General features: G+C 62.4%; 113 protein-coding genes, 1 other RNA gene and 1 pseudogene (2 of these 115 cut by a window edge). 63 read left to right on the top strand and 52 right to left on the bottom strand.

Translation table 11 applies throughout. The features are described 5' to 3' along the window. The 19 genes from F1002_RS06950 to F1002_RS07040 form a co-directional block, all read right to left on the bottom strand. A protein-coding gene (locus tag F1002_RS06950) for an EAL domain-containing protein (protein WP_150428289.1) crosses the window boundary here: on the bottom strand, nt 1–1,010 show its beginning. The gene continues 1,204 nt to the left of window position 1, outside the view; the window shows 1,010 of its 2,214 coding nt (coding positions 1–1,010); its start codon is at nt 1,008–1,010; its stop codon lies off the left edge, out of view. 216 nt (nt 1,011–1,226) lie between these two features. Next, the gene (locus F1002_RS06955) at nt 1,227–1,589 is read right to left on the bottom strand and encodes a PilZ domain-containing protein (protein WP_150428290.1); all 363 of its coding nucleotides are present in this window, start codon (nt 1,587–1,589) and stop codon (nt 1,227–1,229) included. Between the two features lie 16 nt (nt 1,590–1,605). Further along, nucleotides 1,606–2,244, bottom strand: a complete 639-nt coding sequence (queE, locus tag F1002_RS06960; RefSeq protein ID WP_150428291.1) for a 7-carboxy-7-deazaguanine synthase QueE — start codon at nt 2,242–2,244, stop codon at nt 1,606–1,608. Then, the gene (ybgF, locus tag F1002_RS06965) at nt 2,245–2,988 is read right to left on the bottom strand and encodes a tol-pal system protein YbgF (protein ID WP_150428292.1); all 744 of its coding nucleotides are present in this window, start codon (nt 2,986–2,988) and stop codon (nt 2,245–2,247) included. A 3-nt stretch (nt 2,989–2,991) separates the two neighbouring features. Beyond that, entirely contained in the window at nt 2,992–3,543 is a 552-nt protein-coding gene (pal, locus tag F1002_RS06970; protein ID WP_150428293.1) for a peptidoglycan-associated lipoprotein Pal, read from the bottom strand. Between the two features lie 18 nt (nt 3,544–3,561). Beyond that, nucleotides 3,562–4,842 (bottom strand): Tol-Pal system beta propeller repeat protein TolB, encoded by a 1,281-nt coding sequence (gene tolB / locus F1002_RS06975; RefSeq protein WP_150428294.1) that lies wholly within the window; start codon nt 4,840–4,842, stop codon nt 3,562–3,564. 21 nt (nt 4,843–4,863) lie between these two features. Next, nucleotides 4,864–5,661: an energy transducer TonB gene (locus F1002_RS06980; RefSeq protein ID WP_150428295.1), complete on the bottom strand. Its 798-nt coding sequence runs from the start codon at nt 5,659–5,661 to the stop codon at nt 4,864–4,866. A 3-nt stretch (nt 5,662–5,664) separates the two neighbouring features. Next, nucleotides 5,665–6,069: an ExbD/TolR family protein gene (locus tag F1002_RS06985; RefSeq protein WP_150428296.1), complete on the bottom strand. Its 405-nt coding sequence runs from the start codon at nt 6,067–6,069 to the stop codon at nt 5,665–5,667. Between the two features lie 3 nt (nt 6,070–6,072). After that, entirely contained in the window at nt 6,073–6,750 is a 678-nt protein-coding gene (tolQ, locus tag F1002_RS06990; protein ID WP_150428297.1) for a protein TolQ, read from the bottom strand. Beyond that, nucleotides 6,747–7,169, bottom strand: a complete 423-nt coding sequence (gene ybgC / locus F1002_RS06995) for a tol-pal system-associated acyl-CoA thioesterase (RefSeq protein WP_150428298.1) — start codon at nt 7,167–7,169, stop codon at nt 6,747–6,749. Before ybgC ends, tolQ begins: the two co-directional genes overlap by 4 nt. Further along, a complete protein-coding gene (locus F1002_RS07000; protein ID WP_150428299.1) occupies nt 7,166–7,357 on the bottom strand; it encodes a hypothetical protein in 192 nt (63 codons plus the stop codon). Before F1002_RS07000 ends, ybgC begins: the two co-directional genes overlap by 4 nt. 68 nt (nt 7,358–7,425) lie before the next feature. Beyond that, entirely contained in the window at nt 7,426–8,487 is a 1,062-nt protein-coding gene (ruvB, locus tag F1002_RS07005; RefSeq protein WP_150428300.1) for a Holliday junction branch migration DNA helicase RuvB, read from the bottom strand. Next, complete coding sequence (locus tag F1002_RS07010) at nt 8,484–9,539, bottom strand: AI-2E family transporter (RefSeq protein WP_150428301.1); 1,056 nt, start codon at nt 9,537–9,539, stop codon at nt 8,484–8,486. Before F1002_RS07010 ends, ruvB begins: the two co-directional genes overlap by 4 nt. Then, nucleotides 9,539–10,117, bottom strand: coding sequence for a Holliday junction branch migration protein RuvA (ruvA, locus tag F1002_RS07015; protein ID WP_150428302.1), 579 nt, complete (start codon nt 10,115–10,117; stop codon nt 9,539–9,541). The genes F1002_RS07010 and ruvA overlap by 1 nt, the downstream gene beginning before the upstream one ends. A gap of 33 nt (nt 10,118–10,150) precedes the next feature. Then, entirely contained in the window at nt 10,151–10,684 is a 534-nt protein-coding gene (gene ruvC, locus F1002_RS07020) for a crossover junction endodeoxyribonuclease RuvC (RefSeq protein ID WP_150428303.1), read from the bottom strand. Nucleotides 10,685–10,823: 139 nt separating this feature from the next. Continuing rightward, complete coding sequence (locus F1002_RS07025; protein ID WP_150428304.1) at nt 10,824–11,675, bottom strand: DMT family transporter; 852 nt, start codon at nt 11,673–11,675, stop codon at nt 10,824–10,826. Nucleotides 11,676–11,680: 5 nt separating this feature from the next. Beyond that, nucleotides 11,681–12,178 carry a hypothetical protein gene (locus F1002_RS07030; RefSeq protein WP_150428305.1) on the bottom strand — a complete coding sequence of 166 codons (498 nt, stop codon included), beginning with the start codon at nt 12,176–12,178 and terminating at the stop codon, nt 11,681–11,683. A 16-nt stretch (nt 12,179–12,194) separates the two neighbouring features. Beyond that, entirely contained in the window at nt 12,195–12,671 is a 477-nt protein-coding gene (locus tag F1002_RS07035; protein ID WP_150428306.1) for a hypothetical protein, read from the bottom strand. 78 nt (nt 12,672–12,749) lie between these two features. Next, the gene (locus F1002_RS07040; protein ID WP_150428307.1) at nt 12,750–13,475 is read right to left on the bottom strand and encodes a YebC/PmpR family DNA-binding transcriptional regulator; all 726 of its coding nucleotides are present in this window, start codon (nt 13,473–13,475) and stop codon (nt 12,750–12,752) included. A gap of 146 nt (nt 13,476–13,621) precedes the next feature. On the opposite strand from F1002_RS07040, the gene F1002_RS07045 reads away from it, so the two are divergent. From F1002_RS07045 to F1002_RS07080, 8 genes are all read left to right on the top strand, one after another. Continuing rightward, complete coding sequence (locus F1002_RS07045) at nt 13,622–15,238, top strand: helicase HerA-like domain-containing protein (RefSeq protein ID WP_150428308.1); 1,617 nt, start codon at nt 13,622–13,624, stop codon at nt 15,236–15,238. Nucleotides 15,239–15,295: 57 nt separating this feature from the next. Further along, nucleotides 15,296–16,009 carry a hypothetical protein gene (locus F1002_RS07050; RefSeq protein ID WP_150428309.1) on the top strand — a complete coding sequence of 238 codons (714 nt, stop codon included), beginning with the start codon at nt 15,296–15,298 and terminating at the stop codon, nt 16,007–16,009. Between the two features lie 138 nt (nt 16,010–16,147). Next, nucleotides 16,148–16,591: an SRPBCC family protein gene (locus tag F1002_RS07055; RefSeq protein WP_150428310.1), complete on the top strand. Its 444-nt coding sequence runs from the start codon at nt 16,148–16,150 to the stop codon at nt 16,589–16,591. A gap of 100 nt (nt 16,592–16,691) precedes the next feature. After that, nucleotides 16,692–16,907, top strand: a complete 216-nt coding sequence (locus F1002_RS07060; RefSeq protein WP_150428311.1) for a hypothetical protein — start codon at nt 16,692–16,694, stop codon at nt 16,905–16,907. A 280-nt stretch (nt 16,908–17,187) separates the two neighbouring features. Continuing rightward, the gene (locus F1002_RS07065) at nt 17,188–17,946 is read left to right on the top strand and encodes a hypothetical protein (RefSeq protein ID WP_191090330.1); all 759 of its coding nucleotides are present in this window, start codon (nt 17,188–17,190) and stop codon (nt 17,944–17,946) included. Continuing rightward, nucleotides 17,946–18,839 carry a hypothetical protein gene (locus F1002_RS07070; RefSeq protein WP_150428312.1) on the top strand — a complete coding sequence of 298 codons (894 nt, stop codon included), beginning with the start codon at nt 17,946–17,948 and terminating at the stop codon, nt 18,837–18,839. The genes F1002_RS07065 and F1002_RS07070 overlap by 1 nt, the downstream gene beginning before the upstream one ends. Before the next feature lie 106 nt (nt 18,840–18,945). Then, entirely contained in the window at nt 18,946–19,818 is an 873-nt protein-coding gene (locus tag F1002_RS07075) for a LysR substrate-binding domain-containing protein (RefSeq protein WP_150428313.1), read from the top strand. A gap of 230 nt (nt 19,819–20,048) precedes the next feature. After that, on the top strand, nt 20,049–20,963 hold the full coding sequence (locus F1002_RS07080; protein WP_150428314.1) for a branched-chain amino acid transaminase: 915 nt from the start codon (nt 20,049–20,051) through the stop codon (nt 20,961–20,963). 40 nt (nt 20,964–21,003) lie between these two features. Here F1002_RS07080 and F1002_RS07085 read toward each other — a convergent pair whose 3' ends face one another. Together F1002_RS07085 and F1002_RS07090 are read right to left on the bottom strand one after the other, a co-directional pair. Continuing rightward, nucleotides 21,004–21,888 carry a DMT family transporter gene (locus F1002_RS07085; RefSeq protein WP_150428315.1) on the bottom strand — a complete coding sequence of 295 codons (885 nt, stop codon included), beginning with the start codon at nt 21,886–21,888 and terminating at the stop codon, nt 21,004–21,006. Between the two features lie 13 nt (nt 21,889–21,901). Further along, on the bottom strand, nt 21,902–22,219 hold the full coding sequence (locus F1002_RS07090; RefSeq protein ID WP_150428316.1) for a chorismate mutase: 318 nt from the start codon (nt 22,217–22,219) through the stop codon (nt 21,902–21,904). Between the two features lie 341 nt (nt 22,220–22,560). Here F1002_RS07090 and F1002_RS07095 point away from each other — a divergent pair, with 341 nt between their 5' ends. The 5 genes from F1002_RS07095 to F1002_RS07115 all read left to right on the top strand — a co-directional run bounded on the left by F1002_RS07095 (nt 22,561) and on the right by F1002_RS07115 (nt 26,308). Then, nucleotides 22,561–23,127, top strand: coding sequence for a DUF3365 domain-containing protein (locus tag F1002_RS07095; protein WP_150428317.1), 567 nt, complete (start codon nt 22,561–22,563; stop codon nt 23,125–23,127). A 304-nt stretch (nt 23,128–23,431) separates the two neighbouring features. Continuing rightward, nucleotides 23,432–24,202, top strand: a complete 771-nt coding sequence (locus F1002_RS07100) for a hypothetical protein (protein ID WP_150428318.1) — start codon at nt 23,432–23,434, stop codon at nt 24,200–24,202. A gap of 273 nt (nt 24,203–24,475) precedes the next feature. Further along, on the top strand, nt 24,476–25,519 hold the full coding sequence (locus F1002_RS07105; RefSeq protein WP_150428319.1) for an MFS transporter permease: 1,044 nt from the start codon (nt 24,476–24,478) through the stop codon (nt 25,517–25,519). A 26-nt stretch (nt 25,520–25,545) separates the two neighbouring features. Further along, nucleotides 25,546–25,956, top strand: coding sequence for a hypothetical protein (locus F1002_RS07110; protein ID WP_150428320.1), 411 nt, complete (start codon nt 25,546–25,548; stop codon nt 25,954–25,956). A 13-nt stretch (nt 25,957–25,969) separates the two neighbouring features. Continuing rightward, the gene (locus F1002_RS07115) at nt 25,970–26,308 is read left to right on the top strand and encodes a transcriptional regulator (protein WP_150428321.1); all 339 of its coding nucleotides are present in this window, start codon (nt 25,970–25,972) and stop codon (nt 26,306–26,308) included. A 649-nt stretch (nt 26,309–26,957) separates the two neighbouring features. On the opposite strand, the gene F1002_RS07120 is transcribed toward F1002_RS07115, so the two are convergent. Continuing rightward, on the bottom strand, nt 26,958–27,845 hold the full coding sequence (locus F1002_RS07120; RefSeq protein WP_191090331.1) for a LysR family transcriptional regulator: 888 nt from the start codon (nt 27,843–27,845) through the stop codon (nt 26,958–26,960). Between the two features lie 100 nt (nt 27,846–27,945). On the opposite strand from F1002_RS07120, the gene F1002_RS07125 reads away from it, so the two are divergent. The 6 genes from F1002_RS07125 to F1002_RS07150 all read left to right on the top strand — a co-directional run bounded on the left by F1002_RS07125 (nt 27,946) and on the right by F1002_RS07150 (nt 34,296). Further along, nucleotides 27,946–28,827 carry a DMT family transporter gene (locus F1002_RS07125; RefSeq protein ID WP_223879492.1) on the top strand — a complete coding sequence of 294 codons (882 nt, stop codon included), beginning with the start codon at nt 27,946–27,948 and terminating at the stop codon, nt 28,825–28,827. A gap of 23 nt (nt 28,828–28,850) precedes the next feature. Continuing rightward, a complete protein-coding gene (locus tag F1002_RS07130) occupies nt 28,851–29,240 on the top strand; it encodes a PTS sugar transporter subunit IIA (RefSeq protein ID WP_150428322.1) in 390 nt (129 codons plus the stop codon). Between the two features lie 13 nt (nt 29,241–29,253). Next, nucleotides 29,254–29,523, top strand: a complete 270-nt coding sequence (locus F1002_RS07135) for an HPr family phosphocarrier protein (protein WP_150428323.1) — start codon at nt 29,254–29,256, stop codon at nt 29,521–29,523. 5 nt (nt 29,524–29,528) lie between these two features. Next, nucleotides 29,529–31,271 (top strand): phosphoenolpyruvate--protein phosphotransferase, encoded by a 1,743-nt coding sequence (gene ptsP / locus F1002_RS07140; RefSeq protein WP_150428324.1) that lies wholly within the window; start codon nt 29,529–29,531, stop codon nt 31,269–31,271. Between the two features lie 138 nt (nt 31,272–31,409). Next, nucleotides 31,410–33,686: a TonB-dependent receptor gene (locus tag F1002_RS07145; RefSeq protein WP_191090332.1), complete on the top strand. Its 2,277-nt coding sequence runs from the start codon at nt 31,410–31,412 to the stop codon at nt 33,684–33,686. 70 nt (nt 33,687–33,756) lie between these two features. After that, nucleotides 33,757–34,296 carry a Crp/Fnr family transcriptional regulator gene (locus F1002_RS07150; RefSeq protein ID WP_150428325.1) on the top strand — a complete coding sequence of 180 codons (540 nt, stop codon included), beginning with the start codon at nt 33,757–33,759 and terminating at the stop codon, nt 34,294–34,296. 6 nt (nt 34,297–34,302) lie between these two features. On the opposite strand, the gene F1002_RS07155 is transcribed toward F1002_RS07150, so the two are convergent. The 7 genes from F1002_RS07155 to F1002_RS07185 form a co-directional block, all read right to left on the bottom strand. Next, nucleotides 34,303–34,713 (bottom strand): biopolymer transporter ExbD, encoded by a 411-nt coding sequence (locus F1002_RS07155; protein ID WP_150428326.1) that lies wholly within the window; start codon nt 34,711–34,713, stop codon nt 34,303–34,305. A gap of 2 nt (nt 34,714–34,715) precedes the next feature. Beyond that, the gene (locus F1002_RS21390; RefSeq protein WP_150428327.1) at nt 34,716–35,450 is read right to left on the bottom strand and encodes a MotA/TolQ/ExbB proton channel family protein; all 735 of its coding nucleotides are present in this window, start codon (nt 35,448–35,450) and stop codon (nt 34,716–34,718) included. A 17-nt stretch (nt 35,451–35,467) separates the two neighbouring features. Beyond that, nucleotides 35,468–36,136, bottom strand: a complete 669-nt coding sequence (locus tag F1002_RS07165; RefSeq protein ID WP_223879493.1) for an energy transducer TonB — start codon at nt 36,134–36,136, stop codon at nt 35,468–35,470. Nucleotides 36,137–36,269: 133 nt separating this feature from the next. After that, nucleotides 36,270–38,540: an ABC transporter substrate-binding protein gene (locus tag F1002_RS07170; protein WP_150428328.1), complete on the bottom strand. Its 2,271-nt coding sequence runs from the start codon at nt 38,538–38,540 to the stop codon at nt 36,270–36,272. A 119-nt stretch (nt 38,541–38,659) separates the two neighbouring features. Beyond that, nucleotides 38,660–38,990: a transfer-messenger RNA gene (gene ssrA / locus F1002_RS07175) on the bottom strand. Nucleotides 38,991–38,994: 4 nt separating this feature from the next. Next, the gene (locus tag F1002_RS07180) at nt 38,995–39,522 is read right to left on the bottom strand and encodes a hypothetical protein (RefSeq protein WP_150428329.1); all 528 of its coding nucleotides are present in this window, start codon (nt 39,520–39,522) and stop codon (nt 38,995–38,997) included. 9 nt (nt 39,523–39,531) lie between these two features. Continuing rightward, on the bottom strand, nt 39,532–40,125 hold the full coding sequence (locus F1002_RS07185; RefSeq protein WP_150428330.1) for a riboflavin synthase: 594 nt from the start codon (nt 40,123–40,125) through the stop codon (nt 39,532–39,534). 125 nt (nt 40,126–40,250) lie between these two features. Here F1002_RS07185 and F1002_RS07190 point away from each other — a divergent pair, with 125 nt between their 5' ends. The 11 genes and pseudogenes from F1002_RS07190 (at nt 40,251) to moaA (ending at nt 54,527) form a co-directional block, all read left to right on the top strand. After that, nucleotides 40,251–41,390, top strand: coding sequence for an ABC transporter substrate-binding protein (locus F1002_RS07190; protein WP_150428331.1), 1,140 nt, complete (start codon nt 40,251–40,253; stop codon nt 41,388–41,390). Between the two features lie 79 nt (nt 41,391–41,469). Further along, complete coding sequence (locus tag F1002_RS07195) at nt 41,470–42,609, top strand: ABC transporter substrate-binding protein (protein WP_150428332.1); 1,140 nt, start codon at nt 41,470–41,472, stop codon at nt 42,607–42,609. Nucleotides 42,610–42,761: 152 nt separating this feature from the next. Then, nucleotides 42,762–43,796: pseudogene (locus F1002_RS21190) on the top strand (branched-chain amino acid ABC transporter permease); the annotation flags it as partial. A 60-nt stretch (nt 43,797–43,856) separates the two neighbouring features. Continuing rightward, complete coding sequence (locus F1002_RS21195; protein ID WP_223879516.1) at nt 43,857–45,617, top strand: ATP-binding cassette domain-containing protein; 1,761 nt, start codon at nt 43,857–43,859, stop codon at nt 45,615–45,617. Next, entirely contained in the window at nt 45,617–46,372 is a 756-nt protein-coding gene (locus F1002_RS07205) for an ABC transporter ATP-binding protein (protein ID WP_150428334.1), read from the top strand. The genes F1002_RS21195 and F1002_RS07205 overlap by 1 nt, the downstream gene beginning before the upstream one ends. 650 nt (nt 46,373–47,022) lie before the next feature. Then, the gene (gene fdnG, locus F1002_RS07210; RefSeq protein ID WP_150428652.1) at nt 47,023–50,070 is read left to right on the top strand and encodes a formate dehydrogenase-N subunit alpha; all 3,048 of its coding nucleotides are present in this window, start codon (nt 47,023–47,025) and stop codon (nt 50,068–50,070) included. 10 nt (nt 50,071–50,080) lie between these two features. Then, nucleotides 50,081–50,989: a formate dehydrogenase subunit beta gene (gene fdxH, locus F1002_RS07215; RefSeq protein WP_150428335.1), complete on the top strand. Its 909-nt coding sequence runs from the start codon at nt 50,081–50,083 to the stop codon at nt 50,987–50,989. Next, nucleotides 50,986–51,606 (top strand): formate dehydrogenase subunit gamma, encoded by a 621-nt coding sequence (locus F1002_RS07220; RefSeq protein ID WP_150428336.1) that lies wholly within the window; start codon nt 50,986–50,988, stop codon nt 51,604–51,606. Before fdxH ends, F1002_RS07220 begins: the two co-directional genes overlap by 4 nt. 133 nt (nt 51,607–51,739) lie before the next feature. After that, entirely contained in the window at nt 51,740–52,621 is an 882-nt protein-coding gene (fdhD, locus tag F1002_RS07225) for a formate dehydrogenase accessory sulfurtransferase FdhD (RefSeq protein ID WP_223879494.1), read from the top strand. Between the two features lie 27 nt (nt 52,622–52,648). Further along, nucleotides 52,649–53,518: a formate dehydrogenase accessory protein FdhE gene (fdhE, locus tag F1002_RS07230; RefSeq protein ID WP_150428338.1), complete on the top strand. Its 870-nt coding sequence runs from the start codon at nt 52,649–52,651 to the stop codon at nt 53,516–53,518. A 34-nt stretch (nt 53,519–53,552) separates the two neighbouring features. Further along, nucleotides 53,553–54,527: a GTP 3',8-cyclase MoaA gene (gene moaA, locus F1002_RS07235; RefSeq protein ID WP_150428339.1), complete on the top strand. Its 975-nt coding sequence runs from the start codon at nt 53,553–53,555 to the stop codon at nt 54,525–54,527. A 340-nt stretch (nt 54,528–54,867) separates the two neighbouring features. Here the strand turns inward: moaA and F1002_RS07240 are convergent, their stop codons facing one another. Both F1002_RS07240 and F1002_RS07245 read right to left on the bottom strand, forming a co-directional pair. Next, complete coding sequence (locus tag F1002_RS07240) at nt 54,868–57,159, bottom strand: DUF6600 domain-containing protein (RefSeq protein ID WP_150428340.1); 2,292 nt, start codon at nt 57,157–57,159, stop codon at nt 54,868–54,870. Nucleotides 57,160–57,295: 136 nt separating this feature from the next. After that, a complete protein-coding gene (locus F1002_RS07245; protein WP_150428341.1) occupies nt 57,296–59,008 on the bottom strand; it encodes a response regulator in 1,713 nt (570 codons plus the stop codon). A 147-nt stretch (nt 59,009–59,155) separates the two neighbouring features. Here F1002_RS07245 and F1002_RS07250 point away from each other — a divergent pair, with 147 nt between their 5' ends. From F1002_RS07250 to F1002_RS07315, 14 genes are all read left to right on the top strand, one after another. Continuing rightward, nucleotides 59,156–59,944 carry an alpha/beta hydrolase gene (locus F1002_RS07250; protein ID WP_150428342.1) on the top strand — a complete coding sequence of 263 codons (789 nt, stop codon included), beginning with the start codon at nt 59,156–59,158 and terminating at the stop codon, nt 59,942–59,944. A 96-nt stretch (nt 59,945–60,040) separates the two neighbouring features. Beyond that, nucleotides 60,041–61,927: a tRNA uridine-5-carboxymethylaminomethyl(34) synthesis enzyme MnmG gene (gene mnmG, locus F1002_RS07255; protein WP_150428343.1), complete on the top strand. Its 1,887-nt coding sequence runs from the start codon at nt 60,041–60,043 to the stop codon at nt 61,925–61,927. 2 nt (nt 61,928–61,929) lie between these two features. Beyond that, nucleotides 61,930–62,541: a 16S rRNA (guanine(527)-N(7))-methyltransferase RsmG gene (gene rsmG, locus F1002_RS07260; protein ID WP_150428344.1), complete on the top strand. Its 612-nt coding sequence runs from the start codon at nt 61,930–61,932 to the stop codon at nt 62,539–62,541. After that, nucleotides 62,538–63,299 (top strand): ParA family protein, encoded by a 762-nt coding sequence (locus F1002_RS07265; protein ID WP_150428345.1) that lies wholly within the window; start codon nt 62,538–62,540, stop codon nt 63,297–63,299. Before rsmG ends, F1002_RS07265 begins: the two co-directional genes overlap by 4 nt. Next, nucleotides 63,296–64,150, top strand: coding sequence for a ParB/RepB/Spo0J family partition protein (locus F1002_RS07270; RefSeq protein WP_150428346.1), 855 nt, complete (start codon nt 63,296–63,298; stop codon nt 64,148–64,150). The genes F1002_RS07265 and F1002_RS07270 overlap by 4 nt, the downstream gene beginning before the upstream one ends. A gap of 119 nt (nt 64,151–64,269) precedes the next feature. Further along, a complete protein-coding gene (locus F1002_RS07275) occupies nt 64,270–64,626 on the top strand; it encodes an ATP synthase subunit I (RefSeq protein WP_150428347.1) in 357 nt (118 codons plus the stop codon). Nucleotides 64,627–64,642: 16 nt separating this feature from the next. Continuing rightward, a complete protein-coding gene (atpB, locus tag F1002_RS07280) occupies nt 64,643–65,443 on the top strand; it encodes a F0F1 ATP synthase subunit A (RefSeq protein ID WP_150428348.1) in 801 nt (266 codons plus the stop codon). A 67-nt stretch (nt 65,444–65,510) separates the two neighbouring features. Next, the gene (gene atpE / locus F1002_RS07285; RefSeq protein WP_117610057.1) at nt 65,511–65,771 is read left to right on the top strand and encodes a F0F1 ATP synthase subunit C; all 261 of its coding nucleotides are present in this window, start codon (nt 65,511–65,513) and stop codon (nt 65,769–65,771) included. Nucleotides 65,772–65,811: 40 nt separating this feature from the next. Continuing rightward, nucleotides 65,812–66,282, top strand: a complete 471-nt coding sequence (locus tag F1002_RS07290; RefSeq protein ID WP_150428349.1) for a F0F1 ATP synthase subunit B — start codon at nt 65,812–65,814, stop codon at nt 66,280–66,282. A gap of 3 nt (nt 66,283–66,285) precedes the next feature. Further along, nucleotides 66,286–66,822 (top strand): F0F1 ATP synthase subunit delta, encoded by a 537-nt coding sequence (locus F1002_RS07295; RefSeq protein WP_150428350.1) that lies wholly within the window; start codon nt 66,286–66,288, stop codon nt 66,820–66,822. Between the two features lie 9 nt (nt 66,823–66,831). Beyond that, complete coding sequence (gene atpA / locus F1002_RS07300) at nt 66,832–68,370, top strand: F0F1 ATP synthase subunit alpha (RefSeq protein WP_150428351.1); 1,539 nt, start codon at nt 66,832–66,834, stop codon at nt 68,368–68,370. Nucleotides 68,371–68,384: 14 nt separating this feature from the next. After that, a complete protein-coding gene (gene atpG / locus F1002_RS07305) occupies nt 68,385–69,245 on the top strand; it encodes a F0F1 ATP synthase subunit gamma (RefSeq protein ID WP_150428352.1) in 861 nt (286 codons plus the stop codon). A gap of 31 nt (nt 69,246–69,276) precedes the next feature. After that, nucleotides 69,277–70,680, top strand: a complete 1,404-nt coding sequence (gene atpD, locus F1002_RS07310; protein ID WP_150428353.1) for a F0F1 ATP synthase subunit beta — start codon at nt 69,277–69,279, stop codon at nt 70,678–70,680. A gap of 24 nt (nt 70,681–70,704) precedes the next feature. Then, complete coding sequence (locus F1002_RS07315; protein WP_150428354.1) at nt 70,705–71,130, top strand: F0F1 ATP synthase subunit epsilon; 426 nt, start codon at nt 70,705–70,707, stop codon at nt 71,128–71,130. A gap of 68 nt (nt 71,131–71,198) precedes the next feature. Here the strand turns inward: F1002_RS07315 and F1002_RS07320 are convergent, their stop codons facing one another. From F1002_RS07320 to F1002_RS07345, 6 genes are all read right to left on the bottom strand, one after another. Further along, the gene (locus F1002_RS07320; protein WP_150428355.1) at nt 71,199–71,771 is read right to left on the bottom strand and encodes an SCP2 domain-containing protein; all 573 of its coding nucleotides are present in this window, start codon (nt 71,769–71,771) and stop codon (nt 71,199–71,201) included. A 14-nt stretch (nt 71,772–71,785) separates the two neighbouring features. Beyond that, a complete protein-coding gene (gene ubiE / locus F1002_RS07325) occupies nt 71,786–72,523 on the bottom strand; it encodes a bifunctional demethylmenaquinone methyltransferase/2-methoxy-6-polyprenyl-1,4-benzoquinol methylase UbiE (RefSeq protein WP_150428356.1) in 738 nt (245 codons plus the stop codon). A 4-nt stretch (nt 72,524–72,527) separates the two neighbouring features. Continuing rightward, on the bottom strand, nt 72,528–72,950 hold the full coding sequence (locus tag F1002_RS07330) for a gamma-butyrobetaine hydroxylase-like domain-containing protein (protein WP_150428357.1): 423 nt from the start codon (nt 72,948–72,950) through the stop codon (nt 72,528–72,530). Between the two features lie 63 nt (nt 72,951–73,013). Further along, on the bottom strand, nt 73,014–74,627 hold the full coding sequence (locus tag F1002_RS07335) for a hypothetical protein (RefSeq protein ID WP_150428358.1): 1,614 nt from the start codon (nt 74,625–74,627) through the stop codon (nt 73,014–73,016). Between the two features lie 2 nt (nt 74,628–74,629). Continuing rightward, the gene (locus F1002_RS07340; protein ID WP_150428359.1) at nt 74,630–75,070 is read right to left on the bottom strand and encodes an HIT family protein; all 441 of its coding nucleotides are present in this window, start codon (nt 75,068–75,070) and stop codon (nt 74,630–74,632) included. Nucleotides 75,071–75,178: 108 nt separating this feature from the next. Next, the gene (locus tag F1002_RS07345) at nt 75,179–79,054 is read right to left on the bottom strand and encodes a DUF3683 domain-containing protein (RefSeq protein WP_150428360.1); all 3,876 of its coding nucleotides are present in this window, start codon (nt 79,052–79,054) and stop codon (nt 75,179–75,181) included. Nucleotides 79,055–79,251: 197 nt separating this feature from the next. On the opposite strand from F1002_RS07345, the gene F1002_RS07350 reads away from it, so the two are divergent. Together F1002_RS07350 and F1002_RS07355 are read left to right on the top strand one after the other, a co-directional pair. Further along, the gene (locus F1002_RS07350) at nt 79,252–79,833 is read left to right on the top strand and encodes an OmpA family protein (RefSeq protein ID WP_191090333.1); all 582 of its coding nucleotides are present in this window, start codon (nt 79,252–79,254) and stop codon (nt 79,831–79,833) included. After that, nucleotides 79,830–80,744, top strand: coding sequence for a patatin-like phospholipase family protein (locus F1002_RS07355; protein WP_150428362.1), 915 nt, complete (start codon nt 79,830–79,832; stop codon nt 80,742–80,744). Before F1002_RS07350 ends, F1002_RS07355 begins: the two co-directional genes overlap by 4 nt. On the opposite strand, the gene F1002_RS07360 is transcribed toward F1002_RS07355, so the two are convergent. Next, entirely contained in the window at nt 80,745–81,161 is a 417-nt protein-coding gene (locus F1002_RS07360) for a YqaA family protein (RefSeq protein ID WP_150428363.1), read from the bottom strand. Nucleotides 81,162–81,199: 38 nt separating this feature from the next. On the opposite strand from F1002_RS07360, the gene ilvA reads away from it, so the two are divergent. Together ilvA and F1002_RS07370 are read left to right on the top strand one after the other, a co-directional pair. Beyond that, nucleotides 81,200–82,732, top strand: coding sequence for a threonine ammonia-lyase, biosynthetic (gene ilvA / locus F1002_RS07365; RefSeq protein WP_191090334.1), 1,533 nt, complete (start codon nt 81,200–81,202; stop codon nt 82,730–82,732). Nucleotides 82,733–82,849: 117 nt separating this feature from the next. After that, on the top strand, nt 82,850–83,860 hold the full coding sequence (locus tag F1002_RS07370) for a hypothetical protein (protein WP_150428365.1): 1,011 nt from the start codon (nt 82,850–82,852) through the stop codon (nt 83,858–83,860). A gap of 19 nt (nt 83,861–83,879) precedes the next feature. On the opposite strand, the gene adhP is transcribed toward F1002_RS07370, so the two are convergent. Further along, a complete protein-coding gene (gene adhP / locus F1002_RS07375) occupies nt 83,880–84,902 on the bottom strand; it encodes an alcohol dehydrogenase AdhP (RefSeq protein WP_150428366.1) in 1,023 nt (340 codons plus the stop codon). Between the two features lie 167 nt (nt 84,903–85,069). Beyond that, nucleotides 85,070–86,143, bottom strand: coding sequence for a carboxysome shell carbonic anhydrase domain-containg protein (locus tag F1002_RS07380; protein ID WP_150428367.1), 1,074 nt, complete (start codon nt 86,141–86,143; stop codon nt 85,070–85,072). A gap of 208 nt (nt 86,144–86,351) precedes the next feature. Between F1002_RS07380 and F1002_RS07385 the strand changes: the two genes are divergently transcribed. Genes F1002_RS07385 through F1002_RS07405 form a run of 5 tightly spaced genes read left to right on the top strand, consistent with a single transcriptional unit; the run spans nt 86,352 to nt 90,525 of the window. Then, a complete protein-coding gene (locus F1002_RS07385) occupies nt 86,352–87,347 on the top strand; it encodes a sulfate ABC transporter substrate-binding protein (protein WP_150428368.1) in 996 nt (331 codons plus the stop codon). 8 nt (nt 87,348–87,355) lie between these two features. After that, the gene (locus tag F1002_RS07390; RefSeq protein ID WP_150428369.1) at nt 87,356–88,168 is read left to right on the top strand and encodes an EAL domain-containing protein; all 813 of its coding nucleotides are present in this window, start codon (nt 87,356–87,358) and stop codon (nt 88,166–88,168) included. Continuing rightward, a complete protein-coding gene (cysK, locus tag F1002_RS07395; RefSeq protein WP_150428370.1) occupies nt 88,165–89,097 on the top strand; it encodes a cysteine synthase A in 933 nt (310 codons plus the stop codon). The genes F1002_RS07390 and cysK overlap by 4 nt, the downstream gene beginning before the upstream one ends. A 10-nt stretch (nt 89,098–89,107) precedes the next feature. Beyond that, nucleotides 89,108–90,238, top strand: a complete 1,131-nt coding sequence (locus F1002_RS07400) for a MalY/PatB family protein (protein ID WP_150428371.1) — start codon at nt 89,108–89,110, stop codon at nt 90,236–90,238. Further along, a complete protein-coding gene (locus F1002_RS07405; RefSeq protein WP_150428372.1) occupies nt 90,235–90,525 on the top strand; it encodes a hypothetical protein in 291 nt (96 codons plus the stop codon). Before F1002_RS07400 ends, F1002_RS07405 begins: the two co-directional genes overlap by 4 nt. On the opposite strand, the gene F1002_RS07410 is transcribed toward F1002_RS07405, so the two are convergent. Then, nucleotides 90,506–91,087 (bottom strand): 5-formyltetrahydrofolate cyclo-ligase, encoded by a 582-nt coding sequence (locus F1002_RS07410; RefSeq protein WP_150428373.1) that lies wholly within the window; start codon nt 91,085–91,087, stop codon nt 90,506–90,508. The genes F1002_RS07405 and F1002_RS07410 overlap by 20 nt on opposite strands. A gap of 14 nt (nt 91,088–91,101) precedes the next feature. Between F1002_RS07410 and F1002_RS07415 the strand changes: the two genes are divergently transcribed. From F1002_RS07415 to F1002_RS07430, 4 genes are all read left to right on the top strand, one after another. Then, a complete protein-coding gene (locus F1002_RS07415) occupies nt 91,102–93,039 on the top strand; it encodes a lytic transglycosylase domain-containing protein (protein WP_150428374.1) in 1,938 nt (645 codons plus the stop codon). 6 nt (nt 93,040–93,045) lie between these two features. Then, nucleotides 93,046–95,121, top strand: coding sequence for a DUF1631 family protein (locus F1002_RS07420; RefSeq protein ID WP_150428375.1), 2,076 nt, complete (start codon nt 93,046–93,048; stop codon nt 95,119–95,121). Nucleotides 95,122–95,206: 85 nt separating this feature from the next. Then, a complete protein-coding gene (locus F1002_RS07425) occupies nt 95,207–96,169 on the top strand; it encodes a complex I NDUFA9 subunit family protein (RefSeq protein ID WP_150428376.1) in 963 nt (320 codons plus the stop codon). Nucleotides 96,170–96,185: 16 nt separating this feature from the next. Further along, nucleotides 96,186–97,421, top strand: a complete 1,236-nt coding sequence (locus F1002_RS07430; protein WP_150428377.1) for a multifunctional CCA addition/repair protein — start codon at nt 96,186–96,188, stop codon at nt 97,419–97,421. Here the strand turns inward: F1002_RS07430 and F1002_RS07435 are convergent. After that, nucleotides 97,389–97,586 (bottom strand): DUF2905 domain-containing protein, encoded by a 198-nt coding sequence (locus tag F1002_RS07435; RefSeq protein ID WP_150428378.1) that lies wholly within the window; start codon nt 97,584–97,586, stop codon nt 97,389–97,391. The genes F1002_RS07430 and F1002_RS07435 overlap by 33 nt on opposite strands. A 53-nt stretch (nt 97,587–97,639) precedes the next feature. Here F1002_RS07435 and F1002_RS07440 point away from each other — a divergent pair, with 53 nt between their 5' ends. Beyond that, nucleotides 97,640–98,446: an alpha/beta hydrolase gene (locus F1002_RS07440; RefSeq protein ID WP_150428379.1), complete on the top strand. Its 807-nt coding sequence runs from the start codon at nt 97,640–97,642 to the stop codon at nt 98,444–98,446. Here F1002_RS07440 and F1002_RS07445 read toward each other — a convergent pair. After that, nucleotides 98,436–98,627: a YjfB family protein gene (locus F1002_RS07445; protein ID WP_150428380.1), complete on the bottom strand. Its 192-nt coding sequence runs from the start codon at nt 98,625–98,627 to the stop codon at nt 98,436–98,438. The genes F1002_RS07440 and F1002_RS07445 overlap by 11 nt on opposite strands. Nucleotides 98,628–98,690: 63 nt before the next feature. Here F1002_RS07445 and F1002_RS07450 point away from each other — a divergent pair, with 63 nt between their 5' ends. Continuing rightward, nucleotides 98,691–99,665 carry a hypothetical protein gene (locus F1002_RS07450; RefSeq protein ID WP_150428381.1) on the top strand — a complete coding sequence of 325 codons (975 nt, stop codon included), beginning with the start codon at nt 98,691–98,693 and terminating at the stop codon, nt 99,663–99,665. Nucleotides 99,666–99,671: 6 nt separating this feature from the next. On the opposite strand, the gene F1002_RS07455 is transcribed toward F1002_RS07450, so the two are convergent. After that, nucleotides 99,672–100,832 carry a class I SAM-dependent methyltransferase gene (locus F1002_RS07455; RefSeq protein ID WP_150428382.1) on the bottom strand — a complete coding sequence of 387 codons (1,161 nt, stop codon included), beginning with the start codon at nt 100,830–100,832 and terminating at the stop codon, nt 99,672–99,674. An 88-nt stretch (nt 100,833–100,920) separates the two neighbouring features. Between F1002_RS07455 and F1002_RS07460 the strand changes: the two genes are divergently transcribed. From F1002_RS07460 to F1002_RS07480, 4 genes are all read left to right on the top strand, one after another. Further along, the gene (locus F1002_RS07460) at nt 100,921–102,063 is read left to right on the top strand and encodes an FIST signal transduction protein (protein WP_150428383.1); all 1,143 of its coding nucleotides are present in this window, start codon (nt 100,921–100,923) and stop codon (nt 102,061–102,063) included. 11 nt (nt 102,064–102,074) lie between these two features. Beyond that, complete coding sequence (locus tag F1002_RS07465) at nt 102,075–104,819, top strand: PAS domain-containing hybrid sensor histidine kinase/response regulator (RefSeq protein ID WP_150428384.1); 2,745 nt, start codon at nt 102,075–102,077, stop codon at nt 104,817–104,819. A gap of 92 nt (nt 104,820–104,911) precedes the next feature. Continuing rightward, complete coding sequence (ttcA, locus tag F1002_RS07475) at nt 104,912–105,775, top strand: tRNA 2-thiocytidine(32) synthetase TtcA (RefSeq protein ID WP_150428385.1); 864 nt, start codon at nt 104,912–104,914, stop codon at nt 105,773–105,775. Nucleotides 105,776–105,845: 70 nt separating this feature from the next. Further along, nucleotides 105,846–106,742: an adenylate/guanylate cyclase domain-containing protein gene (locus tag F1002_RS07480; protein ID WP_150428386.1), complete on the top strand. Its 897-nt coding sequence runs from the start codon at nt 105,846–105,848 to the stop codon at nt 106,740–106,742. Between the two features lie 56 nt (nt 106,743–106,798). Here the strand turns inward: F1002_RS07480 and F1002_RS07485 are convergent, their stop codons facing one another. The 8 genes in view from F1002_RS07485 to recA are tightly spaced (at most 49 nt apart) and all read right to left on the bottom strand, a layout consistent with a single transcriptional unit that may run on beyond the window. Beyond that, complete coding sequence (locus F1002_RS07485; protein ID WP_150428387.1) at nt 106,799–107,056, bottom strand: hypothetical protein; 258 nt, start codon at nt 107,054–107,056, stop codon at nt 106,799–106,801. Between the two features lie 49 nt (nt 107,057–107,105). Continuing rightward, nucleotides 107,106–108,041 carry an HPr(Ser) kinase/phosphatase gene (gene hprK, locus F1002_RS07490; protein ID WP_150428388.1) on the bottom strand — a complete coding sequence of 312 codons (936 nt, stop codon included), beginning with the start codon at nt 108,039–108,041 and terminating at the stop codon, nt 107,106–107,108. Between the two features lie 9 nt (nt 108,042–108,050). Continuing rightward, nucleotides 108,051–108,497: a PTS IIA-like nitrogen regulatory protein PtsN gene (gene ptsN / locus F1002_RS07495; protein ID WP_150428389.1), complete on the bottom strand. Its 447-nt coding sequence runs from the start codon at nt 108,495–108,497 to the stop codon at nt 108,051–108,053. A 48-nt stretch (nt 108,498–108,545) separates the two neighbouring features. Further along, entirely contained in the window at nt 108,546–108,869 is a 324-nt protein-coding gene (gene hpf / locus F1002_RS07500) for a ribosome hibernation-promoting factor, HPF/YfiA family (protein ID WP_150428390.1), read from the bottom strand. Nucleotides 108,870–108,884: 15 nt separating this feature from the next. After that, nucleotides 108,885–110,342, bottom strand: a complete 1,458-nt coding sequence (locus F1002_RS07505) for an RNA polymerase factor sigma-54 (RefSeq protein WP_150428391.1) — start codon at nt 110,340–110,342, stop codon at nt 108,885–108,887. Nucleotides 110,343–110,366: 24 nt separating this feature from the next. Next, complete coding sequence (gene lptB / locus F1002_RS07510; RefSeq protein ID WP_191090336.1) at nt 110,367–111,101, bottom strand: LPS export ABC transporter ATP-binding protein; 735 nt, start codon at nt 111,099–111,101, stop codon at nt 110,367–110,369. After that, the gene (recX, locus tag F1002_RS07515; RefSeq protein WP_150428392.1) at nt 111,098–111,529 is read right to left on the bottom strand and encodes a recombination regulator RecX; all 432 of its coding nucleotides are present in this window, start codon (nt 111,527–111,529) and stop codon (nt 111,098–111,100) included. Before recX ends, lptB begins: the two co-directional genes overlap by 4 nt. 5 nt (nt 111,530–111,534) lie before the next feature. Beyond that, nucleotides 111,535–111,709 carry the 3' portion of a recombinase RecA gene (gene recA, locus F1002_RS07520; protein WP_150428393.1) on the bottom strand. It continues 851 nt past the right edge of the window, so the window shows 175 of its 1,026 coding nt (coding positions 852–1,026); its start codon lies beyond the right edge, outside the window; it ends in the stop codon at nt 111,535–111,537.

The raw sequence follows: 111,709 nt of genomic DNA on the forward strand, positions 1-111,709 counted from the left end.
AGGGTCTTGAAGTGATCGATATCGATCATCAGCAATGCCCCGAAATGTCCGTCACGCTTGCTGGCCAGGCACGATTTTTCCAGCCGGTTGAGCAGCATGCGGCGGTTGGGCATGGCCGTCAGCGGATCGTAGTAGGCCAGATGATGAATCTCCGACTCGGCGACTTTCAAATTACTGATGTCGGAAAAGGTGCTGACGAAATGCGTCACCTTGCCCGAGGCATCCCGTACGCTGCTGATCGTCAGCCATTCCGGGAAAACCTCCCCACTCTTGCGGCGATTCCAGATTTCGCCCTGCCAATGCCCCGTCTCGGCGAGCGTACGCCACATTTCGGTATAGAACGTGGCATCCTGCCGCCCCGACTTCAATATGCTGGGCGTGCTGCCGATTGCTTCGGCAGCCGGATAGCCGGTGAGCGTCGAAAAGGCCTGGTTGACCTGCAGAATGCGTTGCTCCGCATCGGTAACCATGATCGCCGCCTGCGAGGCGAAAGCAATTGCCGCAATCCGGAGACTCTGTTCGTGCTGTTGGCGTTCGGAAATATCCGTCGCAATCCCAAGGTAACCCAGAATCTCGCCGCACTTGCCGCGCAGCAGACTGATGCACAGGCTGACGGGAAAGCTCGAACCGTCCTTTCGGACATAGGTCCATTCGGCTTCGATTACAGGCTGCTCCGGACCGAGATCGGCCACGAAAACGGAGAAGCCCTCGGGTGCAGCCACGCCGCGCTGGCGTGTCACTCCCCGGGCGCGCTCGCCGACCTCTTCGGCCAAGTGAAAGATCAGGGGCGTTTCCCGACAGACGACCTCTTCCCACGTATAACCCAGCATTTTCTGGGCTTGGGCATTGAAGTAGAGAATCATCCCCTGCGTATCGGTCAGGATGATCGCCCGTCCGGCATTTTCAAAGATGGCGTGCTGGAGGGCGCAGAGCTGGGTGGGACGCAGACCGGTTTCGTGCCACGCCCCGGTCAGCACGCACGTCTCCGGGAACATCGACGAGGAAGTCATGACCGTCGCCCGGTCCAAGCAAGGCTTACCGGCGGCGAACTTGCCGCACGAAATAAAGCACCTCGTGCAAACATACATCCTCCCCAAGCTCCTGCCTCTGCGACCCGCCGAACGGAGGGTGCGGCAATATTATGGGGAGATTATGAACACAATGACAGAAGGGTAGCAAGCCCCGAAAGACAGTTTTCGCGGGGTTTTTCGCGCCCGGCGCGAAACTCAGCTGCTCGTCAGCAATGCAAATTCGCGCTCGGCGAGTTTTTCGTCGCCGAGATTCAACTCAACCAGGCGACGCAGGTGCGTCACACTGTCCAGATCGATTTCACGACATAGCAGACCGTAGTAATTGGCGACGTGATGCACGATGGATACATCCATCCGGATGCCGGAACCCAGTTCGTCGAGGCGGACTTTCAGCGTTCCCTGGCTGCCGACCGTAACGTACATCGGGCTCGTCGGCGCAATCAACGCTCCTTGCAACGAGAGATCGAGCACCTCGACGACATGCTCGCCATCGGGCAGGAAAAGTCTGGCTTCGCAGTGAAAGGGAATCCGGGAAAACCGGCGACGATTCTGGTTCAAGCTTGCCTCCGTCGTTTTACTTTCCCTGCATGTTACCCCAAAGCAGCTTGTGCAGTTGCAGCTGGAAGCGTACGTTCAGGCCGTCGGCGAGAATCCACTCAGCCAGTGACGAGGCTTCGAGGAGGCCTTGCGCCGGTGAAAGCAGAACCGGGCACAGACGGTCGAGATGGCGCTGGCGAATGACGTCGCGCGCCCACTCGTAGTCGTCGCGCGAGGCGATGACCATTTTGATCTCGTCGCGGTCGTTCAGGCAATCCAGGTTACTCCACAGATTGCGCCCGACCTCGCCGGAACCCGGTGCCTTGAGATCCATGATGCGCGACACGCGCGGATCGACACCGGCCACGTCGAGGGCGCCCGAGGTTTCCAGCGACACATCGTAGCCGGCGTCGCACAGCGCTGTCAGCAGCGGCAGGCAATCCTTCTGCGACAAGGGTTCGCCGCCGGTCACGCAGACCTGGCGGACAGGATACTTCGCCACCTCGGCAAGCACCGACTCGACCGTCGCGGCTTCGCCGCCGGTGAAGCTGTAAGTGGTATCGCACCACGTGCAGCGCAGGGGGCAACCGGTCAGGCGGACAAAAACCGTCGGCAAGCCGACACGCGAGGCCTCGCCTTGCAGCGAGTAGAAAACTTCGGTGATACGCAGGGCCAATTATTTCTTCTTCAGTCTTTCGCGAGCCACGTCGGCAGCCTGAGCGCTCGGGTACTTGGCAACGACCGTTTCCAGCGAGCGCTTCGCTCCGCTGGCATTACCCATTTCCTGCTGGCAGGTCGCCATGGCCAGCCATGCGTCGGCTGCCTTGGGGCTGTCGGCATACTTGGTGGTCACCACGCTCTGCGCCTCGATCGCACGCTTGCAATCGCGCTGGGCATACCAGGCATTGCCCAGCCAGTACTGGGCATTGGGCGCCAGCGTACTGTCCGGATACTTCTGCACGAAGGCGGCAAAACCCGCCGCGGCATCCTTGTACTTGGCGGCCTTGAACTGGTTCAGGGCGGCTTCGTACTCCTGGCTTTCCTTGGCCGGGTCGCCGGTCGGCTTGGCCGGCGGCGTGGCGGCATTCGGATCGGTGCTGCCGTTGGCGGCAACCGGCGTCTCGAACTTGCGCAGACGCGTATCGAGGTCGAGATAGAAATCCTGCTGGCGCTTCTTGGCCGTTTCCAGCTCGTAGTTCAGCGTTTCGATCTGTCCGCGCAGGCGGGCGATCTCTTCGGCCTGGCGCTGGATCTGGGCGGCCAGATCCAGTTGCGCCTTGGCCTGCTGGTCGAATCGCGCCTCCGTCTTGATCCGGTGGTCGGCGATCTGGCGACGCGCCTCGTCGTCATCGAAGACACCGGCCTGGGCCTGCGCGGCACCCAGGGCGGCAATCAGAAGGGCGATTCGAACCGGACGCATGGTTTAGAACTCGCCGCGGCCGTCCGGGGCCTTGTACAGGATGTCGGCACGACGGTTTTCCGCCCAGGCAGCTTCATCGTGCCCCGGGTTCTTCGGCTTCTCTTCGCCCAGGCTGACGGATTCGATCTGGTCATCCTTGACGCCGAGTAGGGTCAGCGAACGCTTCACCGCTTCGGCACGCTTCTGGCCGAGCGACAGGTTGTATTCGCGGCTGCCACGCTCGTCGGTGTTGCCCTGGAGCAGAACCTTGAAGCCCTTGTTGGCGCTCAGGTACTTGGCATGGGCGGCCACCAGATCCTTGTACTCATCCTTGACTTCGTAGCTGTCGAGATCGAAATAGATGCTGCGCTTGGACAACTTGCTGGACGGATCGGTCAGCTCGCGCGGCAGGCCGCTGGCATCGAGGCCGCCGGCGGTCACCGGGGTCACGCCGGTGGAGGACGAACCGCCGGTACGCGATTCGACGGGAGCGCCGGCCCCGTCTTCGGGCAACGGGGTGGTGGAACAGGCAGCCAGCAAGGCAGACAGGAGGGCAGGGATCAGCAGTTTTTTCACGTTGTTCTCCGGTGTGGATTATTGATAGTACGGACCCCAGGCCGGTTCGCGGACATCGCCGGCCGCGACCGTGAGGCGTTGTTTGATCCTGCCATCGCTGGAGACAGCCGATAGGACGCCGCGCCCGCCAACTTCGGTGGCGATCAGGATCATGCGGCTGTTGGGGGCAAAACTGGGAGACTCGTCCTTGTTCGAATCGCTCAGCACCTGGACCTGGCGACTGGCCAGATCCATCACGGCGAGCTGGAAGCGGCCTTCGCGCCGGGTGATGAAGGCGAGGCTCTTGCCGTCCGGCGACGGGCGCGGCGAGACGTTGTAGCTACCCTCGAAGGTGACACGGCGCGAGTCGCCGCCATTGGTGCCGACCTGATAGACCTGCGGGCTGCCGCCGCGGTCGGAGGTGAAGTAGATCGTGCCGCCATCGGCCGAGTAACGGGGCTCGGTATCGATACCGGACGACTGGGTGACGCGCTGCAGGCCACTGCCGTCGGCATTGACCGCGTAGATCTGCGAATTGCCGTCCTTGGAGAGGACGACCGCCAACTTGCGCCCATCCGGCGACCAGGCCGGTGCAGAGTTGGAGCCTTTGAAGTTGGCAACGATGATGCGCTGGCCAGACGACAGGGAGTGCACGTAAATGACCGGCTTTTTCTTCTCGAACGACACATAGGCCAGCTTGCCGCCATCGGGCGACCAGACGGGCGAAATGATCGGCTCGGTCGAGGTCAGCGCCGTTGCTGCATTCTGGCCGTCGGAATCGGCAATCTGCAGCAGGAACTGGCCGCGCGCCTTGACCACGTAGGCGATGCGTGTCGAGAAGACGCCCTTTTCACCGGTCAGCTTCTCGTAGATATAGTCGGCGATACGATGGCCGGCGGCACGCAACTGGGTCGTGCTGGTCACGTAGGCGGCGCCGCCCAGCGCCACGCCCTTTTGCGAGTCATACAAGCGGAAGCGGGCCTCCATGCGGCCATCGGCGCTGCGCGCGATACTACCGGCGGCGAGCGCGTCGGCCCCCTTGCCCTTCCAGTCAGCGTGGTTGATCGGGGCGTTCTCGTCGAAGGCCAGGCCGTTGTGGTCGATCAGCTTGAACAGGCCGCTACGCTCCAGGTCGCTGCGCACGGTCGCGGTAATCACACGCGACGCCACCGGGTCACCCGGAAAATCGACGATGGCCACCGGAATCCGGTTGGCACCGGCACCGGTAATATCGATGGACAATTGCGCCTGGGCCAGACCCGTGACGAGCAGGGCAAAGACAAGGAAAATTCGGCGGGAAATTCGGGACATTACGTTCATTTTCAAAACTTTCGCGCGATTTTACTCTTCAAATGGGCGGTATTTGATTTCCAGTTCTCGCTTGAACTGGGACGGATCGTCCGGTCTGGGGAGAGGAGACGACCTGCGGATCGCCCGCTCGATGGCCGCATCCAATGCATGATTGCCGCTGGAGCGCTTGAGGCGCACATCCAGGACTTCTCCGGTCGGCAATTGATCGACCATGAAAACGGCTTCCGGATTCCCCTGAATACTCGGCGGCAAGGCGATGTTGCTCTTGACCCGGACGCGGATTTTATTGGCGTAATCCGCCACGCCGCGCTTGTTTGCCGATGCCCGCTGCTCGGCTTCTGCCGCCGCGGCGTTGGCCATTTGCTGGGCGGTGGCCTGCGCCTTGGCCGATGACTTCAGCTGCGACGTTTCATTCGCCAGTTCCTTGCTGAAATCGAACTTCGGCTGGGGTTTGGCCTCCGGCTTCGGCGGCTCCGGCTTTTTCGGTTCGGGCTTTGGCGGCTCCGGTTTCTTGGGCTCCGGTTTGGGGGGGTCTGGCTTCTTTTTTTCTTCCTTGACCACGATGTCCGGTTTTTTCGGCGGCGGGGGTTCGACCTTGGGCTCGGGTTTCGGCTGCGGCTTCACCTCCGGCTCGGGCGGCGGGGGAGGAGGCACCACCTGGGTGGCCGGCCGCGGCGTCGGCGACCACAGTTCGACCTCATACACCTCCGGCTTGCTACGTTTCCATTGCACGCCGAAAAACAGGACGACCAGCAACAGCAAATGCACCAGCACGGTCAGCGCCAGCGCATATTTTTTTCCGGGTTCTTCGGGCCGCTCGAGGATCATCGCTTACTTGCTGCGCGTTTCCAGGCCGACCTTGTCGAAATGCAGTTTCTTCACTTCGTCGAGCACCTCGATCACGTTCTTGTAGGGTGCGTCGCCGTCACCGGCGACGAGTACGGCAGGCGCCTGTTCGCCATCGCCCTTCAGCGGGCCGAGGACACTTTTCAATTCGCGCAGGCTAGCGACCTTGGTTTCCTTGCCGTTGGTATCGAACACCGACAAATGTCCGTCCGGCTTGACCTCGACCTTCAGGTACTTGTCCGGCTTGCCCGGCGCCGTACCCGATTCCGGCAGATTGACCGAGCCGGTGGTCATCATCGGTGTCGCCACCATGAAGATGACGAGCAGCACCAGCATGACGTCGATGTACGGGACGACGTTGATTTCGTTTTTCAGGCGGCGCTGGCGCATGGCTTACCGCATCTGGCGCTGGATGATGTTGGAGAACTCCTCCATGAACGACTCGTAGCGCACGGCGAGGCGGTCGATGTCATGCGAGAAGCGGTTGTAGGCAAGCACGGCCGGAATCGCCGCGAACAGGCCGATGGCGGTGGCGACCAGGGCTTCGGCAATACCCGGGGCGACCGAGGCAAGCGTCGCCTGGCCGACGTTGGACAGGCCGCGGAACGCATGCATGATGCCCCAGACGGTACCGAACAGGCCGATGTACGGGGAGACGGAGCCGACCGAGGCGAGAAAGGCAAGGTGGGCTTCCAGGCCGTCCATCTCACGCTGGTAGGTAGCGCGCATGGCGCGGCGTGAACCATCGACGATGTCCTTGGGATCGAGGTTCTTCTGGCCGCGCAGCTTGGTGAATTCGCGGAAGCCGGCTTCGAAGATGCGTTCCATCGAACCGGCATGGTGGCGATCGTTCACCGCGCTGTTGTAAAGGTTGTTGAGATCGCCCCCGGACCAGAAGTCGCGCTCGAAGGTTTCGGTCTTTGCGCGCGCCTGCTTGACCGCGAACAGCTTCATGAAAATGTAGTACCACGACATCAGCGAAACGCCGGCAAGCAGCGCCATGACGATTTGCACGACCGCGCTGGCCTGCAGGATGAGATGAAGGATGGAGAGGTCCTGGGTGACGTTCATTTAAGCGCTTCCAGCTTGGAATACAGAAAATCGGGGATCGGGGCGGGTTTCAGGCTGGTCATGTCGACGCAGGCGATCTCGACGGTGCCGGTGACCAGTTCGTCGTCGCCACGCCGGACATGCTGACGGAAGACGACGCGCACGCGGGTCAGCTTCTCGACTTCGAGACCGACGGTCAACTGGTCATCGAGGTGGGCGGGGCGGAGATATTCGCAATCGGCCTTGCGGGCAACAAAGCCGATACCGGTATCGAGCGCCAGCTGGCGCTGGTCGTGACCGGCCGAACGCATCCATTCGGTGCGGCAACGTTCGAAGAATTTCAGGTAATTGGCGTAGTAAACGACCCCGCCCGCATCCGTGTCTTCGTAATACACACGCACCGGGATGGTGAAAGCGTTGGGACTGGGCTCAAATTTCATCCCAGGATTTTACCTTGCATCGCAACATTGTTTTGTAACGGTCTGTTTCTGCGCCAGTTATGGCGTTTTCGCGGCCAGATCGCATCCCATGGTGACATCAGCAGTGTCAGGTCAAGCGGTGCACCGACAGGCCAAGGAATGCGACCGCGAACTGCCGGCATCGCCACCGCAACAAAAAGTACCTTCATGGGGAATCCTTCCTGAACTGAAGCATGCTTAACGCAGCAAGCCCTGTCTGGGTGGACCGGGCCGCCGCCTATTCTTCGGAGAGGAGGTCGCGCACCACCGCGCTGGCCGGCTCGGCGAGGCCGAGGTGGCGATAGATCGCCGGCGTGGCGATACGCCCGCGCAAGGTACGCTGCAGGTAGCCTTGCTGGATCAGGTAGGGTTCGAGAACATCCTCGATGGTGTCGCGCGCCTCGCCGATGGCGGCAGCGAGGTTATCGACGCCGACCGGGCCGCCGCCGAACTTGTCGATCACGGCACTCAGCAGCTTGCGGTCCATCAGGTCGAGACCGGCCGGGTCGACATCGAGCATGTGCAGGGCCAGATCGGCGACGCCGCGCGTGATGTTGCCGTCGGCCTTGACCTCGGCGTAATCGCGGACACGACGCAGCAGGCGGTTGGCGATGCGCGGCGTGCCGCGCGAACGTTTGGCGATTTCCAGCGCCCCGTCGCCATCGATCGGTGCGTTGAGCAAGGAGGCGGAACGGCTGACGATGCTTTTCAGCTCGTCCGCAGTGTAGAACTCCAGACGGGCGACAATGCCGAAGCGGTCACGCAGCGGGTTGGTCAGCATGCCGGCGCGCGTCGTAGCACCAACCAGCGTGAAAGGCGGCAGGTCGAGCTTGACCGAACGCGCCGCCGGGCCTTCGCCGATCATGATGTCGATCTGAAAATCCTCCAGCGCCGGGTAGAGGATTTCCTCGACCACCGGGCTGAGACGGTGAATTTCATCGATGAACAGCACATCGTGCGGTTCCAGGTTGGTCAGGATGGCGGCCAGATCGCCGGCCCGTTCGAGCACCGGGCCGGAGGTCTGGCGCAGGTTGACGCCCATTTCGGCGGCGACGATGTGGGCCAGCGTGGTCTTGCCCAGACCCGGCGGACCAAAAAGAAGTACGTGGTCGAGCGATTCGCTGCGTTTTTTCGCCGCCTGGATGAAGATTTCCAGCTGTTCGCGGATTTTCACCTGGCCGGTGTAGTCGGCCAGCCGCTTGGGACGCAGGGCGCGTTCCAGGGCCTCTTCCTGCGCCGACTTGCTTTGCGGCGCGATGATGCGGTCCGCACCGGCGACCAGTTTGTCGGTTTCGATCATGGATGAATTTCCTCGCGAATCCAGCGACGGAGCAGCATTTCGCCAAGCGCCAGAAGGACCGGGCCGAGGAAGATGCCGATGAAGCCGAAGACCAGCACGCCGCCGAGCACGCCCAGCGCGATGAGCAGGATGGACAGCCCGGCGCCGCGAGCCATCAGGATCGGCTTGACGAAGTTGTCGATGCTGCTGATCACGAAGAGGCCGTAGAGCACCATGAAGATGGCCCAGCCGATCTGCCCTTCGCTGTATAGCCAGGCTGCCACACCGCCCCAGATCAGCGGCGGCCCGACCGGGATCATCGACAGGAAGAAGGTGGCAAAGCCCAGCAGAACGGCGGCCGGTACGCCCACGATCAGGAAGCCGGCCGTCGCCACCGCCCCCTGCGCCGCCGCCGTGCCGACAATGCCCAGCATGACGCCGACCACCGTACCGCGGGCTTTTTCGAGCATATGCTCGCCCAGGTCGCCGCCCAGCTTGCGCGAACCGACCAGCAAGGCATGGCTGACCGCTGCGCCGTCGCGGTACAGGAAAAAGACGACAAAAAGCACCAGCGCGATCTGCAACAGGCCGTTCGCAGCGATGCCGCCGAGCGCCAGTGCAAAGCGGCGGGCAGGCACGATCAACTGACGCACCACGCCGTTCAGTTCCTCGCGACTGCTGGCGATGCGATGCCAGGTGGCGTCGATCTCGCTGCCGACAAAAGGCAGGCCGCTCAACCAGGCCGGCGAATTCACCGGCATGCCGTGCTCGATGTGGGGTTTGAGGAAGTCGATCAGCTTGTCCGCGCCATTGGCCAGCGAACCGGCCAGGAATATCGTGGGCAGCAGCATGACGAGAACCAGCGCCAGCGTCATCAGCGAGGCGCCGAGGGTATCGCGCCCCCCGAGCACGGGCAGCAGGCGGTCGGCATAGAGACGCCAGGTGCACACCCAGACCACGAAGGCGAACAGCACCGCCCCGATGAAGGGCAGCAACACCGCAACGCAACCAACAATCATCAGCACCACCAGCGCAATCTGCGCCAGCCGCTTGGGGTCTTGTTCCTCGATCATCAGGCTTTGGACAGCAACTTGAGTGCCTGGCGGATGCCATCGGACGTGCCAACGTCGGCCGGCAGTTGCTTCATCGCCGCTGCCGCTTCCTTCTCGTTGTAGCCGAGGGCGATCAGGGCGTTGGCGATATCCTGCCGGGCATCGTCGGCCGGCGCATGCAACGAGACGCCGGTGGCGTCGGCCAGCTTGCCCTTCAGTTCGAGGAGCAGGCGCTCGGCCGTCTTCTTGCCGATGCCGGGAATCTTGATCAGGCGACCCAGCTCCTGCTGCGCCACAGCAGCCGACAGGTCGTTGACCGACAGACCCGACAGCACCGACAGCGCAGTCCGCGCCCCGATGCCGGATACCTTGAGCAACTGGCGGAAAGCGAAGCGCTCGGCCTCGGTCAGGAAACCGTAGAGGAAATGCCCATCCTCGCGCACCGCGAAATGGGTCAGCAATTTCGTCTTCTCGCCCGCGGCCGGCAGGTTGTAGAAAGTGCTCATCGGCACGTCGAGCTCGTAGCCGACGCCGTTCACGTCGAGGACGATCTGCGGCGGGTTCTTTTCGGCGAGGATGCCGGTGAGTCTTCCGATCATGGGGTTTCCGGATACTGTATGTTCAAACAGTCATCATCCTATCAGGCGGCCGCCGCGAACGCGATACCCGGCCGTCGCCAGCGCCCCCAATCCTTGCCCGCCATGTGCGTGGGCAATCGCGCAGGCCAGCGCATCGGCGGCGTCGGCAGCGGGCGAACCCGCCAGCGAGAGAAGGCGCACCACCATGTCCTGCACCTGCTCCTTGGCCGCCTTGCCATGGCCGACCACCGCCTGCTTGACCTGCAAGGCCGTGTATTCGGCAACGGGCAATCCGCCATGCACCAGTGCACTGATCGCCGCCCCGCGCGCCTGACCGAGCAGCAGCGTCGATTGCGGATTGACGTTGACGAAGACCTTTTCCACCGCAGCCTGATCGGGCCGGTAGGTGGCGATCACCTCGCTGATTCCGGCGAACAGCGTGGCGATGCGCTCCGGCAAGCTCTGCTTGTCGTTCGACTTGATGCAGCCGCTGGCTACATAAACCAATTGGTTGCCATGCTTCTCGATGACGCCAAAGCCGGTCACGCGCAGTCCCGGGTCGATGCCTAAAATACGGGGAGCATTCATTTGATCGACCTCATGTCTTGCGCGTGGTCGGCTTCAGCGCAGGCTAACCGGCGTAGCCGGTTAAGCGGGCACAGCCCGCGGCCGGAGCTAAAACCCGTCACCCGGAGACCCGGATCGATCCCGAGAATGCGCGGGGTCGTCATTTCGTCCTCGCCACCAGATAGACCCCGCCAACCGCCACCACCATGCCGATGATGGCCGTCAGGGTCAGCGTTTCACCAAAGACGACAAAGGCGATCAAGGCCGTCGTCGGCGGCGTCAGGTAGAACAGGCTGGCGACATTGACCGCGCTGCCGCTGCGGATCAGTAGGTTGAGCAGGCTGATCGCCCCGAGCGACAGCACCAGCACCAGCCAGCCGAGCGCAAACAGGAAGTGGCCGTTCCAGTCGATGCGGTAATCCTCGAACAGGGCCACGGCGATGGCGGTGACGATGGCGGTCGGCACGAACTGGATGACCGAGCCGCTGCGCAGGTCGAACTTCGGACAGAAGCGCTTCTGGTACAACGTACCGGCGGTGATGCCGAGCAACGCGACAACCGCCGGAATCAACATCGGCCCCAGCGCCCCGTCGCCCAGCTTGCCCGACACGACCATGCCGACGCCGACAAAGCCCAGCGCCAGCCCGCCCCATTGGCGCACCGTCACCTTCTCGCCGAGCAACCAGCCGGAACCAAGCCCCGTCAGCAACGGCTGCATGCCGACAACCAGCGCCGTGACGCCGGCCGACAGGCCGTGCTTGATCGCCACGAACACCCCGCCGAGATAGATCGCATGAACCAGAATGCCGGAAACGCCGATGTGCAGCCAGTCGCTTCGCCGCTCCGGCCACGGCGCGCGCGTTGCCAGGGCGATGAGCAGCATCAGGGCAATGACCAGACCGTAGCGGGTAAGCAGGAAAGACAGCGGCTCGGCATACGGCAACCCGTATTTCGCGCCGATGAATCCGGTGCTCCACAGAAAGACGAACAGCAAGGGGTAGAGTCGTTGCATCGAATTCAGTCCGGCGTGCAGAGCTTGCGTGCCTCAAGCAGGGTTTCAAACAGCATGCGGGCGTCGCTGCTGGCGCGATGGCGGCGCAGTTGCAGGCGCAACTCCACCGCGGCGCGCGTGGCGTGCCACAGCTTCTGCTCGCACTCGCCGAGCAGATCGCGGATGTCCTTCACCTGGAAAAGCGGCACCCGTTCCGCCGCGTCGAACAGCTTGCCGAGCCAGACGTAGTCGTATGCCCAGGCATCGCAGTAAACGCATTGGCCACGCAGTTTGTCGTTGAGGTCATTGCAGACATCGAGCGCCCGGCTGCCTTTTTCGAACAGCAGTTCGCGCCGGATGCCGTGGATCCGCTCGGCGGAGTCGTCCCAATGGCTCCACGCCGGCTCCGGCGCGATCAGGGTGCAATAAGCCTGTCCATCCGGCAGATAGAACCCGACCTCGATCGGATAACTGCCTTTTCCGAACCCGGAGGCCTCGATATCGATGATGGCCGGCTGGATCATTCAGCCGTCGCGCGCGTCAGTTGCAGCTCGCCCGGCAGGCAGCCGAATCGGTGGCACAGGCCTTGTCGTCTTCGACCTTGCAGGCAACCTTGGTGCGATAGGTGAAATTGACTCCGTTCGGATAATTGCACACCACCTTGGTGATCGATCCCTGCTTCGCGACCTTCATACCGGTCGCCTTCAGCGCCTTGAGCCTGGCCTGCGGCAGATCGCAGGAGACGTAGCCGTCGAAAGCACCATCCGCCGATTCCCACAGGGCGGTATTCTTCATCGCCCGGTAATCGTCGTAGCGCATGCAGTTGTCCGTTTCGCCGGCATAGGCCTTCTTGTCGTCGCTGCAAAAGCCGCTATAGGTGTGCTTCAGCTCTTCCTCGCTCGGGCAGGCATTCACCTGCCGGGCAGCCCCCAGATCCGGGCAGGCGAATTGTGCCGCACCGGCAGACAGCGAGATGCCGAGCAGGAGCAGGGCAGGGAGAATCCGGCGGAATTTCACGAGCAATCCTTTATAACGCGATATGCAATCAAAAAGCCGGCATCGTCGCCTAACGGCAGCCAATAACCGGCAAACCGTTCATTCCTCGATCACGGCGGTAGTGTAGATTTCCTGCACGTCGTCGAGGCCTTCCAGGGCGTCGAGCAGCTTCTGCATCTTCACCCCGTCGTCGCCGGCAAACACGTTCTCGCCCTCCGGCTTCATCGTCACTTCGCTGAATTCCGGGGTAAAGCCGGCGGCTTCCAGCGCATCCTTGACGGCAATGAACTCGGTCGGCGCGGTGATCACTTCGATCGAACCGTCGTCGTTGGTCGCCACATCCTCGGCGCCAGCCTCGATGGCCGCATCCATCAGCGCCCCTTCGTCGGTGCCCGGGGCAAACAGCATCTGGCCGCAGTGCTTGAACTGGAACGCCACGCAGCCGTCGGTACCCATGTTGCCGCCGTGCTTGGAGAAGGCATGGCGCACTTCGGCCACGGTGCGGGTCTTGTTGTCGGTCAGGCAGTCGACCATGATCGCTGCGCCGCCGATGCCGTAGCCTTCGTAGCGAACTTCGACGTAATCGACGCCTTCGAGTTCGCCGGTGCCCTTCTTGATGGCGGTGTCGATCTTGTCCTTGGGCATGTTGACCGCCTTGCCCTTGTCCACGGCCACGCGCAGACGCGGGTTGAAGCTGATGTCGCCGCCGCCCATCTTGGCGGCCACGGTGATTTCCTTGGCGATCTTGGAGAAGGCGGCGCCGCGCTTCTCGTCCTGGCGACCTTTACGGTGCTGAATATTGGCCCATTTGGAGTGACCAGCCATGATGATTTCCCACTGCAAATAACAAAGAAGGCGAGATTTTACCCGCCGGAAGCCTTCTCGTCAGGTCGGCGGCTTACGCTATTTCACAAAGCCTCGCCCCGGCGTTGCTAGAATGTTTGGATAAATTTCCCGAGGAGCCCGCTGCCATGTCCGATCCCCTGTATCTCGCCAAATCCGAAGACGGTTACCCCGCGCTGCTGCCGCAGATGGCCAACCGTCACGGCCTGATCACCGGCGCGACGGGAACCGGCAAGACGGTCACCTTGCAATCCATCGCCGAGCGCCTGTCCTACGCCGGCGTACCGGTCTTCATGGCCGACGTCAAGGGCGACCTCTCGGGCATGGGCGCCCCCGGCAATCCCTCCGAAAAGCTGTTGAAGCGCGTCGCCGAACTGGGCCTCGAAGGTTTCCAGCCTTACGCCAACTCCGTCGCTTTCTGGGATGTCTTCGGCGACAACGGCGTGCCGGTGCGCGCCACGATTTCCGACATGGGCCCGCTGCTGCTCGCCCGCCTGCTCAACCTCAACGATACCCAGGCCGGCGTGCTGCAACTCGTCTTCAAGATCGCCGACGATCAGGGGCTGCTGCTGCTCGATCTCAAGGACCTGCGCGCCATGGTCCAGAACGTCGGCGACAACGCCAAGAGCTACACCACCGAATACGGCAACATCGCCGCCGCCTCCATCGGCGCCATCCAGCGCGGTCTGCTCACCCTCGAACAACAGGGTGGCGATGCCTTCTTCGGCGAACCGATGCTCAACATCAACGACCTGATGCAGGTCGACAGCAACGGCCGCGGCGTCATCAACGTCCTCGCCGCCGAAAAGCTGGTGCAGGCCCCGGCGCTCTACTCCACTTTCCTGCTCTGGCTGCTCTCCGAACTGTTCGAGCAACTGCCGGAAGCCGGCGACCTCGACAAGCCCAAGCTCGTCTTCTTCTTCGACGAAGCCCACCTGCTCTTCAGCGATGCTCCGCAAGCCTTGACCGACAAGGTCGAGCAGGTCGTCCGCCTGATCCGCTCCAAGGGCGTCGGCGTCTATTTCGTCACGCAGAACCCGCTCGACGTGCCGGAAAAAATCCTCGGCCAGCTCGGCAACCGCGTCCAGCACGCCCTGCGCGCCTTCACGCCGCGCGACCAGAAGGCCGTGCAGGCCGCCGCGCAAACCATGCGCGCCAATCCCAAGTTCGATGCCGCCACCGTCATCACCGAACTTGGCGTCGGCGAAGCGCTGGTCTCCTTCCTCGACGAGAAGGGCCGCCCCAACGTCGTCGAACGCAGCATCATCTTCCCGCCCGCCTCGCGCCTCGGGCCCCTGACTGCCGACGAGCGCAAGGCCATGATCGCCGCCTCGCCGATGCTCGCCGCCTACGGCCAGAGCGTGGACCGCGAATCCGCCTACGAAGTCCTCAAGGGCAAGCCGGCTACCGCTCCTGCCGCCCCCGGCGCCATCCCCGCGCCGCAAGGCGGTGGCATCAACGCCAACGACTGGGGCAACCACGCCGGCCAGCCGCAGCCGCGCTACGAACAGGCCCAGCAACCCCAACCCGTCCCCGAAGCCCAGGCCGACGCCGGCGGCGGCATCCTCGGCGGCCTTGGCGACATCCTGATGGGCAGCACCGGCCCGCGCGGCGGCAAGCGCGAAGGCGTACTCGAAAGCGCCGCCAAGAGCGCCGCACGCGGCGTCGCCGGAACGGTAGGCCGGGAACTCGGCAAGCAGATTCTGCGCGGGGTGCTGGGGTCGATTCTGGGTGGGCGACGTTAGCCGGCACACCCCTTGCGTAGTAGCACCCCGTCACCATAATTTCTACGGGGTTGCACCATGGCAATTGCCTCTCTGGCCGCGTCGGCGGCGCTTTCGCTGGTTGGATCGGTCGCCAGGAGTCTGATGTCGCCCAGTCGGCCGGCGGCAAGTTCGGCCGATGGGGTGGAAAATTCTGCCGTCGTAAAAATTTCCGAGGCCGGGCGGGCGCGCCTGACGGCGGAGGCGAACTCCACCGAGAGCAACACCCGGGCGGCCTACGACACGTCGCAGGGCAGCAAGGCGCTCGACATCGACGACTATTTCACGCCCGATCCATCGCGCCCGCTGCTGTCGATCCCGCTGCTGATGCCGACGCAGAACAATATCGACGCGTTGAGCCGGCAGGTGTCGGCCAAGATGCCGGCCTTCCTGGCGGCGCACGGCATTCCCGAAGCGCCGGCCAGTATCAGCTACGATGCCTACGGCCAGATTCAATTGCCGGGCGACTATGCGTACGCGGCGCAGTTTCGCGCAGCGCTGACCGACAACCCGGTGCTGGCCCGCCAGCTGAGCACGGTAAACGCCCTGTCGTCGCACATGACGGAGATGAACAAGGCCCTGAAGTTCGATACCGAATACCGTGCCGCCCGCAGCCCGTCCGAGATCGAGGCGGTAATTGCCAAGTACCGGGCTTTGCTCGACGGCCAGACCACGCCATCCGCCATCGCGCTGCATTTCGACGGCCAAGGCCGCCTGTCCGTCACCGCCGATGGCAAGGCACTGGCAGCCTGACATGAGATGTTGATTTGACCGGCGAGCGAATGGGCTACGCGTGACTGGTTTGGCGGGCCGCCGTTGTTGGTCGCTGCCCGAGAACCCTTTACCGAATTAGGCGTCGAACTTCATGTCCCCCAACAGGAGCACGACACCATGCCAGGAACCGTTCGTCTTCACCGTGTCTTGAAAGCGCCCGCCGAGCGCTTGTATCGAGCCTTCACGACGGCCGATGCGATGGCCAAGTGGCTGCCGCCGCATGGTTTTACCTGTACCGTCCACCATCTGGATGCGCGGGCCGGCGGAAGCTTCCGGATGTCCTTCACCAATTTTTCGACACAGCAGAGCCACAGCTTCGGCGGCGAATATCTCGAGCTCGTTCCCAACAGCTTGTTGCGCTATACGGACCGCTTCGACGACCCCAATCTACCGGGTGTCCTGCAGGTGACCGTCACGCTGACGCCGGTGCTGTGCGGCACCGAGTTGATCGTCGTGCAGGACGGGATTCCCGATGCGATCCCGGTTGAGATGTGCTATCTCGGCTGGCAGGAATCGCTGGAACAACTGGCGGCGCTGGTCGAGCCGGACATCCCGCAGTAGACCTCCCGAGACATCTCCATGCCGCATGGGTAAGCCAATTGAAGCGGGCGGCACTGGAATATGCCTATCATTCAGCACCTTTCTTCCTGAAGCCAACCAGATGCCATATTCCCTACGCCTCCGATTTGTCACCATTCAACTGACCTTCCTGCTGCTGGCTGGCTGTACAACCGAAGCCTGGTACAAGGGTGTCAATCAGTCATCCGAGCATCACTGCCGCAAGCAGCCACCAGGCGAAAGCCAGAAATGTCTGGATGGACTCAACAAGACGAGCTATGCCGACTACGAAAAGGAACGGGCTGCGCAAAAGCAGTAGCATCGGCGAGCTGCTGAGTCGCCCAGGGAAGGAACTGCCCCAGGCATTGGACAAGGACGTCCAATGTCTTCTACCGCGAGTTAGTGAGGTGCCGACCCGAGGAGAGGTATTGCCCTGTTGAAACACGCGATGGCGCCGAGTCGCTCGCAGCGGGCCTGGACGAGAACATCCGTTTCAAAAACAAAGACAAATCAATATTTTTAAGGCATATTCCCGACAGGGGTTTCACCAGAACCGATGCTTTTGGTGATTAAGGAAAATTATTCAATGGGGATCGACTATGCGCTGTTTCAGGGGATTTTTTTGGGCATGCCTGGTTGTCTTGATTTCTGGCTGCGCCAGCAAACCACAGCAACCCATATCACTTGCAAATGACTTCATCGGCGGGAAAACCGGTCGTATTGGCGTTGCAACGAACAAGATACCGCAAGCATCGACCAGTTTCCCCGGTGCGGCCTGTCTGCTGTGTTACGCAGCCGCCTCGCTTGCCCACACATCGCTAACCAGCCACACAGAAGCATTGCCTACCGATCAAATCGTTTTATTGAAAAAGGAGCTGGTCGACACCCTGAAGGGAAAAAACATCGATGCCGTTGAAATCGCCACGCCCGTCAACGTTGCCGACCTCCCCGATTCCGGAAAATCCGGACCGGATGTCGCTCGCAAGGACTTCTCGGGCTTGCGCGCCAAACTCGGAATTGACAAGCTTTTGATCATTGACGTCGTCATGCATGGGTTCGTACGAAATTATTCGTCCTATGTACCGGCCGGCGATCCCAGGGCGGTTTTTTTCGGTAGCGGCTATATTGTGAATCTGAGCAACAACACGTACGAGTGGTACGAACCGATTGAAATTTCCAAAGGCGCCCCCGGCAACTGGGATGAACCCCCGAAATTTCCCGGCTTGACCAATGCATATTTCCAGAGCGTTGAAACGGCCAAAGACCGGCTTCTCAAACCATTTGGCAACGATACTCCTCCGCAAAGCCAGCAAACCCAGAGCCTGACTCAAAACCAACCCGCCGCCGGAGGCCGGTAATGGCAGGAGAAGGTGTAATGCGGGCAGCGTGGCTTCTCATAGCCTTGTCGGGACCTGCAATCGCTCAGACAGACAGCCAGCACGGAGAAATGCCGATAAACGGCAAGCCATTGGCGCTCAAACTTCCCGCACATAAAGAAGTCGTCTTTCGCGGCGTGGTCAATTCTGATGAAGGAGGTATGGCCCCGGGGGGAATGATGTATCCGGCTCCCAATCCGCTCGCCTTCCTCGCCGCTATCGCAACGCACGCAATCATCATGGATGGTGCCAAACAGCATCAAACGACTAGACAGCAGACGGAAGCTGACAAAGTACTCCAGCCTTATCAAACCTTGATTGAAAAGATGGATGCCAAGGCCATGATGAACGACGCATTGGCTTCCAGCACCCAGGGAAAACATCTGAAAACCGTGGAGGCCGCTCCTCATCCACCAGCCGATTCCATTCTCGAAAGCACGCCTGTTTTCTGGATGACGGCTGATCAGGAAAGCATCATCGTCGACAATCTCCTGAATATCCGTCACCCCGGAGATGCCGACAAACCGGCCTACAGCAACGTCATCCGCGTGATTTCAACCGCACATAACGCACAGGCAGCGCAAGCCTATTGGACTGGCAATGGGTCGCAACTTTCGGCTATCGCAGTCAAACTGCTCGCAGAATCTATCGATATCGGCTTGAACGATGCAAATGCCGCATCAAGTGAGGCAAAGCCCTTTCGCACCATTCGCTACTATGAAGGCGGCCAGGAAAAGATGGAACGCGCCCAGCTATTGAACGAGCGCTGCGGACGGATGATTTTGAAGACACTACGCGGCACCCTCATGTCGGTACCCAAGTTAAAGACTGTTGCCACCCAGGCGGCCAACGCCACTTGCCAATCGAACCTGTAGACGAGCGCCGAACTTCGCACCCGATGGCGCCGTTCAAGGCAAGGAAGATGAAGCGCAAAAGCAGTAGTATCTGTGCTCCATCCTGATTGCCGGCACCACGCGCATCATGCACGACCTTCCCCCGCTCCACGCGCTACCCGCCTTCGAGGCCGCTGCCCGCCTGGGTAGTTTTCAGGCGGCAGCGGCGGTGCTGCACCTGACGCCGTCGGCGATCAGCCACCGCATACGCCAACTGGAAGCGCACCTCGGCCAGGATCTGTTCGAACGTCGGCATCGGGCCATCGTATTGACGGCTGCCGGGCGGCGTTACCTGGCCGTGGTTCGCGATGCCTTGCTGCGCCTAGACGAGGCCAGCGCCGTGCTGCGCGCGCCTCGCCGGGAACGGCTGCGCATTTCGGTGGCGCCGGCCTTGGGCAGCAAATGGCTGGTCTCCCGTATTGCCCGGTATCAGGAAAGCCATCCTGAAGTCGAATTCAGCCTGGGCACCGCCACCGGCCTGGGTCCCTTGCTCAATGGCGAGGCCGATATCGGCCTGCGCTATGGCGAAGAAGAATGGCCGGGGCTGCTCGCCTGGAAGCTGTTTGAGGAAAGGGTATTTCCGGTGTGCAGCCCGGCATTGGCTGCCGATTTGAAACATCCCGACGACCTGGACGGAAAGCGCCTGCTGCGCCACCCCTTGCTGTCCTGGCAGCGCTGGTTCGCCGCCGCCGGGTTGAACCGCCCAGAACCGGTTGCCGGCCCGTGGTACGACGATGCGTTGCTGATGTTGGAGGGCGCCGTGGTCGGTCATGGTATCGCCCTGATGGCCGGCAGCCTGGCTACCCCCTATGTGGCCGATGGCCGTCTCGTCCGCCCGTTCGCCGAGGATTGCGCCGACCGCAGCTTCTATGTCGTTGCGCCACCCGCCATTCAGGAACGCCCGGCGGCGACGGCCTTCATCCGCTGGCTGGTGCGCGGGGCGCACGAAATCACCGGGTAGGCAGGGCTGCCTCCGTCAGCGGCTCGGTAACGTCACATGAAATTGGTTCACCTGAACCCGCTTCAATTCGTTTGAACGCAAGCATGCCTACCGGCACGCTTGTCTTACCGCTTTCTTCCGCCTGCGCCCCGCCTACCCGGCGACGGCCGCTCCGGGACCGGCGCACCCCACCCCCGGTGTGCCGTCACGGCCGCTCCCGCGGCCATTTCACGGATTCAAGGAGAACGAACATGCAAGACCGCGACGGTACTATCTGGCTCGACGGCCAATGGCTGCCCTGGGCTGAAGCGAAGGTGCACGCGCTGACCCATACCCTGCATTACGGCTACGGCTGCTTCGAGGGCATCCGCGCCTACGAAACGGCCAACGGCCCGGCGATCTTCCGGCTCGACGAACATGTGCGCCGGCTGGTGGATTCCGCCCATATCCTCGCCATCGACCTGCCGGTCGACCGCGCCACCCTGACGAGCCTCTGCTGCGAAGCGATTCGCCGCAACAACCTGCGCAGCGGCTACATCCGCCCGCTGGTGTTCCTCGGTGCCGAAAAACTCGGCGTCGATCCGGCCGGCGCCGACACCCATGTCATGGTGGCTGCCTGGCCTTGGGGCGCCTACCTGGGCGGCAACGCCATCGAGAACGGCATCCGCGTCCGTGTCTCGTCGTACGCCCGTCATCACCCGAACGTGCAGATGTGCCGGGCCAAGGCGATTTCCACCTATGCGAACTCCATCCTGGCCGTGCGCGAGGCCCGGCGTGACGGCTACGATGAGGCGCTGTTGCTCGACACCGAAGGCTACGTGGCGGAAGGATCGAGCGAGAACGTGTTCATTGTGCGAGACGGCGAGGTGTTGCAACCGGAAACCACCTCGGCGCTCGACGGCATCACCCGGCGTACGGTGGAAACGCTGGCCCGCGAGGCCGGCCTGACCGTGCGCGCCAAGCGCATCACCCGCGACGAGGTGTATTGCGCCGACGAGGTCTTCCTGACCGGCACCGCCGCCGAAATCACTCCGGTGATCGAGGTGGATCGCCGGCGTATCGGGACAGGCAAGCCCGGGCCGGTGACCCGCTTGCTGCAACAGCGTTACTTCGCCTGCGTCAGGGGCGAGGACGCCAGCCACGCTGCCTGGCTGACGGCTATCTGATGCCATCCGGGGCCGCCCACACCGGCCCCGGGTCGGGTTTTCAGGCGCGACGCCGGAAGCCGCTCAGCATCTCCCACTGATGCGCGCTCAAGCCCAATAGGATGAGCGCCGTGCCGATCCACAGCCGGAGGCCGATCGTCTCGCCGTTGAACCAGTGCCCCAGGAACAGCGCGATTACCGGGGTTATCAACGTGATCAACGCGACTTTCGAGGTCTCGAGATGCTTGATCACGTAGTAGTACATGGCGAAGCCGATCACCGAACCGAAAATACCCAGATAAGCGATGGCAGCCCCGGCGCGCGGCGGCACGACGGCTGGCAACTGGCCGTCGCCGAGCCACCAGACCAGTCCGAAAAAAGGCAGGGAAACGCTCAACGTGCCGAGCGTTGTCGCCAGCGGTGGGCTGTCGTCGCCGATCTGCTTCAGCCACACCAGGCCGCCTGAGTAGATCGCCACGGCCGCCAGGATGGCCGCCAGTCCCAGCAGCGCAGAGGCATGCCCAAGACTGTCGCCATGGATGAAGATGGTCGCCAAACCGGCTGCGCCGAGCAGCATGCCGAGCAATTTCATCGGGGTCAGCGAGCGCTCGCCGACGAATATCGCGCCTAGAATGGCGGCGGCGAGCGGCGACAAGCCGAAGAGGACGGAAATCAGGCCGGAATGCACGTAGCGTGCGCCCCAATAGGTCAGCACCATCGCCCCGAACAGCGCCAGACCACCGACCAGATAGGCGCGACGCGCCCGCGCATGCAGCGGAATGCGTATGCGCCACAGCGCAATGACCAGGCTGGCGACGACGACGCCAATCGCCATGCGGGCGAGCACGGCCAGCGCAAAGCCGATGCCTTGCGTACTCCACTGGATGGCCAGCGGAGTGGTGGACCAGATCAGGATGATGCCGAGATAGGCGAGCGGGACGGACATACGATTCTCCGGTTCAGTTCACTGGTGGTGACGGGGGATGCAAGGCGGCGTGATGTTGATGCTCGCGCTCGATGAAGGCGGCGATCATGGCCCGCCAGGTAGCCTCGACCACATCAGGGTCGGCGCCGTTTTCCAGCGCCAGCGCATTCACCCTGGCCAATACTTGGGTGACGCGCTGCGGCGCCGGAACCTCATCGGCCGTCTGCTTGAAAGCCGCAGCCTGGCGCACGTAGGCACCACGCTCGGCAATCAGCGCGACCAGCAGGCTGTCCACGCGGTCGATGTGGCGGCGAACCTCGGCCAGCGAGGTGCATTGGGTGACAGGATTCATGCTTGCTCCTTGGGAGACGGGATGGAATGACGGAAAACAAAAAGGCCGCGGGTTTCGATGCCGCGGCCTTTGGATGAAATCGGAATGACGACGACTAATCCGCTGCGGACCCCGGACAAACGGCGATGCGCCATGCGCGCAGGATGCGGCCGGGCAGCAGGCTCAGGACAAAGGAGGAATGCAGTCGGTTCATTTCTTCATTTTGGCGGCATATTGTGCAGTGCGTCAAGCCGCCTTCACTCAGCGACGATAACGGCGGTGCCAAGTATCCCGAGGGAAGAATAGCCTGCCGCCATGGAAACGGCTTAATATTAGTCTTTTCTGATTCACAGGAGCCTGTCATGAAATTTCTCCTCCCCGCGACGCTGCTGATTGCCGCTTTGCCAAGCTTCGCCCAAGACATTGCCGCACTGACCGCCGATACGAAAAAGACCGTCCTGCCGGTCGTACCCAAAGTAGTCAATGCGATGCAGGATGCAGTCGCCAGCAAGGGGGTGGCCGGCGCCATTCCTGTCTGCAGAGAACAGGCTCCCGAACTGATCAAGGAAAAGCGCCAGGAAACCGGCTGGGACATCCGCCGCGTCAGCCTCAAGACGCGCAACGCCGAACGCGGCACACCCGACCTCTGGGAAGCCCGCCAGCTGGCCGACTTCAACATCCGCGCGGCGAACGGGGAGAAGATCGACAGCCTCGAAAAAAGCGAAATCGTAACGGTCGACGGCAAGCCGGTACTGCGCTATATGAAGGCGCTGCCCGTCGGCGATGTCTGCCTCAACTGCCACGGCCCGACCGATACGCTCGATGCCGGACTGAAAAATGCGCTGACGGCAACTTATCCACACGATCAGGCCACCGGCTACGTAAAGGGGCAGATTCGCGGCGCGCTGACGGTCAAGCGCCCGCTGTAGCATCCCTGCGCGCACACCGGCACCTCGCAGGCGCACCAACGTGACAATGCGGCGACATGCCCGGGCAAAGCAATCTTGGGCATGTCGCCACATGTGACCGGAGAGTGCGCACGAGCAGATGTATCCTCATGCGCTATCGCCCTCTCGATACCAGGCCGATATTGATCATCTTGCTGGTCACGCCACGAACGGCTCAGCCGCCCAGCTCTATCTGCCGAACAACGGGCAAGTCGATCAGGCAAACGTGCTGACGCTCCTGCCGCGCTAAACCTGGCGCACCGGGGTGGCTTGAGGAACGCAAAATATGACCTTGCCAAACGCATCCATCGCGCCATGGACATATTTTTGCCAGGAAAGTATCTTTTCGCGCGCGTATTTTTCCCCAAGTCGCTTTCCGATCCACTTTCCACAACAAAAGAGATTTCTCTTGATGAATTTCTTCCACAACGCCGCCAGCCCCGCCGAACGAATCATACTGGCGATCATCATGGTCGCTGGCATCATCGCCTGTGGCTGGGCTCTCGCCCATTTTGCTACCGGCATTCTGACCGGGATCGGCCTGATGTACGCCGTCGCCTCAACGGGATTTGCCACAGCTGGCGCCGTAGCCACTTGGATGCCGGCCGCCACCAGCATCGGTGTCGCAGCTGGCGGGGCTAGCCTGTGCGTTTTGGTGGTCGGCAAGGTGATCGAGTCGGGAAAAAAGCAACCATATGAATGGAGCCTGCCGGCGCTGACCGCCTTGGCCGTATTTTTTGTCGACATGACAAAAGAAATTGCCTTTTCCACACAACTGGAAAGAGCCACTTTCGCTATCGCCACGGCCTTACTCACGCTGGTCAGCGGTTTCCTGCTGATGCAACCCAAATGGGGTGTCAAGGCAATCGGCTTTTTTCTCCCTTTCTTTCCGGTTTTGATCGTTGTGGTCGTCTACCTGCAGGACAAACAAGTCGAAAACCTGTTAAACGACATACTCGCAGCTGGCACCATGGGTGCAATAGGACTGGTCGGTACCATCGTCATCGCGCTCATTACCGGTATTCTGGGGCTGATGTTGAGTGACAAATCCCGCTGATCGACGTGTACCAAACATTCCCGAGAATGTGGCCAATACCGCTCAGGATAGCCATAGCGGACAAGACCCTGCCAACATGCTCAATAGCGGACTGAAAGGCGGGCTGGCAACCACCTAGCTACACTATCAGGAGCCGGGACGGACGGTCGCCTGAGCCCGGCAATATCGGCGCGTATCGACCGGAGATTGCATGCCATGTGCAAAATATGCATTGACACTCTGTAATTCAGAGTTATAGACTCTGCGATATAGAGTTACTTAATCCACAAGGTCATGACCGCTCCAGCCCAGCAACTCGCCGCCATTCAATCGATGCTTGCCGCCGGCCATCGCAACCTGCGTATCGAGCGGCACAGCCTGCCCCTGTGGGGCATTCCAGCCGGCCTGCTATGGGCGCTATCGGAATTCATCCTGACGCCAGAACAATTGCCCGACCTGACCCAACGTGCGCTCGCCTGGCTCATGCTGATGGCAACCGTGCTGGCCACCATCGGTACACTCGACTGGTATTGGACGCGGCAGACCAAAGCGGCGCGCGACGAGGCCTGGTCTTTCATCCATCGCCAGGTAATCAAGGTCTGGTGGCTGATGATGGGCTTGGCCGCGCTGGCCACCTTCGCCATGTTTTTCTACGGCGGAGGTTACATGGTGTGTGCTGTCTGGCTGGTCTGCCTGGGTATCGGCCTGTATGTACACGGTTTGTTTTCCGAAGAATTGCTGGAGTGGGCAGGTCTGCTTGCCATGCTGATCGGGATAGGCGGGCTGGTCGCCCAGTTCCCTTACGAAACCATGCGCTGGATTGCCGCCGCCGTCTTCGGCATCGGCCTGCCGCTGCTGGGCCTGATGCTGGACCACGGTCGGCATCGCCCTGCCCTGTTCCGCCTTGGCCAGATGTTGCTTTGGCTTTCGGCTGTATTGATCGGCCCGCTGCTCATCGAAACGGCCGCCCATCGCGATGGAATTCCCGACACCCGGGCAGTACCGCTTGCCGAATTTCGGGCTGACCAGCAGGCCCGGGAAGGTAGCCATATTGTTGCCATTCCGGCCGGCACGGCCATTCCGATCGAGCTGGAACTGGGTGGCGACCTGTTCATCGGCAATGCCGGAAAATCCAGTCTGACGCTGAATACTGCGCAAGGCATCGAACTGCTCGTACGCGAAGGCGAACTGACCGGCGACGTACGCCTGGCGGGTGGTGACTGGCAGCAATCGCGCCGCGTACGCTGGATTTCCATTCCTTGGCTGAAAGCAACGCTAACGCCCGCCCAAGGCCCGCTCGTGACCGGCAGTCTGATAGTACAAATTGGCGCCCGCTGAATTCCTTTCCAATACTGGAGTCGCTCATGAAAATCTTCCGTCCTGCCTTGCTTGTGGTCGTTACCCTCGTACTCGGCGCCTGTGCCAACCTCTCCGGGCCTTCTGCTGCCGATATTGCCCGCCTGCCGGTCGTTGACTATGGCCAGAGCCCACCCGCCGACGAGTTTGTGCTGCGCTACCCGGCGGGTGCCAACCTGCCAGTGGTCACTCGCCTCGAAGGCTCGCTATTGGAAAAAACCGAGCAGGCAACGCTGACGGTGCGCATCAAGCGCGATGTGTACGTCTATCGGGATCTCGCCAGCCTCGACGGAAAATCCTGGCAACCTGGCAATCTCGTAGTCGGCGGGCGTGTATGGATGACGCTCCCCGGCAACAAGGATCAAAAGCAGGATGCCGTCAGCGCCGGCGAAATTGGCGCCGAATTCAATCTGAAATAACAACCGCTCCCCCATGGAAGAACTCGATCCCCTGCTCCATCAGCCACTCCGCACACAACTGGTAGCTTTCCTGGCGGGTGCGGGCGAACAGACCTTTTCCGATCTCAAGCGCCAACTCGCCGTATCGGATGGCAACCTGGACGCCCACCTGAAAAAACTGCTGGCCGCCGATTACGTTGCGGTGCGCAAGGAATCCGGAAACGGCCGGCCACAGTCATTTTTCATACTGACACCACAGGGTTTGGCGGCTCTCAATGACTACGTCCGCGCCCTGCAGCGCCTGCTACCACTGGCAGGTAGCGGCGACGGACTTCCCGGCGGATTTCCCGGCCGCACGCTTGCGACCGACTGAGCAAGGCCGGCTCCTCGCCGGGTTGGCGGTATCTCTGTCATGCCACCTGTTGCTCTTCGGACTGGCCGAACACCCTCGGATAGCGCATGCTCCGCGTGCTGCATTGCCGCTGATCATCGCTTTGCAACCCGAAACGACCGCGGCTCTGGTATCGGAAACCGTCCCTCGAGTGACGGCCAGCTTCCCGGCCACGTCCCCCCCACAACGGCGGGCTACGCCATCCGCTGTCCGGGCAGGTGCCTCGATGAGATCAGAGAAAGCGCCCCAACCCGAATACGGAATCGGGGAGTCTCGCCTTCCCGATGCCGCTGGCCTGCTCGATGCCGCCCGGCGACAACTCGATGCTGAAAGCCGCAGGCGAACGCTCGATCCAATGTTTTCGCCTCCCCAAGCACCTACTCGCCCGCATCAGACAGATGCGTTGGAGCGTGCCTTGGGGACAGGCATGCCGCGTGTCGAACAATTGGCGGACGGCACAGTGCGCGTCACCGGCGCAAATGGTCGACAACATTGTCTTCAGCCGATGCCTGAGGTAGTAGCTCGCGGCCTCCCTCAGGCCCCCATCAGCACGCCGACGAATTGCCCCTAAGCCAGCCTTCTGCACACAATTCGAAACGATATTCTTGTCGCGATCCTGCGCTTGCCACCCCTAGCTCCGTGCCTTGCCGGCAAGGTACTCGAACAGCGCCGCAGCCGTCGGTCGCAGAGCGGCGCGTGAACGAACGCACAACTGCAGATCGCGCGGCGCCCAGGCGTCGGTGATCTCGACCGTCGCCACCCCCGGAGCGTTCCGGGGGACAGCCGAACGCGGCACCATGCCGATGCCGACCCCGGCCGCCACCATGCGCCAGACGGCGTTGAAGCTGCGCACCTGAATGCGCACATCGAGCCGGCTGCCGAGGCGGGCGGCGTGGTTCATCATGAAAGTATGGATCGCGCTGCCGGCATGCAGGCAAACGAAGGGTTCGGCCAGTACGTCGGCGAAGGCGAGCGCCGCCCGCCCGGCCAGCGGATGCTCGGCGGGAACGATCAAGACCAGGCGGTCGCGTCGATAGGGCTGGTTTTCGAGGCCGGCCAGGCTGCCTTCGGCGGCCACCACCCCGAGTTCCACCTGGCCGGCGGCGACCGCCTGGATGATGGCCGGGCTCGGTTGCTCCTCGAGGCTGATGCGCACCTGCGGGTGCTCGCGCAGGAAATCGCCCAGGTCTTCCGGCAGAAAGCAGTTGATGGCATTGGTGTTGGCAAAGACCGTCACCTGGCGGTGCAGGCCGCCGGCGTAGGGTGCCAGGTCGGCATGCATCTGTTCGAGCTGGGCAAAGACCTGACGGGCGTGGCGGAGCAGCGATTCGCCGGCCGCCGTCGGGGTCAGGCCGCGCGCATGACGGGCGAAGAGAGGCACGCCGAGAACCGCTTCAAGCTGCGTCAGGCGGTGGCTGGCCGAGGAGGGCGCGAGATGGACCAGTTCGGCGGCACGGGTCAGGCTGCCTGAATCGGCAATGGCCGCCACCAACCTCAGGTCGGGCAGGTCGTAGCGCATGGTTTCGTCCCCATCGAATGCTGGCTTTGAATAATACCAATTGCCGGCCCGTGAGCCGGGGGTTTTAATAGGAAGACACCATTTCACCCCGGGAACAACTTTGGAAAAATCGAACGCTTACGGTGCTGGTCTGGCGCTGATCGCGGCGCTCGGCTTTTCGCTGAAGGCCATCTTCATCAAGCTGGCCTACCCCTATGGGGTCGACGCGATCACCCTGCTTGCCCTGCGCATGGGCTTCGCGCTGCCGATTTTCCTGTGGGTCGGGCTGGCCGGCCAGAAGGCTGGCGGAAGCCTGACACGCGACGACTGGATCAAGCTCGCCCTGCTCGGCTGCCTCGGCTACTACGGCGCCAGCATCCTCGACTTCTGGGGGCTGGAATACATCTCGGCCGGGCTCGAACGCCTGATCCTGTTCACCTACCCGACGCTGACCATCCTGATCGGCGTCCTGTTTCAGGGCAAGCCATTCACCCGTCGCGAAGGGATTGCCGTGGCGCTGTGCTACACCGGCATCGGCTTGGCCTTCGTGCATGACCTCAACTTCGGCGATACGCGCAGCGTATTGATCGGGGGCGGACTGGTCTTCGGCTCCAGCGTTTCCTATGCGCTCTACCTGTCGGGCAGCGGGCCGATGATCGCCCGCTTGGGGGCCATGCGCTTCTCGGCACTGGCCATGCTGATGTCGTCGGCCGTCACGTTGCTGCATTTCATGATCGCCCAGCCATTCTCGGCCTTCATCCAGCCCTTGCCGGTCTACGGCTGGGGATTGGCCATGGCCCTCTTTTCGACTGTCATACCGGTCTTCGCCCAATCGGCGGCGATCCGCCGCATCGGCGCCGGGCGCGCTGCGTTGTTCGGCATGGTCGGCCCCATCCTGACGATCGGCGTCGCCTGGTGGCTGCTCGGCGAGCACATTTCCACCGCGCAGACCGCGGGCGCTGTCTTTGTCGTCATTGGCATCCTGATCGTCAGCCGCAAGTAATTGCTTCGGTTAGAATCCGGAGCATGATCGGCATTCTTCTCATCACGCATGGAAGCTATGGCGAGGCGCTCGTCCAGAACGCCTGCCACGTGCTGAACAAGCGCCCGCTGCAGCTGAACCAGCTTGGTGTCTCCGCGCAGGATGACCCGCTGGACCTGCTGCCGCTGGCTCGCCAGATGCTGAATCTGGTCGACAACGGCAAAGGGGTCCTGGTGCTGACCGACGTATTCGGCGCCTCGCCAGCCAACCTCGCCCTCAAGCTGCTCGAACCGGGCCGCATCGAGGGCCTGACCGGCGTCAACCTGCCGATGCTGTTGCGCGCCCTGAACTATCGCGACAGGGACATGGAGGCCCTGCTCGTCCGCGCCCGCGATGGCGGCCGCGATGGCATCCTCAACATGCAAAACCATTAACCGGAAACGATTCATGCTGACCCAGGAAACCGAAATCATCAACAAGCTTGGCCTGCACGCCCGCGCCTCCGCCAAGCTGACCCAGCTTGCCGGCAAGTACAAGTGCGAGGTGTGGATGAGCAAGGGCGCGCGCCGCATCAACGCCAAGAGCATCATGGGCGTCATGATGCTGGCCGCCGGCAAGGGCTCGAAAGTGACGCTGGAAACCGACGGTGCCGACGAAGCCGAGGCGATGGAAGCGCTGCTCGCGCTGATCACCGACTATTTCGGCGAAGGAGAATAAGCCACATGAGCTTCACGCTACACGGCCTGGGCGTTTCCGGCGGCATCGCCATCGGGCGAGCCATGCTGATGTCGCACGCCACCCTGGAGGTGGCCCACCTGACGCTGGCTCCGCGCCTGATCGACAAGGAAATCGAGCGCTTCGATGCCGCCATCAAGGCAGTCAAGGACGAGCTGATCCTGATGAAGGAAAACACCGAGCACGCACCGGCCGAGCTCAACGCCTTCATCGACATCCACACCATGTTTCTGGAAGACCCGGAACTGGCCGAGAAGCCGCGCGACATCATCCGCGAGCGGCGGTGCAACGCCGAATGGGCGCTGGTCCAGCAGATGGAGCACCTGGTCGACCAGTTCGACCAGTTCGAGGACACCTACCTGCGCGAACGCAAGTTCGACGTGGTGCAGGTCGTCGAGCGGGTGGTCAAGGAACTGCTCGGCCACCCCGGGCGTGCGGCGCTGAAAAACGCCAGGAAGTCGAAGGAAGAGAGCCTGATCGTCGTCGCCCACGACCTGTCGCCGGCCGATACGATCGCCTTCAAGGAACACCGCTTCGCCTCCTTCATCACCGATGTTGGCGGCGCCACCTCGCATACCGCCATCCTTGCCCGCTCGATGGCGATTCCTGCCGTACTCGGTCTGGAAAACGCCCGCGGCCTGATCCGCGACGGCGAGCTGCTGATCGTCGACGGCCTGCGCGGTGTCGTCATCGTCAATCCGGACCAGCGCATCCTCGACGAGTACCAGCTGCGCAAGGAACAGATCGAGCTCGAGAAATCGAAGCTCAAGCATCTGAAGACCGCCAAATCGGAGACGATCGACGGCGTTGACGTGCAGTTGTTCGCCAACATCGAACTGCCGGGCGACGTGCCGGTTGCCCTTGATTGCGGCGCCCAGGGCATCGGCCTGTTCCGTACCGAATTCCTCTTCCTCGACCGCGGCGACATACCCGACGAGCAGGAGCAGTACGAGGCCTACAAGAAGGTGGTCAAGGGCATGGGTGGCCGGCCGGTCACCATCCGTACCTTCGACCTCGGTGCCGACAAGGACCTGAATCCGAATGCCAGCGCCGGCGACCGCGTGAAGACCAACCCGGCCCTCGGCCGTCGCGCCATTCGCCTGTCGCTGGCCGAGCCGCGGATGTTCCAGACACAGTTGCGCGCCATCCTGCGCGCCTCCAGGCACGGCCCGATCAAGCTGCTGATTCCGATGCTGGCGCATGCCCACGAAATCGACCAGACACTCGCTGCGCTCGAGCAGGCAAAATCCAGCCTGCGCGGTGAAAAGGTCGCCTTCGACGAGAACATCGAGGTCGGCGGCATGATCGAGATCCCGGCCGCCGCACTGGCCGTCGGGCTGTTCCTGCGCCGGCTCGACTTCCTCTCCATCGGCACCAACGACCTGATCCAGTACACGCTGGCCATCGACCGTACCGACGAACAGGTGGCCGCGCTCTACGACCCGCTGCACCCGGCGGTACTGATGCTGATCGCCCATACGCTGGCCAGCGCCGAGAAGGTCAATATCCCGGTCTCGGTGTGCGGCGAAATGGCCGGCGATCCGGAACTGACCCGCCTGCTGCTCGGCATGGGCCTGCGCATCTTCTCGATGCACCCGTCGCAGATCCTGAAGGTCAAGCAACACGTGCTGAAATCGGACGTCAACGATCTCGCCCCCAACGTTCGCAAGATCCTGCGCCTGGACGAGCCGGGCAAGCTGCGCGAGGCGCTGGAAAAACTCAACGGCTGAGCGCGCAACACCACCTTAAGGACTAAACAAAACGCCGTGCGACCTTTTGTCGCGCGGCGTTTTGTCACATTCCCCACTCCCTGGCAAAGGCGGAGAATCGGACGCCGCTTGAATACCAATAAAATCAGGGAGAACTACATGGGCTATCAACTCCGTCCATTGGCGACCGCCGTTGCGCTCGCCTGTACCGCCATGGCCTGGCAGCACGCTTGTGCCCAGACGACGCTGAACGAGGTCGTCGTCAATGCCGGCAAGATTCGCGATGCGGCCACGCCGCAACAGATCGGCTCGGCGGAAATCGCCGCCCAGCACGCCATCACCCGTGACACCGCCGCGCTGCTGCGCGATGTGCCGGGCGTCAGCCTCTACGGCGCCGGCGGCGTCTCCAGCCTGCCGGCCATCCACGGCCTGGCCGACGATCGCCTGCGCATCACCGTCGACGGCATGGATTTCATCGCCTCCTGCCCCAACCACATGAACCCGCCGCTGTCTTATCTGGACCCGAGCAATGTCGCCAAGATCAAGGTCTTTGCAGGCATCGCGCCGGTCAGCGTGGGCGGCGACAGCATTGGTGGCGCCATCGTCGCCGAAACCGCGCCGCCGCAGTTTGCGGCACCGGGGCAAGGCACGCTGGCCAAGGGCGAGATCGGCGCCTTCGCCCGCAGCAACAACAACGCCATCGGCGGCAACGTGGCGGCCACGCTGGCCACCGAAAACCTCAGCATCAGCTACACCGGGGCGCTGGCCAAGGCCGACAACTACAAGGCCGGCGGCAATTTCCGGCAAAACACGGCGACCGGCCGTATCGGCCACAGCCTGGCTCTCGACGAAGTCGGATCGACCGCCTACGAGAGCCGCACGCATACCCTCGGGTTCGCCCTGCGCGGCGGCAACCATCTGGTCGAAGCCAAGTTCGGTTATCAGGATGTGCCCTACCAGCTCTACCCCAACCAGCGCATGGACATGCTCGACAATGAGCAGAAGCGCGTCAATCTGCGCTATCTGGGCCAATTCGAATGGGGTCTGTTCGAAGCGCGTGCCTACCATGAGCGCGTCGACCATTTCATGGATTTCGGCGCCGACAAGCGGATCTGGTACGGTGCCTCGTCGGGTGCTTCGACCGCAGCGAACGGTTCGCCGTGTTCGCCGATCAGCAACACCTGCGCCTATGGCATGCCGATGTACTCGGCCGGCCGGACCACCGGGATCAACCTCAAGGGCGATATCGAACTGGGGCAGGGCGACCTGCTGCGTCTGGGCGCCATCTACCAGCATTACACGCTGAACGACTGGTGGCCGCCATCCGGTTCCGGCATGTGGCCGGGCACCTTTGACAACATCAACAATGGCAAGCGCAACCGCATGGGCATCTTCTCCGAATGGGAGAAGCGCTTCGGACCGCAATGGACCACTCTGCTCGGCGCCCGCTACGAGCGGGTCGAAACCGATGCTGGCAACGTTCACGGCTACGGTACGGCCATGGGCAACCAGCTGGTCGACACTGCCGCCTTCAACAGCCGCAGCCACAGCCGTACCGACAACAACGTGGACCTCACTGCGCTGGCCCGCTACACCCCCAGCCAGAGCGCCGACATCGAGTTCGGCCTGGCCCGCAAGGTCCGCTCACCCAATCTGTACGAGCGCTACACGTGGTCCACCTGGAGCATGGCGGCGGTCATGAACAACTTCGTCGGCGACGGCAACGGCTACATCGGCAATATGGACCTGAAGCCGGAAACGGCCTACACCGCCTCCTTCACCTTCGACTGGCACGCCGCCGACCGTCGCTGGGAACTCAAGGCCACGCCGTACTACACCCACGTCGATGACTACATCGACGCCGTCCGCTGCACCGCCGGCTCGGCCTGCACGGCAGCCAACAACAATACGCGCAACCAGTTCGTGGTGTTGCAGTACGCCAACCAGTCCGCACGCCTGTACGGTCTCGACCTCTCCGGCCGCGCCCCGCTGGCCCGGACCGGTTTTGGCGAATTCGGCGTCAAGGGCCTGGTCAATTACACCCGCGGCGAAAATCGCGATACCGGCGACAACCTGTACAACATCATGCCGCTCAACGGCAAATTCAGCCTGACCCACCAGTCGGGCGGCTGGGCCAATGCCATCGAGTTCGTCGGCGTCCAGGGCAAGCACGACGTATCGGGGGTACGCAACGAAATCGCCACGGCCGGTTACAGCCTGACCCATTTGCGCGGCAGTTATTCGTGGAAGAACGTTCGCGTCGATTTCGGCGTCGAAAACCTCTTCGACCGCTACTACGCCCTGCCGACCGGCGGCGCCTATACCGGCCAGGGCCGGACGATGAGCCTCAACCCCGCCGACGGCACAATGCCCTGGGGCATCGCCGTACCGGGCATGGGCCGCTCCTTCTATGCCGGCTTCAACCTGAAGTTCTAAGCCCGAGCCAGCACCGAACAGCCCCGGCCCGCGACCGGGGCTTTTTACCATCCATGCCGGAGATTCCCCGATGTCACGCCAGCCCCGCAAGACCGATCCCGGAGCAGAAATCCATGCAGCCGGGAGTGAAGGCAAGGCCTGGCGACTGACCGAAGGGGTCGTCCGTTTCGACAGCGTTGGAGCTGACGGACATGGCAGCTTTGCCAGCCTGGCCATCGCCGGCGACCTCATCGGCTGCGAAACGCTGCTCTTCGGCTGCTACACCTTCCGGGCCACGGCCCTGACGCACTGCCGCCTCGACCCTTGGCCGGAAGGCGGCGTGGCCGACAAGCCGGCCTTGCTCGCATCGCTGAACCGGATACAACAGCGGGCCGCCGATCTGGTCGCGCTGCGCGGCGGCCAGGCAAGCGAGCGCGTTCTCGGCCTCATCCGCCTGCTCACCGACCGGAACGGCCGCGTCATACTTCCCACGCGCCAGGACATCGCCGACATCACCGACCTGCGCTTCGAAACCATCTCCCGCATCGTCAAGCAACTCGAACGCGATCAGGTCATCCGCTCGATACGCCTCGACGGCGTACACGCCACGCGCAGCTTTGCGCTGGCATGACCCGCGCTAGCGAGTCGGTTCGGTTAGAAAAGCGATCTTGACGATGCTGGCCCGCTGGGCCGCCGCCATCACGTCGGCCACTTTCTCGTAAGCCACCTTGCGGTCGGCACGCAGGTGCAATTCGGGCTGCCGGCCGCTGGCGGCAGCGAAACGGCCATCCAGCGCATCGCGGGCAACCGGCTCGCCATTCCAGAAAATCCGCCCGTCGATATCGATCGCCAGCTGGATCACCTCCGGCTTGTCATCCAGCTTGGAGGCCGAGACCTGTGGCAGGTCGATCGGCACCGCCTGGTGAAACAGCGGTGCCGTGATGATGAAGATGACCAGCAGCACGAGCATCACATCCACCAGCGGGGTGGTGTTGATTTCGGCCATCGGCTGGCCGGTTCCGCCCTCGTCGAAGCTCCCGAAAGCCATGATCAGACCACCTGTTTGGCGCGCGCGGCAGCGATGTCGACCAGTTGCGTATTGCCGCCGACCCGGACGCCGGTTGTCAGGTAGGCATGCAGGTCGTGGGCGAAGCCGTCAAGTTGCACCGCAAGAAGCCGGTTCGAACGGGTGAAGGCGTTGTAGGCCAGCACGGCGGGAATGGCGACGAAAAGTCCGGCCGCCGTCATGATCAGGGCCTCGCCGACCGGGCCGGCCACCTTGTCGAGGACCACCTGGGTTGCGCCGGAAAGCCCGACCAGGGCGTGATAAATGCCCCAGACGGTCCCGAACAGGCCGATGAACGGTGCTGTCGAACCCACCGACGCCAGAAAGGTCAGCCCGCGCTCGATGCGGGCCTGGGTGTTCACGATGTGCGAACGCATGGCGCGGGTTACGAATTCGCTGGCATTGACCCCGGCACCGATACCGCGTGCGGCATTCTGCTGATGCGCCTGCGCAGCGTGCGCACCGGTCAGCGCCAGTCCGGCGAAGACGCCCGACGGATCGTCGCGGCGCAGGGCCTCGAGTGCCTCGGGCAGCGAATTGGCGCTCCAGAAGGAATTCAACGCCCGTTCCTGCGAGCGGGATGCCCGCCAGGCCGACAACAGTTTGCTGAGGATGACCGACCAGGAAGCGACCGAGAGCAGCGCCAAGATCACGGCGGTGATGTGTGTTACCAGGTCACCCTGGCTCCAGAAGTGGGCCAGGCCCATTGGCGAATGCATGAAATTTCCTTTTTGAATCAGTCAAGCGCAAAGGCGATCGGAACGACCACCGACGAATCGACCGGCTCGTCTCCGCGCCGGGCTGGAACAAAGCGCCAGCGCTCCACAGCCGCCACGGCCGCTGCATCGAGACGCGGAAAGCCGCTCGATTTCGAGACGACCACCTCCAATGCGGCACCCTGGGCGCTGACGCGCACCTTCAGCAACACCTTGCCCTCCTCGCTCAAGCGACGGGAAAGTGCCGGGTAGACGGGCTTCGGATTATGCAGGTAGTCGGCGTCGAAGCGTGCGGCAACGATGGTCACCGGCGCCGGTGCAGGTGGCGCGACGGGCTGCGGAGCCGGGGGAGCCGGCGGCTGCGGGGCCACGACAAAGCTGCTGGGAGCGGCCGGGACCGCTGCAGCCAGAACCGGTTGCGGCGGAACGACCGGCTGCTTGCGTGCAGGCGCCTTCGGCGGCGGCGGCAGGGGTTTCGCAGTAGCCGGCGGCTCCTCGATCATGGGCAACAGCCGGACGGTGATGCTGGAAGGCAACGAAATGAGCTCGTTCTTGACCGAAAAGAAGAGCAGGGCATAGGCCAGCACGGCATGCAGCAGAACGACAGCCAACAGGTTGAAAGCCCGCTCTGCCGGCGACGGATGGCGCTCGGGCAGATCCAGTGGTGGCAAGACCATCGTATCGTTCACAGCCCTTGATTCATATCAAAATACACATAAAAACAGCCACTTATAACAAAATCGATTGTAATCGAGTGGCGCCGCGTTGCCGATGCGGCATATTGTCGCAGATTGGCGCGAGTTCATTCCGGACACAACACGCTCACTGCCCGCCGACGCGCGCCAGCCGGAAGGTCAGCCAGAAGACGCTGCCTTCCCCCAGCACGCTGCGGCAACCGACTTTGCCGCCCATGGCCAGGGCAATTTGCCGGGTCATCGCCAGGCCAACACCGAGGCCGCTATAAAGACGGCTCTGCGAGTTGTCGCCTTGCTCGAAAATCGAAAAAAGCCGGTCGATATCCTCGGCGGCGATACCAACGCCCGTATCCTCGACTTCCAGCCGCAACTCCAGTTCGCCTCCGGGGAACAATTCGGCATTCGCGCGCAAGGTGATCCTGCCGTTCGGCGTAAAGCGCATGGCGTTGTCGATGTAATTGGCGATGGCCCGCCGGATGAGCACCGGGTCACCCACCACCTGGGTATCGGTCAGGTGCGTATCGCACACGAATTCCAGTCCCTTGACGCTGGCTTGCTCGGCGGCCATGCCCGCTATTTCGTCGATCAACACTTGCAGGGCAAATACCTGCCGCTTCAAGGCGAGCCGACCGGAATCGATCCAGCTCATCTCAAGGATCGCGTCGATGGTTCGCGTCAGGCCCTGGGTCGCCGCTTGCAGCCGCTCCAGCAATTGCGTCTGCTTCGCGGTCATCTCCTGGCGCTTGAATATCTGCAACAGGCCATTGATCTGGTGCAGGGGTGTCCGCATCTCGTGGCTCATGTTGGTCAGAAAGCGGCTTTTCACTTCCGACAGGCGTTCGGCTGCCTCCCGCGCCAGCGACAGCTCGCGGGTACGTTCGTTCACCTGCTCTTCCAGATGGTCGCGATACTGTGCCAGCTCAATCTCGAGACCATGCTGCTCGGTAATGTCGTGCCCGATGCACAGCACCCCTTCGAAACGCTCATCCCGGCTCAGGATGGCGCGATTGAACCAGCGCACCCAGATTCGCCGGCCGTCCCGGGTCACGTTTTCGTTCTCGTTCTCGGCATATGCCTCGGGATCGTCAAGGATGGCCGAAATCACGCGCGCCAAATCGCGTTCGGTCACGCTCTCCGATGCCGGAACGATGGTCTCGATGATCGGCCTGCCGATCACTTCGTCGGCACGGAAGCCGAACACCCGCTCGGCAACCTCGTTGAAGTAAGTCACCACCCCCGACGGCGACAGCCGAAGAATGATCACATTGGCATTCTCGACCAGCTCGCGGTACTTGCGCTCGGCGCGCTGCCGCTCGCCGGCCTCCCGCTGGAGAGCGAAGTTGATGCGGCGCATGCGCACCGCCACCAACAACGCACACACCAGCAGGGCCAGCGTGATCGCCATCGACCACAGCAACCAGGCAGGAAGCGCCTGGCGCCGATCCGGCGCATAGAGAAAAGGCTCGACGTCGAAATCCCCGGGCATCAGCTTCTGGCTGGCATAGACCGCAACCACATGCCGCCAGCGTCCCGGATTCATGTAGCCGGCCTCGACGATATCCGGACGCGTCAATTCGCGAATCTGCTCCGCCTCGAAGCGCAAGTGTTCCAGCGATTTGCCCTGCGTGTTGTAGCGTTCGATGACCAACTGCGCGATTTCATCCGAATGGTCGAGCGCATACACCAACCCTTTCAGCGTTGCCTCGCGAAAGGCCCGGACCAGTTCGGGACGTTTGCCGAGCATCGACTCGGTGGTGAACAATATGTTGCCGAACAGGTCGATCCCTGCCGAACGCGGCGTGAGCAGCAGATACTCATGCTCCCGTCCGCTGATCAGGAAAGGTTCGTTCGAGAGATAGACGGCCTTGGCCGCATGCTCGCCACGGTCAACCGACGCCAGGGTCCAGTCGGTCTGCGGCACCAGCTTCAACCGGTTGGCCGGCAGGCCCGAGGCCTTCAGGTAGGCTTCGATTTCGTTGCTGCTATGCACATCGACGGCAACCGGCCGGTCGGCCAGGTCGCTCACGCTGTTGATCCCGTGCGCCCGGCGGGCAAGCAGCCCGACCGGCGAATGCTGCATCAGCGCCGCCAGGGCGACCACCGGCTTGCCTTGATGGCGGTCGATGACCAGCGACGACGTACCGATGCCGAAATCCGCCTTCCCGGACAGCACCGTCGACACCGTGTCGACGCCGGGATCACCCTCGAGAATATCAACCGCCAGACCGGCATCGCGGTAGTAACCCTTGGCCTCGGCAGCATAGAACGCCGCAAATTCGAACTGATGCTTCCACGGCAGTTGCACCGAAACACGCTCGAGGCCCAGCACCGTGCCCGCCCAGCCCACACAGACGATGGCCAGCCAGCAACGGAAAAAACGAAGTACCCCTGACATCATGACTATATCGGTATCTGGTATCCCTGAAATGGAACAAAGTGGCTTGCGCAAAGCCTGAAGGAAGCATGATAGCCGGAACGCCCCCAAGCACCGGAGCAAGCCATCAGGAAACGTGAACGTGACGGCGGGGACCGAAGTCCCCGCCGGCTGTCTTGGGTAATAAGGCTTCAGCGGCCCCAGCTAGCCGTTATTAGGCGGCGATAGCGAATTGCTCATCATTGGCAATTATGGATTTGCTTCATTAACGTCGATCGCCTGACGAGTTGCCTGCGCACCTTTGTCCGCCCTGTCGAAGCCAGTACACCCCCATCCAAACGCACTCAGCGGAATGCCCTTGGGTGGAGGTGAGGGGAATCGAACCCCTGTCCAGAACGCCTCCAGATTGCCGGAATTACAACCATGCTTCGAATTATGGGGGCGGGATGGGGGTTTTTCAAGCCACGGCCACGAAATATCACTGCCCGCACCATGCCCGCGCGCCAAAACGGTCAAAACTGTTGCGCAAACGTTCTGTAGCCGTCAAGGTCGAGCGCAGGCGCAGGGTGGTACCGTCGAACAGCACGTTGAAGCGGGCCGGCTCGCTCCAGTCGTCGCAGTAGCGCCACTCCCAGACCAACTCGTCACGCGCCTTGAAATAGACGGTCCATTCCGGAACGGGCGGCCCGATGACGCGCACGACCTCCTCCTGCGTCATGCCGGCCTGGAGGCGGGCAAAGTGCTTCATGGTCAGCACGTTTTCGCGCGACACGAAGCGCCCCCCGGCATCGCCGCGCACGAAATAGGTGTGAAAACCCATCGCCCCGGAGGGATAGACCAGCGTTTCGCCCCCGTCGGCCTCACGCCAGCGGAGCGAGGGTACGCCCATGGCCTGTTCGACATCGACCAGCCGGGCATCGACGGGAATCCGGCCAATCCCGTCATAACCCGTGCAGGCGGCCAGCAGGCCGATGAGCAGGAGGCAGATGCCGGCACGAACGCTCATGGCGAGCGCTTACTCCCGCTCCGCAGCCAGCAGGCGCTCGCAGTAGCGGGCGATCAGGTCAACTTCCAGATTGACCTTGCTGCCAGGCTGCAGGCGATTCAGGGTGGTATTTTCCAGCGTATGCGGGATCAGGTTGATGGTGAAATCGGTGCCGTTGACCGCATTGGTGGTCAGGCTGGTGCCATCGACAACAATCGAACCCTTGCGCGCGATGTAGCGGGCGATTTCTTTCGGTGCGCGGATTTCGAGCAGCCGGTTGTCGCCCACCGCGTCGAAGCGCAGCACTTCGCCGACGCCATCGACGTGGCCCGATACGAGGTGGCCGCCGATCACGTCCGACAGGCGCAGGGCCTTTTCCAGGTTGACCGGGCCGGTTTCGGCCAGACCGACGGTACATGACAGGGTTTCCGGCGAGACATCGACGGCGAAGGTATTGCCTTCCTTGGCCACCACCGTGAGGCAGACACCGTTGTGGGCGATGGAGTCGCCCAGCGCGACGTCGTCCATGGGCAATTTGCCGGCATCGACGTGCAGGCGGCAGCCGACTTCGCGCGGGGTGATTTCGGTAATGCGGCCGACCGCCGCAATGATTCCAGAGAACATGACAGGCCCTGTTGATACAAAAAGAACACTCTATCACGCCATATTGAACGCCCGCCTTGCGCGAAAGTTCGTTTGGCAATAGCTTTTCACCTTTGCGTAATCGATTCACCCAAAGGGAGCAAACAATGAAAAAGACCGTGGTCGCCGCGCTTTTGGCAACACTTGCTACGACGGCCCTGGCCGACATCAACGTCGGGGTCACCCTGTCGGCCACCGGCCCGGCCGCCTCGCTCGGCATTCCGGAAAAGAACACCATCGACCTGCTGCCGAAGACCATCGCCGGACAGAAGGTCAATTACATCGTCCTCGACGACGCCTCGGACACGACCACCGCCGTCAAGAACGCCAAAAAGCTGATCAGCGAAAGCAATGTCGACCTGATCATCGGCTCCACCACGACGCCCAATTCGCTGGCCATGGTCGACGTCGCCGCCGAAGGCGAGACGCCCATGATCGCCCTGGCCGCCTCGGCACGCATCGTCGAGCCGATGGACGCCAAGCGCAAGTGGGTATTCAAGACGCCGCAAAACGATGCCCAGATGTCCACGGCCATCGTCGAGCACATGACCAACAACGACATCAAAACCGTCGCCTATATCGGTTTTTCGGACGCCTACGGCGAAGGCTGGTACAACGAGTTCGCCAAGCTGGCGGAAGTGCGCAAGATCAAGCTGGTCGCCAACGAACGCTTCAACCGCACCGACACCTCGGTCACCGGTCAGGTTCTCAAGGCGCTGTCCGCCAGGCCGGACGCCATCCTGATCGGCGGTGCCGGTACCCCGGCGGCCCTGCCGCAGAAATCGCTGAAGGAGAAAGGCTTCAAGGGTCTCATCTACCAGACGCACGGCGTCGCCAACAACGACTTCCTGCGTGTCTGCGGCAAGGATTGCGAGGACACCGTGCTGCCCACCGGCCCGGTGCTCGTCGCCGCCCAGTTGCCGGCCGACAATCCGGTCAAGAAAACCGCCACGGAATACGTCGGCAAATACGAAGCCGCATACGGCAAGGGCAGCGTGAACGCGTTCGGCGGCTATGCCTGGGACGCCGGCATCCTGCTCGCCAATGCCGCCCCCGTGGCGCTCAAGAAGGCCCAGCCGGGCAGCAAGGAATTCCGCGCCGCCCTGCGCGACGCGCTGGAGGCCACCCGGAATGTCGCCGGCTCGCACGGCGTATACAACATGAGTGCCAACGACCACCTCGGTCTCGATCAACGCGCCCGCGTCATGGTCACGATCAAGGCTGGTGGCTGGAAACTCGCAAAGTAAGCATGCAAGACGTGCCGCTGCCCCGAAATGGTGCAGCGGTGCATGGTAGACTTCCTTCTTTCCTTTCCGGGGTGAAATCATGATTAAAAAGCTGACCGTCGCCGTTCTCGCCACCTTGTCCACCGCTGCTCTGGCCGACATCAACGTCGGTGTTTCCGTCGCCGCCACCGGCCCGGCCGCCTCGCTCGGCATCCCTGAAAAGAACACTTTCGCCCTGCTGCCGGCGACCATTGCCGGCGAAAAGGTCAATTACATCGTCCTCGACGATGCGACCGACCCGACCGCCGCGACCAAAAACATCAAGAAGCTGATCAGCGAGAACAAGGTCGATATCGTCGTCGGTTCGACCACCACCCCGAGCTCGCTGGCCATGATGGACGTGGCTGTCGAGAACGAAACTCCACTGATCTCCATGGCCGGTTCGGCCATCGTCGTCGAGCCGATGGACGACAAGCGCAAGTGGGTGTTCAAGACCGCCCAGAACGATGCCCACATGGCGACCGCGCTGGTCCAGCACATGACCGACAAGAACGTGCACAGCGTTGCCTTCATCGGCTTTGCCGACGCCTATGGCGAAGGCTGGTACAAGGAATTCGCCAAGATCGCCGAGGCCCGCAAGCTGAAGATCGTGGCCAGCGAGCGCTACCAGCGCAACGACACCTCGGTGACCGGCCAGATTCTCAAGATCATCGCCGCCAAGCCGGATGCCGTGCTGGTTGGCGGTGCCGGCACCCCGGCTGCCCTGCCGCAGAAGGTCCTCAAGGAAAAAGGCTACAAGGGCCTGATCTACCAGACCCACGGCGTCGCCAACAACGACTTCCTGCGCGTCGGCGGCAAGGATGTCGAAGGCGCCTTCCTGCCGGTCGGCCCGATGGTCGTCGCCGCCCAGTTGCCGGCTGACCACCCGGTCAAGAAGTCGGCCATGGAATATGTCACCAAGTACGAAGCCGCCCACGGCAAGGGCAGCGTCAGCTCCTTCGGCGGCCATGCTTGGGATGCCGGCGTGCTGCTGCAGAACGCCGTTCCGGTCGCCCTCAAGAAGGCCAAGCCGGGTACCGTCGAGTTCCGCCGTGCCCTGCGCGATGCGCTGGAAAGCACCAAGAACGTGGCCGGCGCCCATGGCATCTTCAACCTGACGCCGAACGACCACCAGGGTTTCGACCAGCGCGCCCGCGTCATGGTCACCATCGAGAACGGTACCTGGAAGCTGCTCAAGTAAACCGGCTGGCGACCGCGGCGTTGCCCCGCGCTGCCGTGCGCTAGCACGGCCTGCGCGGGCGGCGCCCGGGCGTTGCTTCGCTCAAGTGCCGTGCCATCCGGAACGGCTGCATGGTGCGCCAAGCGCACTTTTTCTTTATTGATTCCGGTCACATGGACCTCCAGATTCTCCTTCTCCTCGGTCAGGACGGCGTCACCAACGGCGCCATCTACGCCCTGCTTGCCCTCGCGCTGGTTCTGGTCTTTGCCGTCACCCGCGTCATTTTCATCCCGCAGGGCGAATTCGTCGCCTTCGGTGCGCTGACCCTCGCGTCGCTACAGGCCGGCCAGGTGCCGGGCACCGTGTGGCTGCTGCTCGGCCTGGGGAGTGCCGTGGCCATGCTCGACGGCTACCGCCTGGTGCGCGACGGCCGCTTTGCCAAGCTGCCCACCTTGCTGATCGCCAATGTCGGCATTCCGCTGATCGCGGCGGCCGGGCTGTTCGCCATGCCGCCCAGCCAATTACCGCTGTGGGGCCAGGTCATTCTCGCCATGCTGCTGGTCGTGCCGCTCGGTCCGATGATCTACCGCATCGCCTTCCAACCGCTGGCCAGCGCACCGGTTCTGGTGCTGCTCATTGTCTCGGTCGCCGTGCATCTGGCGCTGATCGGCCTTGGCCTGCTTTTTTTCGGTGCCGAGGGTTGGCGCACGCCGGCCTTTACCGATCTCAGCTTCGAACTGGCCGGTGCGCCGCTGCAGGGACAAACCATCCTCGTCATCGTCGCCTCGGCACTGCTCATCATCGGCCTCTATTTCTTCTTCGAGCGCACGATCTACGGCAAGGCCCTGCGCGCCACCGCGATGAACCGCACCGGCGCCCGCCTGATGGGCATTCCGCCCATCCTCGCCGGCAAGCTGTGCTTCACGCTGGCCGCCGCCATCGGTGCCTTCTCCGGCATCCTGATCGCACCGATCACCACCATCTACTACGATTCCGGCTTCCTGATCGGTCTCAAGGGCTTCGTCGGCGCCATCATCGGTGGCCTGGCCTCCTACCCGATCGCCGCGCTGGGTGCCATCCTGGTCGGACTGCTCGAGTCCTTCTCGTCCTTCCACGCCAGCGCCTTCAAGGAGGTCATCGTCTTCACGCTGATCATCCCCGTACTGCTGTGGCGCTCCCTGACGGCTCACCATATCGAGGAAGAAGAGGAAAAGGGCGACGAAGTGGTCGGCGGCAATACGTCGGGCAAAGCCGGTACCGCCAGTGCGCTGCGTCGCCATGCGCCGCTCCTCGCCTTCATTGCCGTCCTTGCCGTTGCCCCGCAGCTGTTGCCGGAGTTTTCGGTCACCCTGCTCAACTACATCGGCCTCTACGCCATCGTCGCCGTCGGCCTCGTGCTGCTGACCGGGGTCGGTGGCCTGACTTCCTTCGGCCAGGCGGCTTTCGTCGGCCTCGGCGCCTACACCACGGCCTGGTTGACGACGGTGCATGGCGTCTCGCCCTGGCTCACGCTCTTCATCGGCATGGCCCTGACCGCCGCCGTCGCGCTGTCGCTCGGCTTCATCACCCTGCGCATGGGCGGCCACTACCTGCCGCTGGGCACCATCGCCTGGGGTATCAGTCTCTATTTCCTGTTCGGCAACGTCGAATTCCTCGGCGGCCATACCGGCATCACCGGCATTCCGTCGGTAACGCTGTTCGGCTGGGAACTGAAGTCGGGACGCGAGTTCTTCTACCTGATCTGGCTGATAGTCGTGCTCGCCATCATCAGCATCAGCAACCTGCTCGATTCGCGCGTCGGCCGTGCCATCCGCGCCCTCAAGGGCGGTACCGTGATGGCCGAGGCGATGGGTGTGAACACCGCCCGTGAAAAGATCATCATCTTCCTGATCGCCGCCATGCTGGCCAGCGTTTCCGGCTGGCTCTACGCCCACCTGCAACGCTTCGTGAACCCGACGCCATTCGCGCTGAACCAGGGGATCGAATACCTGTTCATGGCCGTGGTCGGCGGCATCGGTCACGTCTGGGGCGCCGTGCTCGGCGCCGGCGTCATCACGGTGCTGAAACAGTGGCTGCAGGACTGGCTGCCGCAACTGCTCGGCCAGAGCGGCAACTTCGAGATCATCGTCTTCGGCATCGCCATGGTGCTGGTGCTGCAGAAGGCACGGGCGGGGCTGTGGCCCGTCATCCTGCGCCTGTTGCCGGCCCGCGCCGTCAGCCGCGAGATTCCGCAAGCCGAGCCGCTGCCGCGCCGCCAGCCGACGGCCAGCGGCACCGTCCTGCTGGAAGCCAGCGAGGTCACCAAGCGCTTTGGCGGTCTGGTTGCCAACAACAACATGAGCCTGAGCGTGAAGGCCGGCGAAGTGATGGCACTGATCGGCCCCAACGGCGCCGGCAAGAGCACGATGTTCAACTGCATTTCGGCGGTCAATCCGGCCACCGAAGGCAAGATCGCCTTCCTCGGCGAATCGACGGCCGACCTTCAGGCCCGCGACATCGCCAGGCGCGGCATGAGCCGGACCTTCCAGCACGTGCGCCTGCTCGGCAACATGAGCGTGCTGGAAAACGTCGCCATCGGCGCCCATCTGCGCGGCAGCAAGGGCGTCTTGTCGTCTGCCCTGCGCCTCGACCGTGCCGAGGAAAACCGCCTGCTTGCCGAAGCCGCCCGCCAGATCGAGCGCGTTGGCTTGGGTGAGCACATGTTCGATCCGGCCGGCAGCCTGGCGCTTGGCCAGCAGCGCATTGTCGAGATTGCCCGGGCGCTGGCTTCCGATCCCTGCCTGCTGCTCCTCGACGAGCCGGCCGCCGGCCTGCGCTACCGCGAGAAACAGGCGCTGGCCGAACTGCTGCGCAAGCTGCGCGCCGAAGGCATGGGCATCCTGCTCGTCGAACACGACATGGATTTCGTCATGGGCCTGGCCGACCGCATCGTGGTCATGGAATTCGGCGAAAAGATCGCCGAAGGCCTGCCCGAGCAGGTACAGAAGGATCCGAAGGTACTTGAAGCCTATCTGGGAGGGGTCGAATAATGAGCATGACCCACCTGCACGACAACGAGGTCATCCTTGACGTCAAGAACCTGCGCGTCGCCTACGGCAAGGTCGAGGCACTGCACGAAGTCAGCCTGACCATCCGCCGCGGCGAGATCGTTACCGTGATCGGCCCCAATGGCGCCGGCAAGACGACCCTGCTCTCCGCCCTGATGGGCCTGCTGCCATCCGACGGCGACATCGTCTACATGGGCCACCTGCAGAAGCACGACCGCTCGGTCGAACATCTCGTCCGCCACGGCATGACCTTGGTGCCGGAAAAGCGTGAGCTGTTCGCCGAAATGAGCGTCGAGGACAACCTGCTGCTCGGCGCCTTCGACCGCTACCGCACCGGCCACCGCGACGAGATCGAGACCATGGACGAGGTCTTCGAACTCTTCCCGCGCCTACAGGAGCGCCGCAACCAACTGGCCGGCACGCTCTCCGGCGGCGAACGCCAGATGCTCGCTATGGGCCGCGCCCTGATGGCCAAGCCGAAGCTGCTGATGCTCGACGAGCCCAGTCTTGGCCTCGCCCCGCTGATCATCAAGGAAATCTTCCGCACCATCTCGGCACTCAAGGAAACCGGCGTCGCCATCCTGCTCGTCGAGCAGAACGCCCGCGCTGCCCTGCAGGTCTCGGATTACGGCTACGTGCTGGAAACCGGTGAGGTGTCGCTGGCCGGGCCGAGCGCAGAGCTGGCAGCCGATCCGCGGGTTATCGAGGCTTATCTGGGGCTCGGCCAGAAGCACTGAGCCCTCCCGCTGCTCCAACGCCGGGAGGCTGACTTCGTCACTTCAAGCCATTTGCGATGGTGTACGAAGGCAAAACAAAAAACGGAACCCCAGCGGGTTCCGTTTTTTTAAGCAAGAGATTCTGCATCCGGCAGGCACCACTGAGCAGTCATTCAGGAGACAGGTCCACTCCGAAGGCTGCCAATTAGCCAATTCGCTCACATCGGCCTTTCCAGACGTTCAGGCATCCGGGTAATTTGGTCCCCAATCCAGCGATTTCAGCCAGTTAACATTTGGGAATAGGTCGCATAGGAAAAGAGACAAAATGTCCAACGACTGGACATTTTGTCTCTTTCGCAAAGCCAAAACATTTGCATAACCAATTGATTTATATGCAACCAAGCCTTGGCCTGCTACGTGCTATGTAGAAAGCGCTTTGATAGGTCCTATTAAGCGAGCTTCCATAAAAAGTGGTGCATTTTTATTGGTTATCAAAGCCGGAGCTTCCTTGCATGTTCGTGCCAGCGGCATACAAGGTCGAGAGCGTCCAGATCGATAGCCGGTAATCCAGCAATGTCTCCAGCCATTGATCCGTTCGCACTTGAAAAGTTCCATTTTCGAGGATCAATTTGGAGACTTTTATGGATAACAAGGAAAAGGCCGCTGCGGGGATCAAAATCAACCGGCGGCAGTTCTTCAAAATCTCGGCTGCGGGGCTTGGGGCATCCAGCATTGCCGTAGTCGGTGTGATGCCGACGGCGGCGCGGGCCGAAGTGCGCCAGTACAAGCTGTTTCGTGCCACGGAAACACGCAACAACTGCACCTACTGCTCGGTCGGTTGCGGCATCCTGATTTACAGCCTGGGTGACGGTGCCAAGAACGCCAAGAAGAAAATCTTCCACATCGAAGGTGATCCGGACCATCCGGTCAGCCGGGGTTCGCTGTGCCCGAAGGGGGCCGGCATTCTCGACTTCGTTCACAGTTCGCAGCGCCTGAAATACCCGGAAGTGCGCGAGGCCGGCAGCAACGAGTGGAAGCGCATTTCCTGGAATGAGGCGCTTGATCGCATTGCGCGTCTGATGAAGGATGACCGGGACGCCAATTTCATCGAGAAGAACGAGAAGGGGCAGTTGGTCAACCGCTGGGCGACCACTGGCTTCCTTGGCTCCTCGGCCGCCAGTAACGAAACTGGCATCCTCGACGTCAAGTTTGCCCGCGCGCTCGGCATGGTGCACCTTGAAAACCAGGCGCGCCTCTGTCATGGCCCGTCAGTGGCCGGTCTGGCACCATCCTTCGGGCGGGGTGCGATGACCAATAACTGGGTGGATATCAAGAACGCCAACGTGATCCTGGTGATGGGTGGCAACCCGGCCGAGGCTCACCCGGTCGGCTTCAAGTGGGCGGTGGAAGCGAAAATTCGCAACAATGCCTACATGATGGTCGTCGATCCGCGCTTCAACCGTACCGCCGCGGTCTCCGACTTCTATTCCCCGATCCGCGCCGGCGCCGATACCGCCTTCCTGCTTGGCGTCGCCAATTACCTGCTGAGCCAGGACAAGATTCAGCACGAATACGTCAAGGCCAACACCAATGCGCCGTTGATCGTGCGCGAGGACTACGTTTTCGAGAATGGATTGTTCAGCGGCTACGACGCCGAAAAGCGCAGCTATGACCGGTCGTCCTGGGCCTACGAACTTGGGGCTGACGGCTATGCGCTGCGCGATGAAACGCTGCAGCACCCACGTTGCGTCTTCAACCTGCTCAAGAAGCACGTCGAGCGCTACACGCCGGAGATGGTCAGCAACATCTGCGGTACGCCCAAGGCCGATTTCCTGCATGTCTGCGAAAAGCTGGCCTCGACCTGCGTTCCCGACAAAACTACCAGCATCCTTTACGCGCTGGGCTGGACCCAGCACGTCGGCGGTTCGCAGATGATCCGCGCCTCGGCCATCGTCCAGTTGCTGCTCGGCAACATCGGTATGCCAGGCGGCGGCATCAATGCGTTGCGCGGCCATTCCAACGTGCAGGGTTTCACCGACCTGGGCGTACTGACCACCATGCTGCCCGGTTACCTGACGCTGCCCAACGACAACCAGGAATCGCTGAAAACTTATCTTGAGCAGCGTACACCCAAGACCTTGGCAGACAAACAGATTAACTACTGGAAAAACACCTCCAAGTTCATGGTCAGCTTCCTCAAGGGCATGTGGGGCGACAAGGCTACCGCTGACAACGAGTGGGGCTATCACTGGTTGCCCAAGTGGGACCGCAGCTACGACGTGATGGCTTTCGTCGAGCAGATGAACAAGGGCAAGGCCAACGGCTACATCATCCAGGGTTTCAACGTGATCGCCGCCGCCGCCTCGTCGGGCAAGGTGCGCTCGGGGCTGGCCAAGCTCAAGTACCTGGTCGTGATCGATCCGCTGCAGACCGAAACCTCGTCGTTCTGGCAGAACCACGGTGAATTCAACGACGTCAATCCGGCCGAAATTCAGACCACCGTATTCCGCCTGCCGTCTTCCTGCTTTGCCGAGGAGAACGGCTCGATCGCGAATTCCGCGCGCTGGCTACAGTGGCATTGGGCGGCACAGACGCCGCCGCATGAAGCCTGGCACGACGGCAAGTTCCTCGGTTCGCTGCTGATGAAGCTGCGTGATCTCTACGCCAAGGAAGGCGGCATTTGCCCCGAGCCGCTGATGAACGTGGACTGGCATTACCACGATCCGAAGGATCCGCATCCGGAAGAGGTCGCCAAACAGCTCAACGGTTATGCACTGGCTGACCTGTTCGACGACAAGGGTAACCCGGTCGCCAAGAAGGGCGAGCTGCTGTCCAGCTTCGCCCACCTGCGCGACGACGGGACCACCAGCAGCCTGTGCTGGATTTATACCGGCCAATGGACGCAGGCCGGCAACATGATGGCCCGCCGCGACAATACAGATACCGGCCTTGGCAACACGCCGGGTTGGGGTTTCGCCTGGCCGGCCAACCGCCGTCTGCTTTACAACCGCGCCTCGGCCGATCCATCCGGCAAGCCGTGGGATCCGAATCGCAAGTTCCTGCACTGGGATGGCGTCAAGTGGGGTGGTGCCGATGTGCCCGACTTCCCGCCAACCATCGCGCCGGGGAGCGGGGTGAGCCCGTTCATCATGTTGCAGGACGGTGTTGGTCACCTGTTCTCGCTGGGCGCGATGACTGATGGCCCCTTCCCCGAGCACTACGAGCCCGAGGAAAGCCCGATCCCGGCCAATCCGCTGCATTCCGGAAGCGGCAAGAGCCCGGTGGCACGCATCTTCAAGGACGACAAGGAGTCCTTCGGCAGCCGCAACGAGTTCCCTTACGTCGCGACCTCGTATTCGATTACCGAGATGTTCCGCCACTGGACCAAGCATGCGCACCTCAATGCCGTGGTCCAGCCGGAACAGTTCGTCGAGATCAGCGAGAAGCTGGCGGCCAGCAAAGGCATCAAGGCTGGCGACCTCATCAAGGTGTCCAGCAAGCGTGGCCACATCCGTGGCAAGGCGGTGGTGACCAAGCGGGTGATGACCCTGCAGGTGGCCGGGCAGGAGGTTGAACAGGTCGGTATTCCGGTGCACTGGGGATTCGAGGGAACAACCCGCAAGGGCTTCCTGGCCAACATCCTGAGTCCGCGTGTCGGCGACGCCAACACCCATACGCCTGAATACAAGGCTTTCCTAGTTAACATCGAGAAGGCTTGAGGAAACCACCATGTCCATGCAATCCCAAGACATCATCCGGCGTTCGGCCACCTCCAGCCTGACGCCGCCGCCGCAGGTCCGCGACCACAAGCTGGAAGTCGCCAAACTGATCGACGTATCCATCTGTATCGGCTGCAAAGGCTGTCAGGTGGCCTGTTCGGAATGGAACGACCTGCGCGACGAAGTTGGTCATAACCACGGCATCTACGATAACCCGGTCGACCTCACCGCCAAGAGCTGGACGGTGATGCGCTTCGCCGAGCACCAGAGTGAAGGTGGCCGTCTGCAATGGCTGATCCGCAAGGACGGCTGCATGCATTGCGCTGATCCGGGCTGCCTGAAGGCCTGTCCGTCGCCCGGCGCGATCATCCAGTACGCCAACGGCGTCGTCGACTTCCAGTCCGAGCAATGTATCGGTTGCGGCTATTGCGTCACCGGCTGCCCGTTCAATGTGCCGCGGATCAACAAGGAAGACAACAAGGCCTACAAGTGCACGCTGTGCTCGGACCGTCTGGCTGTCGGCCAGGAGCCGTCCTGCGTCAAGACATGCCCGACCGGAGCCATCCAGTTCGGAACCAAGGAAGACATGAAGCTGGTGGCCGAGGATCGCGTCAAGGATCTGAAGGCACGTGGCTACCCCAATGCCGGCCTGTACGACCCGCAGGGTGTCGGCGGTACGCACGTCATGTACGTGCTGCACCACGCCGACCAGCCGGAGTTGTACAACGGCTTGCCGAAGGACCCGTCGATCAGCCCACTGGTCGGACTCTGGAAGGGCGTCGCCAAGCCGCTCGCCACGCTGGCACTGGCCGGCGTTGCCCTGGGCAGCCTGTTCCATTACGTGACCAAGGGGCCGAACGAGGTCTCGAAGGAGATCGAAGACGAGATCGAGGCAGAAGACAAGGAGGAAGCAAAATGATCCGCGACCCGAAAGACCTCAAGCGCTACAACGCTTCCGAACGGGCCAATCACTGGACGATCGGCATCAGCTTCATCCTGCTCGCGCTCTCCGGACTGGCCTTCTTCCACCCGGCGTTCTTCCCGCTGACCCAGCTGTTCGGCGGCCCGGTCTGGGCCCGCATCATCCACCCCTACATCGGGGTGCTGATGGCGGCAGCCTTCCTGATCATCTTCCTGCGCTTCAAGCATCTGAACACAATGACGCCGGCGGACAAGGAGTGGCTGGCCAAGGCCAAGAACATGGTGGACGGCAACGACCACGACATGCCGGAACAGGGCAAGTACAACGGCGGCCAGAAAGTGATGTTCTGGGCGCTTGCCGTGTGCATGTTGCTGATGACGCTGTCGGGCCTTGCCATCTGGCGCGCCTGGTTCGGCTTCGACATCACCCTGGTTCGCCTCGGTGCAGTCGTGCATGCCGCTGCCGGCGCCGTGATGATCGCGCTGATCATGGTCCACGTCTATGCCGCCATCTGGGTCAAGGGCACCATACGCGCCATGTGGTACGGCACGGTCACCCGGGGCTGGGCCAAGCAGCATCACCGTGGCTGGTACCGCCAGGTCACTGGCAAGTAGAACGGAAGGGGAGCGAGCGACAGTGACTTGCTCCCCGGACGGTTCCAACGATGAGATTTTCCTTGCGTTCAAGGGGTGTGCAGCAAGTCATCGCGGCCCCCCTCTTTTTTGAAAGCAAATCATGAATGCTTCAATGCTTGATTACCCCGAGGCGATATCGGCTGACGACGGACGCCTGCCTGCGCCAACGGCTGTGCGCAATGTCCTTCGCATTCAGTCCGGCCATCATGCGATGGTCGAGGACGAAGTCATTGAAGAAGTGCCGGTGGCCATGGTCTACAACGGTATTTCCCATGCCGTGATGCTGGCTTCGCCAACCGATCTGGAGGACTTTGCGCTCGGTTTCAGCCTGGGCGAATCGATCCTCGCGCATTCCCGCGAACTCTACGACCTGGAAGTGCGCCATACCTGCGATGGCATCTCGATCGAGATGGACATTGCACCGGCTCGCTTCATGGCACTCAAGGAGCGCCGCCGGAATCTGGCCGGACGAACCGGTTGCGGCTTGTGCGGGGTGGATAGCCTGGCCAATGTGACGAGAATTCCCCATGGCCGGCTGGCACCGACCGACTGGATATTGTCGGTCGACGCGGTTGCCGAAGGGCTGCGCCAGCTCCCGCACTGGCAGACGATGCGCCAGCAAACCGGTTCGGCACATGGCGCGGCCTGGGTCGATCGTCAGGGCAACGTGGTGTGCCTGCGCGAAGATGTCGGGCGTCACAACGCACTCGACAAGCTGATCGGCGCCCTGTCCCGCCAAAAGCAGGCGCGTCCGGATGGATTTGCGCTGATCACCAGCCGTGCGTCTTATGAAATGGTGCAGAAAGCCGCTACCGCCGGCATTGCCACCCTGGTCGCGGTATCTGCGCCCACCGCCCTGGCGATTCGACAGGCGGAAGCTGTCGGAATCCTGCTGATCGGGTTTGCCCGTTCCAACCAAGTGGTCGCTTATAGCTGCACCGAGCGACTGGGCAATGCCGCCGTGGAACCCCGTGGCTATCAGCCCATCATGTAATCACCCATTCCATCGATCAAATCCCCCATGACATTTGCCGAAACACTGCCATCCTCCGCCACCACTGCCTCCGTGTTGACGCCCAAAGCCGATTTGTTCGCTCAGCGCGCCGCACGACTGCGCGTTCTGGCGTCCGATCACTCCTTGGGCGCCTGGCTCAACTGGCTGGCCGATCTTGCCGAAGCCCAGCACAAGGCGCTGGCCACCGTGCCGGCTCTAGAGCTGCACTTCGACGGCTTGATTGATCCCTCCCGGCCGTTGTTGAAGATCGACAACCTCCAGCTCGACCAAGCATGGCAAGCCGTATACCGGGAGTTGACGGTAGCGATGGACGTTTCTGCTCCGGAGCAAGACGCTAATCGACTGTCCCTCAAAGGGCGTCAATGCATCGCCCATGCTGCCGGATCAGCCGCCGAAGCCCCTCGGGAAGCGAGCGATCTCCTCGTCGCTGCCGCCCTCCAGGTAGTCTGGTTGGCCGGAGCGTGTCAATTGGCCTTGCCCGAATTCACGCAATTGGAGCATCGCGATTGCTGTCCTTGCTGCGGAAGCGCTCCGGTTGCCAGCATCGTGCTGGCGGGAACGGGTAACACGGGCTTACGCTACCTGGAATGCGGTTTGTGCGCGACCCGCTGGAATGCGGTGCGGGCACGTTGCACCTTCTGTGCTGACGGCAGCGTCGTCAACTATTGGAGCATCGAAGGCGGCAATGAAGCAGTCCAGGCTGAAACCTGCGATCAGTGTCACGGCTATATCAAGACGTTTTTCCAAAGCAAGGACCTCCAGCTCGATCCGCTCGGCGACGATCTGGCCTCCCTTGCACTGGACGTATTGGTCGGTGAGCAGGGATTTGCCAGGGGGGCGCCCAATCCTTTGCTGATTGAAGGGGACTGTGTTTGAGGCAAAGTCGTCGATCAATTCATCGAGGTGCACCATGCCCCTGATCGACAATTTCGGGCGCCAGATCGATTACCTCCGGATTTCAGTAACCGACCGCTGCGACTTGCGTTGCAGCTATTGCATGCCGGAAGGTTTTACGGATTACGAGACTCCCAAAGACTGGTTGCGCTTCACTGAAATTGCGCGATTGGTTCGCATTTTTTCACGCCATGGGTTGAAGCGGATTCGTCTCACCGGCGGCGAGCCATTGCTGCGGGCAGGTTTGCCCGAATTGGTCGGCATGCTGGCCAAAATTGACGGCATTACCGACATTGCCCTGAGCACCAACGGTACGCAATTGAGCAAACATGCCAAGGCACTCAAGGCGGCAGGGCTCACACGCTTCAACGTGAGCCTCGATACCCTGGATGCCGCCCGTTTTGCCCGAATAGCCAAGCGGGATGCGCTGTCGAACGTCCTGGCCGGACTGGATCAGATTTCGGCCGAGGGTTTCAAGTCAACGAAGATCAACATGGTTTGGCTCAATGAAAGCACTTGGGCGGAACTGGAAGCGATGATCGCGTATTGCCGGGAACGCGGCTTCATTCTTCGCCTGATCGAGAACATGCCCATGGGAGAGGCAGCACGCCAAATGGGATCTTCCAGCCTTCAACCGCTGATCACGAAAATCAAGAACCGCTTTGCTCTGCTCGACGGTGTCATTCCGGGCGGTGGTCCCGCCCGCTATCTGGTCAGTTCGGATCAACGCTTCAGCATCGGCTTCATTACGCCACTTTCCCAGCATTTTTGTGCAACCTGCAACCGAGTTCGACTGACGGTGGAGGGCTCGCTGCACCTTTGTCTTGGGCAAGAGCATCGTCTGGATTTCCGCGAACTCATGCGTTCCGGGGCGACGGACGATGAACTGGATGCCGCTCTCTTGCTAGGTATCGCCAGAAAGCCGGAACGACACGAGTTCAATGAGCGGCCGGCCATGCTCATCAGGCCGATGTCCAAAACAGGTGGGTAATCGAACTTCTGTACAAGAAAGACTGATCCATAAACATAAAACTCAAAGACGTGGAGTCTCTGTTCTGTGCTGGCGCCATTCCTTCGGCACTAAACGAACGAAGGTATTGAACTCGAGAAGCGACCGAGCGGCAATTAATACCTGTATTGCCGCCGGATCTCCACCACCGGTCGAAAGTCAGCGTAGGTAGAAGAGTGCGCAGTCAGTTTTAAAACCGAGCCTCCGGTCTGCTCAGTAGTCAGCCATAGGATCGACGAAACGGTGAACATCTCTTTGGGTCTAAACCAGACTTGCCTGCTAGCAGGAATATCGCACGATGCATTGTCCCCAAAGCCAAAACTTACCGCTGACCCCGTTCCTCATCGCGACGCCGGTGCGGCTCATTGCCACCCTGCGGCGCTGGCTGCTGACGAGGCGGCTCGGCTCTGGGTGAGGGCGGAGCGGCCGGTTGCGGTGGCGGCATCCTCACTTCCGGCGTAGGACGGGGCATTTCCCTTTGCGGCACGGACTGGGGCGTCATGACCGGGGCCGGCTGTGGCTGAACGGGGCGTTCCGCACGCGGCATCTCGCGCGGCATTTCCCGACGCTGCTCGCGCTCCTGCATCGGGAAGGCGGGTTGCGAACGCTCTTCCCGGCGCATTTCTGGAGGCGGCATCTCCCGGCGGAGCGGGGCAGGTGCCGACTGGGTCTCCTGCGGGCGGTACATCTCGCGCGGCGGAGCGATTTGCGGCGTACCGACACTGGATGGCGGTTGAGCCTGGCGCTCCATGCGCTGCATCTCGCGCATTTCACGGCGCTGCTCGCGCTCCTGCGAGGTGAAGGCTGGCGGCCTATCGTCCCGACGCATCTCGGTAGCCGGTATTTCCCGGCGAACCGGTGCACTCGGGGCCATGCCATCCTGGGGACGAGACGTATCACGCGGCCCGACCGGCTGCGGCGCACCCGAGCTTTCCGGCTGACGCGATTGCCGCTCCTGATATTGCATTTCGCGCATATCGCGCCGTTGCTGGCGCTCCGACGGCGTAACGGCCGGCGGGGAACGTTCGTCGCGACGCAATTCGGGAGGGACGCTGCCGTTATCGGAGCGGCCCTCCTGCTGGCGGCGGAAAAATTCGCGGCGCGACTCGCCGGCGGCGTCCTGCGGGCGCAGGCTCCCCGGCCGGTTTTCCTGCGGGGCATCCGCCGGACGGGGACCATTTTCACGGCGCGAGGGCTGGGCTGCGTTTTCCGTCGGGCGGCCACGGCCATCGGCGCCTGGCATGCCGTCCGGATTGCGTTGGCCGTCGAAATCTCGACCGCGCTGACGTTGCTCGCCACGTTCGCCGTCGTGCGGGCGCAATGCGGCTGGCGCGGGCGCTAGCCACTGGGTGCTGGGGGCCTGGCGGGCGAGTGGGGCACCGCTCAGGTCGCGACGATCCTGATGGCGGATTTCGCTGCTCGTGATCGGCCGACCTTCGCGCATCTGGGTGGTCGGCACGACGGTCACGGCCTGCGGCATGGCGTGATGGGCATAGGCCGGTGGGGCGCCGCGCACGACCCGGTCGATGTGGATCACGTTGGTAACCTGCGTGACGTTGATCTGCCGGACATAGCTCGGGCTGTAACGATAGGCCGGGACATAGACTTCGCGCGGGGCGAGAGGAAACCAGCCGACGGCGGGCGCCGAGCCGAAGCTGAAGCTGACGCTCCAGCCCGGATTGCCGACCCAGCCGACCAGCGCCGGCGCGTAGACCGGGCGCGCCACCACGCGTCCCGGGACCCAGGCCCAGCGCCCGGCGATGAAGGCCCAACGCCCATAGTGGAAGGGGGCGAAACCCCAGGGTGCCTGGTCAATCCACGTCCAGCCCCAAGGGGGAACCCACGCCCAGCGACCCTGGCGATAGGGCGCCCAGTCGCTGGCAACTGCGCGCGGGTACCAGACGGTGCCGTAGTCGCTCGTGCTTCGCCAATCGCCGTAGGCGTCGAGATCCTGGTAGCCGGTCATATGCGGCGAAACATGGCGCCGCGCCGTGTCCGCCAACGTCGCGTTCTCGCGCTGGGCCACCCACTGGTCGAATCCGTCGTATGCCCGGGCCGCTTCCAGCCGTTCGCCACCATTGCTATCCACAACGGCCATCTGGCCCGCCGCCACCGGGATGGTTCGGCGGCCGTTGTCGACGGTCGCCCGTCCGGCCAGAACCACCAGCTCGCTGCGCTCGTCATAAACATTGATGCGATAGCGTCCCGGCGTCTGGAATCGCACGTTGCCGTCGGGCGTCATCACCTCCACATCGTCCGCCTGATCGCGGTCGAGCACGCTGACCGCCAGCGTGCCGCCGCTGAGACGCACATCGACACGGCGGTCATCGACGACCGGAAACTCGACCTCGCTGTCGCGGCTGAGGCGGTAGGCGGTCGAACCGATCCACACTTCGGCCCGCCCGCTACGGCCGCTATCGAGAACGGCCCCACTGCTGACCGGCCAGTTGAGCGTTGCCGGCCCTCCCTCGTCGCGCCGGTCGACCCGAAAGCCGACATCGCCATCGAGATGTGCAATGCGCCCGACGCGACTCGGCGGGTCGGTCTGCGCCAGCGCGGGCCAGGCCGCCAACAACAGGATGGCAAGAAACAGCTGGTGGAGGGACTTCAACATCGCGGACTCCCGGAAAAGGGAAAGGCCTGCGCACAAGGCAGGCGACAAGCAAGCAACGCTTCACTCCGGCAAATGGATGATCGGCCGCCCGGGGAAAATGGTTTCAAAATGTTGCGCCCCCGAACGGGAGCGGGAATCAGCTGTTGTCGATGGCAATGCCGTATTTCTTGGCAACCGTCATGTACAACTGCCGTGCCGATGCCACTTTCGGATTCTTGCGATCCTTGCGCTGCGCCCGCTGCAGGTAATTGAGTGCCTGTTCGGCCAGCGCGGGATCCCAGCCCTGCTTGTCCATCAGCGTATATATGGCCTTGGCCGCATTGACCAGGAATTGCAGGTTGGGCACCTGCTCCACGGCCTGGATCAGCAGCTGGACGGCCCCCTTGAAATCGCCACTGCGGGCGGCCATGACCCCGCGGTTGTTCAGGTCGACGATCTCCTTGCCGACCTGATCGAGGATCGCCTTGCCCGCCTCGGCCTGCCCGGTTTTCTCGAAAACGTTGGTGATGTGGTTGATCAGGTGGGAATCTTCATGGTTTTCGGCCGCCACCTGCCGCATGATCTGGTTCGCCTCGCGCTCCTTGCCCGTCGCAAAGCAGGCGTGGGCCAGATCGACCGCCAGCCTCTGCGAGACATGCTTGCCCTTGTCGGCGGCCTCGACGCGAATCTGTTTCTGCAAGGACAGCGCCTGATCGACCAAGCCTTTCGCCTTGTCCTCGGCCCCCTCGGCATGCAGGCACAGGCTTTCGGTCAGCAGCGCCGCCAGTTCGGCCTGTTTGTCGCCGCGCCATTCCCGCTTCATCTCTGCCGCGATCTTGCGCGAGGCCTCGACGTGTCCGCGCTCGACCAGCACGCGCGACAGGTTGGCGAAGTCGTCCACCGTACGCAGGCTGGACCCTTTGCTGCGCTCGATGACCTTGCCGTAGGCTCTTTCGGCACTCAGCAGATCCTTGTTGCGCGCCGCCACGTCGCCCACCATGCGTTGCCGCAGGGTGTTATGCGGCGATGCGTCGGCGGCCCGCTGCAAGGACTGCTGTGCTTCGGCAAGGCGGCCCTGCGCCTCGTGCACCGAGGCCAGGAAATCGTAGGCCGAGATGAATTCCGGGGCTTCCTGCGTCACCTGCTCGGCCAGCTGTTCGGCTTCATCGAGTGCCCCGCGGTCGCGCAAGGCCGTCGCCAGGCCCATCTTGGCCCAGGGCACGACCCGCCCTTCGAGCACGCGGCGGAAAACTTCCTCGGCCTCGCGCGTCCTGCCCAACTGGTGCAACAACTCTCCCTTGAAGCGCAAGCCATCGTACATATACAGCGGTTGCTGCTGGATCACCCGGTCGCAGGCGGCAATCGCTTCGTCCAGCGCACCATTCTCGATCTGCGCGTAAATCCGTCCCAGCACATGCTTCTTGTAGATCACCCTGACCAGCCGGTTCTGCAGTTGATCGGCAGTAAACGGCTTGATCAGGTAGTCATCCGGCGCCAGTTCCGCCAGCGCCACCACATTGGTGTAACTGCGCTCGCTGGTGATGATCATGTACACCGTCGACAAGGGAATCAGGTGCGCGTGGCGCAATTCTTCGAGCAGCTGCTGGCCGTCCCGCCCGTCGTCGAGAACGAAATCGGACAGGATGATGTCGAAGCGGTTGCTCTTGACCTGACGGATCACCTCGGCCGAGTTGCCGGCACCATGCACGGCCGTCACCCCCAGTGCCCCGAGCATCAGGCGCAAGGCATCCCGCGCCGGCGGATGGCGATCGACGATCAGGACGCGCTTCTTGGACAAGGACTGCTGTAAAACCAGCAGCATCTCATCGTTGTCGAGGGGACTGGCGCCCTTGGTTTGGCTGGTGCTCATGGCATCAAATTACTTGAGAACGCCAGACGGGGCAAGCCGTTGGGAGTTTCCGGGACAACCCGGGCACGGCGCCGTCGGGATCGGGATATATTCCGGAGCCATAGTCTGGAATACTCTCCACTCGACATGGACGCGAGGCATGACGCGATGAAAACCGTACTGGGCAGCTTGCTGGCGTGGCTCTGCTTGATCTTTCCCGTCGGCGCCGTCGCCCAGACGGTCATCGACATCCCGACACGGCCGGAGGTGACCCAGCGACTGCTGGTCATTCCCGCCGCGAATTCGGACGCGACGGTCATCCTTCTTGCCGGTGGACACGGCGGACTGGGCATTTTCCCGAACGGCTCCTTCCGCTGGGGTGAAGGGAATTTCCTGATCCGCAGCCGCCAGCTGTTTGCCGACCAGGGCCTGAACGTCGTCATCGTCGACGCGCCATCCGACCGCCAGACTGCTCCTTACCTGGCCGGCTTCCGCCAGACACCGGAGCATGCGTCCGATATCGGTGCGGTGATCGCCTGGGTGCGCGCCCAGGGCAAAGGACCGGTATGGCTGATCGGAACCAGCCGCGGCACGCAGTCAGCCGCTTTCCTCGCCACCCGCCTGGCAGGGCGTGAAGGACCGGACGGCCTGGTGCTGACCGCCACCATCCTCAGGGACAACAAGGGGCGTCCCGTACCGGCCATGCCTCTGGAGCAACTCACCCTGCCGGTGCTGCTGGTCCATCACGAACAGGATGGCTGCAGCCATTGCGCCTATGCCGACCTTCCGGAATTGCAGGCAAAGCTCCGTCACCTCCCGCGCACCGCCTTGTTGAGTTTTCAGGGCGGCGCCAATCGGGGCGACCCTTGCGAGGCCTATGCCTACCATGGCTTCAACGGGCAGGAGAAGGAGGTCGTGACGCAAATCGCCGCATGGATCCGGGCTGCTCAAAAGTAGTCCCGCTCCCTCACCCCGAGCATGATAAATCTGTGATTTTTCAGCGCCCTGACGTAAAATCCGCGGTCCGATACTGCACTGCAACACGCGATTTCCATGCTCTATCCCACCCGTTTCGATGTCATCGTTGTCGGCGGCGGACATGCCGGCACAGAGGCCGCGCTGGCCGCAGCGCGGGCGGGTGCGAACACGCTGTTGTTGACCCATAACCTCGACACGCTCGGGGCGATGAGTTGCAACCCGTCGATCGGCGGCATCGGCAAGGGCCATCTGGTACGCGAAGTCGATGCGCTGGGCGGTGCCATGGCCGCCGCCACGGACGAATCCGGCATCCAGTTCCGCATCCTCAATGCCTCGAAAGGTCCGGCGGTGCGCGCCACCCGCGCCCAGGCCGACCGCGTGCTGTACAAGCAGGCCATCCGCACGCGCCTCGAGAACCAGCCCAACCTGACCATTTTCGCCCAGGCCTGCGATGATCTGATCGTCGAAGGCGACAAGGTCTGCGGCGCCGTCACCCAGCTTGGTATCCGCTTCATGGCCGAGGCCGTGGTGCTGACCGCCGGCACCTTCCTCAACGGCAAGATCCACGTCGGGCTGGAAAACTACACCGGCGGCCGCATGGGCGATCCGCCCTCCGTGTCGCTCGCCGCCCGTCTGAAGGAACTCAACCTCCCGCAGGGCCGCCTGAAAACCGGCACCCCGCCGCGCCTGGACGGCAAGACCATCGACTTCTCGGTGATGGAGGAGCAGCATTCGGACGACCCGCTGCCGGTCTTCTCCTTCCTCGGCAATGCCGCGCAGCATCCGAAGCAGCTGCCGTGCTGGATTACCGAAACCAATGAGAAGACGCACGACATCATCCGCAGCGGGCTGGACCGCTCGCCGATGTACACCGGCGTCATCGAAGGCGTCGGCCCGCGCTACTGCCCGTCGATCGAGGACAAGATCCACCGTTTCGCCGACCGCAACCAGCACAACGTCTTCCTTGAACCGGAAGGCCTGACGACGCACGAGATCTACCCCAACGGCGTATCCACCAGCCTGCCCTTCGATATCCAGCTGGCGCTGGTACGTTCGATCCGCGGCATGGAGAATGTGCACATCCTGCGCCCCGGCTACGCCATCGAATACGATTTCTACGACCCGCGCGGCCTGAAGGACACACTGGAGACCAAGGCCGTCAACGGCCTGTTTTTCGCCGGCCAGATCAACGGTACGACCGGCTACGAGGAAGCGGCGGCACAGGGCCTGCTTGCCGGCATCAATGCCGTCAATTACGTCAAGGGCCGCGCCGGCTGGTGCCCCAAGCGCAACGAAGCCTACCTCGGCGTGCTGGTCGACGATCTGATCACGCGCGGCGTATCCGATCCCTACCGCATGTTCACCAGTCGTGCCGAATACCGCCTCAGCCTGCGCGAAGACAATGCCGACCTGCGCCTGACCGAGCAGGGGCGCAGTCTCGGCCTGGTCGATGACGCGCGCTGGGACGCCTTCTGCCGCAAACGCGATGCCATCGCCAGCGAACAGGAGCGCCTGAAATCGACCTGGGTCAATCCGAAGATCACGCCGGCCGAGGACTGCCTCCGCGTGCTCGGCAAGGCCATCGAACACGAATACAACCTGTTCGAACTGCTGCGCCGGCCGGAAGTCAGCTACGCCAAGCTGCTCACCCTGCCCGGTGCCGGCGAGGCCCAGACCGACCCGCTGGTCGTCGAGCAACTGGAAATCTCGGCCAAGTACCAGGGCTACATTGACCGCCAGGCCGAGGAGGTCGCCAAATCGGCCAGCTACGAGAACACCGTGCTGCCAGCCGACCTCGACTACGCGGCGGTGGCCGGCCTGTCCAACGAAGTCAAGCAGAAGCTGGCCCAGCACAAGCCGCAGACCATCGGCCAGGCATCGCGGATTCAAGGCATCACGCCCGCGGCGATTTCGCTGCTGCTCATCCACCTCAAGCGACATAACCTGTCGCAGGCGGCCTGAGCATGATCACGCTGTCGGCCGGCCTCGCCGAACTCGGAATCGACTTGTCGACCGGGCAGCAGGACCAGCTGCTCGCCTTCCGCGACCTGCTGCTCAAGTGGAACAAGACCTATAACCTGACAGCACTGCGCGACCCCGAACAAGCCATTTCGCATCATCTGCTCGACTCGCTGGCCATCCTGCCGCACGTCGGCCCGGGCGCCCTGCTCGACGTCGGCTCGGGCGGCGGCCTGCCCGGCATCCCGCTGGCCATCGCCCGCCCCGACTTGTCGGTGAGCATGGTCGATACCGTGCAGAAAAAGGCAACCTTCCTGCAGCAGGCCGCCATCCAGCTCGGGCTGAAGAACGTCTCCGCGCACCACGCCCGCGTCGAACAGTTGCCGGGTCAGTACGCCCAGATCAGTTCGCGCGCCTTCGCCGAGCTCAAGCTGTTCACCGACTTGACTCGCCAGTTGCTGGCCCCCGGCGGCCGCTGGCTGGCCATGAAGGGCGTCCGTCCGGACGACGAAATCGCGGCGCTGCCAGCCGACATCATCGTCGAGCACGTCATTCCGCTGCACGTTCCCGGCCTCGATGCCGAAAGACACCTCATCATCCTGAAAGCGGGCTCATGAAAGTACTCGCCATCACCAACCAGAAAGGCGGCGTCGGCAAGACCACGACCGCCGTCAACCTCGCCGCATCGCTGGGCGCCGAGGGCAAGCGCGTCCTGCTTATCGACATGGACCCGCAGGGCAATGCCACTACGGGTGCCGGCATCACCAAGAAGGAAGCGCTGCCGACGGTCTACCAGCTGCTGATCGGTGCCGCATCGCTGGTCGAGGTGTGCATCAAGACCGATTTCGCATTCGACATCCTGCCGGCCAACCGCGAACTGGCCGGTGCCGAGGTCGAACTCATCGAGCTCGACAAGCGCGAATTTCGTCTCAAGTCCGCCCTGCAGCAAAACCACGACGAATACGACTTCGTGCTGATCGATTGCCCGCCGGCCCTCAACATGCTGACCGTCAATGCCCTGGTCGCCGCCGACTCGGTGCTGATCCCCATGCAGTGCGAATATTACGCACTGGAGGGTCTCTCCGATCTCGTCGAAACCCTGCGCAAGGTGCGCCATGGCCTGAATTCCCGCCTGGAAATCGAAGGGCTGCTGCGTACGATGTACAACGGCCAGAGCACGCTGACCCAGCAGGTCTCCAACGAACTCGAAACGCACTTCGGCAACAAGGTTTACCGGACCATCGTGCCGCGCAACGTCCGCCTGGCCGAAGCGCCGTCCTACGGCAAGCCGGTCATCGCCTTCGACAAGAACTCCAGGGGTGCCCAGGCTTACACCGCCCTGGCCAGGGAAATCCTCGAAAGGACTCCAGCATGATCAAGATGAAAGGACTCGGCCGCGGCCTCGACGCCTTGCTCGCCGGCACCGACGAAAAGCGCGCCGACGAACAGCGCAGCCTGCCCATCGAACGTCTCAAGCCCGGCAAATACCAGCCGCGCACCCGGATGGACCAGGAATCGCTGGATGAACTGGCGGCCTCGATCAAGGCTCAGGGCGTCATGCAACCGATCCTGGTCCGTGCCGTCGACAAGACCCCCGGCGCCGAACGCTACGAAATCGTCGCCGGCGAACGCCGCTGGCGCGCCTCCCAGCAAGCCGGCCTGGCCGAAGTGCCGGTTCTCGTCCGCGACATCCCGGACGAGCAGGCCCTGGCCATGGCGCTGATCGAAAACATCCAGCGCGAAAATCTCAATCCGCTCGAGGAAGCCCAAGGACTGCAGCGGCTGATCGACGAATTCGGCCTGACCCACCAGCAGGCCGCCGATGCCGTGGGCCGCTCCCGTCCGGCCGCATCGAACCTGCTCCGCCTCCTGCAGCTGAGTCCCATGGTCCAGGAGCTGCTCATGTCCGGAAAACTCGACATGGGCCACGCCCGTGCGCTGCTGCCACTCAACAGTGCCCAGCAGGTCGCCGCAGCCCAGCGCATCGTCCAGAAAGGGCTGTCTGTCCGCGAGGCGGAACGACTGGTGCAACAAATCACCCGTCCCGCCAGAAAGCCGGCCGAACAGCCGGTCGACCGCGACCTCCTTCGCCTCCAGGAAGAACTCGCCGACGGCTTGGGTGCCAACGTGCAGATCAAGACCAACAAGAAAGGCGCCGGCAAGGTCACCATCGAATTCGGCAGCCTCGAGCAACTCGATGGTCTCCTCTCCCGCCTATCCACGTAACCGATGTCACTAAACGTAACGCACTGTCTCTACGGGAAAACCCCTAATTTGTGCGCCGCGGAAATTGACTCTTATGTAAGACTTGGTTACACTCTCGGGGTTTTTGATCGAGGTATGTCTTGCACCCGCAGGTAAGCTGGATTCTCAGTCGCCAAGCGGCATTGATCATCGTTCTCGCCCTCGCGGCCTGGCTGATGTTCGGTGATCTTGCAGGCATCTCGACGCTGATCGGGGGATCAATCGGCATTGTCGCCAACCTGGGTTATGTACTCCGGGCCATGCGACTCAATGTCGGGCTTGACCCGGTAAAAGCTTACCGGGCGCAGACTGCGGGCGAGGGGTTCAAGTTTCTTCTCACGCTCATCGGCTTCGCCCTTGTGTTTTTGAAGTTCAAGGATGTGGCGGTCGCCCCGCTCTTTCTTGGATACGGATCGACGATTGTCATCTTCTGGGTGGCACTCTTGAAGCAACGTTGAGCTGACTGGAGAAATCATGAGCGCTGAAGGCGGCCTGACCACAACAGGTTATATCCAACACCACTTGACCAACTTGGCCGTCTGTTCCGACGCCGCCAAGGACGCCGCCGGCCATTGCCACGGCTTCTGGACCTTCCACCTCGACACCCTGCTGGTCTCCGGCCTCCTCGGCCTGGTTGTCTTCGGCCTGATGGCCAAGGCCGCAGGCAGTGCCAGCTCCGGCGTTCCGGGCAAGCTGCAGAACTTCGTGGAAATGGTCGTCGGCCTCGTCGACCAGCAGGTTCGCGACACCTTCCACGGCAAGAGCGCCCTGGTTACCCCGCTGGCCATCACCATTTTCGTCTGGGTGTTCGTCATGAACGCAATGGACCTCATCCCGGTCGACTTCCTGCCGATCGCTGCCGGCGCCGTTGGCGTGCACTACCTGAAGGCTGTGCCGACCACCGACCCCAACCTGACCTTCGCGATGTCGATCACCGTGTTCTTCATCATGCTGTGGATGAACGTCAAGGTGAAGGGTTTCGGCGGCTTCATGCACGAGGTCTTCTCTGCCCCGTTCGGCGCCAAGCTCGCCCCGGTCAACTTCATCTTCCGCGTCGTCGAAGACATCGCCAAGCCGATCTCGCTGGCCCTGCGTCTCTTCGGCAACATGTATGCCGGCGAAATGGTCTTCATCCTGATCGCTCTGCTCGGTATCTGGCAGCTGCCGCTGGCTTTGCCCTGGGCACTGTTCCACATCCTGATCATCACGCTGCAAGCCTTCGTGTTCATGATGCTGACCATCGTGTACATGTCCATGGCTTCCGAATCGCACTAAGTCGTTTTTGTTTTCCCGTAGTTTTTACTTTTAACCCCGCATTAACCTACCTTACTGAGGAGTAAACATGGAACTCGCAACCGTTCTCTCCAACACCGCTATCGCTGTTGCCATCCTGATCGGTGCCGGCGCTCTGGGCACCGCTATCGGCTTCGGTATTCTCGGCGGCCGCTTCCTGGAAGGCGCAGCCCGTCAGCCGGAAATGATCCCCACCCTGCAAGTCAAGATGTTCATCGTCGCCGGTCTGCTCGACGCCGTGACCATGATCGGTGTCGGTATCGCTCTGTTCCTGCTCTTCGCAAACCCGTTCCTGGCTCTGCTGAAGTAATCATTCACGCCCCTGAAACCCTTATAACCAGGAGGTTAGCGTGAACATCAACGCTACACTGATTGGCCAGGCAATCTGGTTTGCTCTCTTCATCTGGATCACGATGAAGTACGTCTGGCCGCCGCTGCAAAAGGCAATGGCGGACCGTCAGGCACAGATCGCTGAAGGCCTGGCTGCAGCCGAACGCGGCAAGCACGAGCAAGAGCTCGCTGCCAAGCGTTCCGCTGATGCGCTGCGTGAAGCCAAGGAGAAATCTGCGGAATTCGTGGCTCAAGCCGAAAAGCGTGCGCAACAGATCGTCGAAGAAGCCAAGGGCAATGCCAAGGTTGAGGCCGACAAGATTGTCGCCGGCGCCAAGGCAGAAATCGAACAGGAAGTCGAACGTGCCAAGCAGCAACTGCGTGAGCGCGTCGCCGAACTGGCGGTTGCCGGTGCCGAGAAGATCCTGCGCAAGGAAATCAATGCGTCCGTGCATGCAGACATGCTGGGCGCCCTGAAACAGGACCTGTAAGCAATGGCTGAATCCGTCACTATCGCCCGTCCTTACGCCGAAGCGCTGTTCCGCGCTGCCAAGGAAAGCGGCAATCTGGCCAAGTGGTCCGAGCAGGTCGCCCTGCTGGGACAGGTGGCTGCCAATCCCGAAGCCCGTGCGGCCGTCGGCGATCCGAACGTGGCAGCCTCGCAACTGGTCGACCTCTTCCGGTCTGCCTGTGGTACGGCGGTAGGTACGGAGCTGGCGAACTTCATCCAGCTGCTGTCCAACAACGACCGTCTGGGGCTGTTGCCGGAAATCGCTGGCTTGTACGAAAGCTACAAGCAAGCGGAAGAGGGCACCAAGCAGGCCGAAATCGTTTCGGCCTTCCCGATCGATGACAACCAGGTGAAAACCCTGGTACCGCAACTCGAAGCCGTCTTCAAGACCAAGCTCGAGGCCGCAGTGTCGGTTGATCCGACCCTGATCGGCGGTATCAAGGTAATCGTTGGCGACCAGATGCTGGATGCTTCAGTCCGCGGCAAGCTTGACGCCATGGCTACGGCGCTGAACAACTAGGAGAATTTCATGCAGTTGAATCCTTCCGAAATTTCTGAACTGATCAAGAGCAAGATCCAGAACCTGCAAGGCGCATCGGAAGTGCGCACGCAGGGCACGGTGGTGTCCGTCACCGACGGTATCTGCCGTGTGCACGGCCTGCAAGACGTTATGCAGGGCGAAATGCTGGAATTCCCCGGCAACACGTTCGGCATGGCGCTCAACCTCGAGCGCGACTCTGTCGGCGCCGTTGTTCTTGGTGAATACGAGCACATTTCCGAAGGCGACGTGGTCAAGACCACCGGTCGCATTCTGGAAGTCCCCGTTGGCCCGGAACTGCTGGGTCGCGTGGTCAACTCCCTCGGCCAGCCGATCGACGGCAAGGGCCCGATCAATGCCAAGCTGACCGACAAGATCGAAAAGGTTGCGCCGGGCGTTATTTGGCGTCAGTCCGTTTCCCAGCCGGTGCAAACCGGTCTGAAGTGCGTGGACTCCATGGTTCCGGTCGGCCGCGGCCAGCGCGAGCTGATCATTGGCGACCGCCAGACCGGCAAGACCGCCGTTGCCGTTGACGCCATCATCAACCAGAAGGGCAAGGGCCTGTTCTGCGTTTATGTCGCTATCGGCCAGAAGGCTTCCACCATCGCCAACGTCGTTCGCAAGCTCGAAGAGCATGGCGCGATGGAATACACCATCGTCGTCGCCGCTCCGGCTTCGGAATCCGCCGCGCTGCAGTACTTGGCTCCTTACGCCGGCTGCACGATGGGCGAATACTTCCGCGACACCGGCGAAGACGCCCTGATCATTTACGACGACTTGACCAAGCAAGCTTGGGGCTACCGTCAGGTTTCCCTGCTGCTGCGCCGTCCGCCGGGCCGCGAAGCCTACCCGGGCGACGTGTTCTATCTCCACTCCCGTCTGCTGGAGCGCGCCGCTCGCGTTTCCGCCGCCTGGGTCGAGAAGCTCAGCAATGGCGCCATCAAGGGCAAGACCGGCTCCCTGACCGCTCTGCCGGTTATCGAAACCCAAGCTGGTGACGTTTCCGCCTTCGTTCCGACCAACGTGATCTCCATCACCGACGGCCAGATCTTCCTGGAAACCGACCTCTTCAACGCCGGTATCCGTCCCGCGATCAACGCCGGTATCTCGGTTTCCCGCGTCGGTGGCGCTGCCCAGACCAAGCTGATCAAGAAGCTCGGCGGCGGTGTCCGTCTGGCCCTCGCCCAGTACCGCGAACTTGCTGCCTTCGCCCAGTTTGCTTCCGACCTCGACGAAGCGACCCGCAAGCAGCTGGAGCGTGGCCGTCTGGTTACCGAACTGATGAAGCAGCCGCAGTACTCGCCGATGAGCATCTCCGAAATGGCCGTCACGCTGTACGCAGCTGACAAGGGCTACTTCGACGATGTCGAAGTCAAGCGTGCTCTGGAATGCGAAAAGGCCATGATCGGTTACCTGAAGACCAACTGCGCCGACCTCATGAAGACCATGGAGTCGACCGCTGATCTGAGCGCCGATTCTGAGAAGGCACTTGCTGCCGGCATCCAGGCTTTCAAGAGCAGCTGGGTCTGATCTAGGAGAACGCCATGCCTAGCGGCAAGGAAATTCGCAACAAGATCAAGAGCGTCGAAAATACGCGCAAGATCACCAAGGCCATGGAAATGGTGGCCGCATCCAAAATGCGCAAGGCGCAGGACCGGATGCGTGCTGCCCGTCCCTACGGCGAGAAGATCCGGCGCGTTGCAGGCAACCTGTCTCATGCTCTGACCGAATACCGCCATCCCTTCCTGGTGAACCGCGAGCAGGCCAATGTCGGTCTGATCCTGGTCACCTCGGACAAGGGTTTGTGCGGCGGTCTGAACTCCAACCTTCTTCGCGTCGCTGTCGCCAAGATGAAGGAGTTCGACGCTCAGGGCAAGAAACTGCAGGCCACCTGCATCGGCAACAAGGGCTTCGGCTTCATGCAGCGCTCCGGCGCCAAGATCGTTTCGCACGTGACCGGCCTGGGCGACACGCCCCATCTGGAAAAGCTGATCGGACCGGTCAAGGTGCAGCTCGACGCTTACATGAAGGGCGAGATTGACGCGCTGTACATTGGCTATACCCGCTTCATCAACACGATGAAACAGGAGCCGGTGTTCGAGCAACTGCTCCCGCTGGCCGGCGATTCCGTCGGCAGTGCCTCGCACAAGTGGGACTATGTGTACGAACCGGAAGCCAAGTCGGTCATCGACGATCTGCTGATCCGCTATGTCGAAGCATTGATTTATCAGGCCGTCGCAGAAAACATGGCCTCCGAGCAGTCCGCCCGGATGGTTGCCATGAAGTCTGCTTCGGACAACGCCAAGACCGTAATCGGCGATTTGAAGCTGGTTTACAACAAGGCCCGTCAGGCTGCGATTACCAAGGAACTCTCGGAAATCGTCAGCGGCGCAGCCGCGGTGTGACGCGTAGATTTTTATTTTTGGGGATTTGAATATGAGTCAAGGTTCAATCGTTCAGTGTATCGGCGCCGTTGTGGACATCCACTTCCCGCGCGACGCGATGCCGAAGGTCTACGACGCCCTCAAGCTGGATGCTTCCGAAGCAAACGGCATGGCAGAAGACGGCCTGACGTTCGAAGTGCAACAACAACTGGGTGATGGCGTCGTTCGTACCATTGCCATGGGCTCCTCCGACGGTCTGCGTCGCGGCATGAAGGTGAACAACACCGGTGCCGGCATCTCCGTGCCGGTCGGTATGGGCACCCTGGGCCGCATCATGGACGTGCTCGGTCGCCCGATCGACGAAGCCGGTCCGATCGATTCCAACGAGCTGCGCGTGATTCACCAGCCGGCTCCGAAGTTCGACGAACTGTCCTCTTCCGTTGATCTGCTGGAAACCGGCATCAAGGTTATCGACCTGATCTGCCCGTTCGCCAAGGGCGGCAAGGTCGGTCTGTTCGGTGGCGCCGGCGTCGGCAAGACCGTTAACATGATGGAACTGATCAACAACATCGCGAAGCAGCACTCCGGTCTGTCCGTGTTTGCTGGCGTGGGCGAGCGTACCCGTGAAGGTAACGACTTCTACCACGAAATGAAGGACTCCAACGTTCTCGACAAGGTCGCGATGGTGTTCGGTCAGATGAACGAGCCGCCGGGCAACCGTCTGCGCGTCGCCCTGACCGGCCTGACCATGGCCGAGCGTTTCCGTGACGACGGTCGTGACATCCTGTTCTTCGTCGACAACATCTACCGCTACACCCTGGCCGGTACCGAAGTGTCCGCGCTGCTGGGCCGTATGCCTTCCGCCGTGGGCTACCAGCCGACGCTGGCTGAAGAAATGGGCCGTCTGCAAGAGCGTATCACCTCGACCAAGGTTGGTTCGATCACCTCCATCCAGGCCGTTTATGTGCCTGCCGACGACTTGACCGACCCGTCTCCCGCCACCACCTTCCTGCACCTCGACTCCACGGTCGTGCTGTCGCGTGACATCGCCTCGCTGGGCATCTACCCCGCCGTTGATCCGCTCGACTCCACCTCCCGCCAGCTCGACCCGCAGATCGTGGGCGAAGAGCACTACGCCGTTGCCCGTGCCGTGCAGATGAACCTGCAGCGCTACAAGGAACTGCGTGACATCATCGCGATTCTGGGTATGGACGAACTGTCTCCCGAAGACAAGCTGGCCGTGTCCCGCGCTCGTAAGATTCAGCGTTTCCTGTCGCAGCCGTTCCACGTTGCAGAAGTCTTCACCGGTTCGCCGGGCAAGTTCGTTCCGCTCAAGGAAACCATCAAGGGCTTCAAGGGCATTTGCGCCGGCGAATACGATCACCTGCCGGAACAAGCGTTCTACATGGTCGGCGGTATCGAGGAAGTCATCGAAAAGGCCAAGACGCTGCAATAAGCAACGTCCGTATAGGAGCTGGTAATGCCTATTACTGTTCATTGTGATGTCGTCAGTGCCGAAGAATCGATCTTCTCCGGCCTGGTGGAAATCGCAGTGTTCCCCGGCGAAGCCGGGGAACTCGGCATCCTGCCGCGTCACACGCCGCTGCTGACCCGCATCAAGCCGGGCACCATTCGTCTGAAGGTGCCTGATCAGAGCGAGTTCGAGCTGGTGTATGTGTCCGGCGGCATGCTTGAGGTTCAGCCTGACATGATTACCGTGTTGGCTGACACCGCGATCCGCGCCCACGACCTCGACGAAGCCAAGGCACTCGACGCCAAGAAGCGTGCCGAGGAGGCTCTGGCCAACCGGAACGCCGAGATGGACTACGCGGCGGCCGAAGCCGAGCTGGCGCAAGCCGTCGCTCAGTTGCAAGCAATTCAGCGTCTGCGCAAGCACACGCACTGATCCGGAAACAACGGACAAAAAAGGCAGCCCAGGCTGCCTTTTTTTATTTGCTTCGTTTTTATTGCCGGCTAAATGCGGGAGAGGCGTTTTTCCAGACGCGCTACGTCGTCCCGCAAGGCATTGACCGCATTACCGAAAGCCGAAACATGGTCTTTTCCCGGCAAGAGGCCGGATTCGTCGACGGCATATTCGTGCACATTGGCCAGTGCATTGCCGGCACCTTGGCGCAAGCCGTCGCCAAGGGAACGTCCGATTCGTACAAGCCGATACGCAGGTACGTCACCGATCAAGGCAGCCAGGTCGGCTTCGATATCCCATTCAAGATTGCGGAAAACGAATGCCAGACTTTCCGCTACATCGACAGAGCCTTCCAGTTTGACCGACGAAAACAGGTTGTTGCGGTCTAGCAGAGCACGAACGGGCGCATCCGGGGGCAATGTCAGCCTGACATCGGGCTCGTCGCTACCTGAAGCAAGATGAAACAAGCCGGCGTGGTCCAAACCGAGCCGAACGGAGAAGAGCGGCCCAGCTTGAACAAGCAACCGTGCACCGGCATGTTTTCTCAGGCGATCCTGAGCCCATGACGCGCTGCCAATCAGATGGTTCAAACCGCGAACCCCGAGTTGCTTGACGAAGTCCATGCCGTGCAAGCGCTTTAGAATTTGTAGCCGCGATGCAGTGCGACGACGCCGAGGGCGAGGTTGAAATATTCGACTTTTTCGAGGCCGACGCTTTCCATCATGCGCTTCAGTTCTTCCTGATTCGGATGCATGCGGATGGACTCGGAGAGATAGCGGTAGCTGTCGGAATCGTTGGTGACCAGCTTGCCGACGCGTGGAATGACCTGGAACGAGTAGAAATCATAGGCTGGCGCGAGCGGCTTCCAGATCTGCGAAAACTCGAGGACCAGCAAACGGCCACCCGGACGCAATACCCGGCGCATTTCAGCCAGCGCGAGATCTTTATGGGTCATGTTGCGCAAACCGAATGCCACGGTGACGCAATCGAACCAGTCATCGGGGAAGGGAAGCTTTTCGGCGTCGCACTGGGCAACCGGGAGCATGTGGCCCTTATCGAGCAGACGGTCCCGACCATGGGCCAGCATGGCGTTGTTGATGTCCGTCAGCCAGACTTGCCCGCTCTTCCCTACCTTCTTGGCAAAGGCCAGCGACAGGTCGCCGGTCCCGCCGGCCACGTCGAGCACGCGCGACCCTTCGCGGACGCCGCTGCGCTGTATGGTAAACGCCTTCCACAGGCGGTGCATGCCTGCTGACATCAAGTCGTTCATCAGATCATAACGACTGGCCACCGAGTCGAAGACATTGGCGACCCGACGGGCTTTTTCCTGCTCGGCGACGGTTTCGTAGCCGAAATGCGTGGTTTCGTTGCTCATGACTTTAGCGGTGATGGCCGCAGCCGCCGCCCGAGGCGGGGCGCGAGGTGGTGTCGATGTCGCGGGACAGGCCTTGTTCGTCGATCTGTTTCAGGTATTCCTGCCACAATTCGTCATGGTGCTTGCCCAGATTGTAGAGCATGTCCCATGAATACAGCCCGCTGTCGTGCCCGTCGGAAAAGACCAGGCGCAGTGCATACGTGCCGACCGGCTCGATACGCTCGATATCGACGTTGCGCTTCCCGGTCTGCAGGGTTTCCTGCCCCGGTCCATGACCGCGTGCTTCGGCAGATGGCGTGTAAACGCGCAGGTATTCAAAGTCCAGCGAATAGATCTCGCCGCCTTCATAGATCAATTCAAGGCGCCGGGATTTCTGGTGCAGTTTGATTTCGCTCGGTATCGGCGTATCGCGGTCTATACCCGCCATGGTGTCCTCCGGGAGTAAGGGCGATAGTTTAGCGCACTCACCCTCCGGAAGCGCGAAGATAGGTCAAAGTAGCTGGAAGCTGATGCGGTCGAAATCGGTTCCGCGCTGCAATATGTGGCTCATGCGCAACTGTCCGGACTCTCCGCCTGCAACGAAGAAATCGAGTATCCGGCTGGCCTGGTACAGGCCCGAGGGCAGAACGATGGATGCCTCTTCGCCGATGGCGGGGACAGGCGACAGCATGAAGGCCGGCACATAGCGCTCGATGCTGCCGACGCCCTGAGTGGCCGGCCGGATGCCAATACCGCATGGCATCCCGGGAAGGGTAGCAACGCCGACCACCAGGCCGGCCGTTTCGTCCTGCATCAGCCAGCTTGCCTGTACCAGCAGGAAGTGATCCCCATCGTGGGGACGCATCGCCATCAATTGTCCGTGCATGATCCGCTGACCGGCGCAACTGCGTGTCAGGCGAAAGCCGTTTGCCGAATGATTGATCACATTCCATTCATCTATCGGAAAACTGATCGGCGGCCTGATCGCCAGCGCATGCTCCGAATCAACGCGGTCGCGGAAGGTGAATAGCTGATCGAATTCGCTGCGGGAATAGCTGGATGCGGCATCCGGCTGGGTAAATTCACTGGCCGTCAGGCAATAGTGCATCGCCTCGAAACCAACTGCCACATGGGCAATTCCCTCGGTCGCGAAACGCCGGAATCGACGCGGGGAAGCCGCTTGGCTCCACGGTCGCGCCAGATGTTCGAGCAGGGTGATCACATGCGCCGAGGTTTCCTCTCCCAGCCCCAGTTGCGATGGCGTCACCCGCTGCCTGAGCTGGCTCAGCATATGGGTGACCTGCAGTGCCAGCCGAGACGTATCCAGGCGACGGGCATCCGTGGTCGGTTCCTCGGTATAAGCCGTCGGATGCAGCGGCATGTCTTTCATCAATTCGACGAGATAAGGCGGAATCTCCAGATCGTCATCGAGCTTGTGGATGGAGACGAGCGGTGACCACATGCCGGCCCAGCGCCGAATCAGATTCAGGTTGCGGATACTGTTGCTGTACGGGCTGGCGATTTCGATCAACAGCAATGTGGTGTATGCCGCTGAGCAGTGGGTTGCCTGCAGGCTGCTCTCGAAAACATCCTCGACCGGGGTATAGGAAACACCCCATTCCTCGGCACTTTCGTAGTAGCCGTGCATGTCGAGCCAGATGCCGGGCGGCAGCTCGCGCCGTGCGCGATAGTGTTCGAGGATGAGCATGCCCGTGTAGTAGAGGCAGCGATGCAGGATCGTCGCGACCCGGGTCACATACTGCGGACTCTGCCTATCCGGCCGTTCGAGGCGAGCACACAGCGCGTAGGCCTGGCTCATCTTGCGCCAGGTGGCGACCACTTGCTGGAAGTAGCTTTCCTCCTCGCCACCCAGGGGAAGAGGGCGATTGTGGCAATGCCGCGCCATTTCTTCTTCGACAAAGCACAACGGCGCACGCGCCTGCTCCAGCAGTGCAAAAAGCACCTCCGGATCGGGTGGCGAAAGCAGCAAGCCATCGAGAAAGCGAATCAGCTGTCGTTCACCTGCCAGCGGATTGGCCAACGACAGCTGGGCGAGGTAATCCGAGCCGCTGCGCAGGTCGGTGATCCTTGGGGGAAAGTCGCTCGCGCTCGCGATCGTGCTCATGATTATCGCCCCCCCTCCAGATTGTCCAAGACACGCGACAAGGCAAAAGAAAGCTCGGCGTCCCCGACGACTGCGCGCTGCTTGCCCTGCTCGCGATGCACGCGCCCCCACACCGGCTCGGGAAAATGGCGATCATCCTCCCAGCGCGGAATGATGTGCCAGTGCAGATGTGGGACGACGTTACCAAAACTGGCCAGATTGATCTTGTCCGGGGAAAACAGCTGCCGAACCACCGCTTCGACGGCGAAAACAACCCGCATCAGATAATGTCTGGCGTCCTCCGGCAGATCGCTCATCTCGCGCACGTGATCCGTCCAGATCACTCGGCAAAAGCCCGGATAGAACGGATCGTCGACCCGAATGACGCGACAGGCCCTGGATTGCCAGAGGAGCGTTCCTCCGGGTTGGACACAGAGTTCGCAGGATGGGCTGGCGGCTTCCACGTTTTCACGCTCCGGTAGCAATTGGAATGGTTACCGGAGTTTTATACCACTGGTCGCCGCCGCCAACGAAGCAACTATTTCACGGACGGCGGCCCAAAGCGGCAGCGATCAGAGCAGGACGCGTTCGATACCGCCGTTGTTCGCCTTGCCGACGTAATCCGCCATCCAGTTGGTGCCGAGCAGGTGCTTGGCCATCTCGACCACGATGTAGTCGGCCTTGGTATCGGCGTCATCATCGTAGCGCGACAAACCCTGCAGGCAGGCCGGGCAGGAAGTCAGAATCTTGACGTCCCCTTTGAAACCGTCGGCACGCAACTTCTCGGCCCCTTTTTCGATTTCCTGCTGCTTGCGGAATTTCACCTGGGTAGCGATATCCGGACGGGCGTAGGCGAAGGAGCCGGAGTCGCCGCAACAACGGTCGGACAGCGGCACTTCCTGGCCCATCAGCGACTTGGTCACTGCCAGCGGGTTGTAGGCCTTCATCGGCGTATGGCAGGGATCGTGGTACATGTAACGCGTCCCCTCGACACCTTCCAGCTTGACGCCCTTTTCCATCAGGTATTCGTGGATGTCGAGCAGGCGGCAGCCCGGGAAAATCTTCTCGAACTGGTATTTCTGCAACTGATCCATGCAGGTGCCGCAAGACACGATGACCGTCTTGATGTCGAGATAGTTCAGCGTGTTGGCGACGCGATGGAAAAGCACGCGGTTGTCGGTGGTGATCTTCTGGCCCGTATCCTCGTCACCGGAGGCCGTCTGCGGATAGCCGCAGCACAGGTAACCCGGCGGCAACACCGTCGTGGCGCCAATGTCGTAGAGCATCGCCTGCGTTGCCAGACCGACCTGGGAGAAAAGCCGCTCCGAACCGCAGCCCGGGAAGTAGAAGACGGCATCCGATTCTTCCGTCGTCTTTTTCGGATTGCGGATGACGGGAATGACCTTGTCGTCCTCGATGTCGAGCAGGCCGCGCGAGGTACGCTTCGGCAGGTTGCCCGGCATCGGCCGGTTGAGGAAGTGGATGACCTGCGTCTTCACGGTCGGAGCGCCGACCGTAGCCGGCGGATGGGCGCGGCTGTCCTGGACCAGGCCGACGGCCTTGGCGGCCTTATGGGCGAGGCGCTGGGCCTTGAAGCCGAAATCCATCATGACGCCGCGCATCAGTTTGATGGTCGCCGGGTCTTTCAGATTCAGGTAGGTCATCGCTGCCAGCGTGCCGGGGCTGGTGCGCTTCTTGTCCTGCTTGCGCAGGAAATTGCGCATGGCCACCGACACGTCGCCGAAGTCGATATCGACCGGGCAGGGCTTCACGCAGCGGTGGCAGACCGTGCAATGGTCGGCGACGTCGTTGAATTCGTCGAAATGCTTGAGCGAGATGCCGCGCCGGGTCTGCTCCTCGTACAGGAAGGCCTCGACCAGCAGCGAGGTGCCGAGAATCTTGTTGCGCGGGCTGTAGAGCAGGTTGGCGCGCGGCACGTGCGTCGAGCAGACCGGCTTGCATTTGCCGCAGCGCAGGCAGTTCTTGATCATGTCCGAAATCTTGCCGATCTCGGACTGTTCCATGATCAGCGACTCGGTGCCGAGCAGACTGAACGACGGCGTATAGGCGTTGCCCATGTCGCCGCCGGGCATCAGCTTGCCCTTGTTGAAGCGGCCTTCCGGGTCGACCTTCTGCTTGTAGGCACGGAAGGGGCCGAGCTCCTCGTCCGATAGGAACTCCAGCTTGGTGATGCCGATGCCGTGCTCGCCGGAAATGACGCCGTCCAGCCCGCGCGCCAGATGCATGATGCGCTCGACGGCCTTGTGCGCCGTCTGCAGCATCTCGTAGTTGTCGGAGTTGACCGGAATATTGGTATGCACGTTGCCGTCGCCGGCGTGCATGTGCAGCGCGACGAAAACACGGCCGCGCAGCACGTCCTTGTGGATGCCTTCGATGCGCTCGATGATCGGCCGGTAGACCGTGCCGTCGAAAATCTTCGTCAGGCGCGCCTTCAGCTCCTGCTTCCACGAAGTGCGCACCGAAAAATCCTGCATGCGGTGGAAGAGCACCGGATTGGCAGCCTTGTTGGTCAGCTCGCCGGCGACGACGCCGTAGTCGGCGAACTGCGCCTCGGCGTCGGCCAGCGGCAGGTCGAGATTGGCCAGCAGCCAGGCCCAACGGCGGCGCACGGCGGCGACATAGTCCAGGGCGGCCTGCCGGCGGTCGCCGATCAGCACGTCCTTGTCCACGTTGGCGTCGCCGGCGTGCAGCGGCAGTTCGCCCTGCAGGAACTCGCTCAGCGCGTCGCACAGGGCCAGCTTGTTCAGCGTGGACAGCTCGATGTTGATGCGCTCGATGCCGTCGCAATACTCGCCCATGCGCGGCAGCGGAATGACGACGTCCTCGTTGACCTTGAAGGCGTTGGTGTGGCGCGAGATGGCGGCGGTGCGCGAGCGGTCGAGCCAGAATTTCTTGCGCGTCTCGGCATCGACGGCGATGAAACCCTCGGCGGCACGCTGGTTGCACATGCGGACGACCTCCGAGGCGGCGGCCATCACGGCCTTTTCGTCGTGGCCGACGATGTCGCCGATCAGCACCATCTTCGGCCGACCGTGGCGCTTGGCCTTGGTCGCGTAGCCGACGGCCTTCACATAGCGCTCGTCGAGGTGTTCGAGGCCGGCCAGTTGCACGCCGGCCGCGTGGCCGGCACCGCCCGGTTTGAAGTAGTCGGTGATCTCGACGATGGCCGGCACCGCTTCGCGCACCTGACCGAAGAATTCCAGGCAGACGGTGCGCGACACCGGCGGCATCTTGTGCAGCACCCAGCGCGCCGCGACGATGATGCCGTCAGTGCCTTCCTTCTGCACGCCCGGCACGCCGCCGAGGAACTTGTCGGTGACGTCCTTGCCGAGGCCGACCTTGCGGCAGGCGGCGCCCGGCATGCTCAGGGTTTCTTCCTTGAGCAGCTTCTTGCCGCTCGGATCGAAACGCTTGAGGCGGAATTCGACGGTTTCCTGCTCGTGAATCTTGCCGTAGTTGTGGTTCAGGCGTTCGACTTCCAGCCAGTTGCCGTCCGGATCGACCATCTTCCACCAGGCCAGGTTGTCGAGCGCGGTGCCCCACAGCACGGCCTTCTTGCCGCCGGCGTTCATGGCGATGTTGCCGCCGATGCAGGAAGCCGAAGCCGAGGTCGGATCGACGGCAAAGACGCGACCGGCCAGCGAAGCGGCTTCGGACACGCGGTCGGTGACGACGCCGGCGCCGGTGCGGATGGTCGCGTAGGGTTCGCTATGACCGGGCAGTACGACGTTCTCGACCGGCCCGAGGTCGATCAGCTTTTCGGTATTGATCACCGCCGAGTACGGCGTCAGCGGCACGGCGCCGCCGGTATAGCCGGTACCGCCGCCACGGGGGATGATGGTCAGGCCGGCCTCGAAGCAGCCGCGCACGAGATGGCCAATCTCTTCCTCGGTATCCGGGTAGAGGACGACGAAGGGATACTCGACGCGCCAGTCGGTCGCGTCGGTGACGTGCGAGACGCGGGCCAGACCGTCGAAGGCGATATTGTCCTTGCGCGTGTGCTTGCCGAGGATCTTCTGCACCTTGCGACGGAGGTCGTAGGTTTCGGAGAAGCGGGCGGCGAAGCGATCTACCGCGGCCTGCGCCGCCTCGACCAGACGCTTGACCTTGGCCGAGCGCTCCGGGTCTTCGCTCTCGCTCTCGGCACGGCGCTTCTCGACTTCCGTGAGACGGTGGCGCAGCGCATTGACCAGGGCGTTGCGGCGCTCCTGATTGTCGAGCAGGTCGTCTTCCAGATAGGGGTTGCGCTGCACGACCCAGATGTCACCCAGCACCTCGTAGAGCATGCGTGCCGAACGGCCGGTGACGCGCTCGCCGCGCAGTTCGTCGAGTACCGCCCAGTTGTCGGCGCCGAGCAGGCGGATGACGATCTCGCGGTCGGAAAACGAGGTGTAGTTGTAGGGGATTTCGCGCAGGCGGGCAGTCATGGAAGCAGCCGGGAGTCCGTCAAAAGGTGGATTTTACCGTATTGCGGCGCAACACGAGGGCTTGGTAGACCGACTCTGCCACTCAAAGGTTCAGCCCTGTCCCGACGACTCGCTTAACCAGCCCATGACCATTCTTTGCGCTTCTTTACATGCAACGCACCTACACTCCGGCCATCCGAAATTCCCTGCGAATCGTCATGCGCCACCTGCACTCCATCCCCTCGCGACTCGTCATGCTGATCGGGGCAATCACCCTGCTTGCCGCCTGTGCCTCGGCCCCCCCGCCGCAAGCCGGCGTCACCCTGGCGGTAGCCCAGATCGACCGGGGCGTCATGGTCTGGCTGCCGGACAACATTCTTTTCGAATTCGGCAAGGCCGACATCGACGAACGCGAGGCCGCCCCCTATCTCGACCGCATCGCTCAACTCCTGAAGGACAAGACGAATCGCCCCGTTGTGCTTGAGGGACATTCCGACAGTGTCGGCAACGATGCCGTCAATCTGGCGCTGTCCGAAAAACGAGCCCAGAACGTACGCAATGCCCTGCTCGCCCGCGGCCTGCCGGCCGATCGCCTGACGGCAAGGGGCTACGGAAAGAGTCGCCCGCTGGCGCCGAACGACACGGAACTGGGGCGCAAGCTGAATCGGCGCGTCGAGCTGATCATTCTCGGCGAGACCGTCGAGCAACTCAGTGCCGGCGAGCCTGCCAACGCCTTCGAGGCCGCCTTCGACAAACTGCGCCGCCAGCTCGAGCTGCCATCCGCCTCGGGGCAGAAATGAACACCGAGGCCCAGGGCAGCCGACGCCTATTCATCAAGGGCAGCCTGGTCCTGCCTCTGCTGGCGACCCTGCCGGCGGCGCGGGGGGCCGCCGGTGGTGCAAGCGAAGGCGAGGGCGGCAAGGCTCGCCTGGGATTTGTTCTCGGCGGCGGATCGGCCCGGGGATTTGCCCATATTGGCGTCATCAAGGCCATGGATGCTGCCGGCATTCGGCCTGAACTCATCGTCGGGAGCAGCGCCGGCAGCCTGATCGGCGTGTTCTGGGCGGCCGGATATACCGGCGCCCAGATGGAAGAGCTGGCATTGCGGGTGAAGGACGACGAAATCATCGACCTGATCTCCGGCAACAACCAACGCGGCATGGTCAGCGGCCGGAACCTTCAGGAATTCGTCAATCGCAACCTGCAGAACCGCAGCATCGAATCCTTGCCGCGTCGCTTTGTCGCGGTCGCAACGCAATTTCCGAACGGCGAACTCACCGGATTCAGTCGTGGCGATGCCGGTTTCGCCGTACGCGCGTCGTGTTCCATTCCCGGTATCTTCATGCCGGCAAGCGATGGCACCCGGGAGTACCTCGATGGCGGGCTGGTCAGCCCGATTCCCGTGCAGACGGCACGCAAATCCGGGGCCGAAATCGTTGTTGCCGTCGATATCGGGGCGCCGGATGCAACGCCCGCGGCCGGGCTCTACGGGCTTCTCCTGCGCTCCTTCGAAATCATGAGCCAGTCGTTGCGGGCCCACGAAGCCACCCAGGCCGATTTTCTGATCCGTCCCAATGTCTCCCAGGTGGCAAGTACTGATTTCAGTGCCCGCAAGGCGCTGATTGCTGCCGGCTTCCAGGCAGGCACCCGCTTGGCGCCGCTGATCAGGGAACGCTTGGCACGCCCGGCATCGGCGAAGGGCAGAACCTGATCAGATGGCAGCGGCGATCAACCCATAGCGGGCAAACTTGCCTGCCGCCATGAACAGGCAGCAGGGCAGCCAGTGCAGGCGCAGCCAGCCGGCGGCGACACACAGCGCATCGCCGATCACCGGTGCCCAGGCAAGCAGCAGGACCGGGCTGCCCCAGCGTTCGACCTTGTCCTTGTGAGGCAGTTTTTCCAGCCTTTGCCAGCGCGGCATGAAACGGCCGCACCACCACGAGGTCATGCCACCCGCCGTATTACCCAGCGTGGCCAGCGCCAGCGCCGGACCGACTTCATCCGGATGGAGCTTCAGGAATGCCCAGAGCAGGGCCTCGGAACCGCCGGGCAGCACGGTCGCCGACAAGAAACTGGCAGCCAGCAGGCCCCACAACCCGCTTTCTGCCGTGACGTTTAGCCACTCCACCCGTAGAATCCCCTTTTTGCCTGAATGAGCTGCGCGCAATGCACCCGGATTATCTCGAAAAAGTTCTCAATGCACAGGTTTATGACGTGGCCGTCGAAACGCCGCTTGACCTGGCCGGCAACCTTTCCACCCGGGTCGGCAACAAGATTCTGCTCAAGCGGGAAGACATGCAGCCGGTGTTCTCTTTCAAGCTGCGCGGCGCCTACAACAAGATTGCCAGCCTTTCGGCCGAGAAGCTGAAGCGTGGCGTCATCTGCGCCTCGGCCGGCAACCACGCGCAGGGCGTCGCCCTGTCGGCGGCCAAGCTGGGCTGCCGGGCGGTCATCGTCATGCCGGAATCGACGCCGGGCATCAAGATCGACGCGGTTCGCCGGCGCGGCGGCGAGGTGGTTCTCGCCGGCTCGTCCTACGACGATGCCTACGCCAAGGCGCTGGAACTGGAAAAAGCCGAGAAGCTGACCTTCGTACACCCCTTCGACGATCCGGAAGTGATCGCCGGGCAGGGCACCGTGGCAATGGAAATCCTGCGTCAGCATTCCCGCCACAACGGGCCGATCCACGCGGTCTTCTGCGCCATCGGCGGCGGCGGTCTGGCGGCCGGGGTGGCCGCCTATATCAAGCGCCTGCGCCCCGAGATCAAGGTCATCGGCGTCGAAACCTACGATGCCGATGCAATGAAGCAATCGCTGGCTGCCGGCAAGCGCGTGCGCCTTAACCAGGTCGGGCTGTTCGCCGACGGTACGGCGGTCAAGTTCGTCGGCGAGGAAACCTTCCGCGTCTGCAAGGAGTATCTGGACGAAGTCATCCTGGTCGATACCGATGCCATCTGTGCGGCGATCAAGGATGTCTTCGAGGACACCCGCTCGATCCTTGAGCCCTCCGGCGCGCTGGCCGTTGCCGGCGCCAAGGAATACGCCCGCCTGCACAAGCTCAAGGACAAGAACCTGGTCGCCGTGACTTCCGGCGCCAACATGAACTTCGACCGCCTGCGCTTCGTTTCCGAGCGCGCCGAATTTGGCGAGCGCCGCGAGGCGGTATTCGCCGTGACGCTGCCGGAAAAACCCGGCGCCTACAAGAAATTCCTGGCGCTCATCGGCAATCGCAACGTCACCGAGTTCAATTACCGCTACCACACCGACCGCGAGGCGCACGTCTATGTCGGCGTACAAGTGGCCGATCGCAAGGAATCCCTGAAGCTGGTCGACAACCTGCAGAAGCACGGCTATCCGACGCTCGACCTGACCGAGGACGAGATGGCGAAGAATCACGTTCGCCACATGGTCGGCGGGCACGCGCCGGCAGTCTGCGAAAAGGGGCTGCGTGAACTGATCTATCGCTTCGAGTTCCCCGAGCGGCCGGGCGCGTTGATGAATTTCCTGACCCAGATGAGCGCCGGCTGGAACATCAGCCTGTTCCACTACCGCAATCATGGTGCCGACTACGGCCGCGTACTGGTCGGCATTCAGGTACCGCCGAAGGAGATGACCGAGTTCAGGAGTTTCCTGAAAAACCTCGGCTACGCCCACTGGGACGAGAGCGAGAACCCGGCCTACAAACTCTTTCTCGGCTGACCAGCTGCCGGCAAGGGGTTTTTCAGCCGAAATTACCCAATGAACACAGATGTTATTGGGTAATTTTCAAGGTCGGCGTATAGTTACCCAATATTGCTTTGCTTTATTGGGTAACCCATGCTTGCCAAGCCGCTCTTCCACCGTCACGAGGCCCTGTACTGCGCCCAGTACCGGGTACTGAAAGAGCGCTCGCTAACCCCAGACGCCTTGTTGGTCGGCACACCGGGTACGCTGCACCAGCGTAATGGCACCGGATACGCCTACTGCTATCGCGTTTATTATCCGGTTCCCGGTATTCAGGCCGAAACCCTGGTTGGTCGTGCGGACGACCGGGTGGCCCTCGCCCACATGCGCCAGCGGATGGAAGCTGCCGAATGGATGGTCAGACAAGTGGGGGCCTTGCGCAAAGCCGGATTTCAGGTCGCCGACAAGCGGATGGCGCGGCTACTGGTCGAGCTGCACAATCTCGGCGCCTTCTCCGCCGGCCTGATCGTCCTTGGCGAGCTTGCCCTCCAGGCGTGGCTAAACGAACTGGGTGCGCTGCTCCGGTCGCGGCGTGGCGCCGCCTCAGCTTCCGCAACCCTTCATCTGGGCGCCCAGCCCTCGTTTCTCGACCTGCCGGTTGCACCCCGACTGCCCTTCGTGCCTGTCGAGGATTCGCCCGCTACGGGAGTCGGCCTTGGCGGACTCGAAGGACTCCGGGTATCGCTCGGACTCGCCGGGTCCGGTACCGGTACGACCGGCGAGCCCGAGACTGCGTCGGCTTGCGCCTGGAGTGCCCGGGCAGCACCTTGTTACGACTACCTTCTCGAGGCGCCGGAATCCGCCGCCATGCTCGCCGGCGGCCATTGTGTTCCGGTGCTCCTGCCGTCCGCGGCCCGGCTGGTCTGGTACACGTTGTTCGAATGCAGCACCATCGCCACGTCCGAGCATGGCGCACCGATGCGGCGCCTGGCGCTGGCGCTCGCGGCCGCGCTGATCGAACAAGACCCGTGGGCGCTACTGACCGCCTGGGAAAACGCGCCGGCCGGCTTAACCGCAGCCCTCCGCCCGCTACGCCCCACCGTCGTGGCCGAAGCCGCCGCTCACGACGAATTGTGCGATCTGCTCGACGACTGCCTGCGGTAATCGCGGCAGTCGTCGACATTCATATGGTGACGACGATGCGCCCGTCGATGCCGCCAGCCTTCATGCGGCCGAATATGGCGTTGATGTTGTCCAGCTTGTCCATGCTGTAGTGGGCGGCAACCTTTCCTTCGCCGGCGAATTCCAGCGATTCCTGCAAATCCTTGCGGGTGCCGACGATGGAACCGCGCACCGTCTTGGCATTGAGGACGACATCGAAGATCGGCAGGTCGAAGCCGCCGGGTGGCAGGCCGACCAATGACATGGTGCCGCGCTTGTGCAGCATGCCCAGCGCCTGGCTGAAAGCAGGGCGTGAAACGGCGGTAACCAGCACGCCGTGTGCGCCGCGAATCTGCTTCTGAACCAGTTCTATCGGATCGCTGGTGGCGGCATTGATGACCTCGTCGGCCCCCAGACGATGCGCCAGCGCCAGTTTGTCATCGGCAACGTCGACCGCGATGACATGAAAGCCCATCGCCTTGGCGTATTGGACCGCCATGTGCCCCAAGCCGCCAATGCCGGAAACGACCACCCAATCGCCGGGCTTGCAGTCGAGCACTTTGAGGCCCTTGTATACCGTCACGCCGGCGCACAGCACCGGGGCTGCCGGGGCGAATTCGAGGGTATCGGGCAGTTTGCCGACATAGGCCGGATCGGCCAGCACGTACTCGGCATATCCACCGTTCACCGAGTAACCCGTCATCTGCTGGCTATCGCACAGAGTCTCCCAACCGGTGATGCAATGCTCGCAATGACCACAGGCCGTGTGCAACCAGGGCACGCCGACGCGGTCGCCTTCCTTGACCCAGGTAACGCCCGCCCCCACCTTGGCGACATAGCCAACGCCTTCATGGCCGGGGATGAAAGGCAACGGCGGCTTGACCGGCCAGTCGCCATCGGCGGCGTGCAAATCGGTATGGCAAACACCGGAGGCTTCGATCTTGACCAGAATCCTGCCCGGAGGAACCTCGGGTATGGCCACCTCCTCGATGACCAGCGCCTGGCCGTAGGCATGAACGACGGCCGCTTTCATTGTTGCTGCCATGATCTACTCCTTGTGAGAGTCTCGAAACGCCGGATAGGCGATGTTTGGCACCGGCAGATGCCCGACCGGCACCGCTGCTGTCCAATCTAAGCCGTTTCGTGGCGGACCGGTTTGCGTTTGGTCAACAATCGGCAGCGATGGGATGCAGACACGCAGGGGGCAGTAATTCAATTGTCCAGCAAGGTCATGTGCCGCGCCTGCCAGTCGAGAACGGCGGTGCGGGTACTCATTTTGGCCGCCAGCGCGGGATATTCCCGGGCGATGACCTCGGCGGCGAATCCGGACAGGAAGCGCGATTTCAACTCGGCGCGTGCCCGATCGACACCGATCTCGTCGAAAGGTACCGAGGCCAGCAACAGGAACCCGTCGGATGGAATGCGCCCGGCCTTCATGTTGCTCTCGATGATGCCGGCCGCCTTGCGCACCGGGTCGGCCAGGTCCGGGCTGTAAGGCCCGATGATCAGGGCCAGGTTGGGGGTATGCAGGAAATCGAAACCGCGGCCCACGCAGATCACCCATTCGCGGTGCTCGATATCGAGCAGGCGTTCGCGGCGAGCCGTCTGGCTGCGGATTTCGGCGATGTGATCGAGGTTGCCGCGCAACAGAGGCAGGAGATCATGGCGCATCTGAGCCGGCATGTCGGGAAGCAAGGCGGCCAGCCGCGGCTCCAGCGCATCCCGCCCGGTATCGCCCAGGCTGGCCAGTTCAAGCACCTCGCCGTTCGTGCCGTGGACCGACAATGCTTCCTCGTCGGTTTCAAAACCGCAGACCAGCGGATAGACGGTGCCATGTCCGCTGCCGAAAAGCCGGGTCATCTGCTGGCGAATCTGTTGGGTATGGGCAATCGCGGCAGCGGTGTCGTAAGCAAAACCGGCACAGCCGCGTTTTGGATTGCCGCGCGACCAATGGTAGGTGATCAGGAACAATACGCGCCGCCCGGCAGCGGTCATGCGCAAGGTGTGATGGACAACGACTTCGCCGAGGTGCGGCCAGCCGAGGTCGAACATCCCACCCAGGTTGCGGAAGGGCATCAGGATACCGGCCGGCGTGTTGGTGGCGACGGGAATGTTGATCCGTCCGTCCATGCATTTGAGCACGGCAATGGCCGTCGGGTGTTCGGCCAGATAGCGCTGGCGACCCAGCCAGGCTTCGGGGCTGCAAAACGTCTCGCCATGCCTGCGGGCAAGATCGAACAGCCAGTCGATACGCCGGCCGATGGGCTGGTTGTGGATTTCGTTCATGTCCCCTCCGATGGCGCATCGGGGCGCCGCGGATTGTGTTTTTTGCGGCGCCCTCGCCGGAGCAGCCGTTTTGTCTTTGTACCGTCGACGGTCGGCCACATAAATTTCCTTTGGTTATATTTATGTAAAAAATTATTCTTTCTGGAAATATGTTCACCTGACTAGACTTCAGTCATACGAAATTTTTATTGATCGATTGGAGTCCCTCATGCGCAAAATCGCCCTGTTATCGGCCCTGACACTGGCCTTCGGCATCGGTGCCGCCGTCGCCCAGACCACACTGCTCAACGTCTCCTACGACCCGACCCGCGAGTTGTACAAGGAGTTCAACGCCGCCTTCGCCAAGCAATGGCAAGACAAGACCGGCCAGAACGTGCAGGTGCGGCAATCGCACGGCGGTTCCGGCAAGCAGGCCCGTTCGGTGGCCGACGGCCTGGAAGCCGACGTGGTGACCCTGGCCCTCGGCTACGACATCGACGCCCTGGCCGAAAGGAAGCTGATCCCGACCGACTGGCAGAAGCGCTTCCCGAACAATTCCTCGCCCTACACCTCGACGGTCGTCTTTCTCGTTCGCAAGGGCAACCCGAAGGCCATCAAGGACTGGAACGATCTGGCCAAGCCGGGAATCGGCGTCATCACCCCGAACCCGAAGACCTCCGGCGGTGCCCGCTGGAATTATCTGGCGGCCTGGGCCTGGGCGTTGAAGCAACCGGGCGGCAACGAACAGAAGGCCAAGGAACTCGTCACCGCCATCTTCAGGAACGTACCGGTACTCGATTCCGGCGCTCGCGGGTCGACCACGACCTTCGTCGAACGCGGCCTGGGCGACGTGCTGATCGCCTGGGAGAACGAGGGCATCCTGGCAGTCAACGAACTGGGCAAGGACAAGTTCGAGATCGTCTATCCCAGCCTCTCCATCCTGGCCGAGCCGCCGGTGGCAGTGAACGACAAGGTAGTCGAGAAGCGCGGCACGCGCCTCACCGCCCAGGCCTACCTCGACTACCTGTATTCCGAGGAAGGCCAGCAGATCGCCGCGAAGCATTACTACCGCCCGACGAACGCCAAGGTCGCCGCGCAATACGCGAAGCAATTCCCGAAGCTCAAGCTGGTGACCATCGACGATACCTTCGGCGGCTGGCAGAAAGCGCAGAAGACCCACTTCGCCGACGGCGGCACGTTCGACCAGATTTACCTGAAGAAATAGGCCGCGCCATGCCCGTCGAAGACCTGATCCGCTACTTCAATACCGCCGACGCAAGCGGCGACAGCACCCTGTACGTCGCCGGCGACCGCGTCGAAGCCTGGCACGGCGGCCTGCATCTCGGTTCGCTGTTCCAGCCGATTGCCGACTTGCGCAGCGAACGCGTGCTCGGACATCGGGCCAGCCTGACCGTGCGCCGCACCGACGGCACCGGCCTGCCACCCGAGGCACCTTTCGACGCCTGCGAAAGCGGACCGGCCATCGTTCATCTCGACCGCCTGTGCCGCACGCTCCACGCCCTCAATTTCCTCGCCCAGCGCCAGCGCACCGGCGGCTATCTGCAGGTTGCGATCCATCCGCGCCACCTGCTGGCCGTCAGCAACCAGCACGGCCTGGTCTATGAAGCCATCCTCAAGCGTTGCGGCCTGGGTCCGGCCGATATCGTGCTCGACATCGACGCCGACGTCACCGAACTGGGCAGTCACGGCGCGCACGCCCTCGCCAGCTACCGCCAACGCGGCTACCGGCTTGCCCTGCACGGACCGGAGCAGGCCCTCGCCTTGCCGGCTGTGCTGGCCCTGGCACCCGACGTCCTGCGCTTCGCAGCGGCCGATCCGTCCGCCTTTGCTGCAGTCCGGCGCGCCGGAACACAGGTCGAAATCACCGGGATCGACGACGGCGAAGCGCTGCGAAATGCCCTGGCCAGCGAGGCCGATCTGGGAACCGGACTCCTGTTCGGCGAGCCTTCCAGTGTCTGCCGTCCCACACACACCGGGGCAAGAAACCCCTACAATTCCCCTTCTTCGTACGGAGCCCGTCCATGAAAATCGCCAACAACGTCACTGAACTGGTCGGCAACACGCCGCTCGTCAAGCTCAATCGCGTTACTGCCGGCAGCGGCGCCACCGTCGTCGCCAAGCTGGAATTCTTCAATCCCGGCCACAGCGTCAAGGATCGCATCGCCGTCGCCATGCTCGACGCCGCCATCGCCGCCGGCAAGATCGGCCCGGATACCGTGGTACTCGAACCGACTTCCGGCAACACCGGCATCGGCCTGGCCATGGTCTGCGCCGCGCGCGGCATCAAGTGCGCCTTCACCATGCCCGAAACGATGAGCCGCGAACGCAAGCTGCTGCTCAAGGCCTACGGGGCGGAACTGATCCTGACGCCGGGTCCGGAAGGCATGGGCGGCGCCATCGCCAAGGCCAGGGCACTGGCCGACAGCGATGCGAAATATTTCATCCCGCAGCAGTTCGAGAACCCGGCCAACCCGGAAATCCACCGCAACACGACGGCGGAGGAAATCTGGCGCGACACCGACGGGCAGGTCGATATCTTCGTCTCCGGCGTCGGTACCGGCGGCACGGTGACCGGCGTCGGCGAAGTGCTGAAGGCCCGCAAGCCGGGCGTCAAGATCGTCGCCGTCGAGCCCGATGCCTCGCCGGTGCTGTCCGGTGGGCAAAAAGGTCCGCACCCTATCCAGGGTATCGGCGCCGGCTTCGTGCCCGGCGTCCTGAATACCGGCGTCTACGACGAAGTCATTCGCGTCACCAACGACAACGCCTTCGCCACCGCCCGCCAGATGGCGACCGAAGAAGGCCTGCTCGTCGGCATTTCCTCCGGCGCCGCCACCTGGGCGGCACTGGAACTGGCCAGGCGGCCGGAAAACGCCGGCAAGCTGATCGTCGTCATCATCCCGTCCTTCGGCGAGCGCTATCTGTCGACGGCGCTGTACCAGCACATCGAGGTCTGAGGCCGGCCGCTTGAGTTTCTTCGATACCGTCATCGACCGCCGCGGCTCGGATTCCGAGAAATGGCGGAAATACGCCGACCAGGACATCCTGCCGCTCTGGGTCGCCGATATGGATTTTGCGGCGCCCCCGGCAGTCCTCGCCGCCCTGCACCAGCGCCTCGAACACGGCGTGCTGGGCTATGGCGGTGCCTGGCCGTCATTGACGGAGTCAGTGCTCACTCACCTTAAAAACGAGTATGCGTGGCATATCGAACCCGAGTGGATCGTCTGGCTGCCGGGCCTGGTCAGCGGACTGAACGTCGCCTGCCGCAGCGTCGACGGCGACGTGGTCACTGCGGCCCCGATCTACCCGCCCTTCCTGTCAGCCCCCCATCTCTCCGGTCGCCGGCTGAACCGGGTCGATCTGGCCTGCACGGGCACCCGCTGGCACTGGGACATGGCGGCGCTGCAACAGGCGACGCGCCCGGAGAGTCGTCTCTTCCTGCTCTGCCATCCGCACAATCCGGTCGGGCGCTGCTGGAGCCGGGACGAACTGCTGGCGCTGGCCGGACACGCCGAAGCGCATGACCTGATCGTCTGCTCCGACGAAATCCACTGCGGGCTGATTCTCGACGAAGACAAGCGGCACATTCCGTTCGCCAGCCTGTCACCGGCCATCGCCCAGCGCACCATCACCCTGATGGCGCCGTCCAAGACTTTCAACATTCCGGGCCTCGGCTGCGCTTTCGCGATCATTGCCGACCCGGCCCTGCGCCGTCGCTTCGAACGGACCATGCTGGGCATCGTCCCCCATGTCAACGTGCTCGGTCTCGCTGCCTGCGAAGCGGCCTTTCGCGACGGCGGCGGCTGGCACCGCGAACTGATTGCCTATCTACGCGGCAACCGCGACCGCGTTGCCGCCGTGATGTCCGGCCTGCCAGGCATACGCATGGCCCCTGTCGAAGCCACCTACCTGGCTTGGCTCGACATCCGGGACCTGAAGCTGGAGCATCCCGCCGCCCACTTCGAAGCCCACGGCCTCGGCCTCTCCGACGGCACCGCTTTCGGCGCCCCCGGCTGGCTGCGCCTCAATTTCGGCTGCCCACAGACGACACTGGACGAGGCACTGCGCCGCTTCGAGCGAGCCTGCCGCGCCGCATGAACAGCTACACGCTGACCCTGGGCATCCTGCTCGCGGCATCCGTCCTGCAAATCTGGACCAGCGCGCTGGCCATCGAGGAATTCCTGCGCCGCAAACAGGATGTCAGCCTGCGTCGCATCTGGCTGGCCGTCGCCGGTACCGCCATGCTGTTCGCACTGCACGACGGCTATGCCCTGGAACTGGCGTGGCGCACCGGCATCTATGACCAGCGCCAGGCCATCCTGGTCGGCGTCGCCGCGCTGACGATGGCCTACGCCATCCACGGCTTCAGGCGGCGGGAAGCCTGAACGCCCCGGCTTCGGTCACCAACCAGTCGAGACGCTGGTCGTGCGGCTCCGGGCGAATGGTCGGCAGGCGATTGGTCTCGAACCCGACACCGACGGCGAGCGGGCGAGGCGATAACGCGGCCAGCGTGCGGTCGAAATAGCCGCCGCCATAACCCAGCCGGAAACCGTCGCCATCGAAGCCGTTGAGCGGCAGCAGCAACATGTCGGGCTGCACGAATTCCCCGCCGGCCGGGGTCGGGATACCGTAACGGTCGGCTACCAGCGGTGTATCCGGTGTCCACAGCCTGAAGGCCAGCGGCGCATCCTCCCCGACCACCACCGGCAAGGCGGCCAGCACGCCGTGCGCCGCCCAGCCGGGGATGACTGCCCGCACATCGGGCTCGTGCTTGATTGGCCAGCAGAAGGCCACGATGCGCGGCAGCGGCAAGGCCGCCTGCAGATGGGCCACGATGCGCGCCGACCGGACATCATGTTCGGCATCGCTCAACGCCGCCCGTCGGGCCACCATCTCGCGCCGCAATACCCGGCGCCAGGCCGTGTTATCCTCGTTCGATTCTTGCATCACCGTAATCTAGCATGAAGTTTCACACCCGCTTTCTCCCCCTGACGCTCGGCCTTGCGCTCTCGCTGTCCGCCTTCGCCCAGAACGGCGACACGGCCTTCCTGACGGCCCGCGACGCCTTTCGTGCCGGCAACCTGAACAAGCTGGAGCAGGCCATCGGCCAGCTCGGCAGCCACGAACTGGCGCCCTATGCCGAGAATTACCGGCTGCGCATGTGGATGGAGAAGGGCGATCCGGGCAACCTGCGCGACTTCCTGCAACGCTACGAAGGCAGCTACGTTGCCGAGAAACTGCGGGCCGACTGGATTCGCTATCTGGGCAAGCGCGCGGTATGGAATGAAGTCGATGCCGAGTTTCCCAAGCTGATCGCCCCCGAACCGGACGTCACCTGCTACAGCCAGCAAGCCCGGCTGGCCCGCGACGACCGCAGCGTGCTGAGCGAAGCGGAAAAGCAGTGGCTGACCATGCTCGAGCCGCCCGAACCCTGCCGTCCCATCCTCGATGCCCTCGTCGCCAGCCAGAAAATGAACGCCGACGACGTCTGGACACGCGCGCGCCGCCAGGTCGAAGCCAACCGCCCGGCCTGGACCAAGACCACGCTGAATTACCTGCCGGACAGCCAGATGCCGGACAACCGTTCGCTCGACAGTGCCCTCAACAATGCGATGAGCTACCTGGTCAAGCAGGGCATCGGCAACGGCAGCCGGGGCGGACGCGAACTGGCCGCCTTCGCCATCGCCCGCATCGCCGCCAACGACCCGCGCACCGCCGCCGACGAACTGGAACGGATCAAGGGCAAGCTGCACGACAGCGAACGTCAGTGGGCATGGAGCCAGATCGGCCTGCAGGCCGCCAAAAAGCACTTCCCGGAAGCGGTCGGCTGGTTCAACCAGGCCGGCAAGGCGCCACTCTCGGAAGACGCCGCCCAATGGAAGGTTCGGGCTGCCCTGCGCGCCCAGGAGTGGGGCGTGGTCCGCAACACCATCGAGGCCATGCCGGCGGAACTGGCTGCCAAGCCGGAATGGATCTACTGGCTGGGTCGGGCACAGCAAGCCGGCGGCCGCACCAGCGAAGGCAACGCACTGTTCGAAAAAATCGCCGGGCAGCCCAATTTCTACGGCAACCTCGCCGACGAGGAACTCGGCCGCACCATCGTCCCGCCGCCCAAGGCCAAGGCGCCAAGCACCGAGGAGCAGCGCGCCGCCCGCGACAATCCCGGCATCCGCCGGGCACTTGCCTTCTTCCGCAACGATATGCGTACGGAGGCGGTCAAGGAATGGAACTGGTCGCTGCGCGGCATGGACGACCGCGAACTGCTCGCCGCCGCCGACCTCGCCAAGCGCAACCAGATCTGGGACCGCGCCATCAATACGGCCGACCGGACGAAGAACGAACACGACTACACCTTGCGTTTCCTCGCCCCCTATGGCGAAACGGTGCGCCCCGCCGCCCAGAACCAGTCGCTCGACGACGCCTGGGTCTATGGCTTGATGCGCCAGGAAAGCCGCTTCATCACCAACGCCAAGTCCAATGTCGGCGCCTCCGGCCTGATGCAGCTGATGCCGGCAACCGCCAAGTGGGTCGCCAAGAAGATCGGCCTGCGCGATTTCAGCCACGGGCGAGTCAACGATACCGAGACCAACGTGCTGCTCGGCACGACCTACATGCGCCTGGTCATGGAAAACCTCGACAACCATCCGGTGCTCGCCTCCGCGGCCTACAACGCCGGCCCCGGCCGCGCCCGGAAATGGCGCGCCGACCGGCCGCTGGAAGGCGCCATCTACGCCGAGACCATCCCGTTCAGCGAAACGCGCGATTACGTCAAGAAAGTGATGAGCAATGCGGTCTATTATTCAGCTATCTTCAACGGCAAGGCCGATTCGCTGAAAGCCCGCCTGGGCACCATCGGTGCCCGCACGGCGGATGTTCCCAAGGATTCCGACCTCCCCTGATCCGTCATGGCCATTCATTCCGACTCGTTCGACATACTGCGCAACTGCCGAGCCCTGTTCATCAGGCATCTGGGTGCCCTGCTGCAGGATAGCCACCTGGTTTCCGGTCCGGCCATCGCAGCCATTCAGGACGGTGCGGGCGCCTATTTCGACGAAGTCATCGCCACCAACAAGCGGGGCAACTTCGCCGACGAGGTCAACGGCCTGACCGCCTCACGCATCACGCTGCTGGCCGAGGACGATCTCGAACTGGGCATCCGCCTCGACAACCTCACCGCGCGGCTTTTCGACAATTCCGGCGACAGCCTGTGGAAGCTGCATCTGCGTTTCGTGACCCTGTTGCGACGCCCCGAGCTGCCGAAGAGCGACAATCCGGTCGGGCCGAAGGGTATCTGCCGGGGCCTTGACTCCCTGTTCGCGGCGGCGGGTGTCGGCAGCCTCGACGACAAACTCAATCTGCTCGACCAGTTCGAAGCCTATCTGCGCCAGAATTTGCCCGCCCTCTATACGGAACTGAACGCCTTTCTGGAGAGTGCCGGCATCGACACGGCCCAGCCGGCCATCGTCACCGCCCCGGGCGGCCCGACGTCAGCCCGGGAGACTCCGGCTGCCGCCGGCAACGCCCTCGAAGGCTTGCAGCAACTGCTGGCGGCCCGCCTCCCGGCGATGTCGCAGGGTGTTGTTTCGACGGCATCCGGCGGGGCGGCGGCCAGCCTGCTCAGCCAATCGGCCCTCGAACAGCTGATGTTCCGCCTGGAAGCGCTTGAGCGGATGGGACGCTTCGGCCCCCCGGTGCTTCCCGGCAGCACGCCCGCCGGCGAACCCATGATGCCGGCGCTGTTTGCGGACGGCAGCGTTTCCGAGACACCGAAAATCATCCGCTCGGGCGAACTCGGCATCCCGAAAACCGCCACCGAAAGCATCGCCATCGATACCCTGGCGATGATCTTCGAAGCCATCTTCTCCGACCCGGAACTGCCCGATGCGCTGAAAGCCATCATCTCCAGCCTGCAGATCAAGGTGTTGAAGATGGCGATGAAGGACAGCACCCTGTTCACCGACAACACCCATCCGGCCCGTCTGGTCCTCGACCGCATGGCGCAGGCCGCACTGGGGCTGCCTCTCGACGTTTCACCGCGCCACCCGGTTTGCGCGCGCCTGTTCGAACTGGCCTCGCAGCTGCGCCTGGAACCGGGAAGCGACCAAGGTCCTTTCGCAACCATCCTCGGTGATCTGGATGCGCTGATCGCCGGCCGTCGCGAACAAATCGCCGCCGAGGCCGCACGCTACCAACCCCTGCTTGAACAGCAGGACCGGCAAGACACGCTGGCAACACGTGTGGCGCAAATCATCCGGGATGCACTACAGAAAAATCCGCCCGAACCCGTCAGCCGCTTTCTCGACGGGACCTGGCGCCAGGCCATGCTGCAAATCGGCGGCGAAGCCGGCCCCGACAGCCCGCCATGGCGGGAATACGCCGCGGCCATCGACGGACTGCTGTGGTCCTTCTTGCCCAAGACGGCCGCAGAAGACCGCAAGCAGCTGGCCCAACGCGTACCGCTCATTCTCCGGACGCTGAAAGCCGGGATGGAACGTGTCGGCTTGCCCACCGGCGAGCAGGAAGCCTTTCTCGATACCTGCTTCCAGCTGCAGACCCAGGCGCTACGCGCCACGGCCAGCGCCGACAATGCCGACGCCCCGCCTGTCGAGGCACCGTTCCGGGCGCCAGGCCTGCCGGTCCGTCGCCAGCTGCAATCCGGCAACGTAGTTCTGCTCACCTTCGACTCCCCGGAGCCCCATTCGCCGCCCGCACGCGCACCGGCCTACACGCCGGGCGACTGGATTTCCGCGACGCTCGGCGACGGCGAAGCGCGTACCGGCATGATCGCCCACATCAGCCCGACCACTCAACGCGTCCTCCTGCTCAATCCGGAAATTGGATTCGCGGCCGCCGTTCACCCGGCCATCCTCGACCGTCAGCTCCGCGACGGCAGTGCCGAAATCCGCTCCGGCCGTTCCTTGTTCGACCTTGCGGCGCAACGCGCCCTCGGCCAGGCCGGCAAGCAATCCGGCGATTCATAGCGGCCTCACAAGCCATCCGGCCGCCCGAAAGCGGTCAAATTGCCTTAAAATCCGAGTTTTACGATTCAAGTTTCCGGGGTTCCACATGGACATCAAAAAGGTCTTGCTGCTGGGGGGTAGCGGTTTCATCGGTACCTACATCGCCAATCGCCTGTCGCAGCGCGGTATCGAAGTCACCATCCCGACGCGCCGCCGCGAACGCAGCAAGGCGTTGATCATCCAGCCGGGCGTGGAAATGCCGGAAGCCGACATCAACTGCGAAAAGACGCTGACCGAACTGATGCGTGGCCATGACGCCGTGATCAACCTGGTCGGCATCCTGCACAGCCGCGACGTCGTCCTGCCCTACAGCCGCGACTTTGCCGAAGCCCACGTCGAACTGCCGAAAAAGATAATTGCGGCCTGCAAGGCCAACGGTGTCCGCCGCCTGGTGCACATGAGCGCGCTCAACGCCGATTCCAATGGCCCTTCCGAATACCTGCGCTCCAAGGGCGATGGCGAAGCCGTCGTGCTTGCCGCCCAAGGCGAACTGGACATCACGGTCTTCCGCCCGTCGGTCATCTTCGGTCTCGGCGACTCCTTCCTGTCGATGTTCGCCAACATCCTGAAGAAAGTGCCGTTCTTCCCGCTCGGCTTCGGCCATGCCCGTTTCCAGCCGGTGTGGGCGGCCGATGTAGCCGATGCCTTCGTGGATTCCCTGAGCGATGTGAACACCTACGGCCAGGCCTACGAACTGGCCGGCCCCAAGGTCTACACCCTGCGCGAACTGGTCGACTACGCCAAGGAACTGACCGGCAGCAGCGCCACCATCGTGCCGCTGTCGGAAGGTTGGGCCTACCTGCAGGCCGGTCTGATGTGGCTGGCGCCGAGCCCGATGCTGTCGCCCGACAATCTGCGCTCGATGCAAAAGGACAGCGTCTGCGAAGGCGCTGCCAAGGCTCCGGCCAACTGGCATCCGACCGCACTGGAAGCCATCGCGCCGACCTACATTGCGTTAAACACGCCGAAAGGCAAGCTGGACAGCTTCCGCTACCGCGCCGGCCGCTGAGGCCGCTCTCCCGGCCGTGCAGATATATCTCGTCGGCGGCGCCGTTCGTGACGAACTGCTCGGTCGGCCCAATGCCGACCGCGACCATGTCGTCGTCGGCGCCAGCCCGGAAGCCATGCTCAACCAGGGCTTCCGGCCGGTGGGCAAGGATTTTCCGGTCTTCCTGCATCCCGACACGCATGAGGAATATGCCCTGGCCCGCACCGAGCGCAAGACCGGTCGCGGCTATCACGGCTTTGCCTTCCACGCTGCGCCCGACGTCACGCTCGAAGACGATCTTGCCCGCCGCGACCTGACCATCAACGCCATGGCCAGGGCCGCCGACGGCAGCCTGATCGACCCTTTCCACGGCCACGCCGATCTGCAGGCCAGGGTATTGCGCCACGTCGGCCCCGCCTTCGCCGAAGATCCCGTGCGCATCCTGCGCCTGGCCCGTTTCGCGGCGCGTTTCAGCGATTTCACCGTTGCACCGGAAACGCTCGAACTGATGCGCGGCATGGTCGCCGACGGCGAAGTCGATCATCTGGTCGCCGAGCGCGTCTGGCAGGAACTGGCCAAAGGACTGATGGAAGAGAAGCCGTCGCGGATGATCGAGGTACTGCGCGATTGCGGCGCCCTGGCCCGCCTGCTGCCCGAGGTCGACAAGCTGTTCGGCGTACCGCAACGTGCCGATTACCACCCGGAAATCGATACCGGCATTCATACGCTGATGGTCATCGACCAGTCGGCCCGTCGCGGCTTCGCGCTGCCGGTCCGCTTCGCGGCGCTGACCCACGACCTCGGCAAGGCGGAAACGCCCGCCGACATCCTGCCCCGCCATCTCGGCCACGAGGAACGCAGCGTCCGCCTCGCCGAACAGCTCTGCGCCCGCCTGCGCGTTCCCAACGACTGCCGCGACCTGGCCCTGCTGATGGCCCGTTACCACGGCAATGTGCATCGTGCCGCCGACCTCAAGGCGAGCACCCTCGTCACGCTGTTCGAGAAAACCGACGCCCTGCGCCGGCCGGAGCGCTTCCGGCAGTTGCTCGACGCCTGCCTGTGCGACTATACCGGCCGTCTGGGCTGGGAAAATCGCAGCTACGAAAGTCCGCAGCGCCTGCTGATGGCACTCGCCGCCGTCCAATCCGTTCCGTCCGGTGAAATTGCGGCCGCCTGCGCCGACAAGGGCAGGATTCCCGACCGCATCCACGCGGCCCGGGTACTTGCCGTCAAGGGCGCATTAAATGAGCCGGGAGAGCAACCAGAGCAATAGGGAAAAAAGAATCGTCGTGGCAACCGGAAACACATAATTCCGGCCACGGAAGCGGAAGGCGAAATCGCCCGGCAGCTGGCCGAAGCGAATGAAGCGCGCCAGATGCGGGGCGATGATGCCCAACAGGAAAATCGCTACCACCAGCGTCAGTAACCACTTCAGCATGTCGCCCAGCTTCGCCCCAAAAACCCCATTAGAACACGGCCCCAATCGACCCCATGCTAAAAACTCAGATCATCGCAGGCCTCGAGGTTTTCTCCTGCCAACCCGGCCGCAAAACCCGCAAGCCGCCCCTGCTGTTCGTGCACGGTGCCTTTGCCGGCGGCTGGATGTGGACCGATACCTTCATGCCCTTTCTGGCCAAGGCCGGCTACCCCTGCCACGCCCTCTCCCTGCGCGGCCACGGCGGCAGCGAAGGTCGGGAGCAGATCAACTGGCACTCGGTCGCCGACTATGTGGACGACCTGAAGACCGTCGTCGACTGGCTGGGGGAAGAGCCCATCCTGATCGGCCACTCGATGGGTGGCTTCATCGTGCAGAAGTATCTGGAACACCGACCGGCCAAGGCTGCCGCCCTGGTCTGCTCGGTGCCGCCGCAAGGCCTGATCGCTTCCCAGTTCCACCTGCTGTTCAGCAAACCGCACCTGTTCCTCGAACTGAACCGCATCCTGAGCGGCGAATATACCGATACGGCTACGCTACGCGAAGCCTTGTTCGCCGGCGATGTTGACGAAGCGATGCTGGCCGCCTGGATGACCCGGATGCAGAACGAATCGCAGCGCGCCATCCTCGACATGACGATGTTCAATCTGCCCAACCTGTTTTCCATGCACCGGCCGCCGATGCTGATCCTGGGTGCCGAAGACGATGTTCTGGTGCCGGCTTTCCTGGTCCAGACGACGGCCAGTACCTATGGTCAGCGCGCCCACATTTTCCGGGGCATGGGGCATGCCGTGACGCACGAAAAAGAATGGCCGCTGGTAGCGGCCTATCTGCACGACTGGCTGGAAAAACTCACGCCCTGACGTCGATGGTGTTACCGAGGTTGGGCGGGTTGTTGGCAACCGGCGGCAGCGCCTGCAGCAACTGCAGTGCCCCCTGGGCCTGAATATCGATGGCCTTGCGGAGTACCGAGGTGCTGACCACGTCGGAAAGTTGCGACTGCGACAACGTCGAGGCCTGTCCGGAAATCGATGCTACGTCCATCTTGCGCAAGCTCCATTTAGGACACATCATTGCCTTAGTGTATCCGACCCTGTGACAAATTCAATGAGCGATCCCGACAAGACCGGCCAACTCTCCGCGATCAGTCAGGCGATTCGCGCCAAACGCGAACGCAGGAACCCGACGTCGCAGGATATCGAGGCGCTGGAGGCGGCACTCGTTGCGGACATCGAAGCCTTCGATCTGGATGCGGCCGAACGCCGCGCCCGGCGAGAATATCTCGCCAGCAGCGGCGCAGGAATGACCGACTCCGAACTCGTTTTCCCTGAAATCGTCCCCAAAAGGCCAGCCGCAGAGCCACCAGCGCCCGTGAGCGAGCCGCCTCCGGGCACGCCGGCGGTTGTTGAAGCGCAGCCGCCCAAGATTGTTACCGGCAGCCTGCTCGATCAGTTGCGTCGCCAGGCGGAAATTCGCCAGCGGGAAATCCACAGCGCACTGGCCGAACGCAGCGCGATCAACGAAGCGATCGACCAGGCACTGAAGCACATCTTCTTTTTCCTGCATGAACTGGTCCAGCAACTGAACATCGTCAAGCCAGGCATCCCGCGCGACTATCCGCTGCTCGAGCAATGCCAGCTCAACCGGCTGGACTGGCAGGAAGGCTTTGCCGACTACCGGACCCAGAGCCAGAGTGCCGGGGCGCTGGTCGAGCTGGTCACCTTTTCGTACCGTCTCAACCGCCCGGGTTCGCTGGTGGTCGGGCGCGACGGTCCGGCCATCGAGCGTTTCCGCACCATGCTCTTCGATTTCGGCCTGCCGTTCACCTGCAAGGAATTCAAGAACGAACGCCAGTATGTCGAACACGCGGAATTCGAGATTCGCAGCGAGGTCAGCGTCAGCGTTCGGTGGCGTGCGGACTTCGCCAAGGGTGTTATCGTCGTCGAAGCGCGTAACCTCGAGCGCCTGGGCAGTGCGCTGTATACCCTGCGCCCCGAGGCGGTCGATCAGGCCCTGCTCGACGACTTCGGACACGTCGTGCTCGGCCAGCCCAATCGCTTCAGGGAGCTGACCAAGCGCTAAGCCGGCCTAGAGCCGCCACCCCTGGTCGCCGCTGGCAAATCCGCAGAGGGCGTCGTCGATACCGCGCCCGATGGCGATGACCTTGAACAGTTCCCCCATCTCGTGCGGCATCAGGAGTGTGTTCACGGCCCCGGCCGCCCGAATGTAGTCCGGCGTCCCGCCGGGAAGATTCCCCAGCAAATCGAGAATCCCGCAATTCAGCAGGAACTGCCCCTGGCTGGCATAGCCGAGGAGGTCCAGTCCGCTGCCGTGCGCCCCGGCGATCACCGCCGTGAAATCGACATGGACGGTAACGTCCTGCAGACCGGGCAGGTAGAACGGATCGGGATGGGCATGGTGGCGATAGTGGCACATCAAGGTACCGCGGCCGCGCTGCTGGTGATAAAACTCGCGACGCGGGAATCCATAATCGATCAGCAGCAGGGCGCCCCGATCGAGGCGATGGCCCCATTCGGCGGCCCAGGACGATACCGCCAGGCTGATTTCGCTCTCGAAACCCGGCGGCAGCTGGCATTGCTCCCCGATTTGACTGGCAGCGACAAGCAGGGCGCCTGTCGCCGGGCGCTCTTCCCAGACAAACCCGCCATCGGCATCCAGCGCAACGCCCCGGTCGAAAATGCCATCGTCCCGCCAAGCCACGACATGAGCCGGCATGGCGTCGAGCAATTCATTGGCCAGCACCACACCGGAGAAATGGTCGGGCAAGCGATCCAGCCAGCTCACCCGCGACAGCAGGTGGGGCGCCGCTGCCGCAATAGTCTGTTGCTGCCGCTCGCGCAGATCGGCCGACAAATCAAGGATGAAATAGCGCTCCGGCAACCCGCCCAGGCGTTCCAGTTCGAGCAGGAGATCCGCCGCCAGGCGCCCGGAGCCGGCGCCGACCTCCAGCACGAACGGTGACGACAGCGTCAGCACTTGCATGACCTGGCGAGCCAGCGCCTGGCCGAACAAGGCGGATATCTCCGGTGCCGTCACAAAATCGCCGGCCGCGCCGAATTTACGCGCTCCGGCCGCGTAATAGCCCAGGCCCGGACGATACAGCACTTGCTCCATGAAGCGTGCGAACGAAATCCAGCCACCGGCCGCTGCAATGTCTTCCGCGATGGCCTGGGTCAGGCGTCGACTGTGAGCGATTGCATCAGGTGGCGGGGGAGGGAGGCTATTCATCGTAAGTGAAAAAAATATCGATTTTAATATCAGCGCAACGAGCGCCATATGTTATTTTTGTCATCAGATCATACAGGGGAGAGAACCCGTGCAGATCAATCAAGTGATCAGCCGCAAGCCGGCCGAGTTGCGCCGCGCCCTCGCGGCCCTGGCCGGTCATCCGATCGATCTGCTCCTGGTCTTCGGAGCGGTCGATCATTTTACTCATCCGGACCTTCGCCAGTCCCTGACCAGCCTTGCTCCGCAAGCTTGTTTGCTCGGCTGTTCCACCGCCGGCGAGATTTCGGCTGCCGGCGTCGACGATGGCACCTGCTGCATTACGGCCATCCATTTCGACAAGGTTGGCCTGAAACCAGCCGGCACGATTCTAAACGGGATGGACGACTCGTTCGCGGCCGGCGAACGAATCGGTCGGCAAATCCAGGCTCCCGACCTCAAGGCCGTCCTGGTGTTCGGCCCGGGTGTCCAGATCAACGGGAGCGCCCTGGTGGACGGAATATCCAGCGTCATCGGCATCGGCGTTCCCATCACCGGCGGCCTGGCCGGCGATGGCGGCGCATTCAGGGAAACCTTCACGCTCGGCCAGGACGGCGTCAGCAACGATACCGTAGTGGCTGTCGGCCTGTGCGGCGATGACCTGCGTTTCAGCCACGGCTCCTTCGGCGGCTGGGAGCCTTTCGGGCCGGCACGCAAGGTAACACGCTGCGAAGGCAATATCCTGTACGAACTCGATGGCGAACCGGCGCTGGAGATTTACAAGCGTTATCTCGGCGATCATGCCCGCAGCCTGCCGGCCTCGGGTTTGCTGTTTCCGTTCGCGATGCTGGGCGACGACCATAACGCCATCGGCCTGATCCGCACCATTCTCGGCGTAGACGAAGCCTTGGGAAGCCTGATCCTGGCCGGCGAGATCGATGCCAAGGGTTATCTCCGCCTGATGCATGCCAGTACCGACAAGTTGGTGAATGGCGCCGAAGCGGCTGCCGAAGCGGCCGCAGAAATGTTCCTGTCGGCAGGTGAGACGCTCGCCATCCTGGTCAGCTGCGTCGGCCGCAAGCTGGTCATGGGAAGCCGGGTTGACGAGGAAGTCGAGGCGGTAGGCGATGTATTCAGCAACCAGGCGACCCTGACCGGTTTCTATTCCTATGGCGAGATCAGTCCCTTCACTCCGGGATCGTCTTGCAAATTGCACAATCAAACGATGACCATCACCTGCCTCGGCGAAAACTGAACCGATTCGACATGCAGAAAACCCTCCTGCGACAGCTGAAACGCAGCCTTGGCGTCAAGGACGAAGCGGCGCTGACGGCTTTGCTGGCCGACATGCCAGCTGCCGCGGCCAATGCCGACCCGGCGCTGCGTCCGCTTCTGGAGGGATTGGGTGATTTTCTGGCGAAGATCGATGCCACATACGAGCAATACGAGCGCGATCTTGAATTGCGGACACGCAGCCTGGAGATATCCTCGTCCGAGCTGAGCACAGCCAACGAAAGGCTTCGCCAGTCGCTGGCCGGTCGGGAAAACGCACTGCATTCGCTGCGTCAGACCATGCACGAGCTGCTTCCGGAAGGCGTCGGGAGTCACTCCGAGCAACTGGCCGATGAAGACATTACAGTACTCTCCGATCGTATCGCCGCCATCGTTGCGGAAAACGAGCTGAGCCGGCACGAGCTCGCCAACCAGAAGTTCGCGCTCGATCAGCACGCCATCGTCAGCATCACCGATACCCAGGGCACCATCCTGTACGCCAATGACCGCTTCTGCGAAATCAGCGGCTACCCACGCGAGGCCTTGCTGGGGCAGAACCACCGGATCATCAAGTCGGCGTACCACCCTCCCGAACTTTATCGCGACATGTGGCGGACCATCTCGGAAGGCCGCGTGTGGCGGGGCGAACTGTGCAACCGGACAAGCCAGGGGGGCATCTACTGGGTCAACGCCACCATCGTGCCTCTGCTCGGCCCACAGGGGCTACCCGAGCGCTATATTGCTATCCGAACCGACATTTCCGACCGGAAACGCATCGAAGCTCAACTCTCCGAACAGTTGCATCTGGTCGAAGAACTGATCGAAACCGTTCCAGTACCGATCTACATCAAGAATGCCGAAGGACGCTACGTGCGCGTCAATCGGGCTTTCGAAGCGTTCTCCCATATTCCCCGCGAATCCGTTCTGGGACGTACGCCACACGATCTGCTCCGGCCCGAAGACGCCCTGCTGCATACCGCCAAGGATGACGAACTGTTCGCCCGGGGGGGAACCCAGTCGTATGAAGCGCAGATCCACCTCAAGGACGGGGCCCACAACACCATCTACAACAAGGCTGTGCTGACCCGCCCCGACGGCAGCATTTCCGGACTGATCGGCACGATCATCGACATTACCGAGCGCAAGCAGGCCGAAGCCGACATGCTGCGCGCCAAGGAAATTGCCGAAGCAGCCAGCAAGGCCAAGAGCGATTTCCTGGCCAACATGAGCCATGAAATCCGGACGCCGATGAACGGGGTCATCGGCATGACCGATCTCGCACTCGAAACCCACCTCAATCCGGAACAGCGGGAATACCTGACCATCGTCAAGTCCTCGGCCGAATCCTTGCTGACCGTCATCAACGACATCCTCGACTTCTCGAAGATCGAAGCCGGCAAATTGGTCGTCGAGGACATTCCCTTCGATCTGCACCGCCTGATTTCCGACACGCTGAAGCCGCTTGCCCTGAAGGCCCACGAAAAGCAACTCGAGCTGCTGAGCGACCTGCCGGCAGACATTCCGCGCCTTGTCCGGGGCGACCCCAGCCGCTTGCGGCAAGTGCTGGTCAATCTGATCGGCAACGCCATCAAATTCACCAGGCAGGGCGAAATCTCCCTGACGGCCGCAGTCACGCAACAGCAGGAACAACAAGCCGTTCTCCATTTTGCGGTCCACGACACGGGTATCGGCATCGCACCGGACAAGCAGGAGATCATCTTCGACGCATTCGCCCAGGAAGACACCTCAACAACCCGGAAATACGGCGGAACCGGGCTCGGCCTGTCGATCTGCCGGCGCCTGGTCGAGCTCATGCGCGGATCGATGTGGCTGCACAGCGAAATCGGCAAGGGAAGCACCTTTCACTTCACCCTGCCGCTCCGTCTCGCCGACAACGCGGGTTTTGAGACACCGGCTGTCGTTGATGTCAAAGGCCGCCACCTGCTTGTGGTCGATGACAGCACGACCAATCGCCGAATCCTGAAGACCATGCTGGCCGCCATGCAGATCACCGCGCAATGCGTCGACTCAGGTGCCGCCGCCCTGGCTGCGATGCGGAATCCTGACAAACCGGTCGACTGCATCCTGCTCGATGCGCAGATGCCGGACATGGACGGCTACGAACTCGCCAGCCGCTTGCGCGCCAGCCATCAGGCGTTACCGCCGATGCTCATGCTTTCTTCCGGGGCCTTGCGCGGCGATGCCCAGCGCTGCAAGGAATCCGGGATTGCCGGTTTCTTCGCCAAGCCGATTTCGAGCGACGAGTTGTTGGCCACCCTCGGGCGCCTGTTCGCAAGCCCGGCGACATCGTCGGACGGCAACACCCTGCTCACCCGCCATGTCCTGCACGAAGCGCAGGAATCGCTGCACATCCTGTTGGTCGAAGACCATCACACCAATCAGAAACTCGCACTGGGGCTCCTCGCCAAGTGGGGACACAAAGCCACGCTGGCGCAGAACGGTCAGGAAGCGCTGGATATTCTGGGCAACCACCGTTTCGATCTCATCCTGATGGATATGCAGATGCCCGTCATGGGCGGTATCGAGGCCACACGACGCATACGCGAGGTCGAGACATCACAGGGACGGCCCCGGACACCGATCATCGCGATGACGGCCGCCGCCATGCAGGATGACCGCGATGCCTGCATCGCAGCCGGCATGGACGACTATCTCTCCAAGCCGATCAAGGTCCGGGAATTCCAGAACAAACTTGCCGCCTACGTCAGAACTATCTGATTAGACATCGAAAATTCTCTGTCCGACCGCTTGGCCAGAGGGTAAACTTGCGGCTTTTCGCACTCGCGAGTCGGGTTACACCATCAGCCACCATGAATAGCTCCAACACCCTGCAAAAACTCCGCAAATTTCTCGAAGGGCGCACCGGCAAGGCCATCATCGACTACAACATGATCGAAGATGGCGATACCGTGCTCGTCTGCGTTTCCGGAGGCAAGGACTCCTATACCCTGCTCGCCATGCTGATGGCCCTGCAACAGCGAGCCCCGGTCAAGTTCCGCCTGATCGCCATGAATCTCGACCAGAAGCAACCCGGATTTCCGGCCGATGTCCTCCCCAATTACTTCAAGTCGATCGGCATCGACTATCGCATCATCGAGTCCGATACCTACTCCATCGTCAAGGACAAGATTCCCGAAGGAAAGACCACCTGTTCGCTGTGCTCCCGCCTGCGCCGCGGCATCATCTACCGAACTGCGAAGGAATTGGGGGCCAACAAGATCGCCCTTGGCCATCACCGCGACGACATGGTGCACACGCTGTTCCTGAACCTGCTGTTCGGCGGCAAGATCAAGGCCATGCCGCCCAAACTGGTCACCGACGACAAGGCCCACATCGTTATTCGCCCACTCGCCTACTGCGCCGAATCAGACATTGCCAAATTCGCCCGAGGCATGGAATTCCCGATCATTCCCTGCAACCTGTGCGGCTCCCAGGACAACCTGCAGCGCCAGAAAATCCGCGAGATGATGCAGGATTGGGACAAGCGCTACCCCGGACGGACCGAGTCGGTACTCACCGCGATGCAGAATGTCGTCCCGTCTCACCTGGCCGACACGGACCTGTTCGACTTCCATGGCCTGACACTCGATACCCCGGTCGAGGAGGGCGATATCGCCTTTGACAGCCCCGAGTTTTCCGTCAGCGGAACTATCCCGATAAGTCTAAAGGCATAATGCATAATGAGGGCAGACCAGCATATAATTAGGCTTCGATAATTTTTCCATTTTTGATCCCTGCCAGCCAATGAGCGCCACGCAACGCAGACTAACGGTCATGTTCGCCGACGTTTCCGGAAGTACGGCGCTTTTCGAAAAACTGGGCGACCGGGAAGCCATGCATGCCGTCGAGCGCTGCCTGAAACGCATGAAGCGCTCCATTGATGGGTACAAGGGAAAAACTGTCCAGATCGTCGGTGACGAATTGCTGGCATCCTTCGAAACGGCCGAGGAAGCCTGCCAGGCGGCAATCGACATGCAACAACGCATTGCCGACCTGCCCCCGGTTTCCGGCCTGAAACTGACCATCCGCATTGGCCTTCACAGTGGGAGCGTAGGCGAAGCCGACGGCAAACTGAGCGGCCCGGCCGTCAGCACGGCAGCGCGCATTGCGGGCATTGCCCGACGCGACCAGATCCTGTGCAGCTCGGAACTGGTCGGCGAATTGCCGCAGCCCGGCATCATTACCGTCGATCCCATGCCCAAGCTGGGGACCGTAGCCGAGGGCGGCACCGAATTGTCACTGTTTCAGGTTCACTGGCCCAGTTATCAGGGTACCTCGTCACCCCACTCGACTTTCGGCGAAATCAGCCGCCTCCCGGTCGAACGCCTGTGCATCCGTTATCGCGGCAAGGCCTTTCTGGTCGACGAAAAAACCCCGGTACTCACGATCGGTCGCGACCTTGGCTGCAAACTGACCGTCGACGATCGCAAGGCTTCCCGCCAGCATGCCCGCGTGGAGCGCCGGAATGATGGTTTCTATCTGGTCGACACTAGCACCAACGGTACCTTCGTCACGCTGTCCCAGCGCCAGGAGGTCATGGTGCGTCGCAACGAAATGCAACTCGACGGCAAGGGCAAATTCGGGTTCGGCAGTTCCGCCAACGACCCACAGTCGGATCTCGCCGACTTCGAACATCTGTAAACGACAATCGGCCGCCCAAGGGCGGCCGATGCTCGGTCATACTTTCCCAGTCGGGGTTACTTTGCGGCGGCGTCAGCAGAGCATTTCTTCATGAAACTGTTCTTGGCCGCGCCAGCCAGTTTCTTTTCCTTGGCCTTCATGGCGCACTCGGCATTTTCAGCAGGCGCACCGGCATCGGCCTGGCACTTCTTCATGAAACTGTTCTTGGCTGCACCGGCCAGCTTCTTTTCGGCTGCACGGGCAGCGCAATCGTCAGCAGCATAAACGGCGTTGGCGGAAAACGCGACGAGCAGCAGAGCGATCAGTTTTTTCATGGTGGATGTCCCCTGTAGTGTGCAAAAACGCCGACGTACTATCAGCGATTCATGCGTCATCGTCAAGCATCATGCGTTGCTGGCGATCCATGAAATCCTGCAGGCTGTCGATACCGCGCAATTGCAGGATGGTGTTGCGTACCGCCGCTTCGAGAAGGACCGCTAGGTTGCGGCCCGCGGCAACGGGAATGACCACTTTGCGTACCGGAACCCCGAGTACTTCCTGAGTCTGGGCATCGAGAGGAAGACGGGGTGCATCGGCAGCGGCGGCCGTTTTCTGCAGATGGACGATCAGCTTCAGCTTCATTTTCCGGCGCGAGGCGGTTTCGCCAAAGATGGTCCGGATGTTGAGCAGGCCGAGACCGCGCACTTCGAGGAAATCCCGCAGCATCCCGGGGCAACGACCTTCGATGGTGGTCGGCGCGATGCGCGCCATTTCGACGACGTCGTCGGCAACCAGTCCATGCCCCCGGGAAATGAGCTCAAGCGCCAACTCGGACTTGCCCACCCCCGAATCGCCGGTAATCAGCACGCCCATCCCCAAAACATCCATGAAAACGCCGTGGAGACTGACCGTGTCAGCCAGGCGGGCCGACAAATAGATGCGCAGCAGATCGATGACGGCCGAACAGGGCTTGGGTGAATTGATCAGGGGAGTACCGGTCTGGGTACAGGTTTCGACAACCTGGGACGGCGGTGTCAAACCATCCGCAACAATGACGGCCGGCGGCTGAGCGCTGAGCAAATCGACGAACATCGCGCCGAAGCGCCGTTCGCCAATATGCATCGCCCAGTCGTACTCAGCCAGGCCAAGCACCTGCAAGCGCTCGGGGTGAATGATGTTGATATGGCCGACAAGATCGGCCCCGTAGCTGTTGGAGCCCTTGATTTCGATACGACGGTCTGCGTTCTGGCCGATATGCCAGTTCAACAGCAGTTTTTCCCGATTATCTTCGTAAAGCTGAACCAGGCTGACGTGACGCACGACAGGAACTCAGGATTGGAATAGCGCGAGAACTGCGGTCGGCTCGGCGGCAGTCTGAAGCTTCTCCCGGAAAACACGGTCCGAGAAACGCTGGGCAAGTTCCGACAGGATCTGGAGATGCTGCTCGGTAGCCTGCTCGGGAACGAGCAGGACGAACAATAGATCAACCGGTCGCCCATCCGGAGAGTCGAACGGAACCGGCGTCGTCAGGCGCATGAATGCACCGGCAGCCTGCTTCAGGCCCTTGATGCGGCCATGAGGAATGGCGACGCCTTGGCCCAAACCGGTGGAACCGAGTTTTTCGCGGGCAAACAGGCTGTCGAAAATGGTGGAGCGGGCCAGACCCAGGCGGGCTTCGAACAGGATACCGGCTTGTTCGAAAACGCGTTTCTTGCTGCTGGCTTCCAGATTCAGCAGCACCTGATCGGCGCTCAGTAGATTGTTGAGAGGGTTCATAGAAGTGGATAAAGCAAAGCCGCAGCTTGCGCTGCGGCCATTGGGCGCTTATTCAGCGGCATGCAGCCCGGGCTTTTCACCACGATGGTGATCCTGGACTTTTTGCTTGTGTTTCTGGACCTGACGATCCAGCTTGTCGAACATCGAATCGATGGCGGCATACAGGTCGTCGCCGGATTCTTCGACGTGCATGTCCTTGCCCGGAACGTGAACGGTAACTTCGGCCTTTTGCTTCAGCTTTTCGACAGACAGTACCACGTTGACGCCGGTTACTTTATCGAAGTGGCGGATTACGGGGTCCAGCTTGTTTTCCACGTATTCGCGCAGGGCGGGGGTAACTTCGATGTGATGACCACTGATCTGCAGATTCACTTTTTTCTCCTCTCTCTACAGGGTCTTACGTAAATTGACCGGGGGGATGTTGAGCGACTCGCGGTATTTGGCTACCGTACGTCGGGCAACTACGATTCCCTGCTGGCCTAGTATTTCGGATAATTGACTATCCGACAAGGGCTTCTTGCCGTCCTCGGCTCCAATCAATTGCTTGATCAGCGCCCGGATGGCCGTGGCAGAACAAGCCCCACCGGTATCGGTGGCGACATGGCTGCCAAAGAAGTATTTCAGTTCGAAAATGCCGCGCGGCGTGGCCATGTATTTCTGGCTGGTCACGCGCGACACGGTCGATTCGTGCAAGCCGAGAATGTCGGCGATTTCGCGCAGGACCAGCGGCCGCATGGCGACTTCGCCATGCTCGAAGAACTGGCGCTGGCGGTCGACGATGGCCTGCGTGACGCGGTGGATGGTGTCGAAGCGTTGCTGGACGTTCTTGATCAACCAGCGGGCTTCCTGCAACTGGGTCGACAGGTTGCCGTTTCCACGCCGCTGCTTGGCGAGAATTTCGGCATACAGGCGGTTGATGCGCAGGCGGGGATAGGCGTCGGGATTGATATAGGCCGTCCACTTGCCTTTGAGCTTCTTCACGATCACATCGGGTGTGATGTAGCGGGCTTCGATCTGCGCATAACCGGCCGCCGGGCGGGGGTTCAGGCTGGTGATCAGGGTTTGCGCGGCCTTCAGATCCTCGTCGTCATAGCCGGTGACGCGGCGCAGCTTGGCAAAATCGCGGGCGGCCAGCAATTCCAGATGTTTCTCGACGATGCGCAGCGCCACATTGCGATCGTATTCGTCCGGCATGGCTTTCAGTTGCAGGCTCAGACATTCCTGCAGGTTGCGCGCACCGATTCCGGTCGGATCGAAATTCTGGATATGGCGGAGCGCGATTTCCAGCTCTTCGAGCTCGATTTCGTATTCCGGCGGCAAGGTCTCCCAGAGTTCCTGCAGCGGCGCCGAAAGGTAACCATCGTCGTCGAGGGCTTCGATCAGGAAACGAACCAGGCTGCGGTCGCGTTCGTTCAGCTGGGTCATCCCGAGCTGCCAGCCGAGATGCTCGCGCAGGCTGACGTTGGCGGCATGGATATCGTGACTGTCGCTGTCGTCGTCCTCGTCTCGACCGGCGCCGGTAAAGGTGCCGGCATCGGAGGCCCAGCGATCGTCATCGACTTCGGAAGGAGAACTCGGCGGCTCGGCTTCCCGTTCCTCGCGCGGCTCCCGCTCTTCGCTGCTCTCGCTGCGCGACTCCTCGTTGCGCGGGGAATCGAACTGCTGCGCATTGGCAAAGGACTCCGGTCCTTCATCTTCGCGTTCCAGCATGGGATTTTCGAGCAGATAACGCTCTATTTCCTGCTGCATTTCGATGGTCGACAACTGCAGCAGCTTGATCGACTGCTGGAGCTGCGGCGTCAGCGCCAGATGCTGGGATAGTTTGAGTTGGAGTGCCGGCTTCATCGGTTCTGATCGGGCGCCATGAGGTCAGAGCTTGAAATGCTCGCCAAGATAGACCTTGCGCACGCTTTCATTCTCCACGATTTCGGCTGGCCGTCCAGCGGCAAGTACATTACCGGCATTGATGATGTAGGCGTGATCGCAGATGCCCAGCGTTTCGCGCACGTTGTGATCGGTAATCAACACACCGATGCCACGCTCTTTGAGGAAGCGGATGATCTTCTGGATTTCCAGCACGGCAATCGGGTCGACGCCGGCGAACGGTTCGTCGAGCAGGATAAAGCGCGGATTCGTCGCCAGCGCCCTGGCGATTTCCACCCGGCGCCGCTCGCCGCCGGAGAGGGCGGCGGCGTTGACGTGGCGGACGTGGTCGACGTGCAGCTCATTAAGCAAGCCTTCGAGGCGGTCGTTCAGTTCGGCCTCGGGCAGCTTCTGCAGCTCGAGGACGGCGCGGATGTTTTCCTCGACGTTCAGTTTGCGGAAGACCGATGCTTCCTGCGGCAGGTAGGACAGGCCGAGGCGGGCCCGGCTGTGCATCGGCTGATGGGTCAGTCGGTTGTCGTCGATATGGACTTCGCCGCCATCGGCCGCCACCAGGCCGACGATCATGTAGAAACAGGTGGTCTTGCCCGCACCGTTGGGGCCCAACAGGCCGACCACCTCGCCCGACTTGACCTCGAAGGAGACGTCCTCGACGACGGTCCGCGCCTTGTAGCGCTTCTTCAGGTTATTGGCGGTCAGTTTGGCGGTGGACATGGTCATTGCTCGACTCCGCGCAGGACGCGACGGATGGCTTCACTGGAAAAACCGCGATATTGCAGGAAACGCACCTGTTTGGCACGCTCTTCCGGCGATTGCGGCAAATCCCTGAACTTGCGTTGCCAGACGTTGCGGCAGCGTTCGGTTTCGTCGCCGCCTTCCGGCAGGGCGACGGCAATGTCGTCATCGGCGATGCCTTTCTGCCGCAATTCCTGCTTCAGCCGCGCATTGCCATAACGGCCTGCGCGCGCCACGACGCGCTGGGCGGCGTAACGCGTATCGGACAAGAGGCGCTCGTTTTGCAGGGTGTCGAGCACGGCGTCGAGTTCTGCCTCGGATTCGGCGTGCGTGGCGAGCTTGCTTTTCAGTTCGACCCGGCTGTAATCGCGTCGGGTGAGGAGTTGCAGGGCTCGCACGCGCAGGTCAGCCATGTCGATCAGGCATCGGCCTTGGCTTTGGTCGGCTTGATGACGGTGGTGCTGGCCGCTTCGCGGATGCCGGCTTCGATCTCGGCGGCGATTTCCGGATTGGCCTTGAGGAATTCGCGGGCGTTGTCCTTGCCCTGACCGATCTTCTCACCCTTGTAGGCATACCAGGCGCCGGATTTGTCG

Origin of the sequence: Dechloromonas sp. CZR5 (assembly GCF_008711155.1) — a bacterium.
Classification (GTDB): domain Bacteria; phylum Pseudomonadota; class Gammaproteobacteria; order Burkholderiales; family Rhodocyclaceae; genus Azonexus.

What these genes read in the sequence shown, in the direction of transcription:
- ilvA (WP_191090334.1), top strand. Translation starts at nt 81,200, where the DNA reads ATGCACCCGGATTATCTCGAAAAAGTTCTCAATGCACAGGTTTATGAC.
- atpD (WP_150428353.1), top strand. Translation starts at nt 69,277, where the DNA reads ATGAGTCAAGGTTCAATCGTTCAGTGTATCGGCGCCGTTGTGGACATC.
- F1002_RS07380 (WP_150428367.1), bottom strand. Translation starts at nt 86,143, where the DNA reads ATGAACGAAATCCACAACCAGCCCATCGGCCGGCGTATCGACTGGCTG.
- F1002_RS07135 (WP_150428323.1), top strand. Translation starts at nt 29,254, where the DNA reads ATGCTGACCCAGGAAACCGAAATCATCAACAAGCTTGGCCTGCACGCC.
- fdhE (WP_150428338.1), top strand. Translation starts at nt 52,649, where the DNA reads ATGACATTTGCCGAAACACTGCCATCCTCCGCCACCACTGCCTCCGTG.
- F1002_RS07155 (WP_150428326.1), bottom strand. Translation starts at nt 34,713, where the DNA reads ATGGCTTTCGGGAGCTTCGACGAGGGCGGAACCGGCCAGCCGATGGCC.
- F1002_RS07070 (WP_150428312.1), top strand. Translation starts at nt 17,946, where the DNA reads ATGGCAGGAGAAGGTGTAATGCGGGCAGCGTGGCTTCTCATAGCCTTG.
- F1002_RS07345 (WP_150428360.1), bottom strand. Translation starts at nt 79,054, where the DNA reads ATGACTGCCCGCCTGCGCGAAATCCCCTACAACTACACCTCGTTTTCC.
- F1002_RS07435 (WP_150428378.1), bottom strand. Translation starts at nt 97,586, where the DNA reads ATGCTGAAGTGGTTACTGACGCTGGTGGTAGCGATTTTCCTGTTGGGC.
- F1002_RS07405 (WP_150428372.1), top strand. Translation starts at nt 90,235, where the DNA reads ATGAACAGCTACACGCTGACCCTGGGCATCCTGCTCGCGGCATCCGTC.
- F1002_RS07485 (WP_150428387.1), bottom strand. Translation starts at nt 107,056, where the DNA reads ATGAAAAAACTGATCGCTCTGCTGCTCGTCGCGTTTTCCGCCAACGCC.
- F1002_RS07425 (WP_150428376.1), top strand. Translation starts at nt 95,207, where the DNA reads ATGGACATCAAAAAGGTCTTGCTGCTGGGGGGTAGCGGTTTCATCGGT.
- cysK (WP_150428370.1), top strand. Translation starts at nt 88,165, where the DNA reads ATGAAAATCGCCAACAACGTCACTGAACTGGTCGGCAACACGCCGCTC.
- mnmG (WP_150428343.1), top strand. Translation starts at nt 60,041, where the DNA reads ATGCTCTATCCCACCCGTTTCGATGTCATCGTTGTCGGCGGCGGACAT.
- F1002_RS07355 (WP_150428362.1), top strand. Translation starts at nt 79,830, where the DNA reads ATGAACACCGAGGCCCAGGGCAGCCGACGCCTATTCATCAAGGGCAGC.
- ptsN (WP_150428389.1), bottom strand. Translation starts at nt 108,497, where the DNA reads ATGAACCCTCTCAACAATCTACTGAGCGCCGATCAGGTGCTGCTGAAT.
- F1002_RS07120 (WP_191090331.1), bottom strand. Translation starts at nt 27,845, where the DNA reads ATGCGCTACGACCTGCCCGACCTGAGGTTGGTGGCGGCCATTGCCGAT.
- F1002_RS07195 (WP_150428332.1), top strand. Translation starts at nt 41,470, where the DNA reads ATGATTAAAAAGCTGACCGTCGCCGTTCTCGCCACCTTGTCCACCGCT.
- F1002_RS07145 (WP_191090332.1), top strand. Translation starts at nt 31,410, where the DNA reads ATGGGCTATCAACTCCGTCCATTGGCGACCGCCGTTGCGCTCGCCTGT.
- lptB (WP_191090336.1), bottom strand. Translation starts at nt 111,101, where the DNA reads ATGACCATGTCCACCGCCAAACTGACCGCCAATAACCTGAAGAAGCGC.
- F1002_RS07295 (WP_150428350.1), top strand. Translation starts at nt 66,286, where the DNA reads ATGGCTGAATCCGTCACTATCGCCCGTCCTTACGCCGAAGCGCTGTTC.
- F1002_RS07370 (WP_150428365.1), top strand. Translation starts at nt 82,850, where the DNA reads ATGCTTGCCAAGCCGCTCTTCCACCGTCACGAGGCCCTGTACTGCGCC.
- F1002_RS07265 (WP_150428345.1), top strand. Translation starts at nt 62,538, where the DNA reads ATGAAAGTACTCGCCATCACCAACCAGAAAGGCGGCGTCGGCAAGACC.
- atpB (WP_150428348.1), top strand. Translation starts at nt 64,643, where the DNA reads ATGAGCGCTGAAGGCGGCCTGACCACAACAGGTTATATCCAACACCAC.
- F1002_RS06980 (WP_150428295.1), bottom strand. Translation starts at nt 5,661, where the DNA reads ATGATCCTCGAGCGGCCCGAAGAACCCGGAAAAAAATATGCGCTGGCG.
- fdhD (WP_223879494.1), top strand. Translation starts at nt 51,740, where the DNA reads ATGCTTGATTACCCCGAGGCGATATCGGCTGACGACGGACGCCTGCCT.
- F1002_RS07110 (WP_150428320.1), top strand. Translation starts at nt 25,546, where the DNA reads ATGAAAATCTTCCGTCCTGCCTTGCTTGTGGTCGTTACCCTCGTACTC.
- fdxH (WP_150428335.1), top strand. Translation starts at nt 50,081, where the DNA reads ATGTCCATGCAATCCCAAGACATCATCCGGCGTTCGGCCACCTCCAGC.
- ruvC (WP_150428303.1), bottom strand. Translation starts at nt 10,684, where the DNA reads ATGAATGCTCCCCGTATTTTAGGCATCGACCCGGGACTGCGCGTGACC.
- F1002_RS07130 (WP_150428322.1), top strand. Translation starts at nt 28,851, where the DNA reads ATGATCGGCATTCTTCTCATCACGCATGGAAGCTATGGCGAGGCGCTC.
- F1002_RS07350 (WP_191090333.1), top strand. Translation starts at nt 79,252, where the DNA reads ATGCGCCACCTGCACTCCATCCCCTCGCGACTCGTCATGCTGATCGGG.
- F1002_RS07085 (WP_150428315.1), bottom strand. Translation starts at nt 21,888, where the DNA reads ATGTCCGTCCCGCTCGCCTATCTCGGCATCATCCTGATCTGGTCCACC.
- F1002_RS07385 (WP_150428368.1), top strand. Translation starts at nt 86,352, where the DNA reads ATGCGCAAAATCGCCCTGTTATCGGCCCTGACACTGGCCTTCGGCATC.
- F1002_RS07205 (WP_150428334.1), top strand. Translation starts at nt 45,617, where the DNA reads ATGAGCATGACCCACCTGCACGACAACGAGGTCATCCTTGACGTCAAG.
- recX (WP_150428392.1), bottom strand. Translation starts at nt 111,529, where the DNA reads ATGGCTGACCTGCGCGTGCGAGCCCTGCAACTCCTCACCCGACGCGAT.
- F1002_RS07105 (WP_150428319.1), top strand. Translation starts at nt 24,476, where the DNA reads ATGACCGCTCCAGCCCAGCAACTCGCCGCCATTCAATCGATGCTTGCC.
- F1002_RS07040 (WP_150428307.1), bottom strand. Translation starts at nt 13,475, where the DNA reads ATGGCTGGTCACTCCAAATGGGCCAATATTCAGCACCGTAAAGGTCGC.
- ruvA (WP_150428302.1), bottom strand. Translation starts at nt 10,117, where the DNA reads ATGATCGGAAGACTCACCGGCATCCTCGCCGAAAAGAACCCGCCGCAG.
- ubiE (WP_150428356.1), bottom strand. Translation starts at nt 72,523, where the DNA reads ATGAGCAACGAAACCACGCATTTCGGCTACGAAACCGTCGCCGAGCAG.
- F1002_RS07450 (WP_150428381.1), top strand. Translation starts at nt 98,691, where the DNA reads ATGAGCGATCCCGACAAGACCGGCCAACTCTCCGCGATCAGTCAGGCG.
- F1002_RS07080 (WP_150428314.1), top strand. Translation starts at nt 20,049, where the DNA reads ATGCAAGACCGCGACGGTACTATCTGGCTCGACGGCCAATGGCTGCCC.
- F1002_RS07025 (WP_150428304.1), bottom strand. Translation starts at nt 11,675, where the DNA reads ATGCAACGACTCTACCCCTTGCTGTTCGTCTTTCTGTGGAGCACCGGA.
- F1002_RS07050 (WP_150428309.1), top strand. Translation starts at nt 15,296, where the DNA reads ATGGCAATTGCCTCTCTGGCCGCGTCGGCGGCGCTTTCGCTGGTTGGA.
- F1002_RS07410 (WP_150428373.1), bottom strand. Translation starts at nt 91,087, where the DNA reads ATGCAAGAATCGAACGAGGATAACACGGCCTGGCGCCGGGTATTGCGG.
- F1002_RS07170 (WP_150428328.1), bottom strand. Translation starts at nt 38,540, where the DNA reads ATGATGTCAGGGGTACTTCGTTTTTTCCGTTGCTGGCTGGCCATCGTC.
- F1002_RS07065 (WP_191090330.1), top strand. Translation starts at nt 17,188, where the DNA reads ATGCGCTGTTTCAGGGGATTTTTTTGGGCATGCCTGGTTGTCTTGATT.
- F1002_RS07250 (WP_150428342.1), top strand. Translation starts at nt 59,156, where the DNA reads ATGAAAACCGTACTGGGCAGCTTGCTGGCGTGGCTCTGCTTGATCTTT.
- tolQ (WP_150428297.1), bottom strand. Translation starts at nt 6,750, where the DNA reads ATGAACGTCACCCAGGACCTCTCCATCCTTCATCTCATCCTGCAGGCC.
- F1002_RS07075 (WP_150428313.1), top strand. Translation starts at nt 18,946, where the DNA reads ATGCACGACCTTCCCCCGCTCCACGCGCTACCCGCCTTCGAGGCCGCT.
- ttcA (WP_150428385.1), top strand. Translation starts at nt 104,912, where the DNA reads ATGAATAGCTCCAACACCCTGCAAAAACTCCGCAAATTTCTCGAAGGG.
- F1002_RS07480 (WP_150428386.1), top strand. Translation starts at nt 105,846, where the DNA reads ATGAGCGCCACGCAACGCAGACTAACGGTCATGTTCGCCGACGTTTCC.
- F1002_RS07415 (WP_150428374.1), top strand. Translation starts at nt 91,102, where the DNA reads ATGAAGTTTCACACCCGCTTTCTCCCCCTGACGCTCGGCCTTGCGCTC.
- atpG (WP_150428352.1), top strand. Translation starts at nt 68,385, where the DNA reads ATGCCTAGCGGCAAGGAAATTCGCAACAAGATCAAGAGCGTCGAAAAT.
- F1002_RS07030 (WP_150428305.1), bottom strand. Translation starts at nt 12,178, where the DNA reads ATGATCCAGCCGGCCATCATCGATATCGAGGCCTCCGGGTTCGGAAAA.
- F1002_RS07010 (WP_150428301.1), bottom strand. Translation starts at nt 9,539, where the DNA reads ATGATCGAGGAACAAGACCCCAAGCGGCTGGCGCAGATTGCGCTGGTG.
- F1002_RS07060 (WP_150428311.1), top strand. Translation starts at nt 16,692, where the DNA reads ATGCCATATTCCCTACGCCTCCGATTTGTCACCATTCAACTGACCTTC.
- F1002_RS07390 (WP_150428369.1), top strand. Translation starts at nt 87,356, where the DNA reads ATGCCCGTCGAAGACCTGATCCGCTACTTCAATACCGCCGACGCAAGC.
- ptsP (WP_150428324.1), top strand. Translation starts at nt 29,529, where the DNA reads ATGAGCTTCACGCTACACGGCCTGGGCGTTTCCGGCGGCATCGCCATC.
- F1002_RS07465 (WP_150428384.1), top strand. Translation starts at nt 102,075, where the DNA reads ATGCAGAAAACCCTCCTGCGACAGCTGAAACGCAGCCTTGGCGTCAAG.
- F1002_RS07180 (WP_150428329.1), bottom strand. Translation starts at nt 39,522, where the DNA reads ATGAGCGTTCGTGCCGGCATCTGCCTCCTGCTCATCGGCCTGCTGGCC.
- F1002_RS07100 (WP_150428318.1), top strand. Translation starts at nt 23,432, where the DNA reads ATGACCTTGCCAAACGCATCCATCGCGCCATGGACATATTTTTGCCAG.
- F1002_RS07315 (WP_150428354.1), top strand. Translation starts at nt 70,705, where the DNA reads ATGCCTATTACTGTTCATTGTGATGTCGTCAGTGCCGAAGAATCGATC.
- F1002_RS07420 (WP_150428375.1), top strand. Translation starts at nt 93,046, where the DNA reads ATGGCCATTCATTCCGACTCGTTCGACATACTGCGCAACTGCCGAGCC.
- F1002_RS07220 (WP_150428336.1), top strand. Translation starts at nt 50,986, where the DNA reads ATGATCCGCGACCCGAAAGACCTCAAGCGCTACAACGCTTCCGAACGG.
- F1002_RS21390 (WP_150428327.1), bottom strand. Translation starts at nt 35,450, where the DNA reads ATGCATTCGCCAATGGGCCTGGCCCACTTCTGGAGCCAGGGTGACCTG.
- rsmG (WP_150428344.1), top strand. Translation starts at nt 61,930, where the DNA reads ATGATCACGCTGTCGGCCGGCCTCGCCGAACTCGGAATCGACTTGTCG.
- F1002_RS07115 (WP_150428321.1), top strand. Translation starts at nt 25,970, where the DNA reads ATGGAAGAACTCGATCCCCTGCTCCATCAGCCACTCCGCACACAACTG.
- moaA (WP_150428339.1), top strand. Translation starts at nt 53,553, where the DNA reads ATGCCCCTGATCGACAATTTCGGGCGCCAGATCGATTACCTCCGGATT.
- F1002_RS07045 (WP_150428308.1), top strand. Translation starts at nt 13,622, where the DNA reads ATGTCCGATCCCCTGTATCTCGCCAAATCCGAAGACGGTTACCCCGCG.
- F1002_RS07055 (WP_150428310.1), top strand. Translation starts at nt 16,148, where the DNA reads ATGCCAGGAACCGTTCGTCTTCACCGTGTCTTGAAAGCGCCCGCCGAG.
- adhP (WP_150428366.1), bottom strand. Translation starts at nt 84,902, where the DNA reads ATGGCAGCAACAATGAAAGCGGCCGTCGTTCATGCCTACGGCCAGGCG.
- F1002_RS07090 (WP_150428316.1), bottom strand. Translation starts at nt 22,219, where the DNA reads ATGAATCCTGTCACCCAATGCACCTCGCTGGCCGAGGTTCGCCGCCAC.
- atpA (WP_150428351.1), top strand. Translation starts at nt 66,832, where the DNA reads ATGCAGTTGAATCCTTCCGAAATTTCTGAACTGATCAAGAGCAAGATC.
- F1002_RS07445 (WP_150428380.1), bottom strand. Translation starts at nt 98,627, where the DNA reads ATGGACGTAGCATCGATTTCCGGACAGGCCTCGACGTTGTCGCAGTCG.
- F1002_RS07190 (WP_150428331.1), top strand. Translation starts at nt 40,251, where the DNA reads ATGAAAAAGACCGTGGTCGCCGCGCTTTTGGCAACACTTGCTACGACG.
- F1002_RS07270 (WP_150428346.1), top strand. Translation starts at nt 63,296, where the DNA reads ATGATCAAGATGAAAGGACTCGGCCGCGGCCTCGACGCCTTGCTCGCC.
- ruvB (WP_150428300.1), bottom strand. Translation starts at nt 8,487, where the DNA reads ATGATCGAAACCGACAAACTGGTCGCCGGTGCGGACCGCATCATCGCG.
- F1002_RS07455 (WP_150428382.1), bottom strand. Translation starts at nt 100,832, where the DNA reads ATGAATAGCCTCCCTCCCCCGCCACCTGATGCAATCGCTCACAGTCGA.
- F1002_RS07505 (WP_150428391.1), bottom strand. Translation starts at nt 110,342, where the DNA reads ATGAAGCCGGCACTCCAACTCAAACTATCCCAGCATCTGGCGCTGACG.
- F1002_RS07000 (WP_150428299.1), bottom strand. Translation starts at nt 7,357, where the DNA reads ATGAAGGTACTTTTTGTTGCGGTGGCGATGCCGGCAGTTCGCGGTCGC.
- F1002_RS06985 (WP_150428296.1), bottom strand. Translation starts at nt 6,069, where the DNA reads ATGCGCCAGCGCCGCCTGAAAAACGAAATCAACGTCGTCCCGTACATC.
- F1002_RS07150 (WP_150428325.1), top strand. Translation starts at nt 33,757, where the DNA reads ATGTCACGCCAGCCCCGCAAGACCGATCCCGGAGCAGAAATCCATGCA.
- F1002_RS07440 (WP_150428379.1), top strand. Translation starts at nt 97,640, where the DNA reads ATGCTAAAAACTCAGATCATCGCAGGCCTCGAGGTTTTCTCCTGCCAA.
- F1002_RS07095 (WP_150428317.1), top strand. Translation starts at nt 22,561, where the DNA reads ATGAAATTTCTCCTCCCCGCGACGCTGCTGATTGCCGCTTTGCCAAGC.
- F1002_RS07330 (WP_150428357.1), bottom strand. Translation starts at nt 72,950, where the DNA reads ATGGCGGGTATAGACCGCGATACGCCGATACCGAGCGAAATCAAACTG.
- F1002_RS07240 (WP_150428340.1), bottom strand. Translation starts at nt 57,159, where the DNA reads ATGTTGAAGTCCCTCCACCAGCTGTTTCTTGCCATCCTGTTGTTGGCG.
- F1002_RS07320 (WP_150428355.1), bottom strand. Translation starts at nt 71,771, where the DNA reads ATGGACTTCGTCAAGCAACTCGGGGTTCGCGGTTTGAACCATCTGATT.
- F1002_RS07245 (WP_150428341.1), bottom strand. Translation starts at nt 59,008, where the DNA reads ATGAGCACCAGCCAAACCAAGGGCGCCAGTCCCCTCGACAACGATGAG.
- F1002_RS07185 (WP_150428330.1), bottom strand. Translation starts at nt 40,125, where the DNA reads ATGTTCTCTGGAATCATTGCGGCGGTCGGCCGCATTACCGAAATCACC.
- ybgC (WP_150428298.1), bottom strand. Translation starts at nt 7,169, where the DNA reads ATGAAATTTGAGCCCAGTCCCAACGCTTTCACCATCCCGGTGCGTGTG.
- ybgF (WP_150428292.1), bottom strand. Translation starts at nt 2,988, where the DNA reads ATGCGTCCGGTTCGAATCGCCCTTCTGATTGCCGCCCTGGGTGCCGCG.
- tolB (WP_150428294.1), bottom strand. Translation starts at nt 4,842, where the DNA reads ATGAACGTAATGTCCCGAATTTCCCGCCGAATTTTCCTTGTCTTTGCC.
- F1002_RS07335 (WP_150428358.1), bottom strand. Translation starts at nt 74,627, where the DNA reads ATGAGCACGATCGCGAGCGCGAGCGACTTTCCCCCAAGGATCACCGAC.
- atpE (WP_117610057.1), top strand. Translation starts at nt 65,511, where the DNA reads ATGGAACTCGCAACCGTTCTCTCCAACACCGCTATCGCTGTTGCCATC.